The organism is Nocardia otitidiscaviarum, assembly GCF_007362295.1.
GTDB classification, from domain to species: domain Bacteria; phylum Actinomycetota; class Actinomycetes; order Mycobacteriales; family Mycobacteriaceae; genus Nocardia; species Nocardia otitidiscaviarum.
Genome location: NZ_CP041695.1, coordinates 3,497,996 through 3,610,800, shown reverse-complemented (window position 1 = coordinate 3,610,800; position 112,805 = coordinate 3,497,996). Strand labels below are relative to the sequence as shown.

108 protein-coding genes (2 of these 108 running past the window's edge) are annotated in these 112,805 nt (G+C 70.1%); 59 read left to right on the top strand and 49 right to left on the bottom strand.

What is annotated here, in order from left to right; translation table 11 throughout:
- On the top strand, positions 1–805 hold the 3' portion of the coding sequence (locus FOH10_RS15965; protein WP_143981317.1) for an HpcH/HpaI aldolase/citrate lyase family protein. The gene continues 23 nt to the left of window position 1, outside the view; the window shows 805 of its 828 coding nt (coding positions 24–828); its start codon lies off the left edge, out of view; it ends in the stop codon at positions 803–805.
- A 166-nt stretch (positions 806–971) separates the two neighbouring features.
- Here the strand turns inward: FOH10_RS15965 and FOH10_RS15960 are convergent, their stop codons facing one another.
- Positions 972–1,865, bottom strand: a complete 894-nt coding sequence (locus FOH10_RS15960) for a DUF4437 domain-containing protein (protein ID WP_143981316.1) — start codon at positions 1,863–1,865, stop codon at positions 972–974.
- Between the two features lie 81 nt (positions 1,866–1,946).
- On the opposite strand from FOH10_RS15960, the gene FOH10_RS15955 reads away from it, so the two are divergent.
- The 3 genes from FOH10_RS15955 to FOH10_RS15945 all read left to right on the top strand — a co-directional run bounded on the left by FOH10_RS15955 (position 1,947) and on the right by FOH10_RS15945 (position 4,677).
- Positions 1,947–2,507, top strand: a complete 561-nt coding sequence (locus FOH10_RS15955; RefSeq protein ID WP_143981315.1) for a TetR/AcrR family transcriptional regulator C-terminal ligand-binding domain-containing protein — start codon at positions 1,947–1,949, stop codon at positions 2,505–2,507.
- 37 nt (positions 2,508–2,544) lie between these two features.
- Positions 2,545–3,288: a maleate cis-trans isomerase family protein gene (locus tag FOH10_RS15950; RefSeq protein ID WP_143981314.1), complete on the top strand. Its 744-nt coding sequence runs from the start codon at positions 2,545–2,547 to the stop codon at positions 3,286–3,288.
- A gap of 255 nt (positions 3,289–3,543) precedes the next feature.
- Positions 3,544–4,677 (top strand): DUF3558 family protein, encoded by a 1,134-nt coding sequence (locus FOH10_RS15945; protein ID WP_221937982.1) that lies wholly within the window; start codon positions 3,544–3,546, stop codon positions 4,675–4,677.
- Between the two features lie 149 nt (positions 4,678–4,826).
- On the opposite strand, the gene FOH10_RS15940 is transcribed toward FOH10_RS15945, so the two are convergent.
- Genes FOH10_RS15940 through FOH10_RS15905 form a run of 8 tightly spaced genes read right to left on the bottom strand, consistent with a single transcriptional unit; the run spans position 4,827 to position 12,514 of the window.
- Complete coding sequence (locus FOH10_RS15940) at positions 4,827–5,570, bottom strand: maleate cis-trans isomerase family protein (protein ID WP_143981312.1); 744 nt, start codon at positions 5,568–5,570, stop codon at positions 4,827–4,829.
- Positions 5,567–6,349, bottom strand: a complete 783-nt coding sequence (locus FOH10_RS15935) for an SDR family oxidoreductase (protein ID WP_143981311.1) — start codon at positions 6,347–6,349, stop codon at positions 5,567–5,569. The genes FOH10_RS15940 and FOH10_RS15935 overlap by 4 nt, the downstream gene beginning before the upstream one ends.
- On the bottom strand, positions 6,346–7,272 hold the full coding sequence (locus tag FOH10_RS15930; protein WP_221937981.1) for a hypothetical protein: 927 nt from the start codon (positions 7,270–7,272) through the stop codon (positions 6,346–6,348). Before FOH10_RS15930 ends, FOH10_RS15935 begins: the two co-directional genes overlap by 4 nt.
- 13 nt (positions 7,273–7,285) lie before the next feature.
- Entirely contained in the window at positions 7,286–7,981 is a 696-nt protein-coding gene (locus tag FOH10_RS15925) for a hypothetical protein (protein WP_143981310.1), read from the bottom strand.
- On the bottom strand, positions 7,978–9,099 hold the full coding sequence (locus tag FOH10_RS15920; RefSeq protein WP_143981309.1) for an aromatic ring-hydroxylating dioxygenase subunit alpha: 1,122 nt from the start codon (positions 9,097–9,099) through the stop codon (positions 7,978–7,980). The genes FOH10_RS15925 and FOH10_RS15920 overlap by 4 nt, the downstream gene beginning before the upstream one ends.
- Positions 9,100–9,107: 8 nt before the next feature.
- Positions 9,108–10,055, bottom strand: coding sequence for an alpha/beta hydrolase family protein (locus FOH10_RS15915; protein WP_143981308.1), 948 nt, complete (start codon positions 10,053–10,055; stop codon positions 9,108–9,110).
- Positions 10,052–10,861: an oxidoreductase gene (locus tag FOH10_RS15910; protein WP_143981307.1), complete on the bottom strand. Its 810-nt coding sequence runs from the start codon at positions 10,859–10,861 to the stop codon at positions 10,052–10,054. Before FOH10_RS15910 ends, FOH10_RS15915 begins: the two co-directional genes overlap by 4 nt.
- 45 nt (positions 10,862–10,906) lie before the next feature.
- Positions 10,907–12,514 carry a nitrilase-related carbon-nitrogen hydrolase gene (locus FOH10_RS15905; protein ID WP_143981306.1) on the bottom strand — a complete coding sequence of 536 codons (1,608 nt, stop codon included), beginning with the start codon at positions 12,512–12,514 and terminating at the stop codon, positions 10,907–10,909.
- A 339-nt stretch (positions 12,515–12,853) separates the two neighbouring features.
- On the opposite strand from FOH10_RS15905, the gene FOH10_RS15900 reads away from it, so the two are divergent.
- Genes FOH10_RS15900 through FOH10_RS15885 form a run of 4 tightly spaced genes read left to right on the top strand, consistent with a single transcriptional unit; the run spans position 12,854 to position 15,634 of the window.
- Positions 12,854–14,149: a hypothetical protein gene (locus tag FOH10_RS15900; protein ID WP_143981305.1), complete on the top strand. Its 1,296-nt coding sequence runs from the start codon at positions 12,854–12,856 to the stop codon at positions 14,147–14,149.
- On the top strand, positions 14,146–14,721 hold the full coding sequence (locus FOH10_RS15895; RefSeq protein WP_143981304.1) for a neocarzinostatin apoprotein domain-containing protein: 576 nt from the start codon (positions 14,146–14,148) through the stop codon (positions 14,719–14,721). The genes FOH10_RS15900 and FOH10_RS15895 overlap by 4 nt, the downstream gene beginning before the upstream one ends.
- A 20-nt stretch (positions 14,722–14,741) precedes the next feature.
- On the top strand, positions 14,742–15,326 hold the full coding sequence (locus tag FOH10_RS15890; protein ID WP_143981303.1) for a hypothetical protein: 585 nt from the start codon (positions 14,742–14,744) through the stop codon (positions 15,324–15,326).
- Entirely contained in the window at positions 15,323–15,634 is a 312-nt protein-coding gene (locus FOH10_RS15885; RefSeq protein ID WP_051037368.1) for a Dabb family protein, read from the top strand. The genes FOH10_RS15890 and FOH10_RS15885 overlap by 4 nt, the downstream gene beginning before the upstream one ends.
- Here FOH10_RS15885 and FOH10_RS15880 read toward each other — a convergent pair.
- Positions 15,625–16,296: a TetR/AcrR family transcriptional regulator gene (locus tag FOH10_RS15880; RefSeq protein WP_143981302.1), complete on the bottom strand. Its 672-nt coding sequence runs from the start codon at positions 16,294–16,296 to the stop codon at positions 15,625–15,627. The two genes, FOH10_RS15885 and FOH10_RS15880, sit on opposite strands and share 10 nt — an antisense overlap.
- A gap of 292 nt (positions 16,297–16,588) precedes the next feature.
- On the opposite strand from FOH10_RS15880, the gene FOH10_RS15875 reads away from it, so the two are divergent.
- The 3 genes from FOH10_RS15875 to FOH10_RS15865 all read left to right on the top strand — a co-directional run bounded on the left by FOH10_RS15875 (position 16,589) and on the right by FOH10_RS15865 (position 19,050).
- The gene (locus FOH10_RS15875) at positions 16,589–17,191 is read left to right on the top strand and encodes a TetR/AcrR family transcriptional regulator (protein WP_186000859.1); all 603 of its coding nucleotides are present in this window, start codon (positions 16,589–16,591) and stop codon (positions 17,189–17,191) included.
- 263 nt (positions 17,192–17,454) lie between these two features.
- Positions 17,455–18,216 carry an SDR family NAD(P)-dependent oxidoreductase gene (locus FOH10_RS15870; RefSeq protein WP_143981300.1) on the top strand — a complete coding sequence of 254 codons (762 nt, stop codon included), beginning with the start codon at positions 17,455–17,457 and terminating at the stop codon, positions 18,214–18,216.
- Between the two features lie 9 nt (positions 18,217–18,225).
- Positions 18,226–19,050 carry a ThuA domain-containing protein gene (locus FOH10_RS15865; RefSeq protein WP_143981299.1) on the top strand — a complete coding sequence of 275 codons (825 nt, stop codon included), beginning with the start codon at positions 18,226–18,228 and terminating at the stop codon, positions 19,048–19,050.
- Here FOH10_RS15865 and FOH10_RS15860 read toward each other — a convergent pair.
- The 5 genes from FOH10_RS15860 to FOH10_RS15840 all read right to left on the bottom strand — a co-directional run bounded on the left by FOH10_RS15860 (position 19,026) and on the right by FOH10_RS15840 (position 25,089).
- Entirely contained in the window at positions 19,026–20,453 is a 1,428-nt protein-coding gene (locus tag FOH10_RS15860; RefSeq protein WP_143981298.1) for an aldehyde dehydrogenase family protein, read from the bottom strand. The genes FOH10_RS15865 and FOH10_RS15860 overlap by 25 nt on opposite strands.
- A 343-nt stretch (positions 20,454–20,796) precedes the next feature.
- Positions 20,797–21,939, bottom strand: a complete 1,143-nt coding sequence (locus FOH10_RS15855) for an FAD-dependent oxidoreductase (protein ID WP_143981297.1) — start codon at positions 21,937–21,939, stop codon at positions 20,797–20,799.
- Positions 21,936–23,324: an aldehyde dehydrogenase family protein gene (locus FOH10_RS15850; RefSeq protein ID WP_143981296.1), complete on the bottom strand. Its 1,389-nt coding sequence runs from the start codon at positions 23,322–23,324 to the stop codon at positions 21,936–21,938. Before FOH10_RS15850 ends, FOH10_RS15855 begins: the two co-directional genes overlap by 4 nt.
- Complete coding sequence (locus FOH10_RS15845; protein WP_244962013.1) at positions 23,321–24,607, bottom strand: acyl-CoA dehydrogenase family protein; 1,287 nt, start codon at positions 24,605–24,607, stop codon at positions 23,321–23,323. The genes FOH10_RS15850 and FOH10_RS15845 overlap by 4 nt, the downstream gene beginning before the upstream one ends.
- Positions 24,604–25,089, bottom strand: coding sequence for a flavin reductase family protein (locus FOH10_RS15840; protein WP_143981295.1), 486 nt, complete (start codon positions 25,087–25,089; stop codon positions 24,604–24,606). The genes FOH10_RS15845 and FOH10_RS15840 overlap by 4 nt, the downstream gene beginning before the upstream one ends.
- Positions 25,090–25,239: 150 nt before the next feature.
- On the opposite strand from FOH10_RS15840, the gene FOH10_RS15835 reads away from it, so the two are divergent.
- Positions 25,240–26,025, top strand: coding sequence for an IclR family transcriptional regulator (locus tag FOH10_RS15835; protein WP_143981294.1), 786 nt, complete (start codon positions 25,240–25,242; stop codon positions 26,023–26,025).
- Positions 26,026–26,063: 38 nt separating this feature from the next.
- Here FOH10_RS15835 and FOH10_RS15830 read toward each other — a convergent pair whose 3' ends face one another.
- On the bottom strand, positions 26,064–26,771 hold the full coding sequence (locus tag FOH10_RS15830) for a hypothetical protein (RefSeq protein ID WP_143981293.1): 708 nt from the start codon (positions 26,769–26,771) through the stop codon (positions 26,064–26,066).
- Positions 26,772–26,920: 149 nt separating this feature from the next.
- On the opposite strand from FOH10_RS15830, the gene FOH10_RS15825 reads away from it, so the two are divergent.
- A complete protein-coding gene (locus tag FOH10_RS15825) occupies positions 26,921–28,243 on the top strand; it encodes a cryptochrome/photolyase family protein (RefSeq protein ID WP_143981292.1) in 1,323 nt (440 codons plus the stop codon).
- Between the two features lie 72 nt (positions 28,244–28,315).
- Here the strand turns inward: FOH10_RS15825 and FOH10_RS15820 are convergent, their stop codons facing one another.
- The gene (locus tag FOH10_RS15820; RefSeq protein WP_143981291.1) at positions 28,316–29,326 is read right to left on the bottom strand and encodes an SDR family NAD(P)-dependent oxidoreductase; all 1,011 of its coding nucleotides are present in this window, start codon (positions 29,324–29,326) and stop codon (positions 28,316–28,318) included.
- A gap of 128 nt (positions 29,327–29,454) precedes the next feature.
- On the opposite strand from FOH10_RS15820, the gene FOH10_RS15815 reads away from it, so the two are divergent.
- From FOH10_RS15815 to FOH10_RS15790, 6 genes are all read left to right on the top strand, one after another.
- Positions 29,455–30,048, top strand: a complete 594-nt coding sequence (locus tag FOH10_RS15815; RefSeq protein ID WP_244962012.1) for a lipocalin family protein — start codon at positions 29,455–29,457, stop codon at positions 30,046–30,048.
- Positions 30,045–31,376 (top strand): NAD(P)/FAD-dependent oxidoreductase, encoded by a 1,332-nt coding sequence (locus FOH10_RS15810; protein WP_186000908.1) that lies wholly within the window; start codon positions 30,045–30,047, stop codon positions 31,374–31,376. The genes FOH10_RS15815 and FOH10_RS15810 overlap by 4 nt, the downstream gene beginning before the upstream one ends.
- Entirely contained in the window at positions 31,373–32,068 is a 696-nt protein-coding gene (locus FOH10_RS15805; RefSeq protein WP_143981290.1) for a DUF1365 domain-containing protein, read from the top strand. Before FOH10_RS15810 ends, FOH10_RS15805 begins: the two co-directional genes overlap by 4 nt.
- Positions 32,069–32,284: 216 nt before the next feature.
- The gene (locus tag FOH10_RS15800) at positions 32,285–33,577 is read left to right on the top strand and encodes an SAM-dependent methyltransferase (protein WP_143984129.1); all 1,293 of its coding nucleotides are present in this window, start codon (positions 32,285–32,287) and stop codon (positions 33,575–33,577) included.
- On the top strand, positions 33,574–33,978 hold the full coding sequence (locus tag FOH10_RS15795) for a hypothetical protein (protein ID WP_221937980.1): 405 nt from the start codon (positions 33,574–33,576) through the stop codon (positions 33,976–33,978). The genes FOH10_RS15800 and FOH10_RS15795 overlap by 4 nt, the downstream gene beginning before the upstream one ends.
- A gap of 98 nt (positions 33,979–34,076) precedes the next feature.
- Complete coding sequence (locus FOH10_RS15790; RefSeq protein ID WP_244962011.1) at positions 34,077–34,934, top strand: MerR family transcriptional regulator; 858 nt, start codon at positions 34,077–34,079, stop codon at positions 34,932–34,934.
- Here FOH10_RS15790 and FOH10_RS15785 read toward each other — a convergent pair.
- From FOH10_RS15785 to FOH10_RS15775, 3 genes are all read right to left on the bottom strand, one after another.
- Entirely contained in the window at positions 34,906–35,748 is an 843-nt protein-coding gene (locus FOH10_RS15785; protein ID WP_143981288.1) for a MerR family transcriptional regulator, read from the bottom strand. The two genes, FOH10_RS15790 and FOH10_RS15785, sit on opposite strands and share 29 nt — an antisense overlap.
- 103 nt (positions 35,749–35,851) lie before the next feature.
- Positions 35,852–36,469 carry an isochorismatase family protein gene (locus FOH10_RS15780; protein WP_186000858.1) on the bottom strand — a complete coding sequence of 206 codons (618 nt, stop codon included), beginning with the start codon at positions 36,467–36,469 and terminating at the stop codon, positions 35,852–35,854.
- Positions 36,470–36,480: 11 nt separating this feature from the next.
- Positions 36,481–37,695 carry a CaiB/BaiF CoA transferase family protein gene (locus FOH10_RS15775; RefSeq protein WP_143981287.1) on the bottom strand — a complete coding sequence of 405 codons (1,215 nt, stop codon included), beginning with the start codon at positions 37,693–37,695 and terminating at the stop codon, positions 36,481–36,483.
- A 95-nt stretch (positions 37,696–37,790) separates the two neighbouring features.
- Between FOH10_RS15775 and FOH10_RS15770 the strand changes: the two genes are divergently transcribed.
- Positions 37,791–38,699 (top strand): hydroxymethylglutaryl-CoA lyase, encoded by a 909-nt coding sequence (locus FOH10_RS15770; protein WP_143981286.1) that lies wholly within the window; start codon positions 37,791–37,793, stop codon positions 38,697–38,699.
- 7 nt (positions 38,700–38,706) lie between these two features.
- Here FOH10_RS15770 and FOH10_RS34835 read toward each other — a convergent pair whose 3' ends face one another.
- From FOH10_RS34835 to FOH10_RS15750, 4 genes are all read right to left on the bottom strand, one after another.
- On the bottom strand, positions 38,707–39,681 hold the full coding sequence (locus tag FOH10_RS34835) for an alpha/beta hydrolase (protein ID WP_186000857.1): 975 nt from the start codon (positions 39,679–39,681) through the stop codon (positions 38,707–38,709).
- A 205-nt stretch (positions 39,682–39,886) separates the two neighbouring features.
- Positions 39,887–41,425, bottom strand: coding sequence for an MmgE/PrpD family protein (locus FOH10_RS15760; RefSeq protein WP_143981285.1), 1,539 nt, complete (start codon positions 41,423–41,425; stop codon positions 39,887–39,889).
- Positions 41,422–42,282: a cyclase family protein gene (locus FOH10_RS15755; RefSeq protein WP_143981284.1), complete on the bottom strand. Its 861-nt coding sequence runs from the start codon at positions 42,280–42,282 to the stop codon at positions 41,422–41,424. Before FOH10_RS15755 ends, FOH10_RS15760 begins: the two co-directional genes overlap by 4 nt.
- Positions 42,279–43,466: a CaiB/BaiF CoA transferase family protein gene (locus FOH10_RS15750; RefSeq protein WP_143981283.1), complete on the bottom strand. Its 1,188-nt coding sequence runs from the start codon at positions 43,464–43,466 to the stop codon at positions 42,279–42,281. Before FOH10_RS15750 ends, FOH10_RS15755 begins: the two co-directional genes overlap by 4 nt.
- Before the next feature lie 138 nt (positions 43,467–43,604).
- Between FOH10_RS15750 and FOH10_RS15745 the strand changes: the two genes are divergently transcribed.
- Positions 43,605–45,065 carry a dihydroorotase gene (locus tag FOH10_RS15745; RefSeq protein WP_244962010.1) on the top strand — a complete coding sequence of 487 codons (1,461 nt, stop codon included), beginning with the start codon at positions 43,605–43,607 and terminating at the stop codon, positions 45,063–45,065.
- A gap of 82 nt (positions 45,066–45,147) precedes the next feature.
- Positions 45,148–45,807: a hypothetical protein gene (locus FOH10_RS15740; protein ID WP_143981281.1), complete on the top strand. Its 660-nt coding sequence runs from the start codon at positions 45,148–45,150 to the stop codon at positions 45,805–45,807.
- On the opposite strand, the gene FOH10_RS15735 is transcribed toward FOH10_RS15740, so the two are convergent.
- Positions 45,786–47,261, bottom strand: coding sequence for a flavin-containing monooxygenase (locus FOH10_RS15735; protein WP_143981280.1), 1,476 nt, complete (start codon positions 47,259–47,261; stop codon positions 45,786–45,788). The genes FOH10_RS15740 and FOH10_RS15735 overlap by 22 nt on opposite strands.
- Before the next feature lie 71 nt (positions 47,262–47,332).
- Between FOH10_RS15735 and FOH10_RS15730 the strand changes: the two genes are divergently transcribed.
- Entirely contained in the window at positions 47,333–48,391 is a 1,059-nt protein-coding gene (locus FOH10_RS15730; RefSeq protein WP_186000856.1) for an AraC family transcriptional regulator, read from the top strand.
- A 7-nt stretch (positions 48,392–48,398) separates the two neighbouring features.
- Positions 48,399–49,025 (top strand): TetR/AcrR family transcriptional regulator, encoded by a 627-nt coding sequence (locus FOH10_RS15725; protein ID WP_143981278.1) that lies wholly within the window; start codon positions 48,399–48,401, stop codon positions 49,023–49,025.
- A gap of 35 nt (positions 49,026–49,060) precedes the next feature.
- Here the strand turns inward: FOH10_RS15725 and FOH10_RS15720 are convergent, their stop codons facing one another.
- The 12 genes from FOH10_RS15720 to FOH10_RS15665 are packed head-to-tail and all read right to left on the bottom strand — an operon-like array spanning position 49,061 to position 62,054.
- The gene (locus FOH10_RS15720) at positions 49,061–50,512 is read right to left on the bottom strand and encodes a carotenoid oxygenase family protein (protein WP_143981277.1); all 1,452 of its coding nucleotides are present in this window, start codon (positions 50,510–50,512) and stop codon (positions 49,061–49,063) included.
- A gap of 13 nt (positions 50,513–50,525) precedes the next feature.
- Positions 50,526–51,203, bottom strand: a complete 678-nt coding sequence (locus tag FOH10_RS15715) for a hypothetical protein (protein ID WP_143981276.1) — start codon at positions 51,201–51,203, stop codon at positions 50,526–50,528.
- Positions 51,204–51,233: 30 nt separating this feature from the next.
- Positions 51,234–51,977, bottom strand: coding sequence for a DUF3329 domain-containing protein (locus FOH10_RS15710; RefSeq protein WP_143981275.1), 744 nt, complete (start codon positions 51,975–51,977; stop codon positions 51,234–51,236).
- A gap of 20 nt (positions 51,978–51,997) precedes the next feature.
- Positions 51,998–53,266 carry an MlaD family protein gene (locus FOH10_RS15705; RefSeq protein ID WP_143984127.1) on the bottom strand — a complete coding sequence of 423 codons (1,269 nt, stop codon included), beginning with the start codon at positions 53,264–53,266 and terminating at the stop codon, positions 51,998–52,000.
- Between the two features lie 2 nt (positions 53,267–53,268).
- Positions 53,269–54,366 (bottom strand): MlaD family protein, encoded by a 1,098-nt coding sequence (locus FOH10_RS15700; protein ID WP_186000855.1) that lies wholly within the window; start codon positions 54,364–54,366, stop codon positions 53,269–53,271.
- Entirely contained in the window at positions 54,363–55,484 is a 1,122-nt protein-coding gene (locus FOH10_RS15695; protein WP_143981273.1) for an MCE family protein, read from the bottom strand. The genes FOH10_RS15700 and FOH10_RS15695 overlap by 4 nt, the downstream gene beginning before the upstream one ends.
- Positions 55,481–56,578 (bottom strand): MCE family protein, encoded by a 1,098-nt coding sequence (locus tag FOH10_RS15690; protein ID WP_143981272.1) that lies wholly within the window; start codon positions 56,576–56,578, stop codon positions 55,481–55,483. Before FOH10_RS15690 ends, FOH10_RS15695 begins: the two co-directional genes overlap by 4 nt.
- A gap of 6 nt (positions 56,579–56,584) precedes the next feature.
- Entirely contained in the window at positions 56,585–57,625 is a 1,041-nt protein-coding gene (locus FOH10_RS15685; RefSeq protein ID WP_143981271.1) for an MCE family protein, read from the bottom strand.
- Positions 57,622–59,013 (bottom strand): MCE family protein, encoded by a 1,392-nt coding sequence (locus FOH10_RS15680; RefSeq protein WP_143981270.1) that lies wholly within the window; start codon positions 59,011–59,013, stop codon positions 57,622–57,624. Before FOH10_RS15680 ends, FOH10_RS15685 begins: the two co-directional genes overlap by 4 nt.
- Before the next feature lie 7 nt (positions 59,014–59,020).
- Positions 59,021–59,875: an ABC transporter permease gene (locus FOH10_RS15675; RefSeq protein ID WP_143981269.1), complete on the bottom strand. Its 855-nt coding sequence runs from the start codon at positions 59,873–59,875 to the stop codon at positions 59,021–59,023.
- 2 nt (positions 59,876–59,877) lie between these two features.
- A complete protein-coding gene (locus FOH10_RS15670) occupies positions 59,878–60,741 on the bottom strand; it encodes an MlaE family ABC transporter permease (RefSeq protein ID WP_029924886.1) in 864 nt (287 codons plus the stop codon).
- Positions 60,742–60,749: 8 nt separating this feature from the next.
- Positions 60,750–62,054, bottom strand: a complete 1,305-nt coding sequence (locus FOH10_RS15665) for a cytochrome P450 (protein ID WP_143981268.1) — start codon at positions 62,052–62,054, stop codon at positions 60,750–60,752.
- Positions 62,055–62,196: 142 nt separating this feature from the next.
- Between FOH10_RS15665 and FOH10_RS15660 the strand changes: the two genes are divergently transcribed.
- From FOH10_RS15660 to FOH10_RS15590, 15 genes are all read left to right on the top strand, one after another.
- The gene (locus FOH10_RS15660; RefSeq protein ID WP_143981267.1) at positions 62,197–62,964 is read left to right on the top strand and encodes an SDR family NAD(P)-dependent oxidoreductase; all 768 of its coding nucleotides are present in this window, start codon (positions 62,197–62,199) and stop codon (positions 62,962–62,964) included.
- A gap of 55 nt (positions 62,965–63,019) precedes the next feature.
- Entirely contained in the window at positions 63,020–64,414 is a 1,395-nt protein-coding gene (locus FOH10_RS15655) for an aromatic ring-hydroxylating oxygenase subunit alpha (protein WP_143981266.1), read from the top strand.
- Positions 64,415–64,490: 76 nt separating this feature from the next.
- On the top strand, positions 64,491–65,483 hold the full coding sequence (locus FOH10_RS15650) for a thiamine pyrophosphate-dependent dehydrogenase E1 component subunit alpha (protein ID WP_244962008.1): 993 nt from the start codon (positions 64,491–64,493) through the stop codon (positions 65,481–65,483).
- A complete protein-coding gene (locus FOH10_RS15645; protein ID WP_221937979.1) occupies positions 65,480–66,517 on the top strand; it encodes an alpha-ketoacid dehydrogenase subunit beta in 1,038 nt (345 codons plus the stop codon). The genes FOH10_RS15650 and FOH10_RS15645 overlap by 4 nt, the downstream gene beginning before the upstream one ends.
- A gap of 2 nt (positions 66,518–66,519) precedes the next feature.
- Positions 66,520–68,286 carry an AMP-binding protein gene (locus tag FOH10_RS15640; RefSeq protein ID WP_186000854.1) on the top strand — a complete coding sequence of 589 codons (1,767 nt, stop codon included), beginning with the start codon at positions 66,520–66,522 and terminating at the stop codon, positions 68,284–68,286.
- Positions 68,283–69,503 carry an acyl-CoA dehydrogenase family protein gene (locus FOH10_RS35670; RefSeq protein ID WP_244962007.1) on the top strand — a complete coding sequence of 407 codons (1,221 nt, stop codon included), beginning with the start codon at positions 68,283–68,285 and terminating at the stop codon, positions 69,501–69,503. Before FOH10_RS15640 ends, FOH10_RS35670 begins: the two co-directional genes overlap by 4 nt.
- Positions 69,493–70,698, top strand: coding sequence for an acyl-CoA dehydrogenase family protein (locus FOH10_RS15630; protein ID WP_143981264.1), 1,206 nt, complete (start codon positions 69,493–69,495; stop codon positions 70,696–70,698). The genes FOH10_RS35670 and FOH10_RS15630 overlap by 11 nt, the downstream gene beginning before the upstream one ends.
- Positions 70,695–71,060, top strand: coding sequence for a 2Fe-2S iron-sulfur cluster-binding protein (locus FOH10_RS15625; RefSeq protein ID WP_244962006.1), 366 nt, complete (start codon positions 70,695–70,697; stop codon positions 71,058–71,060). Before FOH10_RS15630 ends, FOH10_RS15625 begins: the two co-directional genes overlap by 4 nt.
- Complete coding sequence (locus FOH10_RS15620) at positions 71,050–71,478, top strand: Zn-ribbon domain-containing OB-fold protein (protein ID WP_244962005.1); 429 nt, start codon at positions 71,050–71,052, stop codon at positions 71,476–71,478. The genes FOH10_RS15625 and FOH10_RS15620 overlap by 11 nt, the downstream gene beginning before the upstream one ends.
- Positions 71,478–72,623: a thiolase family protein gene (locus FOH10_RS15615; RefSeq protein ID WP_143981263.1), complete on the top strand. Its 1,146-nt coding sequence runs from the start codon at positions 71,478–71,480 to the stop codon at positions 72,621–72,623. Before FOH10_RS15620 ends, FOH10_RS15615 begins: the two co-directional genes overlap by 1 nt.
- 9 nt (positions 72,624–72,632) lie before the next feature.
- Complete coding sequence (locus FOH10_RS15610; protein ID WP_244962004.1) at positions 72,633–72,824, top strand: ferredoxin; 192 nt, start codon at positions 72,633–72,635, stop codon at positions 72,822–72,824.
- 55 nt (positions 72,825–72,879) lie between these two features.
- Positions 72,880–73,104 carry a biotin/lipoyl-containing protein gene (locus FOH10_RS15605; protein ID WP_228814695.1) on the top strand — a complete coding sequence of 75 codons (225 nt, stop codon included), beginning with the start codon at positions 72,880–72,882 and terminating at the stop codon, positions 73,102–73,104.
- A 5-nt stretch (positions 73,105–73,109) separates the two neighbouring features.
- Positions 73,110–74,564: a carotenoid oxygenase family protein gene (locus FOH10_RS15600; RefSeq protein ID WP_143981261.1), complete on the top strand. Its 1,455-nt coding sequence runs from the start codon at positions 73,110–73,112 to the stop codon at positions 74,562–74,564.
- On the top strand, positions 74,561–75,571 hold the full coding sequence (locus FOH10_RS15595) for an NADP-dependent oxidoreductase (protein ID WP_143981260.1): 1,011 nt from the start codon (positions 74,561–74,563) through the stop codon (positions 75,569–75,571). Before FOH10_RS15600 ends, FOH10_RS15595 begins: the two co-directional genes overlap by 4 nt.
- Positions 75,572–75,615: 44 nt before the next feature.
- Positions 75,616–77,214, top strand: a complete 1,599-nt coding sequence (locus FOH10_RS15590; RefSeq protein WP_244962003.1) for an aldehyde dehydrogenase family protein — start codon at positions 75,616–75,618, stop codon at positions 77,212–77,214.
- Between the two features lie 218 nt (positions 77,215–77,432).
- Here FOH10_RS15590 and FOH10_RS15585 read toward each other — a convergent pair whose 3' ends face one another.
- A complete protein-coding gene (locus FOH10_RS15585) occupies positions 77,433–77,954 on the bottom strand; it encodes a PadR family transcriptional regulator (protein ID WP_143981259.1) in 522 nt (173 codons plus the stop codon).
- 57 nt (positions 77,955–78,011) lie between these two features.
- Between FOH10_RS15585 and FOH10_RS15580 the strand changes: the two genes are divergently transcribed.
- Entirely contained in the window at positions 78,012–78,578 is a 567-nt protein-coding gene (locus FOH10_RS15580) for a hypothetical protein (RefSeq protein ID WP_143981258.1), read from the top strand.
- Positions 78,579–78,619: 41 nt separating this feature from the next.
- Positions 78,620–79,087 carry a GNAT family N-acetyltransferase gene (locus tag FOH10_RS15575; RefSeq protein WP_244962002.1) on the top strand — a complete coding sequence of 156 codons (468 nt, stop codon included), beginning with the start codon at positions 78,620–78,622 and terminating at the stop codon, positions 79,085–79,087.
- A gap of 6 nt (positions 79,088–79,093) precedes the next feature.
- Here FOH10_RS15575 and FOH10_RS15570 read toward each other — a convergent pair whose 3' ends face one another.
- Positions 79,094–79,699 (bottom strand): TetR/AcrR family transcriptional regulator, encoded by a 606-nt coding sequence (locus FOH10_RS15570; RefSeq protein ID WP_143981257.1) that lies wholly within the window; start codon positions 79,697–79,699, stop codon positions 79,094–79,096.
- A gap of 97 nt (positions 79,700–79,796) precedes the next feature.
- Here FOH10_RS15570 and FOH10_RS15565 point away from each other — a divergent pair, with 97 nt between their 5' ends.
- From FOH10_RS15565 to FOH10_RS15540, 6 genes are all read left to right on the top strand, one after another.
- Complete coding sequence (locus FOH10_RS15565) at positions 79,797–80,678, top strand: metal-dependent hydrolase (protein WP_143981256.1); 882 nt, start codon at positions 79,797–79,799, stop codon at positions 80,676–80,678.
- Positions 80,675–81,706 carry a PDR/VanB family oxidoreductase gene (locus FOH10_RS15560; protein ID WP_143981255.1) on the top strand — a complete coding sequence of 344 codons (1,032 nt, stop codon included), beginning with the start codon at positions 80,675–80,677 and terminating at the stop codon, positions 81,704–81,706. The genes FOH10_RS15565 and FOH10_RS15560 overlap by 4 nt, the downstream gene beginning before the upstream one ends.
- A gap of 21 nt (positions 81,707–81,727) precedes the next feature.
- Positions 81,728–83,188: a flavin-containing monooxygenase gene (locus FOH10_RS15555; RefSeq protein WP_143981254.1), complete on the top strand. Its 1,461-nt coding sequence runs from the start codon at positions 81,728–81,730 to the stop codon at positions 83,186–83,188.
- Complete coding sequence (locus tag FOH10_RS15550) at positions 83,188–84,048, top strand: short-chain dehydrogenase/reductase (RefSeq protein WP_143981253.1); 861 nt, start codon at positions 83,188–83,190, stop codon at positions 84,046–84,048. Before FOH10_RS15555 ends, FOH10_RS15550 begins: the two co-directional genes overlap by 1 nt.
- 46 nt (positions 84,049–84,094) lie before the next feature.
- A complete protein-coding gene (gene fadD11, locus FOH10_RS15545; protein WP_244962001.1) occupies positions 84,095–85,897 on the top strand; it encodes a fatty acid--CoA ligase FadD11 in 1,803 nt (600 codons plus the stop codon).
- 70 nt (positions 85,898–85,967) lie between these two features.
- Positions 85,968–86,213 (top strand): hypothetical protein, encoded by a 246-nt coding sequence (locus FOH10_RS15540; RefSeq protein ID WP_029924932.1) that lies wholly within the window; start codon positions 85,968–85,970, stop codon positions 86,211–86,213.
- Between the two features lie 72 nt (positions 86,214–86,285).
- On the opposite strand, the gene FOH10_RS15535 is transcribed toward FOH10_RS15540, so the two are convergent.
- The gene (locus FOH10_RS15535; protein ID WP_143981251.1) at positions 86,286–86,978 is read right to left on the bottom strand and encodes a DUF5753 domain-containing protein; all 693 of its coding nucleotides are present in this window, start codon (positions 86,976–86,978) and stop codon (positions 86,286–86,288) included.
- 164 nt (positions 86,979–87,142) lie between these two features.
- Here FOH10_RS15535 and FOH10_RS35665 point away from each other — a divergent pair, with 164 nt between their 5' ends.
- Both FOH10_RS35665 and FOH10_RS15525 read left to right on the top strand, forming a co-directional pair.
- Entirely contained in the window at positions 87,143–87,955 is an 813-nt protein-coding gene (locus FOH10_RS35665; protein WP_186000853.1) for an AraC family transcriptional regulator, read from the top strand.
- A 105-nt stretch (positions 87,956–88,060) separates the two neighbouring features.
- A complete protein-coding gene (locus tag FOH10_RS15525; protein ID WP_143981249.1) occupies positions 88,061–89,944 on the top strand; it encodes an L-lactate permease in 1,884 nt (627 codons plus the stop codon).
- Between the two features lie 39 nt (positions 89,945–89,983).
- Here FOH10_RS15525 and galK read toward each other — a convergent pair whose 3' ends face one another.
- Complete coding sequence (gene galK, locus FOH10_RS15520; protein ID WP_143981248.1) at positions 89,984–91,081, bottom strand: galactokinase; 1,098 nt, start codon at positions 91,079–91,081, stop codon at positions 89,984–89,986.
- Between the two features lie 240 nt (positions 91,082–91,321).
- Entirely contained in the window at positions 91,322–92,122 is an 801-nt protein-coding gene (locus tag FOH10_RS15515; protein WP_143981247.1) for a carbonic anhydrase, read from the bottom strand.
- A 276-nt stretch (positions 92,123–92,398) separates the two neighbouring features.
- On the opposite strand from FOH10_RS15515, the gene FOH10_RS15510 reads away from it, so the two are divergent.
- Positions 92,399–92,923: an Lrp/AsnC family transcriptional regulator gene (locus FOH10_RS15510; protein ID WP_244962000.1), complete on the top strand. Its 525-nt coding sequence runs from the start codon at positions 92,399–92,401 to the stop codon at positions 92,921–92,923.
- Here the strand turns inward: FOH10_RS15510 and ald are convergent.
- Positions 92,920–94,029 carry an alanine dehydrogenase gene (gene ald / locus FOH10_RS15505; RefSeq protein WP_143981245.1) on the bottom strand — a complete coding sequence of 370 codons (1,110 nt, stop codon included), beginning with the start codon at positions 94,027–94,029 and terminating at the stop codon, positions 92,920–92,922. The two genes, FOH10_RS15510 and ald, sit on opposite strands and share 4 nt — an antisense overlap.
- 132 nt (positions 94,030–94,161) lie before the next feature.
- A complete protein-coding gene (locus FOH10_RS15500) occupies positions 94,162–95,040 on the bottom strand; it encodes an RNA polymerase sigma factor SigF (RefSeq protein ID WP_143981244.1) in 879 nt (292 codons plus the stop codon).
- A gap of 267 nt (positions 95,041–95,307) precedes the next feature.
- Here FOH10_RS15500 and FOH10_RS15495 point away from each other — a divergent pair, with 267 nt between their 5' ends.
- From FOH10_RS15495 to FOH10_RS15485, 3 genes are read left to right on the top strand one after another with little or no spacing between them, the layout of a single operon-like run.
- Positions 95,308–95,985 (top strand): PAS and ANTAR domain-containing protein, encoded by a 678-nt coding sequence (locus tag FOH10_RS15495; protein WP_244962083.1) that lies wholly within the window; start codon positions 95,308–95,310, stop codon positions 95,983–95,985.
- A gap of 40 nt (positions 95,986–96,025) precedes the next feature.
- Positions 96,026–96,376 carry an STAS domain-containing protein gene (locus FOH10_RS15490; RefSeq protein ID WP_143981242.1) on the top strand — a complete coding sequence of 117 codons (351 nt, stop codon included), beginning with the start codon at positions 96,026–96,028 and terminating at the stop codon, positions 96,374–96,376.
- A 19-nt stretch (positions 96,377–96,395) separates the two neighbouring features.
- The gene (locus FOH10_RS15485) at positions 96,396–100,223 is read left to right on the top strand and encodes a SpoIIE family protein phosphatase (protein ID WP_143981241.1); all 3,828 of its coding nucleotides are present in this window, start codon (positions 96,396–96,398) and stop codon (positions 100,221–100,223) included.
- 3 nt (positions 100,224–100,226) lie between these two features.
- Here the strand turns inward: FOH10_RS15485 and FOH10_RS15480 are convergent, their stop codons facing one another.
- Both FOH10_RS15480 and FOH10_RS15475 read right to left on the bottom strand, forming a co-directional pair.
- Positions 100,227–100,949 (bottom strand): S1 family peptidase, encoded by a 723-nt coding sequence (locus FOH10_RS15480; protein WP_244961999.1) that lies wholly within the window; start codon positions 100,947–100,949, stop codon positions 100,227–100,229.
- Positions 100,950–101,149: 200 nt separating this feature from the next.
- Positions 101,150–101,386: a hypothetical protein gene (locus tag FOH10_RS15475; RefSeq protein ID WP_143981240.1), complete on the bottom strand. Its 237-nt coding sequence runs from the start codon at positions 101,384–101,386 to the stop codon at positions 101,150–101,152.
- 446 nt (positions 101,387–101,832) lie between these two features.
- Between FOH10_RS15475 and FOH10_RS15470 the strand changes: the two genes are divergently transcribed.
- From FOH10_RS15470 to FOH10_RS15455, 4 genes are all read left to right on the top strand, one after another.
- Positions 101,833–103,056, top strand: coding sequence for a glycosyltransferase 87 family protein (locus FOH10_RS15470; protein ID WP_244961998.1), 1,224 nt, complete (start codon positions 101,833–101,835; stop codon positions 103,054–103,056).
- A 62-nt stretch (positions 103,057–103,118) separates the two neighbouring features.
- A complete protein-coding gene (locus tag FOH10_RS15465; RefSeq protein WP_244961997.1) occupies positions 103,119–103,583 on the top strand; it encodes an SRPBCC domain-containing protein in 465 nt (154 codons plus the stop codon).
- Between the two features lie 53 nt (positions 103,584–103,636).
- On the top strand, positions 103,637–103,942 hold the full coding sequence (locus tag FOH10_RS15460; protein ID WP_052372517.1) for an ArsR/SmtB family transcription factor: 306 nt from the start codon (positions 103,637–103,639) through the stop codon (positions 103,940–103,942).
- Positions 103,936–104,379 carry an SRPBCC family protein gene (locus FOH10_RS15455; protein WP_143981239.1) on the top strand — a complete coding sequence of 148 codons (444 nt, stop codon included), beginning with the start codon at positions 103,936–103,938 and terminating at the stop codon, positions 104,377–104,379. Before FOH10_RS15460 ends, FOH10_RS15455 begins: the two co-directional genes overlap by 7 nt.
- 10 nt (positions 104,380–104,389) lie before the next feature.
- Here the strand turns inward: FOH10_RS15455 and FOH10_RS15450 are convergent, their stop codons facing one another.
- The 3 genes from FOH10_RS15450 to FOH10_RS15440 form a co-directional block, all read right to left on the bottom strand.
- A complete protein-coding gene (locus FOH10_RS15450; protein ID WP_143984116.1) occupies positions 104,390–105,727 on the bottom strand; it encodes a M1 family metallopeptidase in 1,338 nt (445 codons plus the stop codon).
- Positions 105,724–109,989 (bottom strand): Pls/PosA family non-ribosomal peptide synthetase, encoded by a 4,266-nt coding sequence (locus FOH10_RS15445; protein ID WP_143981238.1) that lies wholly within the window; start codon positions 109,987–109,989, stop codon positions 105,724–105,726. Before FOH10_RS15445 ends, FOH10_RS15450 begins: the two co-directional genes overlap by 4 nt.
- Positions 109,990–110,194: 205 nt before the next feature.
- Positions 110,195–110,872, bottom strand: a complete 678-nt coding sequence (locus tag FOH10_RS15440) for a FadR/GntR family transcriptional regulator (RefSeq protein WP_039813102.1) — start codon at positions 110,870–110,872, stop codon at positions 110,195–110,197.
- Between the two features lie 186 nt (positions 110,873–111,058).
- On the opposite strand from FOH10_RS15440, the gene FOH10_RS15435 reads away from it, so the two are divergent.
- Positions 111,059–112,516 (top strand): amino acid permease, encoded by a 1,458-nt coding sequence (locus FOH10_RS15435; RefSeq protein WP_143981236.1) that lies wholly within the window; start codon positions 111,059–111,061, stop codon positions 112,514–112,516.
- On the top strand, positions 112,513–112,805 hold the beginning of the coding sequence (locus FOH10_RS15430) for an asparaginase domain-containing protein (RefSeq protein WP_143981235.1). 736 nt of this gene lie beyond the right edge of the window; 293 of the gene's 1,029 nt are visible here — the first part of the coding sequence; its start codon is at positions 112,513–112,515; the stop codon falls past the right edge of the window. Before FOH10_RS15435 ends, FOH10_RS15430 begins: the two co-directional genes overlap by 4 nt.

Genomic DNA, 112,805 nt, shown 5'->3' with positions numbered 1-112,805 from the left:
GGGCAATCGACCGGAACTGTTCGACAAGGCGGTGTCCGGTCCCGCCGACGTGGTTCTGCTGGATCTGGAGGACGCGGTGCCGCCGCGGGACAAGGAGGGGGCGCGCGCCGAGGTGGCCGCCTGGTTGCGCGCCGCCACCCCGTCGGCTCGGCGGATATGGGTGCGCGTCAACCCGGGTGAACACGGCATCGAGGACATCCGTGCGGTCGCCCCGGCCGGAGTGGAAGCCGTATGCCTGGCGAAAACGGAGTCAGCGCAACAGATTCGGGAGGTGGGCGAGGTGTTGGCGGCGGTCGAACCGGCGGTGCGGCCCATTCGCCTCTGCCCGCTGCTGGAGAGCGCGGCCGCGATCTACGCGGCGCGCGAGATCGCCGCCGCGCCCCGGGTGTGGCGCCTGATGATCGGAGAGTCGGACCTGTGCGCGGAACTGGGAATCGAACCCGGGCGAGACGGCTACGAAATGCTCGCCCTGCGCACCCGGATCGTGCTGGCCAGTGCGGCCGCGGACATCGCGGCCCCGCTCGCGCCGACCAGCACCGACTTTCGCGACCTCGACGGTCTGCGCACATCGACCGAAGCCCTGCGCCGCTTGGGTTTTCGCGGCCGCACCTGCATCCACCCAGCCCAGGTCCCCGTCGTCAACGAGGTGTTCACCCCCAGCCCCGCCGACCTGGCCGCGGCCCGCGCGCTGGTGCGCCGCTTCGAGGCCGCCGCGGGCGGTGTCGTTCTCGACGACGCGGGCCGCATGGTGGACCGCGCCGTTGTCCGCCGCGCTCGCGCCCTGGTCGACGACGCGTTCGAATAGGCCGGCGTGATCGCGCCCGCTGCTCTCGGTCGATCGCCGGGCCGGGTCTGGCTGGCGGGTACGGGGTGACCCTGTCATGCACCCCGTACCCGGTTACCCGCGCACGCCGTGCCGCGTCGGAAGCCGATGGGGCCGCGGCGAACTCGGGTCGTCCGCGTGGCCGCCGCTATTGGTAGCCGGGATCGGCCCAGGCTCCGATGGAGCGGGAGCGGACCGGTTCGATGTAGCGCGGGGCGAGGCTGTGCGGGTAGTCGTCACCCCAGTTGGTGGCGTCGCCGGACATGGTCACCCGGGCGTTGTCGGTGTACCAGTCCACGAGATCGGCGTCCGAGCGCACGATCCACGTGCAGCCCTGCTGTGCGTCGGCGGTGAAATCGCCGTGTCGGATGAGCGCGGGCCGCCAGAAATAGGTGCCGGGCCACATCGTGCCGAAGTTGTACTCGAAACCGCCGTCGAGGCAGTACGCCTCCTCCGAGCACGGGTGGTGGGCCAGGGGCTCCTCGCGCCAGCCCGGCTTGGCCTTGATGAGGCGGGTGTAGAAGCCCGTCTTCTCGTCCCGGTGCAGCAGTTTGATGTACAGGCCGGGTACCGGTGTGCCGCCCAGATCGAAACGCATCGGACTGCCGTCCTTGACGTCGATCCAGGGCATCTCGGCCGAATTCAGCACCACGAGCTTCTGGTCGGGGCGCACGAAGTCGCGGTCGGCGTCGGCGAGGTCGAAACGCCAGTCGCCCTGTTCGCGGAACAGCAGGATCTCGGTGCCCGCGGTGACGGAGATCGGCGGGGTGCGGACGCCGGTCGGTGCCATCCAATAACCCTCGGGGCCGAGCACGGTATCGCCGATGGTCACCTCGCCCGACAGCACGTACCACTCCGTTTCGGCGTGGTGCACCCCGGCGGGCCGGGACCAGTCGCTGGTGAAAGTGACCTCCAGCGAGGCGGATCCGTCCTCTTCGTCGTAACTGAGATTGCGCTGCACGGCGCTGCCGGTGGCGTGCTCGAACTCGGCGATATGGGTGATCAGGTCGCGTGCGTCGATGAGTTCTACGTGTGGACGCATCGGTCCTCCTCGGGAAGCGGTATTTCCGATACGAAATGTACTGGTTATGAATAACCAAAACAAGGTGTATCGTAAATTCTCGTGACTCGACCCGGACGTCCCGCGGGCCCCGCCGCCGATACCGAAGCCGTCGTGCTGACCGCGGCGCTGGACCTGCTGCTCACCGAGGGGGCCGGGGCGCTCACCCCGCAGCGCCTGCACGCGGTGACCGGCGTCGCCCGCACCACCATCTACCGGCATTGGCCGACACCGCGCGATGTCCTCGCCGCGCTCATCGCCGTCGCCCCGCACGAACCCCTCACGCCCAGCGGTGATCCCGTCGCCGATCTGCACACCGAGGTGGATCTGCTGTGTGATCGTCTGCGCGACAAGCCCGTCGCCGCCTTCCTGCGCGCACTGGTGACCGCCTCGTCGGCCGACCCGTCCTGCACCGAACTGCGCCACCGGTATGTGGCGGACCTGCTCGAGCCGTTCCGGGCGGCGTTGCGCGCACTCGCATTCGGCGACGAGGCCGCCGTCGAGGAGGCGGCGTCGGCGATCGTCGCGCCGCTGCTCGTGGACGCGCTGCTGCTGGACCGCCCGGTGGACCGGGAGCGGGCGCACCGCGCGGCCGCCGACGTGCTAGCCCGCGTCACCACCTGAACCGAAACACCCGAATCCAGCAGTACCAGGGAGCGTCATGACCAATGCCGTCGGCACCCGCGCCGTCTTCGGCGTCGTCGTACCGAGTACGAATACCGTTGTGGAGCACGACTACTGGCGGGCGGGGCTGCCGGGTATCGCATTCCGCGCCGGTTCCATGTACATCCCGAATCCGGTGATGGGCGACGACGCGGACTTCCAGGCGCTGCTGGTGCAGATCCGCGCCTCCATCGACACCGCCGTGCGCGACGTGCTCACCGCCGAACCCGAACGCATGGTCATGGGTATGTCCGCGGAGACGTTCTGGGGCGGTGTGGCCGGGAACGCGGCCTTCGAACAGCGCCTGCGCGACCGCACCGGACTCCCGGTCACCACCGGGGCGAGTTCGTGCCGGGCCGCCCTGCACGAACTGGGCTGCCGCCGCATCGCGGTCTTCTCGCCGTACCAACCCATCGCCGACCGCGAGGTGGGGCGGTTCTTCACCGAGGCGGGGTTCGATGTCGCCGCCATCACCGGGTTGCGCTGCCCGAGCGCCATGGCCATCGCACGCGTCGGCGACGACCGCCTACGCGAGGTCGTCACGGCCCTCGACGGCCCGGATGTCCAGGCGATCGTGCAGGTCGGCACCAACCTGTCCTTCGTCGCACTCGCCGATCGCCTCGAAGCGGAACTGGGCAAACCCGTGATCGCCATCAATGCCGCCACCCTGTGGTACGCCCTGCGCGACCACGGTTTCGACGATCGCATCGAGGGCGCGGGAGCCCTCCTGCGCGAACACTGAATCGCTCCTGCGAGCCCCTCGTTCCGGCCGAGATCGACGCGGTGTCGACCGGTAGCGCGTCGCCGACTCGGTGATCTCGGCCGGTACGCCCTCGGTTGTCTGCGGGTTGCGGTGAACAGCCGACACCGGCACGCCCCCGGGATGGTCGAGTGACCCGGGGCTTTCAAACCTCCAGGTACGGGCCGACTTCGGCGCGGAGCCAAAACTCTGCACGGCGGCACAGGCGGTGTCCGATGCTCGTGATAGATGTGAGAGGTGTTCGGGCGATCATGGTTGGTATTGGCAGTCTTGGTGTTCGCGGCGGGGTGCGCTCAGCCTCAGGAGCTCGGGTACTCGAAACGGTTCGCGTCGCTTCCCTCGTCGTGTGCAGACGTGTCTGCGGCGGTCGAGGATTCGCTGCGCGGGTACGCGGGGGACATCTATGCCCCACGAGACCTGCATACGCTCGACTACTCTGTAGGTGACAGCTGGCAGCGGCTCGCCTGCACCATCACCTACGACGACGACCCGATACCCGACGGCGACGGTATGCCCGCCGCCGGCCCGATGTCGCGCACGGTCACCGTCGATCTGCGCCTTACCGGTTTCGGCAGCCTCCCCGGCAGCACCACGACCGCTCTGGCTACAGAATGGCGCCGGCCCAGCGATGCCGGGCCGCCGACACCGTTGCCCGGTGTCGGCGAGGACGCCATCACCTGGACGTCCGAGCCCGGTGACCGGGTGCGAGCCCATGTCCTTGCGCGGATCGGCAATCTGAGAATCGAGGTCGTCACCGACGGCCGTGACTGGACGGGTGACGAGCGGTTCCCGCTGGCCGACACCCACCGGTTGCGCACTGCTCTGCGTTCCGGGGGCGAGGCGATCACTGCCGCGCTCGCCCACTACCTCCCCGACCAGCTCCCCCAGGTCTCGACCCCGCAGACGCGCCCGAGCCCGACCACCTACAGCAGTCCGCCGCCTCAGCTGACCCACTTCGATCCCTGCGCCATTCCCGACACCGCGCTCGCGCCGGTGGGTTTGACCCCGCACCCGAGCCGAAACTGCGTGTGGAACGGCGGTGCGCGGTACGACGTCGAAGTCGAGTTGTCCGATCAGGCTTTCGCCGACGTCATCTACCGGTCCGAGCGCTACGCCCACCCGGTGCCGGTCACGGTGAACGGACGGCGGGCGCTTCAGGTGTATTGGGCCAGCGACAGTCGGTGGTTCTGTGATCTGGCCTTCGACACGCCCCGTGGAGACGACCAGGGCAGGATTGTCGGCACGACCGTGCTCGAGGCGGTAGCCAACGCCACCCGGAACCCGATCAGCCGCGACACGCTGTGCGACGAATTGATCCGCGTCGCTGCCGCTTTCGAACCGCATCTGCCGCCGGGGCGGTCGATGCGCTGAGATCGCGCTCGGCCGCCTGGACGCGCCCGCGCGTGGAGAACATGCGCCCGTGCGCGGGGGACGCGTCCCGGCCTGTCACACGTGGGCGTGCGGCGGGGCGTGTGGCGTCGGCGGTCCGGACCCGGCGACGGATGCGTCGGGGCCGGCGGTCAGTGGTCGCGCAGCAGCGCCCCGGCTCCCTCCACGCGGTCGGGGATGTCGTTGTCGCGCAGTGCCATCCACCAGGTGGCGGCATTGATGGCGATTACCGGTTTGCCGAGCCAGCATTCCGCCTCGTCGGCCAAACGCACCATGGACAGGTTGGTGCCGCATTGCACCAGTGCGTCCACTCCGGCGTCGTCCACCTCGCGCAGCGCGGTGCGCAGTTCGTCCTCCGTCACGTGGGCGATGGATACGGCGGTCGGGCAGCGCAGTCCGCGAATGGCTTTGACGTCGAAGCCGAGTTCGCCGAAGAAGCGGACGACGTTCTCGTCGCCGACGGGCTGGTAGGGGGTGACCACGCCGATGCGTTCCGCACCGTACAGGTGCAGGGCCCGTCGGCACGCCTCCGCGCCGGTGGCCACCCGCAGGCCGGTGATGTCGTGAATCTGTTGCACGAATTGCCGATTGCCCTCCACCCCGCCCCAGAAGGTCTCCGCGGACATGCCCATGACCATGTAGTCGGGTTCGCAGGTCAGCACGCGTTCGCAGGCGGCCCCGATCTCGGCGCGGATCTGCTCGAGCAGCCGACCCATACCGGCGTCGTCGTTCATGTTCTGGTCGCGAATGTGGATGCGGCTGAAATGGGCGGTGACCCCCGGCACGCCCATGCGGTAGAAGTCGGGTTCCACAATGGTGTTGGTCGACGGCGCGATCACCCCGAATTTGCGCCGCCAGCCCAGTGCGTCGGTCATGGGTTCCTCTCTGTGGTGAACAGGTCGCGGCGACGTACCGGCGCGAGGGCGAACCGCCCGATGATCTTGCGGGTGGTCAGCCAGCGCACGTGCGCGCCGTTGCGCCGCTTGTCGACCGCCCGCGCGGCCAGCCAGGGCGCGACCGTCTCCACCGGATCGGCCAGGATGTTGAAGATGCGGCGCGCCGTGGCCAACTCGGCCGGATCGTCGTAGCCGTGGGTGAGCAGGTCGGTGACGACCATGCCCGGACTGAGCAGCCCGACCGACACCCTCGACGGGACCTCGGCGGCGAGTGCGGTGGTCAGATAGGTGACCGCGCGCTTGCTCGCCCCGTAGACCCCCAGCCCGGCCACTGTGCGTCCGTCACTGCCCAGGCCCTCCATGTTCCAGATGTGGCCGCCGCCGTTCGCGGCCATACCCGCCACGGCCACGGCGCACCCGTTGAGCACGCCCAGCAGATTGGTGTCCAGGACGGTGCGGGCGGCACCGACGGGCAACTCCCACAGCGGTTTCCGGTCGTGCGAGACGCCCGCGTTGTTGATCCAGATGTCCACGCCGCCGCACCGTTCCACCGCGGTGTCCCACAGCCGACGCACCTGCTCCCGGTCGGTGACGTCGGCGGTGACCACCACCGCGTGATCGGGGAGTTCGGCGCTGATCTTCGCCACCCGCTCGGCGTCGCTGCCGCACAGTACGACCCGGTGACCGCGGTCGAGCAGGGCGCGTGCCATACCCAGCCCGATGCCACGGGTGCCGCCGGTGATCACCACGGTGCTCATGTGCGCTCCAGTACGCCGTGCATGACCGCGGCCAGGCTGTTGTGCTCGAACATCTGGTACACGACGGCCATCCGGGTGCCCGCGCCCATACCCGGTTCGGCGTCCATCATGAACTCGCGGCCGATCAGCCGACGGCCGTCGACGGTGTGCAGCCGCACGAAATTCGCTCTGCCGTAGGAGTTTCCGTTGCCCCACACATCCGGGCCCTCGTGGAAGGACCGCACGCCGTCGCGGCGCACCGTGATCCGGGAGTCGGAGGCGACCGGGCCCGACATGACCAGGCGGTGTTCGGCCACCAGCAGGGTCACCGGGTCGATCTCGAGTTCCATCCGCAGCGCGCCCAGCGGCTGCTGGGTGGCCGACCACAGTTCCAGCTCACCGGCGTAGCGGCTCTTCTCCTTGGTCGGCACGGTGAAGACGACCGGCCCACAGCGGGTTTCGGTCTCGACCCGCTGCTCGACCAGCTCCGGATCGCGGGTGTAGAGACCGGTGAACACCCCGACCAGCGCCGGCCCCTGGTACAGCACCGAGGAGTACACCTGGGTGTCGCCGAGGGTCTGGTTCCAGGTGTTCAGTCCGACCTGCCAGCCCGGACCGTAGTAGTTGGCGTCCACGAACCCGCCGTAGGGCTGCCCCGATCCGAAGAAGTCCGGGCCGGTGTAGATCCGGTCGGCGTCGGAGTCGCGGACGCCGAAGGCGAACGGCGCGCCGAGGGCGAAGCGGCCCGCCAGCGTGCCGCCGCCGGTGAGGCCGCCGTCCATGTAGTAGGTGGTGGTGCCGTTCTCGTGCACCGACGCGCGTCGGATGTCCTCGAAACCGCACCAGGTGCCGCCCGCGTCGAACAGGGAGGGGCGGCCCACCCATTCACCCGCGATGCGCTGCTGGAAATTGCTCGGAGCGTCGATGGCGCTACCTTCTCTCACTCGTCACCGTCTCTCACCGGGCGGCGAGCAGTTCGCCGCGCACCCGCTCGGCCTGTTCGGCGCCGAGCAGGTGAGCGACCCGCCCCCACACCGGATCGACCTCGGGGCTGAACAGGTTGGCGCGCTGGCGACGGTCGCGCACCGCCAGCTCGGCGTCCACGGCCGCAACGCCGTTGTCCACCAGCGTCAGCCAATGCTCGAGATACCGGTCCACGGTGGCGTCGAGGGCCTTGAACGCGGCCTCGGTGGCCCGGCACACCACCATCCACGGCGACATCATGGCCCGTTGCCGGGGTCCGATGGCGGCGGCGGAGAGCCCGTCGATGCGCCACGCCTCCGCCAGCGGATCGGTGAGCGGTCCGAAGGCGGCATCGAGATAGTCCAGGTGCACCGCCAGGTCCACACGCGGGATGAGATCCAGGTGCATGGCGTGGTAGTCGCCCGCGTACACCGCGTCCAGGGTGAAATGCGGTATGGCGGAATCGCTTCCGGTGAAGGCGAACACCATGTGGCTGTCGAGTCCGATGGGCGGCACCACCAGATCCACCACCACCGCCTTGTCGATGGGGCCGCCGCGCAGCACCCGCAGTCTGCCCACCGGATCGGGCGACATGGCGCTGGTCAGCGGCAGATCCTCGGCGACGGTGAGACCGAGCGCGGTGCTCAACGCCGACAGGGTGCGCTCGCAGAGCGCGGTGGGCAGGCTCATTCGGGATTACCTCCGGTGCGGGCCTTGTGCACCCAGGCACTGGCCAGTTCGGGATTGTCGCGGCGGGCGGGGGAGGCGATGACGGTCGCCGTCCGGCGCGGCGAGTCGCCGGTGATGATGTCGTCGTCGCCGACCCACCACCCCTGCTTGCGCAGTTCCAACCGTCGCCGCCGGTAGGCCACCTGCAGGCCGTCGCTGCGCACGTGCAGCTCGTCGGACAGGTCGAAGGGCAGCAGTTCGGGCCGCTGCGATTCCACCACCGGCCGGTCCTGCAGCAGGATCTTCTCGATGCGCTTGCGCGCGTTGCCGTCCGCCCACGCCCCGGTGAAGAAATTGCGGTAGCCCAGGATCTTGACCAGTGTGCGTTCCTGGGAGAGCGGAATATTGAAGTCGTAGAGCAGCATGTCGCCGATCGGCAGCCGGATGTGCAGCTTCACGATGTTCGGCAGATACCAGGCGTTGGTCACGGTGACCGATTCCGGGCGGGGTCGCCGCCGGGCCAGCAGTCCCCACAAGCCTTTGGGCAGTGGCGGGCTGAGCTGGATATCGGCCTCGGCGGACCAATCCGTTTGGCGGATGCGAAAATCCGGGATCTCGGGCTTGTCCGGATTGCCGAAGCTGGTGCCGTGCACGAACGGCGTATGCGCGGCGTCGACCACGTTCTCCAGTGCCCGTTCGTAATTGGCGTCGATCTCCATCTCGAACTGCACCACCCGGAACTCCGGGTCGTCGTGTTCGGGAATGACCGGGATGGGCGGGCGTTCCGCCTCCGGGAGATCGCCCAGGAACGCCCAGACCATGCCGTAGCGTTCCACGGTCGGGTAGGCGTCGATCCGCGCCTTGCGGGGGATCTTGCGCTCCTCGGCATTGGCCGGGATCTTCACGCAGACACCCTCGCTGTTGTACTGCCAGCCGTGGTACGGGCAGGCGATGCAGTCGTCGGTGACCGTGCCCATGGACAGTGCCCCGCCTCGATGCACACACAGATCCGACAGGCAGGTGACCGTGCCGGAGCGGGTGCGGAACAGCACGAAATCCTGCCCGAGACAGGTCACCTTCCGGGGGCGCCGCCCGACGCGGTCGGCGAATTCCAGGGCGTACCAGAAGTTCTTCAGCATGGTGGTTCCTATCGCCGGGTCAGACGCAGTGCGGCATCGTCGAATTCGGCCAGTTCGGTCTTGGCCACGGCATCGCCGCGTAGATGCGTCCGCAGGAAGATCGAGACCAGCCGCGCGAACGACGGCAGCGCGTCGGTGTCACCGAGGCCGTCGAGGAAGGCGCGTGCGGCGGTGGGGTCGGCGTCGGCGATCCCGAAGTGATTGGCTCCCGGCACCTCCGCCAGCAGGTGATCGCCGTCGGGCAGCGCCTCGGTGAAGGTGCGCCGCACCGGATCGGGCCGCTCGTCCCCCTCCTCGCCGTAGCGGTCGGCGCTGCCCTGGATCACCCCGTCGCGTGACCCCACACCCAGCAGCACCGGGCAGGCGGTCTGGGCGGGCAGCACGGTGCCCGGCGCCCAGCCCAGCATGGTGGCGACGAGCGTGTGTGCGCCCCAGGCGAATACCGCCGCGATCTCGGGGAAGAAGCGCGCGGACTGGAGGGCCACGGTGCCGCCCGCCGAATGTCCGCCCAGGGCGACTCGTTCCAGATCGAGAGCGCCGCGCAAGGGCGGCTGGTCGTTCAGTTCGGCCAGGGCGGCCAGCACCGCGCCGATGGTCGGGCAGGTCGGCCGGGTGCCGTAGGCGTCCGGGCGGGCAGCGTCCAGATCCACGCCCGGAGTGAGCCCACGCTGCCCGCCGAACAGTTCGGCGACCCGATCCAGGGTGACCACCACGAATCCGCTCGCGGCGACCGCGGTGGCGAAGCGGCGGTAGGACTCCTGCCCGACATTGACCCCGGACAGGAACACCACCACCGGATAGGGCGCGCCCGCCGGATCGGGCGGAAACACGCCGGTGAGCCGTTCGGCGTCGGAACCGGTGGCGACGGCCGGGTAGTAGACCTTCAGGTGGGCGGTGTCGAACGGTGCGGTGCCGTCGGTGCGCGCCGACCACCACAGGGAGCGAATGAGTGTCATGCGGTCGGCCTCGGCAGTTCACGGTCGCCGCCCCAGAGCGCGCGCACCAGCCGCTGGGTGAGTTCGGGCCCGAAGAACCGCTCTCCCATGACATTGGCCGGATCCCGCTCGGCGATATTGCGGCGGATGGCCAGATCTCGCTCGGCCAGTGTGGGGCGTTCCGCGGCGGGCACAGGTTCGGCCGCGTCCACCCAGGTCAGCCACTGCTCCACCCGGGAGGTCAGCACCTGCGCCACGGTGTCGAGATTCGGTCGCGTGGGCGGAAAGGAATAGCAGTACGCGGTGGGGGAGAGGCTGCCGCGAATGAAGCCGGTGCGGCTGGTGAACCAGGTGAAATCCGGGTGGTCGCGCTTGAAGTCCAGCCAGGGTTCGTCATTGGGGGCGTAGAAGTCGTCGAAGTACGCGACGTCGCCGACGAGGTCACCGCGTGGGATGGCGTCCACGTAGAACCAGCCCTCCGGCCACAGCAGCAGCGCCGATCCGAGGTGCGGCACCCGGACGTGCGGGCCCAGCCACGCGGTGAGATGCAGGTTCACGAAACCGGTTCGGGGATCGCCGATCCAGGAGTGCACCAGCCAGTCGATCTCCGGTCCGGAGTAGGCGGCGAGGCTGCCGGAGGGGCCACCGTCCGGGTCGCCGTAGGTCTCCAGATCGGCGGTCGAGGGGTCGCGGGTGAGCGTGAAGCGTTCGGCGATACAGGATTTCAATCCGGTCAGCAGCGCCCGCCACTCCTCGAAGGTCTCGGTCACATCGGCGCGCGGGGTCTGGTCGACCAGCTGCTCGACGTGTTGCAGGGTTTCGCTCATGGCTGCTCCGGAGTCGTCGATACGGTTGTCACACGGCTGCTTTCGTCAGGGCACGGGTAGGGAATCGAAGGGTTGACGCGGGCGATCGGCCACCAGGTCGGTGCCCCGGGATACGAGGCGGTTGGCGGCCTGGGCCGGTCGGATGCGGGCGCGAACGCTGGTGGCCCCGGCCGGAACCGGGGTGATGTCGGGATGGCTGATCACCCCCGCGAACGGGCCCTCCCAGACCGTCCAGAGGGTGAAATCGGGGCTGAGCGCGTAGATCCCGCCGGTGAGCGCACCGCTGTCGTCGAGTCCGGCGGCCACCACATTGAGCCGATTCTCGGCCGCGCGTTCGGGCAGTCCGAGGCGCGCCTCCCACGGTTCGGCGGGGGTGTGGCACACCGCGACCACATCGGCGTCCTGGACGGCCGCCAGCCGGAAGGTCTCGGGAAACAGCGCGTCGTCGCCGACCACCAGAGCCAGTCGGCCCCAGGGCAGTTCGATCACGGTGAGGGCGGAGCCGGGCGCGGTCAGCCAGGGGTGGCGCGCGGTCGCATGCAGCTGCGGCTGGCGCGCCACCACCCCGTCGGCGTTCACCAGCAGACCGTGGTGAGCGACGCCCTCGCGGACGGTGGTGACCGCGTGCGCGGTGGTGTCGCGCAGGGCGTCCACGAGTGCGGGGACCGGCAGGGCGGCCAGTTCCGGCAGCACGATCAGCTGGGCGTCGGCGGTGGCCAGCGCCCGCACGGTGTCGTGATCGGGCCGGGCGACCGCCGCGGTCACCGCCGCCGCGCCGGTCGGGGCCTGTCGGGCGGCGGGTGCGGTGAGCAGCGGCCGGTAGAGGTCGGGCCGCCGGGCGGCGAGCACATCGGTGCCGTCCGGCCGTCGTTTGTCGTCGGCGCGGGCGATCTCGATATCGGCGACGATCACGGCCTCCCCGCGCGGCGGAGCCTTGGCCACGCAGGTGCCGTCGGGGGCCACGATCTGGGACTCCCCGGCCCCGTCGAGTCGATCCGGCGGTACGCCGAGCCGGGCGGCGATCTCGGGCAGCCGGTCCACCGGCAGCAGCGGGCCGACCTTGTTGGCGGCGATCACCCACACCTTGTTCTCGGCGGCGCGCACCGGAATATGCAGTGCCGCCTCGTCGACGGCGAAGGAGTTGAGGCTGTTGAGCAGTACCCGCGCGCCGCGCACCGCCAGCGACCGGGTGACCTCGTTGACGACGCCCTCCATGCAGGCGTACATGCCGAGGCAGCCGAGCGCGGTCTCGATGACCGGCGAATCCTCCCGGCCCACCTCGAGATAGTCGTTCTCGGCACCCATGAGGATCTGCTTGTCGGCGCGGCCGAGCAGCTCGCCCGCGGGGCCGAAGAGCAGCGAGGCTCCGGTGGTCCGGCCGTCGGGGTGCGCCAGCGTGACGCCGATCTTGACGAATATGCCGTGGCGGGCGGCGCGGTCGGCGGTGGTGGTGAGAAAGGAATCTCCGAGCCGGCACGCCATTCGGTACGCATGGGCGCGGTCGTCGTACCAGGATAGGTGGTTACAGAACTCGGGGAGGACCACCAGTTCCGCGCCCGTATCGGCGGCGGCGTCGATCATGCGGACGCAGGTGGCGAGGTTGTCCGCGACATCGGTTCCGACCGCGAACTGCGCGGCCGCGACTCGGGTCATAGGGTGAGGCCCTTCCACTCCGGATCGCGTTTCCTTCATCGAAACGCTGTTTCCATAGGTCTGATTCTGTACCCGGTGTTCGGATCTGTCCAGCCGCGTTCGCGGATTTCATGCCGTGGTAATCGGCGGTGCCGCGATCGGCTGTTTCCCTTGCGGCCGGGTTCGTTTCGCCTTGACACCCGGTGGAGCTGCGGGTTCAATATGGCAATTCCGAAACTGCGTTTCCTTCAGAGAAACGCTCGCAGGAGGTAAGGATGACGACCTGCGAATCGCACCGATCCCCGTTTCCGTCCGCCGCGCCCGGCAGCGCTGGTCCGCGACGCAGGTCGGAGGGGTGATATGCGTTCCGATCGACTCGGGCTCGCCGCCCTGGTGCTCGCCGGTGCCTGGGCGGGTCCGGTGGCGGGCGGGCAGCTGGTGCTGCTGAGCAAACCGTTCGGCGGGGTGGTCGGCGTGCCCGGCGCGGCGGTCGGCTATATCGCGATCACCGCGCTGGTCACCGGTTCGGTGGCGGCGGCGGTGGCGGTGTGGCGGCGGCTGTCGCCGTCCTGGGCGGCGGGGGTGGGGATCGTGGCCGGGCTGGCGTTCATCGTCGCCGGGATGGTCACCGGGCCCGTACCTTTCGTCGCGGCGATGCTGGTCGCGAGCGCGGCCTGCGGCCCGCTCATCGCGATCGGACGCGTCGTGGTCTGGCGACAGCCGCGCGCCCTGGCCGGATGGCAGGTGGCGATGACCGTGGGTGTGGCGGTCGCGGCGGGCACGAGTGCCATCTGGATCGAGACACCCGGCACCGCGCTGATCGTCGCTGGCATCGCCGTCGGACTGCACAGTGTGCTCGCGCTGGGAGTGACACATGCTGCGGAAGAACCGATTCCGATCAGTGCCGATGCCGATGCCGGTGCCGATGCCGGAGCCGGGGCCAGGGCCGGTGCCGATGCCGATGCCGATGCCAGGGCCGATGCCGATGCCGATGCCAGGGCCGATGCCGGTGCCGATGCCAGGGCCGGTGGTGATGGTTCCGACGCCGGAGTCGGTTCCGGTGCGGGTGTCGGAGCGGGCGCGGGGGCGTCCGTCTCGATCCGGTCGCTCCTGTTCGGGTATGCCACTGCGGGATTCGTGCTGGGCGGCACCGTACTGCCCGCACTGCATCTGCTGCTCTTCCGCTGGGAAGCCTTCGGGGCCGACCAGGTGGGGTTGCTGCTGCTGGCCGCGGTGCCCGCGGGTGTCGCGGTGGCACTGCCCGGCCCGCAGGTCGGCGCCGTACCGGTGCTGCTGATCCTCGCCGCGGGCGGTCCGGTCCTGGTGGCCACCGCGCCGGGCACCGCCGGTGCGGCGGTCGGCATCGCGGTCACGCTGGCCGCGGCCACGCGGGCGGCCCGCGGTCTGGACCGCACGGCCGCGACCGTGCCGGGACACCCGTGGCTCCCGATCCTCACCCTGCTCGCCGTCCTGGCGGCCGGGGTGCTGGGGCTGGGTGCGGTGACACTGCTCGACGCGCGCTTCGGCACGGGTACCGCGCTCACCGCGCTCGCCCTGCCCGTCCTGATCGCCGCCGCGCTGTACGCGCGCTCGGCGCGTCCTCGACCGGCGCGAACCAGCGCCGCCCACCCGGTGCTCGAAGGAGGGCTGTCATGATCCGCCCGGCCGCGGTCTGTTCCATCACGCTGGCGGCGCTGGCCGTCACCGCACCCGCGTACGCGGCACCGGAAGACCCGCCCGCGCTGTCGGTGAGCGCGAGTTCGGGTCTCACCGAGGGGCAGCGGATCACGGTGGACGGCAGCGGCTTCCGGCCCGGCCTGGCCGCCGTCGCCGTGGGGCTGTGCACGCAGGGCTTCGCCAACGGGCTGCGGGACTGCGACCTGGAAGGCGGGGCCACCTTCGTCAATATCGCCGCCGACGGCACCATCCCGACCGTAACCCTCACCGCGCGAGCACGTTTCGGCGATATCGACTGCACGCAGCGGCAGTGCGTGATCGCCGCCGCGCCGCTGCCCGGTACCGAACCGCAATCGGTGATCGACGCGAACTCCGCGCAGATTCCGGTCGATTTCGCCGGTTCCCGGCCACCTGTCACCCCCACGACCACCACGTCGGCCACCCGGGTCGACTCCGAGACCGCCGGTCCGTCGATGGCGCTGTGGTCGATCACCGCCGCCCTGTTGTCCGCCGTAGCTCTCGCCGCGCTCGCCGAGCGTCGGCGCTTGTGACCATCCCCCGAGGAGGAAATATGAAGTCCACCGTCCTGCGCACCGCCGTACCGGCGACCGCCGCCACCCTGGCACTGCTCGTCGGCAGTCCGGCCGCATCCGCCGCGCCGACGCTGGAGGTGAGCGAGAGTTCCGGAGTCGCACCCGGACAGATGATCACGGTGAATCTGGCGGGCCTGCCGCCGAATCTGCCCACGGTGGCCGTGGGCCAGTGCAAACCACAGATCACGCTGCCGACCGACTGCCAGCTCAGTGGCTCGCTCATGGGCCGCGCCGACGAACAGGGCGTCTGGCAGCCGACCGGCGGCCGCGAGTTGGCGCTGGTGGAGGCGGTCGGCGGCACCGACTGCACCGCCGCCCCCGGAGCCTGCACCGTCGCGGTCACCAGTCTGACCGACCCGTCCAAGATCCTGGCATCCGTCCCGCTCACCTTCGGCACGCCGGAGACCACACCACCGCCCGCACCGATGGCCGACGCCGACACGACCGAAGCGGCCGAGGAGGACAGCGATACCGGCATGATCGTCGCCATCGTGGCCGGTGGCGTAATACTCGCGGCCTTGGCCGCCGGACTGCTGGTGATGCGTCGCCGCGGCAGCCGATGACCGCCGACGCGATCAGCACCGACGGGGCGCTCACCCACGTGGTGCTCATGAAGTTCGCCGATCGCGCCGACAGCGAGCGCGCGGCGGAGCTGCTACGCGGCCTGGCGGGCGAGGTGCCGCACGTGCGGTCGCTGACGGTCGAGCTGGACGAGCTCGGCACCGACGTCTCCTACGACCTGTGCCTGGTGACCACCCACGACTCCGGCGCGGAACTCTTGGCCTACCAGGGGCATCCGGCGCACCGCGAGGTGGCGGCCTGGCTGGTGCCGCGCCTGGCGGCGCGGGCGGTGGTGGACTATCACTCCTGAGCGGGGGCGGCGGGTCCTGGCTCACGCCCCTTCACCATGCGGTGGCACACCTCGATGAGCGCGGTCCGCAGGTCCTCGTCGGGTATTCCCGCCAGGGGGCCGTCGTCGAGGCGAAGGGGATGCACGGCGATGGTGGTCATGATCATGGTGCGGATGCGCAGCGCCCGCAGCGCGCGGACCGCCGCGGCGGCGCGCGGAGTGGCGGGTACCGGATCGGCCCCGAAGTAGTCGTGGGCGCGCCGTTCGTGGCGGGCCGCGTACTCCGCTGCCAGCGTGCGTGATCCGGGCGTCGCACCGCCGTGCGACTGACCGGAGAGCAGGCGGAAGGCGTCGGGGTCGCGGACAGTCCAGTCCCAGACGGCGGTGACGATCCGGTCCAGGGTGCGCTCGTCGGCCGGTGCGTCCCGCGGCCATGCCGCCTCGGCTGCGGCGGAACTGGCGTCCATGGCCTGGCGGAGGGCGGCGTCGAACAGCTCCTCCTTACCGGAGAAGTGGTAGTAGACCGCCGCCGACCCCATCCCGGCCTCGTCGGCGATGTCCTGAATCGCGGTGTCGGCGAAGCCTTTACGTGCGAATACCCGGACCGCTGCCGCGACGACGAGGTGGCGGCGTGACGGCCGATGCGCGGGCGGGCGGACATCCTCGAGGGGGCGATCGGTCATCCTCGCTGCTCCGGTTCACTGTGCGCCGACGGTGGGTGCGCTCAGGATGGCACAAGCGCCGCTACGGCGAGGCACAGCGTTTCGCGCGACGAGGGCACAGCGTTTCGCGCAGCGACGCCAGACCGTTTGTGTGGTGATGGCCGAGTGCTCGTAGCAATCGCAGAGCACCGGTTCGGCGCGTTCGCCGAGCACTGTTGTGCGATGGCAGAGCCACTGGTTCGGCGCGATGGCACTGTGCTCGTATGGCGATGGCGCGGTGCTCGCATGGTGTCGCGCCTGTCATCATCGTGCGATGGCAGATCGACCCGGCGCGCGTCGCGCCCCCCACCGTCCGTCCCGACAGGACGCGGTTCTGGATGCCGCGGTGGCGCTGTGCGCGGCACGGCCGATCGAGCAGGTGACCGTGGCCGAGATCGCCACCGCGGCGGGTATGACCCCGGCCGCGGTGTACTACCACTATCGGTCCAAGGACGAGGTGCTGTTGGCCGCCGTGCGTCGGTTCGCGCGGGCGCTGACGAGCCGACTGTGCGACGAGTTCGAGCGGAGCCCGGACGTGCCGATCGGCGATGTCCTGGACGCGATGCTGCACTGGTGCTCGCACCGACGCGATGCCGCGCTGGTGTACTTCGTTCGCTCGCCCGGCTGGAATTCGGCCGTCGAAGCGTTGCGCGGCGCGCACCGGGCCGAGGTCGTGGTCGTCCTCGAAGCCGAATTGGCCCGGCGGCACGGGAAGTCGTCACCGGCGCGCTGCGGCGTGGCGGCGACCGCGCTGTCGAGCCTGCTCGAGGTGGCGGCCGTCGCGTGGCTCACCGAGGACGCCGTGCTGGCCAATCTGGGCCGCCGGCGCTTCGGCGCGGAGGTGCGTGCGATCGCGGAGGATATCGGCGCGCTGTGATCCGCGCGGTGCCGCGCCGACTGGTTCGGGCGTGCGCATCGGAAATCCGCTGTGTGGGTGTCGAGTCCTGCTGTGCCCGTCGCGCGGTCAGTGTGCCCCCGGCGACTGTTGCTGTGCCCGGGAGACTTTCGTCCGCGAATTCGGCGAAGTTTCTATAGATGGTCTCTAGTTTGTGTTTCACTGAAATCGGCAGCGTGCCGAGAGCCGCTCCCACACAGCGCATTCCGGCGTGACAGCATCCGCCGACCGGAAGGAACACTCCCATGGACCTGGATCTCAAAGGCAAGCGCGCCCTCATCACGGGCGCGAGCCGCGGCATCGGCCTCACCACCGCACGGTCCCTGCTCGCCGAAGGTGCGGCGGTGGGCGTCTGCGCCCGCGACGCGGACGCGCTCGCCGCCGCGGCGGCGCAACTGGGGGAGCAGGGCACGGTATTCCACCGGGCCGCGGACGTCTCGGACCCGGACGCCATCACCGAGCTGGTCGAGGCCGTCGCGGGCGCGCTGGGCGGTCTGGACATCGTGGTGGTCAATGCCTCCGCCTCGGTGGGAGAGGGACCCGAGGCGTGGGAGAACAACTTCCGCACCGATCTGATGAGCCTGGTGCGCCTGCTGGAGGCGGCCGCACCGCATCTGGAGCGCAGCGACGCGGCGGCCGTGGTCGCCATCGCCAGCACCTCCGCACTGGAGGCCGGGGTGCTGCCGACCGCCAACAGTTTCGGCGCGCTCAAGGCCGCCATGATCCAGCACGTCGGTGCGCAGGCACGGGCGTTGGGGCCCAAGGGCATTCGGGTCAATGCCGTCTCACCCGGGCCGGTGTACTTCGACGGTGGGGCGTGGGATCACATCAAGAATCAGCTGCCCGCGCTCTACGACGGCGCGGTGGCCGCCACCGCCCTGGGGCGGCTGGCCGGCCCCGAGGACGTGGCCCGCACGGTCACCTTCCTCGCCTCCCCGGCGGCACGGCACATCACCGGGGTCAACCTGGTGGTGGATGGCGGCTTCACCAATCGATTCGATTTCTGAGGCGGCGTGATGTCCGGACCCACCGGCTGGATCGAGGCGGTGCTGGTGTGCGGTGGACGCTGGCACGACTTCGACTACGCCCGGCTGCGGTTGCTGCGCGAACTCGGCGTCTACGAACTGGTCCGCACCCGGGTATTCGAGGACTACGACTGCCGCGACGCCCTGGATACCGCCGACCTGCTCGTCACCTACACCTGCGCCACCGTGCCCACCGAGCAGCAGCGGAAACGGTTGGCGGACTTCGTCTCCCGGGGTGGGCGCTGGCTGGCGCTGCACGGCACCAATGCCGCCATCGAACCCCTGGGGCCGGAGGCCGACGCCCTGTTCGCCACGCCCCGCGACTTCGGTGAGCTCGCGGAGGTCCTCGGCAGCCAGTTCCTCGGCCATCCGGATATCGCGCCCTACCGGGTGGTGCCGACCGAACCCGAGCATCCGCTGCTGCGGGGGATCGGGGAGTTCGAGGTGACCGACGAGCTGTACATCAGCGAACTGCATCCGCCGCTGCGCGTGCTCGCCCACACCCGATTCGTCGGCGACTGCCCGGGTTTCGCGGAGGGGCACACCCGCACCGACGAGATCCGCCCGGTGCTGTATTTGAAGGATCACGGGGCCGGTGTGGTCTGCTATCTCACCCTCGGCCACTGCCGTGGCCGCTACGATCTGCGCGACCTCGGCATCGCGGATCTGGGGCGCACCGACCGGGGCAGCTGGGAGTCCGCGGCGTTCCGGACCATTCTGCGCCGCTGCGTGCACTGGGCGGTGACCGGTCGGATGAACGCGGACGTGGACGGCCGCCGCGAGCTGGACGGCTACCGCGACGCCGCGTCCGGATAGGCGCGCGCGGGCATGCCCGCGCCGCCCGGCCGGAACGCGGCCGGGGCGTGGATCACGGTGCTCTGCACGTACTCTCGCAGGCCCTCCTCGGCGTACTCACGACCGAAGCCGCTGCGTTTGACACCGCCGAACGGCGCGCGCAGCGACATGCCGGTGCGGTTGTGGGTGTTGACGAAGGTGAAGCCCGCCTCGAGCCGGGCGGCCACCGCGAGGGCGCGGTCCTCGTCGGCCGACCAGACCGAGGCGGCGAGACCGAAGTCGGAGTCGTTGGCCCGGGCCAGCGCCTCGTCCTCGGTCTCGTAGGTGAGCACGGGAACCAGCGGGCCGAACTGTTCCTCCCGCACCAGGGCGGCGTCGTCGGGGAGGTCGAGGGCCAGCGTGGGTGCGACGTAGTACCCGTCGGCGGTGTCCGTCGGCAGATCCGCGAGCGGGATGAGCCAGCCGCCGCGATTCCAGGCGTCGGCGATGAAGTGGTTCATGCGCTCGACGGCGGCGCGATCGACCACCGGACCCATGGTCACCCGTTCGTCCAGCGGATCACCCACGATCAGGACGCGGCGCGCCGCGGCGAGATAGGACTCGACGAACTCGTCGAGGCGGCGCCGCGGCACATACAGGCGCTTGGCCGCCATGCACACCTGCCCGGAGGTGGCGAAGGAGGCGAGCACCAGACGCTCGTAATCGGCCGGGGTGAGCGCGAAATCGTCGAGCAGCACCGCCGGATCGTTGCCGCCGAGCTCCAACACCACCGGGGTGAGCGCCGTACCGGCCGCCGCGGCGATGTGGCGGCCCGCCTCGGCCCCGCCGGTGAAGGCCACCTTGCCGACACTCGGATGCGCGATGAGCGCGCGCACGGTCTCCGGGCCACCGTGGATCACGTGGGTGGCGGGCAGCAACGCCGCGAGCTTCGTCACCGCGAGAGGTGCGAGCGGAGACGGCTTGAGCACCACCGCGTTTCCGGCGGCGAGCGCGGGACCGAGTTTGAGCGCGGCGAGAATGACGGGTGCGTTCCACGGGGTGATCGCGGCGACCACCCCGAAGGGAGCGGGTGTGCATTCGATTCGGCCGTGCTCGTCGTCGATGACCGAACCGTCGAGCACACGCGGTGCGTTCGCGCATACCCACCGCAGATAGGTTGCCGCGAAACCGATCTCGCCCCGGCAATCGGCCACCGGTTTCCCTGTCTCCCTGGCGAGCAGCACACTCAGCCGCGCGGTCGCGGCCGCGACCGCGTCGGCGGCGGTGCCCAGCACCGTCAGGCGGCGTTCCAACGGCAGCGCCGACCACCCCAGGAAATCCCGATGCGCCTCGCGGACCACCGGATCCACCCCCTCGGCCGGTGTGACCGGTACCGTTCCGACGATCTCGCTCGGCCGGGCCGGATTCTCCCGCGAGATTCTCATCGGTGCGCTCCGTCCGGCTTCGCGCCGCCGCGAGGCGCATACGCGCCCGACACCGCAGCGCCGTGCGCTCGGTCGCCAACGTGACCCATGCGGGCGGCCCCGGTTGTCGCCGTGGTCGCGGGTGGGGGGAACCCGCCGCGAACGCCGACCCGGCGCGAGTGGCCGCGTCGGCGGACGATGCCGCCCTCCGGAGTGGGCAGACCCGTACCCCGCCGCGCGAAACCGTCACGGCCGCAGCGTGTTCGGACCAGACTGCCGGCGGTATGCGGGGATCGAGGAACGACGGCGGTGGTGGGTGCGTGTACCGCGGTATATGCCGCGGTCGGCATGGTCGTGCGGCGAATCACCGTGGTGCCTCCAAGGAGTCGAGCAGGCAGGCGCGGCGCAGGTGGGCGCGGGCGGCGATGGGATCGGCCGCCAGTTCACGCAGGTGCGCGCGGTAGGTCTCGTCCTCGCCGCGCAGTCGCCGCCAGTTGTCGTGGCTGGTGCGCTGTACGTGCTCGACGGCGACCGTGCGCCGCCGGGCGGCCACCGTGTCCAGTTCCGCTTCGGTGCCGCCGTCGAGCACATCGGCGAGTGCGGTGGCGAGTTGGACGGCGTCGTGGATGCCGCTGTTCATACCCATGCCACCGAGCGGATTGTTCACATGCGCCGCGTCGCCCATGAGCAGCACCCGGCCGCTGCGGAACGACGGGGCGACGCGCTGGTGCACCCGGTACAGCGAGGTGTGCCGGATGCGCCACGGGCGGCCCAGATCCGCGACGGCCGCCAAACGCTGTGGCAGTCGGGACCATTCGAGGTCGTCGTCGGTACCGGCGGGGGTGGGCAGCAGCACCCGCCAGTGCTCGGGGGTGCGCAGCAGCACCAGCCATTCGTCCGGGTCGAAGACGTAGTTGATCGGTGCGAGATCGGGCAGCGCCGTCGCGAGATCCTCGTCGACCGACGCGACCAGGAACCGTTCCGGATAGGTGCTGCCGTCGAAACCGGCCCCGATACCGTGGCGGACCGCCGAATGCGCGCCGTCCGCGCCGATCACCCAGTCGGCGCGCACCGGCCCGCGCGAGGTGTGCAGTACGGCCCCGTCGTCGCCGGCGTACAGTCCGCGCACCTCATGGCCGAAGCGCACGTCGGCGTGCGCGGGCAGCGCACCGCGCAGGATGGGCGTGAGTTTGCTCTGCTCGCACTGCACCCGGAACGGGTAGTCGGTGTCGTCGGCGAGCACCCCCAGGTCGAGGGTGGCGATCGGGCCGCCCCCACGCTCCCGATACTGGAAGGTGGCCGCGATGATGCCCTGGGCCAACAGTGGTTTCAGCACCCCCAGATCCGCGAGCATCGCCAGGGTGGGCGGATGGAAGGTAGAGGCACGGGATTCGGCGGCCAGGCCGTCACCCTGTTCGAGCACGGTGACCGCGACGCCACGGCGGGCGAGGGTGAGCGCGGCGGTCAAGCCGACCGGGCCCGCCCCCACCACCACGACGGCGGTCACGACGTGTGGAGGGCGAAGCGGCCCTCGACGCCGACCACCCGGGCTCCGGTGAAGAAGCGCAGGGTTTCGGTGGTGCCCTCCTCGCCCAGCCCGGACAGCCCCCACGCCGGGCGCGGCGTCATGAGGTGCAGGCTCATGATCGACGAGCCGTTGACCTTGACCTCACCGGCGCGTATCCGGTGCGCCACGCTGACGGCCAGATCCTCGTCGCTGCCGCACACATAGCCCTCCAACCCGTAGGGGACGGCATTGGCCAGCCGCACCGCTTCCTCGACGGAGTCGTAGGTGACGGTTCCGGCGACCGGCCCGAACACCTCGTCGGTGAGATCGTCGGCGAGCAGCGTGGGCTCCAGATAGTTGCCGCCGCCGGGCAGCGTGCCGTAGGCGTGGAACCGGCGTCCGGTCAGCGCCGCCCGCACCCGGTGGGCATGGCGGGAGTGGATCAGCGGACCGAATTCCGTCTCCGGATCCAGTGGTGGCCCGATGCGCAAGGCCGCCAAGCGTTTTCCGGTGGCGTCCAGGATCTCGGCGGCGCGGTCGGCAGGCAGGATCAACCGGCCCAGCGCCCGGCACCACTGACCGTTGAGGGTGGTGAGCAGTTCGGCCGCCATGCGGGCGGCGGTGTCGAGATCGGCGTCGGGCAGCACCACGAGGGGATTGTTGCCGCCCAGCTCGAGCTGGCACGGTCGCAGCAGGGGAGCCGACACGGTGGCGATGGAGCGGCCCCCGGGCAGCCCGCCGGTGAAGGAGACGGCCTTGACACGCGGGTCCGCGACCAGCTGCGCACCGGTCGCCGGCCCGCCCTGCACCAGCTGGAACATTCCGGCGGGCACACGGTCGGCGATCACCTCGGCCAGCGAAATCGTGCTGTAGGGCGCGAATTCACTGACCTTCAGAATGACCGGGCACCCCGCCGCCAGGGCGTTGGCCACCTTGTGCGCGGCCATCGGGGCGGGTGCGTTCCACGGCACCAGGCACAGTGCCGGACCCAGCGGCAGCCGCCGCACCCGCACCCCCGCCACGTCGGCTCGGAGTGCGCCCGACCGAAGCTGTTCGGCGGCAAGGCGAAACGCGCCCGATACGATCGCGCCGAGGGGTTCGGTCTGCCGGATCGGCACGCCGGTGGCGCGCGCGTCGAGTTCGGTGATGCGGGGCAGCAGCGGCTCCAGGCCGTCGGCGACGGCGTCGAGCAGGTCCGGGGTGATGGCTCCGGACGCGTTGTCCGCCACCGTGAGTGCGCGATCGACACGCTCGGGGGCGGTGGCGACGGCCCGGGCCACCGGGGCTCCGGTCACCGGATCCTCCAGTGCCAGACCGAGATCCACGCTCGGCGTGCCCCACTCGCCGTCGATCAGATCGAGGATCTCGGGCAGCGCCGCGCTCATCGCGCGGCCTCCGGCGCGGTGGTGAACAGCTCATTGGCCTCGGCGTCGGTGACGATGCGCGCCACCTCGAGCATGCCCCGCTCGGCCGGGAACGTCATGACCAGTCCCATGGCGAGATCGCGCAGCGCGCGCCCGGCCGGACCGCCCATGGACGCCGCCGAGGTGCCGCCCGCCTTGAGTGCGCCGAGGGCCACCTGGAAGCAGGCTTCGGTGACCGCGCCTTTGCCGAGCCGCCACTGGGTGAACACCTCCGACTTCGGTGTGATCGGCGGCTCCGCGGTCTCGATGCTCAGCTGATAGCGCAGCCACAGGTAGGCGGTGCGCAACTGGCGGGTCATCTCGCCGATCAGCACCTGGTGCACGGGTGAGGAGGCGATGGGCTCCCCGGTGTCGGCGAAGGTCTTGCGCGTGGTCGCGGTCAGGGTCTCGTCGTAGGCGCGTTGCGCGCAGCCGGTGTACACCGCCGCGATGGCGAGCTGATTGCCGACGAAACTGCCTCTGCTCATGGTGAGCATCTTGGTGAACGCGCCCGGAACCGCAAGGGCCTCGTCCTCCGGGATGAACACCTCGTCGAGTCGGATGCCGTTGTTGGCGGTGGCCCGCATACCGAGTCCGTCCCAGGGAGCGCGCACGCTCACCCCGGGTGCGTCGCGCGGTACGAAGAAGGTCGCCAACCCCTCGGCGGTCTCGTAGCCCTCCAGCTTGGCCGAGGTCAGGTAGTAGTCGGCCACCCCGGTCGCGCAGCCGAAGGACTTCTCGCCCTGGAGGATCCAACCGCCCTCCACCTTGCGCGCGGTGGTGGCGATGGTGATGTTGGCCTTGGCGGTCTTCACCGACTCGGAGGCGAAGTTGGCCAGCCACACGCCGTCGGCCATGCGGGTCAGCACCTTCTCGGCGAAGGCGCGCACCACCGGGATCTCCTCGGCGGCGAAGAGTCCGGCGTCGATCGCCTCCAGCGGCAGCAGGCCGCGCGAGGCGCTGGTGTTGTGGAAGAAGTACGCCAGCGCCGTGGACGGGCAGGCCGTGCCCATGGCGAAGGTGGCGGCGGCCAGATCGCGCAGGGTGCCGCCGAGGCCGCCGAACTTCTCCGGCACCACCAGGCCGAGCAGTCCGGCATCGCGCAGCAGGCCGATGTGCGAGGCCGGGAAGGTGGCGGTGCGATCGGCCTCCTCGGCGGCGGCCCGCAGGGCGGGCAGCACGGCGTCGACGCGTTCGGCGCGCTGCCGTTCCGCATCGGTCATATTTTCGACGAGCCGTTGGCCGGTCGGTCGTTCGGCGGTCATCGGGCAATCCCCTCGTGGTAGGTGCGGTCGTGGTAGATCAGCGGGGGTGCGGGCCGGGGCCGGGCCGCGTCCTGGACCAGGCCGAGGACGATGGTGTGGTCCCCGGCCGGATGGCAGGCGGCGACCGCGCAGTCGAGCCAGGCCACCGCGTCGGTGAGGATCGCCGCTCCGCTGGGTGCGGTATCCCAGTCGCCGAGTGCGAAGCGGGCGGTGGGATCGCCGCTCGCGGTGGCGAAGCGCCGCCCTATCTCCTCGTGGTCGTGGCCGAGCACATTGATCGCGAACACCCCGCTGCGGCGGATGAGTCGGCAGGTGGTGCTGGCCGTGGTCAGACTGATGGAGACCAGTGGCGGATCCAGGGCCACACTGGTGAAGGAACTGGCCGTCATGCCGTGCCGCCCGCCGTCGTCGCGGATGGTCGTCACCACGACGACGCCGGTGGCCCACTGTGCCAGTACCGCACGGAGATTCGTCGAACTCACAGGGTTTCCGTTTCGATAGTGGAAACGTTGTTACGCACAAGGTAACGCCCTGGATGAGTGGGGTGCAAGCGGTGCGGCGAAAATGGCCAGTACTCGCGGGATTCGGCGGGGCGTTTCCCAATGGGAAATGGTGTGCCCTAGGCTGTAGACGTGTCGGACACCGAGGCCGAGAATCAAAGTCGTTCCATCGCCGCCGTCGAGCGCGCCATGGATGTATTGCTACTGTTCGGCCGGACCGGACGACCCGATCTGGGGGTCACCGAGATCGCCAACGAACTGGGGCTGACCAAGGCGGCGGTGCACCGCATCCTGACGGCGCTGCGCAATCGCGAACTGATCACCCTGGAGCCCACCACCCGCCGCTACGCGCTCGGTCACGCCGCCATCGCGCTGGGGCGTGCCTATCTCGCGCGCACCGACCTGCGGGTCATGGCGGCACCGGAACTGCGCCGGCTGGCCTCGCAGACCGGGGAGACCGCCACCCTGTCCATTCGGCGCGGTGACACCCGCATGTACGTGGATCAGGTGGTGCCGGATCAGGAACTGCGGATGGAGGTCGCCCTCGGCGTGCCGTATCCGCTGCACGCGGGCAGCTCCTCCAAGGCCATCCTGGCCTTCCTGCGCAAGGAGGAGATCGACGAATACCTGGACCGCCACGAATTGACCCCTTTCACCGACGCCACCATCACCACCCCGCGCAAGCTGCGCACCGAATTGGCCGAGGTGCGCAAGCGCGGATACGCGATCTCGTTGGGGGAACGGCAGATCGGCGCGGCCTCGGTCGCGGCCCCGGTGCTCGACCACGACGGCGGTGTGGTGGCCGCGATCAGTGTGTGCGGGCCGCTGTCGCGCTTCGAGCCGCGGCTGAAGGAATACGTGCCGATGTTGCAGAAGGCGGCGGGCGCGGTGTCGGCGCAACTGGGGTACGCGGGCTGACGACGTCGGGGTGGGTTGTTCGGGATGACCGCGCCGCCTCACAGATCCGCGCCGGGCTTGAGCACGCCCAGCGCGGCCGCCGCGAGCACGCTGCCCCAGATCGTCCATACATAGGGCAGGCAGCCGTCCACGCTGCGTCGCAGCGTGCGCTCCACCGGCTCGCTGGAGCCTGAGGACATCAGGGTCGCGAAGGCGGGGCCGAAGGGGCGCAACGTCATTCGGATGCCCAGTCCCGCCGCGATGGCGAGGCCGTAGAGCAGGATCTTGCCGCCCAGCCAGCGCGGATCGGTGGTGACGCCGAACGGCTCGGCGGCCACCAGCGCGTAGCCACCCGACGCCAGCGCCCCTGCGATGACAGCCACCCTGATGGCCAGATCGGCGCGATGGATGCCCGCGATGCGTCCGTGCGTGCGATGCGCGATGACGGCCAGTGCCAACCACACCGCGGCGAACAGCCAGACCGCCACCACGAACCACCAGGGGAAGAAGTCGATTCCGAACAGCGACGCCCCGTGCGGTTCGAGGGCCATCAAGGTGACGCCGCTGGGCAGGAACAGCACCAGGCAGATTTTCGGGCCCAGATCGAGTCCGCTCATGATGGCCAGTGTGGAGGACCGGGCGGCCGGGGTGAGCCGCGGATCGATCACGAATCTGCTGGAGTAGTACACGCCCAGATCGCCGCCCAGCCAGAACACGAACAGCACCAGGTGCAGCAGGATCCACCAGCCGTTCGGATGCGCTCCCATACATTGCCTCTGTTCTCTTGTGCGAAACGCAGTTTCGTACTCGGATACCGCCGATAGTGTCACATCGAAACGGTGTTTCCACAAACAAGGCGTTGTGCTACCGTCCGGTTTGAATCGGTTGTGCATCGATTCAGGCGTATGCTGGTGGTATGGCTGCCTCCATCGCATTGTTCACCCGCGACCTGCGCATGCGTGACAATCCGGCGCTCGCCGCCGCCTGTCGCGAGGGGACGGAGGTGGTGCCCCTCTTCGTCGTCGACGAGGCCATCCTGTCGAGAACGGCCGCGCCCAACCGGTTGCGATTCCTACGGGCCGCACTCACCGAACTGGATACCGAACTGCGGTCCCGGGGCGGTCGGCTGATCGTGCGGCACGGCCGCGTGGTCGACGAGGTCGAACGGGTGGCGGCCGAGGTCGGCGCGCGCACCGTGCATATCGCCGAGGATGTGAGCCGCTACAGCCGCGACCGCGAGAACGCGCTGTGGGAGCGACTCTCGGCCGGTGGCCGCCGGTTGCGCACGCACGCGGCGTCGATCACCGCGGTGGATCCCGCCGAGGTGAAACCCGATACCGGTCGCGGCCACTACGCGGTGTTCACGCCCTACTTCCGCCGCTGGCTGGAAACGCCCATGCGGGCACCGCTGCCCGCCCCCGACACATTGACCGTGCCCGATATCGCCAGCGATCCGATACCCGATCCGGCCGACCTGTGTGAGCAGCCGGGTTCGCCGGAACTGCGGGTGGGCGGTGAGATCACCGGCCGTGAGTTGCTGGCGCACTGGTTGTCCGGACCGGTCGAGCGGTACGCGGACAGCAAGGATCTGCTGGCCGTCGAGGGCACCTCGGGTCTGTCGCCCTATCTGCACTTCGGCTGTCTCTCGGCCGCGGAGGTGGTGTACCGCACCGATGCCTCGACCCCGGGCGGCCACGCCTTCGTGCGACAGGTGGCCTGGCGGGACTTCCATCACCAGGTGCTGGCCGACCGGACCGAGGTCGCGCACGTGGACTACCGGTCCGAGAGCCGGACCTGGGTCGACGACCGCACGGGTCTCGCGGCATGGCGGGCCGGACGCACCGGCTACCCGGTCGTGGACGCGGCCATGCGCCAGTTGCTCGCCCAGGGGTGGATGCCGGGGCGTGCCCGCCTGATCGTGGCCAGTTTCCTGAGCAAGACGCTGCGCGTGGACTGGCGGGCGGGCGCCGCGCACTTCGAGCGCTGGCTGGTCGACGCCGACCTCGCCAACAACCGGCTGAACTGGCAGTGGGCCGCCGGAACCGGTACCGACACCCGGTCCAGCCGGGTGCTCAACCCGCTGTTGCAGTCCGAACGCTACGACCCCGACGGCGACTACGTGCGTCGCTGGCTGCCCGAGCTCGCGGACCTGCCGGGCGGCGAGGTGCACCGGCCGTGGCGCGCCGGTGTGCCCGCATCGGTGTATCCGGCCCCCATCGTCGAATTCCGCGGCATGTGAGCGACTCTCGTCCGCCGACCGCCGACCGCCAACCGACTGCCAACCCACCGGCGTCGGTCGGGCTGGCCGTTCTCAGTCGACAGGTCGGTCTCGGTTGACAGGCTGGTGTCGGTCGGCGGGGCGGCTGTCCGGATCGATCCCGGCCGCCGCCGCGCAGTATCGCCACACGCGTTCCCGGTCGCCCGGTAGTTCCCGGGTGCGGCGCAGGTAGTGCGTGGGCCGGGAGCGCCGGTCGTGCCAGAACAGGCCGGACGGCACATCGGCGGTCGCCAGCCATACGGCGGTGTCGGCACCCTCCGCGGCGGTGCGCAGTAGTGGGCGCAGTGCGCGCCGGAAGCCGGGCAGGGCAGCGGTGATGCCCGGGGTGTCCACCCAGCCCGGATGCATGGCATGCACCGAGATACCCTGCGCGGCATAGCGTTCGGCGAGGATCGGAGTCAGTGCGACCTGTACTCGCTTGCTGCGCGCGTACGCCGCCGCGCCCCGGTAGCGGCCGGTGCGGTACTCGATATCCACCACCGGCAGCGGCTGCGTGTACATCCCGCCCGAGGACATGAGGATCACCTGGGCCGAGTCCGACCGGGCGAGAGCGGGGGCGAGCAGTTCGGTCATCAGCAGCGGGCCGAGCACGTGGGTCGCCAGGGACAGTTCGCGGCCATCGGGGCTCTCGGTCCGGCTCGACGGCAGTACCCCCGCATTGTGCACCACGATATCGAGGGGTTCCGCGGCGGCGGCGCGGGCCTCGGCGTAGGCGCGCACGCGCAGCAGATTCGACACGTCGCACTCGTCGACGCGCGGCGCGCTGCCGGGAACCGTGGCGGCGATCGCGGCGGCCGCCCGGCGGCCGCGCTCGACATCGCGCACCAGCAGCGTCACCCGTGCCCCGAGCCGGGCCAGACCGGTGGCGGTGGCCTGGCCGATTCCGGAGTTCGCACCGGTGACCAGTGCGGTCCTGCCGCGTAACGCGTCCGCCGGGATCGGCTGCCACGACCGGCGTCGCAGCCGCAGCCCGAGGCGGGTGTAGCCGAGTACGACGGTGCGGTCGAGTAGGTCGTCGAGCCGATCGGCGGGCCGTGCGGGCATAGCGGAGGCGCCTTCCTGCTAGCGATGCGATTTCCGATGATGCATCGTTTTTGCATCGTTTCTACGATACGCTGTCGGCACCAGCACGTCGACCGAGTCCAGCGACTCGTGCGGAGGAGTGGAGAACGATGAAGGAACATCGACAGCACCGGAGGATGTCGGCGGTACTCGCCACCGCGGCGGCGGCACTCGCCGCGGGGGCGCTGCTGCCGGCGTCCGCGTCCGCGGCGCCCGTGACCCCGGTGCCCCGGCTCGACGTCGAGCGGTACCTGGGTACGTGGCAGCAGCTGGCCGCCATTCCGCAGCCGTTCAACCTCGCCTGCGCCCGCGACACCCGCGCCGACTACAGCCTGATGCCGGACGGCGACATCACCGTCCGCAACCGCTGCACCACCTGGTTCGGCAACACCGACGAGATCGTCGGCAGGGCTCGGGTGAACGACCCGGTGACCAATGCGCAATTGGGCGTCACCTTCTGGAATCAGCCCGACCCGCCCACCAACTACGTGGTGACGGCGATCGATCCGGACTACTCCTGGGCACTGGTCGTGAATCCGGAGCGCACCTCCGGATTCGTGCTCTCGCGCACCCCGGCGCGCAGCGCGGACGAGTGGGCGGCCATCCGGGCCGCCATCGACGCGGCGGGCCTGAACACCTGCCTGTTCCTGACCTCGCCCACCACCGGTGGCGACGAGCGGATCGTGCCGCTGTGCGAGCGTTGACCGGAGCCAACCGCCGCGTGGCGGTGATCGGCAGCGGCGTCTCGGGCCTGACCGCCGCCTGGGTGCTGGCCCGCGATGCCGATGTGGTGCTGTACGAGGCCGACGGCCGGTTGGGCGGGCACGCCCACACACACCGGGTGGCGGCCCGCCGCGACGGTTCGGGTGACACCCTCGGAGTCGACTCCGGCTTCCTGGTGCACAACGACCGCACCTATCCGACACTGCTGCGGCTGTTCGGCGAATTGGGTGTTCGCACACAGGAATCCGACATGTCGATGTCGGTGCGCTGCGACGGTTGCGGCCTCGAGTACGCGGGCGCGAAGGGACCGCGCGGACTGTTCCCGGAAGCGGGCGCCCTGCGGCGCGGCCGGTATCTGGCCATGCTCGGTGAGATCCTGCGCTTCCACCGGCTCGCCCGCGACGAACTCGCCGCCCACGGTGGCGACGAGGAGCGCACGCTCGGGGAATTCCTCGCGGCGGGCCGGTTCTCGCCGTACTTCACCTCCCATTTCATGGTGCCGCTGGTGGCCGCGGTGTGGTCGTGTCCGCCGCAGCGGGCGCTGGAGTATCCGGCGCGCTATCTGCTGACCTTCCTCGACCACCACGGCATGCTCACCGTGTTCGGGTCGCCGACCTGGCGCACCGTCACCGGCGGGTCGGCCACCTATGTGCGGGCCATCGCAGCGCGGATGCACGCGGTGCGGTCCGGGACGCCGGTGCGCGCCGTGCACCGCGGCGCGCGGACGGTCGCGGTGCGCGACGACGCCGACCGGGTGGACTTCTTCGACGCCGCCGTCATCGCCACCCATCCCGATCAGGCGCTGCGACTGCTGGAATCCCCGACGACGGCCGAGGCCGAAATCCTGGGGGCACTGCCGTATTCGGTGAACCACACCATCCTGCACACCGACGAATCGGTGCTGCCGCGCCGCTCCGGCGCGCGGGCCTCCTGGAACTACCGGCTGCCGGATTGCGCCGCCGCCCCCGACCGCGTGCTGGTCAGCTACGACGTCTCCCGATTGCAGCGGCTGACCGCATCCGCCGACCGGCGCTTCCTGGTCACCCTCGGTGACGGCGATCGGGTCGCACCCGAGACCGTGCTCGCCACCATGACCTACGAACATCCGCAGTACACGCCGAAATCCATGGCGGCGCGCCACCGCCTGCGCGAGATCGGCGATCACACGGTCGCTTTCGCGGGCGCTTACCACGGGTGGGGCTTCCACGAGGACGGCGCGCTGTCGGGACTGCGCGCCGCCGAACGCATCGGCGGCCGGTGGCCGCGGCACCCGTCCGCGGTGGCGGTGGCCGCCGGGGATCCGTCGTGACCGCGCCCCGGCTGGTGCGGACCGTCATCCGGCACACTCGCACCGAGCCGGTCCGGCACCGGTTCACCTATCGCAGCTACAGCTGGCTGGTCGATCTGGACGAACCGCCGCGGCTGCCGTGGTATCTGCGGCCGTTCGCGCGCCTCGACGACGGACGCGACGTGCGGGCCGTGGTGGAACGCTGCCTGGCCGACAACGGGATCGACGCGGGCGGCGGACAGGTCCTCATGCTCACCAACGCCCGCGTGCTCGGCTACGTGTTCAATCCGCTGACCGTCTACTGGTGCCACGACCGCGCCGGAGCGGTGCGCGCGGTGGTCGCCGAGGTACACAACACCTACGGCGGCATGCACCGCTACGTGGTGGAACCCGATGCGCGCGCGGAATCGACCGTGGCCAAACGGTTCCACGTCTCGCCGTTCAATCCGGTGGCCGGGCGCTACCGGCTGCGCGCCCCGGTGCCGACCGACCGGCTGCGCCTGGCGATCGTGCTGGACCGGCCGGACGGACGAACCTTCTTCGCCGCCAGCATGTCCGGGCGCGTGCTGCCCGCGGACCCGCACACCCTGCTGCGGGTACTGCTCACCCACCCGCTGGAGACCTGGCGGGTGACGGCGCGCATCCGCTGGCAGGGGCTGCGGCTGTGGGCGCGCGGCCTGCCGGTACTGCCGCGACCACAACACATCTCGTAGGAGGCTGTCGTGACCACATCCCACTGCCCCCGGGCAAGCGCTCCGATCGAGCCGCACGCCGCGGATGCGCACGCGCCCGACGCGAGCGACATTGATGCGCACGCTCTCGACGTACGCGATGCCGACGCGCACGCTCTCGACGCGAGTGACGCTGACGCGCAGGCGCTCGACGCACACGCCGCCGACACGCACGACGCTGATGCGCACGATGTCGATGTGCGCCACGTCGATGCGCGCGACAGCGCGCCGCGCGACGCCGAATCCCGGGACGACCGCTGGGCCGAACTGCACCGGGCGCCGCGCGGCTGGCGGGCCGCCCTGGGGCGGCCGGTGGCGGCCGCACTGTTCCGCAATGCCGTGCGCGGGCTGCCGCTGCGGGTCGAATTCCCCGACGGCCGTGTCCTGGGCAGCGCCGAGGATCCGACCGCACCCCGCATGCTGATCCACGACCCGGGCGGTTTCGCGGGGCGGATCGCGGACGGTGGACTCATCGGCTTCGGCGAGTCGTACATGGCCGGGGAGTGGTCCGCACCCGATCTGCCCGGCGTGCTCACCGTCCTGGCCGCGCATATCGACCGGCTGATCCCGCAGTCGCTGCAAACCCTGCGGACGCTGTGCCTGCCGCGGCTGCCGCGCGGGATGCGTGCCACCGCATCGGGCGCGGCGCGCAACGCGGCACATCACTACGACCTGTCCAACGACTTCTTCGCGCTGTGGTTGGACGAGACCATGACCTATTCGGCGGCGGACTTCGACCGGCTGGACCCACCACCGGTGTGGGGCGACCTCGCCGCCGCCCAGTGCCGCAAGATCGACCGGCTGCTCGACGCCGCCGGTGTCGGCCCGGGCACCTCGGTACTCGAAATCGGCACCGGCTGGGGTGAATTGGCCATCCGGGCGGCGGCGCGCGGGGCCACGGTGCGTTCCGTCACGCTCTCCCGGGAACAGCGCCGACTGGCCCGGGAACGGGTCGCCGCGGCCGGGCTGGCGGACCGGGTGACCATCGACCTGCTCGACTACCGTGCCGTGGACGGCCGGTACGACGCCGTGGTCTCGGTGGAGATGATCGAGGCGGTCGGCTACGACTACCTGCCCGACTACCTGACCACCCTGGAACGGGTGCTGGCCCCCGGCGGCCGGATCGCCCTCCAGGCCATCACCATGCCGCACGACCGGATGCTGGCCAGCCGACGCACCTACACCTGGGTGCACAAGTACATCTTCCCCGGCGGCTTCTTGCCCTCGGAAAGGCTGCTGTCCCAGCGGCTTTCGGAGCACACCGGACTGCGGGTGGTGCAGCGGCAGGAGATCGGCCCGCACTACGCGCACACCCTGCGGCTGTGGCGGGAGCGCTTCACCGCCGAGACCGAGCGGGTGGCCGCACAGGGTTTCGACCGCATCTTCCGCCGGATGTGGCGGCTCTACCTGGCCTACTCGGAGGCGGGCTTCCGATCCGGCTACCTGAATGTGGTGCAACTCGTCCTCGAACGCCCGGAGGTGACCCGATGAACCCCGCTACCCCGACCCGACTGCTGGGCCTCGCGACGGCGGGCTACGGCCTCGCGGTGGCCGTCCGGCCCGAAATCATGCTGCACCCGGCCGGATTGGGCACCGACGAGGAACCGGAGCTGCGCCCGCTGGCTCGCCTGATCGGGTTGCGAGATCTGGCCTCCGGACTGGTCATGGCGGGTGCGGCCGATCCGCGCGCCCGGCGAGCCGCCACCCTGATCCGGGTGGCGTCCGATACCGCCGACACCGTGGTGCTCGCCCGAGCGCTACGCGGCCGTCCCGAGCGGCCGAAAACCCTGATGGTGACCTCCGGCTGGGGCCTGCTGTGCGCCCTCAGCGCCGGATACGAACGGTGGGGTGCGGGTCGGCGCGCGTCGGTCGGGAACGACGCGGTGCGCTGATGCGCCCCGATCCGGCGCGGACCGAGCCCACCGGGCCAACCGAGCCCAGCGAGGCGACCGAGGTTCCCGTTGCGACCGAGCCGACGGAGGTGCCCGTCGTGACCGAGTACACGGTCGGTTCGGTGGCGAAGCTGCTCGGCCTTCCCGTCGCTACGCTGCGCAGTTGGAATCAGCGCTACGGGCTCGGTCCGCAGCGGCACCGGCCCGGCCGGCACCGCCACTACACCACCGAGGACCTCGCCGTGGTGACCCGCATGGTGGAACTGGTGCGTGCCGGGGCGAGTCCGGTCAGTGCGGCGCGGGCGGCGAAAACCGTGCTGGGACCCGCACCCCCGCTCGGCGACGTCGAACCGGTGGTGGCCGCCGCCGAACGCATGGATGTCTCCGCGCTGCTCTCCCTGGTCACCGCTCATCTGGCGCACCACGGGGTGGTGGAGACGTGGAATCGACTGTGCCGCCCCGCCTTCGGCGCGATCGTGGAGCGGCAGCGCCGCGGCGACGGCTATATCGATGTGGAGCACGTGCTGTCGTGGGCGTTGACCACCGGCCTGCATCGCACCGTGCCCGCCCTGACCGGCACCGCACGGCAACGACCGATCGTACTGGCCTGCGCGGCCGCTGAACAGCACGTGCTGCCGCTCGAGGTGCTGCGCGCCGCCCTGGCCGAACGGGGGCGGGGAACCCTGATGCTCGGGGCGGCCGTCCCCGCCGACGCCCTGCTCGACGCGCTCGCCCGCCGGGCCGGCCCGGCCGTCGTGGTGCTGTGGTCGCAGACCTCGGAGACGGCTCGCCCGGAATCGATGTCGAACGCCGACAACCCGGCGGTCGACCTGGTGCTGGCCGGACCGGGCTGGGCGGGAAAGGAATTCGCGCACGGTGTCCGCCATGTCGACTCGCTCGAGGCGGCCTTGGCCGTGCTGGACGAACTCAGCCCAGCCGATCGACCGCGGCGCTGAGACTGTCCAGCCGGCTGGCGGACTCGGGCAGGATGAGCGTGTCCCATCCGGGGCCGCCGAGGTAGACGGTCGCATCGGCGTCCGCGCATACGCGGATGGCCGAGGTGAGGGCCGTGGACTCCTGCTGTGACCACAGCAGCACGGTGGCCGGGGACGGCAGCCGCGCCAGGGTGTCGGCCAGGGCGGCGGTCGGCACGTCCGGGCCGAGCATATGCGCGCCCGTGCCGCGTTCGGCCAGGGCGGCGCGTAGCACTTCCAGTGGCAGCGAATGGGTTTCGCCGCTGGTGCAGGCCAGCACCACCGGTCCGGGCGGTGTGTCGGGCGGCGGCGCGGCGCGGTGCAGGGTGGCGATGATGCACCAGGACAACAGATGTTCCACGTCGACGCAGCCCTCCCCGTCGAGCTGGCGCGCCACGATATCGGCGAAAGCGGGGCGGCACAGCCGATCCCAGGTGTCGATGACCCCGTAATCGCGCAGGTGGGTGTCCAGCAGCGCGCAGACCGCGCGGCTCTCCAACGCGAACGCGGCGGTGAGCAGCGCGGCCTTGTCGCCGAGCGACAGGGCGGGACCGCGGGCGGTAGCGGCCGCTCCGGCCGGGGTCGCACCGGCCCGGATGAGATCCACCATCCGGGTGAGCACCGCGATATCGGCCTCGGTGTACAGGCGGTGCCGACCCGGCCGGTCCTGCTGCGGTCCGATGCCGTAGCGCCGGTTCCAACTGCGCAGGGTGGCGGTGGGGACCCCGATCCGCTCGGCCACCGTGCGCACGGAGTATCCGGCGTGCTCGGAGGTGGGCTTGGGACCGTCTGGCATGTCCTGATTGTGCCTGCCGCGTCCGACCGATCCGATCACACCCGGCGCGAGTGTCCGCCACGCGTGCCCGGGCCGCGCCCGGAGATCCCGGGTGCGCGCCTGGTCAGGGCAGCAGGCGCAGTGCCGCGTCCAGGCTCACGACATCGGCGTACTTCGCGTCCAGGTCGTAGAGATTGGCATCGTGCAGGCGCGGGTCGCGGTCGCCGCAGGCATCGGCGACGACCATGGGCCGGAAGCCGTGTTGCAGCGCGTCGGTGGCGGTGGCGCGCACACAGCCGCTGGTGGTGAGACCGGTGACGAGCAGGGTGTCGATACCGGCCGCCGTCAGGTTGGCGGCCAGCGCGGTGCCGTGAAATGCGCTGGGATACTGCTTGACCACCACGCATTCCCCGGGTAGCGGGGCCGGGTCGTCGAGGAAGTCGGCGAGCGGGTTGCCCTCCTCGAAGACCGCCAGGGTGGGCACCTTGCGCCGGAACAGTCCGCCCTCCGCGGTGCCGGGCCGATAGCTGACCCGGGTGAACAGCACCGGATGGCCGCCCGCGCGGGCCCGGTGCACCACGGCGGCGGCCGCTGTCACCGCGTCCTCCACCGGCGCCCGCAGCGGCGAACCGTCGGTCAGATAGGCGGCGCAGATATCGACCACCAGCACGGCGGGCCGCCGTCCGGGCCCGAGGCGCTGCCCGTAGCCGGCATTGCGCGCATCCTCGGCGAGATCCTTCACGGGTGTTCCCCTCAGATGACGCCGCTGTCGGCGAGTGCGGCGATGCGGTCGGGGGACAGTTCGAGCACGCCGCCGTACACGTCGGCATTGTGCTCGCCGAGTTCCGGACCGCAGTGCCGGATGGTGCCGGGGGTGGCGCTGAGTTTGGGCACCACATTGTGCATGGGCAGTTCGCCGAACTCCGGATGCGCGATCCGCACGATGGCCTCGCGCGCCGCGAAGTGCGGATCGGCGAACATATCCCGGGCGGTGTAGATCCGGCCCGCCGGAACGCCCGCGCCGTGCAGTCGCTCCAGCAGTTCGTCGGCGCTGGCGGTGACGGTCCACGCGGCGATGACATCGTCGAGTTCGGCCATCCGCGCGCCCCGGCCGGTATGGGTGGAATACCGCTCGTCGGTCGCCAATTCGGGACGGCCCATGAGCTCGGCCAGTCGCGCGAACACCGTGTCCTGGTTGGCCGCGATGAGGATCATCTCGCCCGCCGCGGTCGGATATACGTTGCTGGGCGCGACATTCGGCAGCACCGATCCGGTGCGCTCGCGCTGATAGCCGGTGACCGCGTATTCGGGCAGCAGGGATTCCATCATGGCCAGCACCGCCTCGTAGATGGCGGAGTCCACCAGCTGACCCTGTCCGGTGCGCTCCCGGTGATGCAGCGCGGTCAGGGTGCCGATGGTCGCGAAGACGGCGGCCAGCGAATCGCCGAGGGAGATCCCGGTGCGCGCGGGCGGATGATCGGGATCGCCGGTGGTGTACCGGATTCCGCCCATCGCCTCGCCGATGGAGCCGTATCCGGCGCGCGGCGCGTACGGCCCGGTCTGGCCGTATCCGGTGACCCGCACCATGATCAGGCCGGGATTGTCGGCCCGCAGGCGGTCGTAGTCGAGTCCCCAGCGTTCCATGGTGCCGGGGCGGAAGTTCTCGATGACGATGTCGGCGCGGGCGATGAGTTCGCGTGCCAGCCGCTGGCCCTGCTCCTGGCGCAGATCGCAGGTGACCGACTTCTTGTTGCGCGCCACCACCGGCCACCACAGCGATTTGCCCTGGGACTGTTCCCGGCCCCACTGGCGCATGGGATCGCCACTGCCGGGCGCTTCGAGTTTGATCACCTCCGCTCCGAAGTCGCCGAGCAACTGTCCGCAGAACGGCCCGGCCAACAGCTGGCCCATCTCGATCACGCGCAGATCGGCCAGCGGCCCGGGAGTCGGGTGTGGTGCGGCGGCCATGCGTCGCCTCCCTTTCGGTACAGTGTGGGAAAGTGGTAACACTGTATCCCTGAGAGAAACAGGGCGGCAAGGCGAGTGAATACTGGAGGTTGGGCATGGAAGTCACCGTGCTGGAGGTCGCCCCGCGCGACGGATTGCAGAACGAGCGCGCGATCGTCGCGACCGCCGACAAGATCCGCCTGATCGAACGATCGGTCGAGGCCGGGCTGCGCCGCATCGAAGCCGTGAGTTTCGTGAATCCGCACCGGGTTCCGCAAATGGCGGACGCGGAGGCGGTGATGGCGGGCGTCCCCCGGGTGCCCAGCGTCTCGTACGCGGGTCTGGTGTTCAACGACCGGGGTCTGGACCGCGCCCTGGCGACCGATGTCGACGAGATCAATGTGGTTGTGGTGGCGACGGATGCGTTCAGTCGGCGCAATCAGAACTGCACCACCGCCGAGGGGGTGGGACGCTGGTCGGCGCTGGCCCGGCGCGCCGCGGCACACGGCGTCCGGCGCACCGTCACCATCGCCGCCGCTTTCGGCTGCCCCTTCGAGGGGGAGGTGTCCGCCGCCGCCGTGCTGGATCTGGTGCGCCGGGTCGCCGCCGCCGAACCCGACGAGATCGCCCTGGCCGACACCATCGGCGTCGGCACCCCCGATCGCGTGCGCACACTGGTGGCGGGCACCGCCGCGCTGGCTCCGGGCATTCCCGTCCGCTGCCACTTCCACAACACCCGGAACACCGGCTACGTCAATGCCGTTGCCGCACTGGAGGCGGGTGCGCGCATCCTGGATGCCAGCACCGGCGGGGTCGGCGGCTGCCCGTTCGCACCCGCCGCCACCGGCAATATCGCCACCGAGGATCTGCTGTATCTGCTGCACCGCATGGATATCGGCACCGGGGTGCGCGCGGAGGCGGTGAGCGCGACCGGTACCTGGCTGGGGGAGGTGCTGGGCAGCCCCGTCCCCGCGCTGCTCGGCCGCGCCGGAGGTTTCCCTCCGGCGCGGCGGGGGTCGCAGTGATGCCGATTCAGGACAGGGGCTCGAGGATTCCGGCGCTCACCAGGCTCTGGAAGTACGCGCCGCCGGGGTAGTAGTCGGCCGTGGTCGAGCCGCTCACGAAATCACCGGCCCACGCCACCGAAAGTCGTTGCAGCGCATCCACGTTCTTGCTCTGGGGAGTGCCGCAGGCGAACTTGTCCGGCCCGGATGCACTGGACGCCTCCACGTCGATGTGGGAGGCGGTGGTGACCAGGACGCCCAGGAATGGCCGGGGCAGCTGTTCGAGCACCTCTTCGGTGCCCGAGCCGTTCCGGTTGCAGCTGTACGGTGGCGCGGAGACCGCGACCACGGGCAGGGTGCTGTTGCTCAGATGGTTGAGCGAACTGCTCAGGTTGTTGCCGATGATGCTCTTGACCGGATCGAAGAGAATGACACCGCGCAGCTTGGCGAAGGCGGACGGGTAATCGGCGCGCAGTTCCTGCGCCACGAACGGCACCGCCTCGCCGCCCGCCGAATGCCCGGCGAAGACCCAGGAGGTCGGCAGGGTGAGTTCCGGCCGTCCCGCCTTGGCCTTGGCGTCGGCGAAGCTGCGGCCGAGCTTGTCCGAGGGATCGGCGGCCTTGCCGAACAGGTCGGCCACATTGCGCAGGAAGTCGGTGTTGTTGCCGAGGTTGGCGATGGTGCAGCCGAGCAGGCTGGAGGTCGGCAGGGTGGGCGCGAACACCAGGAAGCCCTGGGCGGCGAACTTGCGGGCGGTGTCGTCCATGGCATCGTTGGCGGCGGAGAAGCCGTGTTGCAGCCACAGCAGACCCTTGGGGTTTCCGGCCGGGAAGTACCAGTCGCTGCTCTGCTTCAGAATGCGGAAAGCGCAACGGATTTCGACCTTGTTCTCGACCTTGGTCACCGTGGTGTCGGCGGTGGCGACGGGGGCGAGGGTGGTGGCGAGCGCGGCCACGGCGATCCAGACGGAGGACAGCGCGGCCGACAGGGTTCTGATTCTCAAGGTGACTCCTTTGTCTCTCAGAGAGAAACAGTGTTTCTTCGAGTAGCGTCAATTAATGGTCTGAAACACTTGTGAGTCAATAGCTCGAGCCGACAATTTCACCGCTGTGACCAGCAGTTTTCCTGAGCGCCCGGCGTGTTGCGGACGTGCGAAAGCAGCCCGGCGGCTGAGGGGGCCGGGCTGCTTTCGTACGCGCAGGTGCGGGCTAGGTGGGGGAGCGCAGCAGGGTTGTCAGCTTTCCTGGATCGTCGAGATCGGCCAGGCCGTAGACGATCTCGGTGATGTCGTCGGCGCGGGCGGGGGACAGCGCCTCGGCGGTGTTGAGATGGAACTTGGCGGCCAGTTCGTCGGGGGACAGCGGGTTGCCCGGGCCGCCGCGGTTGACCGCCACATGTTCGGTGAGGGTGCGGCCGTCGCGGAGTTCGGCGGTCAGGGTGGCCGGGAACTGGTGGGGGAAGATCTCGTCGCAGCGGGGGTCGGGGACGCAGACCACCTTGGCGGCGAGGGCGAGGCGGGCCGGGTCGTGGGCGGCGACGTCGGTGAAGTCCTCGTGGAAGACGCCGAGTCCGCCGCCGCCGAGCAGGGCCGCGGCCACCGTGTAGGGGCCGGAGAAGGCCGCGTGGTAGCCGGATTCGGGTCGCTGTTTGGCGGTGCGGGGTTCGCCGATGGTGCGCAGCACCGGGGTGGGCGCGCCCAGGGTGAGGTGGACGATCTCGGCGGCGGTGACACCGCGATCGCGCAGGCGGCGGGCGGCGTCGATACCGGCGTGGGTGAAGTGATTGCACGGATACGGCTTGAAGAACACCCCGGGCAGTTCCCAGTGCTCGCCGAGCCCGTCCAGCAGCTGGTCCGGATGCGCCCGTTCGCCGCAGAAGGCGTGCAGCAGACCGAATCTACCCTCCAGCACCGTCGGCGGGCCGGTGAGGCCGTGTCGGGCCAGACCGGCGGCGGTGACCGCGGCGTGCGCGGCCCAGCCGCAGTGCACCCGCTTGACGGTGCCGCCGGTGCGATTGGCCTCGAGCAGGCCCGAACCCATACTGGCGGCAATGCCGAGCGCGTGCGCGATTCCGGCGGCGTCCAGCCCGTACAGCATGGCCGCGGCCACCGCGCCGCCGACCGCGCCACAGATGGCGGTGGCATGCAGTCCGCGCTCGAAGAACACCGAATTACCTAGTGCGGCATCATATCCGGCCATCCCTACGCGTACCGTGAGCTCGATGCCGACCGCGATGGCGTCCAGCAGCGCGGCCCCGGTGGCTCCGGTGGCCTCGGCGACGGCCAGCGCGGTGGGCACCACCGTGGCCGACGGATGCAGCACCGACGGGAGGTGGGTGTCGTCGAAGTCCAGGGCGTGTGCCAGGGTGCCGCCGAGCAGAGCCGCCGCGGCTTCCGGATAGCGGCCCGGCAGCCCCAGCGCGGTCGCCCGCGCGGCCCCGCCCCACTCGGCCACCAGGGCGCGCACCGTAGCCGCGGCCGGAACCCGCTGCGCCGCAATGCTGTTGCCGAGCGCATCGAGCACGCGCCGCGTGGCGTCGGCACGCAACTCCGCTCCGACCCCCCTGTCCCGCACCGCCGCGGCGAACTCCGCCAGCTGAGAGGCCACCGGAGGACCGGTCGGCGCGGTCGACTCGGTGGGGGCGGTCGATTCGGCGGGTGCCGTCGGCCCGGTCGTCCCCGTCGGCCCGGTGGGTCCCGTCGATTCGCGGGGCTCGGTCGCTTCGGTCGTGCCGGGTGTCTCGGTCATCGGCTCACCGCCGCGAGTGGGCGTACCGGGGAGCCGGTGCCGCCGACGATGCGCAGGGGAGCGAGCATGAAGACGAATTCGGTCAGTTCGGCTGCCGCGAGTTCCTCGAGTGCGAGGTGTTCGAGGATGTAGATTCCGGAGTCGACCAGCAGCCCCCGGTGTACGGGCAGCACGCTGTGTCCCGCGCCGGGGGCGATGCACTCGTAGGCGGTGGTGTCGGCGCCGGTGGCGGCCACGCCGTGCGCGGCGAGCCAGCGTGCGGCGGGCACGCCCACGCCCGGAACCCCGGTCGTGCCACCGAGATACGTGGGCGGGTCGTCGAAGTGCCGCGCCCAGCCGGTGCGGATGAGCGCCACGTCACCGGGTTCCGGCGCGAACCCGGCGTCGTGCGCCGCGCCCTCGAGGTCGGCCACGGTCACCTCGTATCCGCCCGGCAGGGTGTCGGTATCGTGCCGGCGCGCGATGTCGAACAGCAGGCCGCGCCGCAGGAACCCGGGCAACAGTTCCGCGCCGTGGGCGCTGAACGCGCCGCCCCGCTGAGCGGCCGCGGCGTCGACGCCACCGTGCAGCAGTCCGTCGTGGCTGACGTGACTGAGCGCGTCGATGTGGGTGCCGACGTGCCCGCCGGTCACGATGACCTCATTGGCGGCGGACCCGCCGTCGGGCCGCACCATATCGCCGTGGCGTCGGGCCAGGGTCATGCGGAAGCCGGGATGGTTGGGGGAGCACGGCATACCGGTGAAGAAGGGCTGGCCGAGTTCGAGCAGCCGGACGCCGCCGCGCACCGCCTCCAGCAGGGGATCGCGCGTGATGACGGGTCGGGCCGGGCGGTCCGGGGAATGCGCCGGATACGTCATGCGACCACCCCCGCGTCCCGCAGCGCCGTCAGTCCCGCGGCGTCGACGCCGTACTCGCCCAGCACCTCCGCGGTGTGCGCGCCCAGCGGTGGTCCCGCCCAGCGGATTCGGCCGGGTGTCTCGGAGAGTCGGAACAGCACGTTCTGCATGCGCAGTGTCCCCAGTTCGGTGTCGGGCACCTCGGCGATGGTGCCCAGTGCCCGATACTGCGGATCGGTGAGCACGTCGGCGGCGGTGTAGACCGGCGCGATGGCGGCCTCGGCCTTCTCGAAGGCGCGTACCACCTCGTCGGTGGGGCGGTCGGCGATCCAAGCCCCGACCGCGGCGTCCAGCTCGTCGGCGTGCCGGGCGCGTTCGGCACCGGAGGCGAACCAGGGTTCGTCGATGAACTCCGGCCGCCCGACCAGTCGCATCACCCGCTCGGCCACCGATTGCGCGCTGGTGGACACCGCCACCCATCCGCCGTCGGCGGTCCGGTACACATTGCGCGGCGCGTTGTTCGACGACCGATTGCCCATGCGCGGCTGGAGTTCGCCCAGTTGGTCGTAGGCGATGAGCTGCGGACCGAGCAGGGTGAGAATCGGTTCGATGATGGCGAGGTCGATCTGCTGGCCGTGTCCGTCGCGATCGCGGGCGCGCAGCGCGGTCATGACGGCGAAAGCGGTCGCCTGCGCCGCGATCCCGTCGGCCAGGCCGAAGGGCGGCAGCGTGGGCGGGCCGTCCGGTTCTCCGGTGACGGCGGCGAATCCGCTCATCGCCTCGGCCAGCGTGCCGAAACCGGGACGACGGGCATAGGGCCCCACCTGCCCGAATCCGGTCACCCGGGCCAGCACCAGTCCCGGATTGATCTCGCGCAGTTCGGGATAGCCCAATCCCCAGCGCTCCAGGGTTCCGGGGCGGAAGTTCTCGATCACCACGTCGGCGTCGGCCACCATCCGGCGGAAGATCTCCTGCCCTTGCGGGGCGCCGAGATACAGCGTCACCGATTTCTTGTTGCGGCCCAGCATCTTCCACCAGAGGCCGACCCCGTCGCGCTGTGCCCCGTGTCCGCGCACGGGGTCGCCGCCGGGATGCTCGAGCTTCACCACCTCGGCCCCGAAATCCGCCAGCAGCGTCGCCGCCAGCGGTCCGGCGAACAGTGTCGCCACCTCCAGTACCCGAATTCCCGACAGCGGTCCATCCATCACTCGACTCCTCACCCGCCACCATGTGTTTCCCAGTACGAAACAGTTCCGGACGTTGTGGCGTTGACTGTCAGCGCATCCTACTGCGATGATCGCCGGGTTGGAAAAGATGTTTCGCACAGAGAAACTGGAGCAGTCGTGGCGACCGACCTGTTGATCCGGAACGCCCGCGTGGTGCGACCGGGTGATCCGACCACCGACCATCCCGAACCGGTCGATATCGCCGTGCACGACGGCGTCGTCACCGCCGTGGGACCGAATCAGACGGTCACCGACGCGAATCGGGTGGTCGACGCGCAGGGCCTGCTGGCCTTTCCGGGCGTGGTGGACGCCCACCAGCACTGGGGTATCTACCGCGAGCTGTCGCAGGACACCGAGACCGAGAGCCGCGCCTGCGCCCAGGGTGGCGTCACCACCTCGCTCACCTATATGCGCACCGGCCGCTACTACCTGAACCGGGGCGGTGCGTACCGCGATTTCGTCCCCGAGGTGCTGGAACGGATGGCGGGGCGCTCGTTCGTGGACCACGCCCTGCACCTGGCCCCCATGAGCGCCGAGCACATCGCCGAGATCCCGTCGCTGGTCACCGATTTCGGCATCACCGCGTTCAAGATCTTCATGTTCTACGGCGGCCACGGACTGCACGGCCGTTCGTCCGATCAGGCCGACTTCCTCATGCTGGGGCCGCACGAGCGTTACGACCTGGCCCATTTCGAATTCGTCATGCGCGCCGTCCAGCGGGCGCGCGCCGAGTTGGGTCCGCACATCTCGCTGTCGCTGCACTGCGAGACCGCCGAGATCATGGCCGCCTACACCGCACTGGTGGAGCGCGAGGGCGCCCTCACCGGGCTGCGCGCCTACAGCGCGTCGCGCCCGCCGCACTCCGAGGGCCTGGCCATCACCATGGCCTCCTATCTCGCCCACGAGACCGGACTGGCGAATATCAATCTGCTGCACCTGTCCTCGGCCAAGGCGGTCGCGGCGGCGCTCACCATGGCCGCGGCCTTCCCGCACGTGGACTTCCGCCGCGAGGTCACGATCGGCCACCTGCTGGCCGATGTCGACACCGCGCACGGTATCGGCGGCAAGGTGAATCCACCGCTGCGCGAGCGCGCCGATGTCGAGGCGCTGTGGCGGCATCTGCTGGCCGGTGAGATCGACTGGGTGGTCAGCGATCACGCCTGCTGTCGCGACGAGCAGAAGTTCGGCGACGACCGCGACGACGTCTTCACCGCCAAATCCGGATTCGGCGGTGCGGAGTACCTGCTGCCGGGTCTGGTGGGGGAGGGCGTGAAGCGGGGGCTGCCGCTGTCCCGTATCGCCGAACTGACCTCCGGCAATCCCGCGCGCCGGTACGGGCTGTCCGGTAAGGGCGATATCGCGGCGGGCCATGACGCCGATATCGTGCTGATCGATCCGGACGCCCGCTGGACGGTGCGCGCCGCCGACTCCGAATCCGCCCAGGAGTACACGCCTTTCGAGGGCTTCGAGATGAACGCACGCGTCACCGATGTCTTTCTGCGCGGTCGGCGGATCTTCGGCGACGGCCGGGTACAGGGCGATCCGTACGGGACCTATCTGCGCCGGAACCCGGCCTGAGCGCGGCCCGAGCCGGGCGGCGGTCACCGACCCGGCGGAGCCGCCGATATCGTGGCCGTTCGAGGGAAGCGGGTGGTAGCGGATGGTTTCGGTGGTACTGGTGCTGCTGGCGGTGGCACAGCTGGGATGCGTCGCGGCGCTGTGGGCCGGTTCGGGAGCGCCGTCCGCGCCCCGCTGGCCCCTGACCCTGCTGGGTCTCGGACTCGCCTACGACGCGGCGATCTTCGGTCTCGGCTCCACTCTCGGTGCGGGCGCGACGCTGCACGCACTGAGCGTCGGCAGGTTCGTCGGGCACGCGGTGCTGACCCCGCTGCTGCTGGTGTGGGCGGCCGAACGCGTGCTCGGCCTGCGTCACCGCTGGGCCTGGATGCTCGCCGTACTGCTGATGGCCTGGGGCGCGCTGCGCGATCTGGTGGCGTTGCGGCTGGTTCCCCGCGAGTTCGCCGACACCCTTCGCTATACCCCGGCGGAACCGCACGGGCCGCCCTGGCCCGTGCTGGTCGTGATCGCCGTGGTGCTGGCCGCCGGAATCGTCCTGTGGCGCAGGGAGAAACGGCCCGCGCTGGTGGTCGCGGCGGTGGTCCTGGTGGCGGCGTCCGCGGCGGCCTTCGACCTGCCGCCGCTCGGCAATGCCGGTGAGGCCGTCCTGTTCGCGGCCGTCGTGGCCGTCGAGCGGGCCGGAACAGGGCGGGGCCACCGCGCGGGCCCGGATCGGGAACGTCAGACGGCCGCGGGTGCGTGACCGAACTCGTACTCGGTGAAATCCACCGTGCGGGTGGCCCGCGCGTACCCGATATGCGATCCGGGCCAGACGGCGATGACCTTGCCCTCCTCGGTGTGGTACCAGCCCGGACAGCCGGTGGTGAACACGGTGTGGCGCAACCGTTTCAGGAGCCGCTCGTTGTAGGCGTCCTGGACCTCGCGGCGCACGTCGAGCCAGCCGCCGCGCGCGGCGATCCGCTCGATGGCGATGCGCGCGTAGCGGGCCTGCTTCTCGAGCATGAACGTGATGGTGTTGGTGATCGAGCCGGTGTTCGGCCCGAACATGAGAAACAGATTCGGGTAGCCGGATACGGTGATCCCCAGATGCGCGTACGGCCCGGACTTCCACTCCGCGTGCAGTTTTCGGCCGTCGCGGCCGGTGATGTCGACGGGGGCGAGGTACTCGCTCGCCGTGAATCCGGTGCACCAGACGATCACATCCGCCGCGACCTCGCTGCCGTCGGACAGCCGCAGTCCCCGTTCGGTGACCTCCTCCACCCCGTGCGGGTGCAGGGTGGCATGCTCGCGGTCCAGCGCCGGATACCAGTCGTTGGACAGCAGTACGCGGTTGCAGCCGAAGCGGTAGGTCGGCAGGACGGCGGCCCGCAGTTCCGGATCGCGGATCTCGCGGCGCATCTTGACCTTCAGCCACAGTTCGAACAGCCGCTGCACCGGTGCGGCCCAGCGGGCGATGAACGGCGCTCGCGACTCGTACCACAGCCATTCGATATTGTGCTGGAGCCGAGCCAGTCCCGGCACCGAACCGAGGACCGCGCGCATCGCGCGGGTGGTGCGATGGTCCCACTTGTTGCCCACCCAGTACGCGGACCGCTGGACGACGTGCAACTCCCCGACCCGGTCCACGATGGCGGGCACCACCTGCACCGCGCTCGCGCCGCTGCCCACCACCGCGACCCGCTGACCGGTGAGATCGACGTCGTGATCCCACTGCGCGGAATGGAACTGGGCACCGCCGAAGCTCGCCATGCCCGGCAGCTCTGGCAGTCGGGGGCGGGAGAGTTGGCCGGTGGCGCAGATGAGCGCGTCGAATCGCAGCACCTCGCCGGCCGCGGTCTCCACCCGCCAGCGGCCGCTGTCCTCCTCGAAGGCGGCGGCGGTGACCTCGGTACCGAATCGAATGCGCGGGGTGACACCGAATCTGTCGGCGGTGCGCCGCAGGTAGTCGTGGATCTCCGGCTGCGTGCCGAACCGGCGCGACCAGTTCGTCTCCAGGGCGTAGGAGAGCGAGTAGATGGGGGAGGGCACATCGCACGCCGCACCGGGATAGGAGTTGGCCCGCCACACCCCGCCCACCGAATCGCCCCGCTCGAAGATCGTGTAATCGCCGATACCGTGGCGGTCCAATTCGATGGCCGCCGCCACACCGCCGAAACCCGCGCCGATGATCCCGACCGACACCGTCCTGCTCGTCATGGTTCGACGCTAGGAGCCGACCCCGAATCGCCGCGATGTCCGCTCCGGGTGTCCTATTGTCATTTACGGACATGAGCGTTTCGATCACACCACCGCCGCGCGCCTGGGACCATCCGCGCGGACCGGCCGCCGCCCGCATCCTCGTCGAGCTGGGTGGCGAGTACGGGATGAGCGCGGGCGAATGCCTGTCCGGCACCGGGCTGTGCCCCGCGGACCTGACCCGGCCCGATACCGTGGTCGAGGCCGGACAGGAACTCGCCATCGCCCGCGCCCTGCTGGACCGGATCGGTGACCGGCCCGGTCTCGGAATCGCGGCCGGGCTGCGCTACACCGTCGGCACCCTCGGCGTCTGGGGTTACGCCATGCTGTCCGCCGCGACCGTGCGCGAGGCGATCCGGCTCGGGGTGCGGTACGCCGAATTGTCCTTCGCCTTCATCGAACCGGTGCTCGCCGCCGACGGGCCGGATCTGACCGTCACCTTCGGCGACAGTGCCATTCCGGCCGATGTGCGCGCCTTCTTCGTGGAGCGGGAGCTCACCAAGATCGCCGTCCTGGCTCCGGCCGCCATCGGCGCGGGGAGCGGGATGCGCATCGAGACCGCTTTCACCGGAACCCGCGCGGCCCGGCTGCGGGAGCGGCTGCCCGGCGTCGACCTGCGCACCGATGCCGCCCGGCATCGCCTGGTGTTCAGCGCCCGACTACTGGATCATCCGCTCACCCAATCCGATTCGACCACCGCGCTGCTGCTGGAACAGCAGTGCCGACGGCTGCTCGAAATCCGGCGGGCACGGCGCGGCACGGCGGGCCGCGTCCGGTCGCTGATCCTGACCGAACTCGCCGACGGGCCGACCGCCGCCACCGTCGCGGCCCGGCTGCACCTGGACGAACGCACGCTGCGCCGCCGCCTGCACGCCGAAGGCACCACATTCCGCGAACTGCTCGACGAGGTGCGCCACACCCTCGCCACCGAACTGCTGGCCCTGGATCGCCTCACCCTGGCCGATATCGCGCGACGGCTCGGCTACCACGACGCCGCCAATTTCAGCCGCGCCCACCGCCGATGGACCGGCCGGGCGCCACGCACCGCCACCACCCCTTCGCGCCGGTACGACGCCGCCGATACGCGATAATGGGCAGGTGACTCAGAGCAAGCGGGGTAAACCGGGTCCGGGCCGTCCGGCCGGGATCGACAGCGTCGACACGCGACAGCGGGTTGTCGACGCCGCCATTCGCTGCTTCGCTCAGCACGGCTACGGACCGGCGACCAACAGCGTCATCGCCGGTATCGCGGGGGTCACCGCCGGGGCGGTCTACTACCACTTCGGCACCAAGAGCCAGTTGTTCGAAACCGTCTGCGCCGAGGTGTACGGCCGCATCCAGGACCGCGCGGCGGCCGCCATCGACGGTGCGCTCTCGGTGCGCGAACTGCTGCAAGCCCTGCTGGCGGTCTCCATGCGGATCAACCACGAGCACCCGGAACTGGCCGGGTTCGTCGCGACCGCACCGATCGACGCCCGACGGCACACCGAACTCTCGGAAGCCTTCGCCGCCGTGAGCAAGGGCATGGTCGAAGGCGTGGCCGAGGCGGTGACCCGGGGGCAGGCGGCCGGACGAATCCCGGCCGACCTCGACCCGGTGCAGATCGCCCGGCTCATCCTCGCCGTCGTGGACGGTTTCGCGCACGCCGCCGCGGCCTCCGACCCCATCGAAATGGATATCCTGGACAACCTGTTCGAGCGCCTGCTGCTCGACGCCACCACCTAGGCGGGCGATGCGGGCGCGCACCGCCCGCCGGGTGTTCAGGCGGGCCGGGCGACCCGGTCGGTGAAGGTGCCGTGGAAGGTGAGCGGCATATGGTGGCGCAGGGTGCCGCGGTAGAGCGGGTCCGCCAGGAGGTCGCGGGCGTCCAGTACGAGCACGCTGGCCAGTTCGGTGGTGCGGTCCTGGGTCAGGGCCACCAGCCAGCCGTCGTCCTCGGCGCTCGCGCCGGGGCGGGGGACGAACAGGGCCTCGTGGGCCAGGGTGTCGTCCGGCAGCCGGTGCACCGACTCCTTGCCGGTGTCGGTGTCCAGCTTGGCGATCGAACTCGGATAGGGGGTGCCGTCGGCGCTGGCGGCCAGGTACACGTAGCGGTTGCGGCGGCTGGTGCGGCCCAGGTTGTAGGTGGGGAAGTCGCCTTGCAGGTCGGAGAGGATCTCGTGGATCACCCGGCCGGTGGGGGTGACGCGCAGCCGGGTGAGCCTGCCGCCGTAGGGTTTTCCGGCACCGACCATGCCGTCGCGCACAGTGCTGAGCTGGCCGTTGAGTTCCGCCCAGGAGGCGTCGTAGTCCACCAGCTCCACCACGGTGTCCGAGCCGTCCTCGTAGGTGTTGGCCAGATGCAGGTGCATGAGCGGATCGGTGTGCAGCACCCGGGGTTTGCCGCCGTCGCGGGGCACCAGGCCGATCATGGTGCCGCGCCGGGCGTCGTAGTCGATGGCCTCGATGAAATTGCGCATGCCCAGGCCCGCACCGAGGAATTTGCCGATCGGGAACACCAGGGGCGGGATGGCGAACACCAGGTGGCGTTCGGTCAGGCCCATATCGTGATTGAACATCGGGGTGGGCAGCCCGAGCGAACCCAGCGCGTGCAGCGTGCCGCCGCGATCGACCCGGTAGCAGGCGAGTTGGGGGCGCGGGAACATGGACAGGCCGAAATTGAACATCTCGCCGGTGCGGGGATCCCAGCGCGGATGCGCGGAGAACGCGCCGATCCAGGTGAGCCCGCCGTCGAAATCGTGTACGCCCACGGTGGCGAGGGTGTCGGGGTCGATCTCGGTGGGGCGCCCGCCCTCCCACAGCGCCAGCAGCTTCCCGGCGTGCACGGCCACACTGGTATTGGCCACATTGGCCGGGAATCGCAGTGCGTTGGTGAGGATTCCGCCGGAGCGCAGGGTACCCAGCGCGCGATACGGCGCGCCGTGCGCGGTGAGCGACCGCCGATAGTGCTTGGTGCGGACGAACCGGTTGCGGAAGTGCAGCCGCCCGTCGTCGAAGGCGTACAAGGACAGCATGCCGTCACCGTCGAACAGATGGCCCAGCGGTTGACCCCCGGCGTCCATCTTCCCCGGTCCGTTGCGATACATGGTGCCGCGCAGGCCCTCCGGGACGGCTCCGGTGAACTCGTCCACGGTGTAGTCGAATTCGTCGTGCAGCGGCAGATAGTCGCGACTGGTCGCGGTCTGGTCGGATGTCGTGGTCGGGCTGGACATGGCCCCTCCTGGATCATGAGAGCGCGGGACGCACGCGCAGCGTGCAGGACAATTCGGGCAGATGGGGTTCGAATTCCAGCGGCATCGCCGAGGTGGCGTCGAAGACGCGCTCACAGGCCGCCTTGCAGCCCATGAGACAGGAATTCGTCTGTGCGGCGGGCGCGGACACCGAGGCGTGCATGGCGCATTCGGGGATCTCGTACACCAGGGTGCCGTCGGCCTCGACCGCCGTGCGGTGGATGGGTCCGACCAGGAAGGTCGCGAAGCCGACCCCCGCGTCCATGACCGACGGGTACATGCCCCGGGGAATGAGCCGCACCGAGGCGAAGGCCGGGAGCAGGTAGCGCAGCCAGCGGCGCAGCCGGATCGACACCGCCGTGGCGACCAGGTCGGTGACGTCCTCGACCGGCATGACCTTCGTCAATTCGGTGGTGGCCCATTCGAGTTCGGTGACGAACTGGCCGTAGCGGCGCTTCCAGGACCAGCGCGGTCCTTCCAGGAACCGGTTGCCGGTGCGCTTGGCGGTGACGGCTGCCCAGCCCGCGTCCACCGCGGCGCGGTCGTCGGCGACCACCCGCAGCACGGGCAGCAGGACGGCTTCGGGCACGTCACCGACGCGGGCCAGCATGGACCGCATGATCAGGTCGTCGCGCAGCGCGGTGAGCGTGCCGGTGGGTTGGGGACTGTTCATATTTCCACCTCTCGTCGACGGCGAGCGCCGTCAGGGAATGTCGACCCGCGCGGCCTTCCACTGCCCGTCGACCAGCCGCATGGTCATGACGATGCGGCTGCGGTCCACCCGCGGGTCCGGCATCTCGGTATTGGTCACCGTCTGGTCGACGAACAGCAGCACCACCACCTCGTCCCGGGTGGCGGATTGGACGGCCGACTGCAGCACCACGCCCTTGCCCGCCGCCCGATGGTCGATCAGCAGCTGCCGCAGCTGACTGCTGGACTGGGTGTAGGCGTCGCGGAACTCGCCGGTGGAGCCGTCCAGGACGGCCTGGAAATTGGCGTCCAGATCGGCGCTGTCCACCGAGGTCAGGGTGACGGCGTAGGTCTCGGCGGCGCGCAGCGCGGCGGCACTCGCCTGCTCGGTGGCCCGCAGCTCGCGGTACTGCCAGCCGAAGTACACGGCGGCGGCGCCCAGGCCGATGATGAGCAGCAGCGCGATCGCCGGGGCGAGGCGGCGCGCACCGGCCGTGGGGCGCCACCGGATACGGATGGACTTGGCCACGCGGGAATGTGCCGGAGTCGTAGGATCTGTCGCGTCCGGCGATTCCGCCGTGTCGGCGCTGCCTGCTGATGCCGCCGACGCCACCGGTGCCGCTTTGTCCGAGAGGGCTCCGTCGTCCGCTGGTGTCGCTTCGCCTGCCGCGGTGGCGGTGAAAGTCGCGGTCTCGGGCGGTGTCGAGGTGGGGGCGTCGGCGTCCTGATCGAGGACGTCGATGGTGTTGTCGGGCATGGCGTTTCCTAGGGGTCGAGCTACTTGCCCTGCCGGTGGGGCTCGGATTCGGGCGGCATGACGGGGCCGCCGTAGGGCAGCGGGATGGTGTGCGGTCCGATCGGTGTCGGGTCGGTGCGGCGCATGGGGTCGTATCCGGGCGGCGGACCGGCGGTGTCGTCACCGGGGGGCACCGGTGCGTTGCGGGCTCCCCGGACCAGCAGCGCCGGATCGGGATTGGCGCAGTAGGTGTACATGTAGGGCTCCGGATAGCTGGGGTCGAACGGCACGTCGCGCGGATGCGGGTAGTCGCAGTAGTGGCGGAAGTACAGGTTGGCCACCGCCCACACCCCGCCGTCGTGCATTGTGGAGGCGACCGCGTCGAGGACCGAGCCGCGGTCGTCGCGCAGCAGGTGGGTCAACGCGGGCACCCGGATATAGGACAGCTGGGCGACGGTGGCGAGATTGCCGAGCAGCTGCACCATGGTGGGTGAGTTGTCGGCGATCAGGGTGTCGAGTGCCGCCAGGGTGCGCGGGCTGTGCTCGATGAGCTGCCGCAGCCCGGCGTCCTTGGCCCCGGCGGCGGTCAGCGTGGCGGTGAGATTCGCGGTGGCCGTGCGCATTCCGTCGCCCTTGTCGATCATGAGCTGGAAGACCGGTCGACTGTCGCGCAGCAGCGCCGTGGTCTGCGGCAGCACGCCGTCCAGGCTGGAGACCAGAAGTTCCATGCCGCCCAGCAGGTTCCGCAGTTTGTGCGGTCCCTCCGGTCCGACGCCGAGCTCGTCCACGATGGCCCGCAGCCGCTCCGGATCGGTCTGCGCCAGCAGGCCGTCGATATTGCCGAGCACCCGCCACAGCGGCACCGGAACGACGGTGCGGTCCTGGGTGATCAGGCTGCCGTCGGCCAGCAGCGGCCCGCCCTGCGAGCTGGGCTCGAAGTTCAGGTACTGCTCACCGGCGGGGGAGAGCCCCGACACCCGCACCGCCGTGCCGTCGCGCGGAATGCGCGCGGTCGCATCGACCCGGGCCACCGCCCGCACACCGTCGGCGGTCAGCTCCACCGACTCCACCCGCCCGATGGGCACGCCGCGCAGGGTGACGTCCTGTCCGGTCAGCAGCCCGCCGGATTCGCTGAGCTGCACCCGAATTCGCATCTGAGTGGCGAACGGATCGGTGCGCAGCGCGCCGAACATGATGTAGGCCCCGGCCAGGGCCAGCAGCGCCACCTGCGCGACCGCCGACAGTGCGAGCCGGTGCGCCGCCGCGGCGCGGGCGGCGCGCACCAGCAGGCGCGCCGGTGGTTCCAGCATGCTCATCGCCACGCCCCCGTCACGCGATTGCCCAGCTGGGTGAGCACGAAGGCCAGCGATCCGACGAAGTTCGCCAGATCGGCCTGCTCCGGGAACCGGAACGCCGAATCGGCCAGGTGGCCGGGATCGTCCACCGGACCGATCACCACCTGTCGCAGTTCCACATCGGCGTGGGCGGCGTTGGAGCTGAAGAACTTCAGTGTCGGCGGCAGGATGCGCAGCAGGTTGGCCATGGTGACGCGCGGATCCACGGCGGATTCGTTGAAGGCCGCCGACAGCATGTTCAGGTCGTGCACGATGCTGCGGGTATCGGTGCCCTGAATCGCCGGGAACTTCTCCAGATGCCGGGTCAGCGCGGCGATCTGGTCGGCGAGGGTGACCATGCGCGCGGTGTTGTCGGCGATCACGGCGAGGGCGGGTCCGGCCGCGCCGAGAATCTCGTCGATGGCGGTGCGCCGCGCGTCCAGGGCGTCGGCCAGTGCCGCGGTGCGGGCCAGCACACCGCGCAGTTCCTCGGAGCGGGCCGCCATGGTGGCCAGCAGATCCCGCGACTGCGCGATGACGGCGGTCAGGCGCGCACCCCCGTCGTTCATGGCGTCACCCATACCGTTGAGCACCCGGGTGAGATTGCGGATCACGCCGCCGTTCACCAGGAGGGTGGTGGAGGCGAGGACATCCTCGACGGTGGCGGCGGCCGCGGTGGACGGCAGCGGGATGGTGTCACCGTCGCGCAGCACGGTGTCGCCGCCACCTCCGGCGGGCGGCACCAGGGAGACGAAGATATCGCCCAGCGGTGTGGCCGAACGCAATTCGGCCCGGGTGCCGGTGGGCAGTGCCACGGTGTCGAGAATGCGCATCGACACCACCGCCGTGTAGTCGCGTGCGGTCATGGACACCACCTCGCCGACATCCGCGCCGCCGACCCGGACCTTGGCGCGATCGGGCAGGTTGAGAGCATTGGAGAACACCGCGTTGAGGTGATAGCTGGGGCCGTTCACCCCGGGCGCGGGCAGCGGCAGTTCCTCCACACTGACCGAGCAGCCCGCGAGCAGGGCCGCGGTGGCGCAGACGGTGACCGGCAGCGGTCGACGGCGGCTCACGGGTGCATCCTCGTCATCGCCTCGAGTACCGACGTGACGCCGAAATCCGGCCCCATATCGCTGAAATTGCCGGTGCTGCACCCCAGTTGGCGTAGTCCGAGAATATTGCACACCTCCTTGGTCATGGAGCTGTCGAAGAACACCGAATCGAAGTGCGCGCCGACCCGCAGATAGCCGTTGCGCTGGTCGATGGCGTTCACCACGTTGTCCACCGCCAGCGGGGCGAGATTGAAGACCTCGGCGAGTTCGCGCCGGTAGTCCACCAGCGCGCGGGCGAAGGAATCGCTGCTGGCCACGGTGGCGCGCAGATCGTCGCGATGCTCGGTGAGCAGGGCGGTGATCCGGTCGAGCACCTCGTTGAGCAGTCGCCCCGTCTCACCCTGCCCCAGCTGTTCCCGCACCAGCAGATCGCTGAGTTGCCCGACGCCGGAACCGAACTGGTCGAGCAGCTGCTGATTGCGGGCGGCGGCGTCGGTGAGCGCGGCGAGTTCGGTGACGATGGTGGTGATGGCCTGGCGGGTGCCCTCGCCGTCGTCGGCCCCGGTGCGCAGCGCCTCCGACAGTGTGCCGAGCGCCGAGCGCAGTTGCTCACCACTACCCGCCGCCATGGCCGCGGTGCTGTCGAGGATCTCGGCGACGGGGCCGCCGCCGCGACCGTCGCCGCCCAGCGCGGTGCCCAGCTTGTCCACCATGTTCAGGATGCGGTCGAACTCGATGGGCGTTCTGGTGCGGGTCAGGCCGAGCACCGCGCCGTCGGGCAGGGTCGGGCCGTCGGTGTAGGGCGGGGTGAGTTCGATATGTCGTTCGGTGAGAATCGAGGTGCCGACGGTGACGGCTTGCACGGTGTCGGGCAGGCGCACGCCGCTGTCGATGCGCAGTTCGATCTCGACGTATTCGCCCTTGGCGGTGATGTTCTCGACCGTGCCGACCGGCATGCCGAGCACCGCCACGGCATTGCCCCGGTAGAGGCCGATGGCATTGTCGAACTGGGCGATGATGGTGCGGGGCGCGGCCCCGGTGCCGGGCAGTACCGCGAATCCGGCGGCGACCAGGGCCGCGACCAGGGCCGGAAGCACGCCGATACGGAGGGCGCGGTGGCGGAGGACTGGGTATCTCATCGGCAGTCCTCGAAGTACCGGAAGTGTTCGGGCCACTGGTGCTGCTCGGCATTGGCGCTGATCGCGCACATCCAGGAATCCACCATGAGCCCGCCGGGCAGCAGGAAGTCCAGGAACGGGCCGGTGCCGGTGGCATTGGTGATATTGCGGACGGCGATCGGCATGGCCTGGAACATATTGCGCAGCAACTCGTCGTGGTCGCCGATCATGCCGGTGAGGGTGCGGATGTCGACCAGCAGCGAGTCGATGTGCTCCCGATTGCCGACCGCCACCGTATGCGCGGTGGTGACCAGTTGGGTCGCGGCATCCAGCAGGCGCACCACACCGGCCCGGCGGGCGAGGATTTCCCGCACCATGACGTCGCCCTGTCCGATGAGGGCGGCCATATCGCCGCGCTGGTCGCCGAGGATGGTGGCCAGTCGGGCGGTATTGCGCAGCAGTGCGCCGATCTGATCGCGGCGTTCGGCGATCATCCGCGACAGGTTCTCCACATTGGCCAGTGCCTCGGGCAGGATCGCGGGCGTATCGCGCAGCTGTGCCGCCAGCAGGCCCATGGATCGCGCGAAACGATCGGCGTCGACCTGTTCGAAGGTGGCGGTCGAATCCTGAAGCAGCTTCTGCAGATCGTAGGGAACCGTGGTGTGCGTCAGGGGAATTCGTCCGTCCGGCAGTGATCCGTCACCGGCGGGCATGAGTGCGATCGAGCGAGCGCCGAGCACGGTGGTGAGGACGATCTCGGCGCGGGTCTGCGCGCCGAGGGTGACGTCGCCGTCGATCTTCATGCGGACGAGCACCCGGTCACCGGCGAGTTCGGTGCCGTCCACGGTTCCCACCGGCACCCCCGCGACCGTCACCTGATCGCCCGGCCGGATGCCCGCCGCCTGTCCGAACTCGGCGGTGTAGGTGGCCTGGCCGATGTGCAGCGTGGTCACCAGGGTGGTGGCGGCGACCGCCAAGACGAGCGCGGCCAGCGACAGCGCGCCGAGCCAGGTCCGGCCGAGCGATTCCAGGGGTTGGTCGCGCAGTCGCCGTCCGCTACCGGCGGAGCGTGGAATGAGGCTGCGTGGCTTGCTGTTTCGCGCTGTCGCTGTCATGGCATATCACCTGCACTGTGCCGAGTACCTGCGCTGCCCACCGGGGGTCGCGCTGTCGACGATCGCGGGAACGACCGGGGCGATCAGGTCGAGAATCGTGAAGTTGAAGTCGCACGCCTGCGCGCTCATGGCGGTGCTGTCCCCGGTCACCCGGGCCAGCCCCTTGAACACCGCGGGCAGGTTCGCCCCCAGGGTGGCGACGCCGTCCGGATTGCCGACGATGGTCGCCAGCCACCCCGGCTCCCGGGCCAGCAACTGCTCCAGATCCGGTGCCACGCCGGCGATCACCGCCGCGAGCCTGCCTACCGTTCCGGAGATCGCGCCGAGCGAGGAGACCAGCTCACCGCGCTGCTCGGCGAGCCCGTCCACCACCGTGCGCACCTGGGTGAGGGTGGTCTGCAACCGGGTGCCCTGCGCGGCGAGGGTGGCCACCACCCCGTTCAGGCTGGTGATCACCTTGCCGAGCAGCTCGTCGGGTCCGGCCACCACCTGCGCCAGTCGGGATGTCTCGGTGATGAGCGTGGTGAGTGCGTGCACATCGCCCTGGAGCGCCTCGATGAGGGCGGTGGACAGGTTGCCGCGGTCGGCCGGGTCGAGCAGCGTGAACAGCGGTTCGAAACCATTGAGCAGACCGGTGAGGTCGAAGGAGGGCTCGGTGTGCTCGACCGGGATGGTGGCGCCGTCGGGCAGCCGTGCGGGTTGGCCGAAGTCGGCCAGGGTGAGGCCGAGATAGCGCTGCCCGGCGATATTCTGGTAGACGATCGAGGCGCGGGTATCGCCGTAGACCGGCTGGTCGCGCTGCACCCGGAACCGCACCCGGGCGCGGGTGCCGTCGAGTTCCACGGCGTCGACCCTGCCCACCCGCACCCCGGCGATCCGCACGTCCGAGCCCTTGCGCAGGCCCGAGGCATCGGTGAACATCGCGGTGTAGGAATGCGTGGGACCCTGCACATCCCGCCGTAACGTGACGAGTATCGTCCAGGTCAGCGACAGGCTCACCACGAGAAAAGCGGCCAGCCACAGCAGGTTTCGTCGGTGCGCTGTCATCGTTGGCCCTCCGTCGACCGCCCGGTCTGCGGAACCGGGGTGAATACCGCCGGTGCGGGCGGAGTTCCGAGCGGGGCGAGCAGAATGCGGGCCGCCGCGGAATCCGCGTCCGGCAGCGTCACCCCGGGCGGCGGGGTGTAAGCGCGCGCGTCGGGCAGACCCATGGTGTCGATGATCGGTGTGGTCTCGGGAGCGGTATCGCAACTGGGACCACGCAATGCGCCGTACACCGGGCAGTCGGCCCGCACATAGAGCCGCAGCGGGGTCAGCGACACCACCAGTTTGAAGGTGAAGGTCAGCTTTTCGCCGGTGCGCGTCCACAGTTCCCGGAAGAAGGTGTCGACCACATTGTTCAACCGCAGCATGATCGCCGGGAACTCTCCGGCGTCGTCGGCCAGCACCCCCACCACCGGGGTGAGCTGGGTGGTGATGTTCACCAGCTGGTCGGCGTGATTGTCCATGGCGGTGCCGACGGTGCCGAGGGTGTCGCCGGTGCCCAGCAGCAGCGTTGCCAGTTCCTCCTGCTTCTCGGCGACGGTCCGCAGCGGGGCGACCGTGCTGTGCAGCGCGTCCACCAGATCCGGTGCGGTCTCCGCCAAGGTCGCGATGGCCCGCTCCCAGGTGCGCAGGGTGCTCGGGCCGGTGTCGGCGGTGCTGAGCCGGTTCATCTCGTCGACCACCCGATTGAGCCCGTCCACGGTGGCGGTCAATGTCGCGCCCTTGCCGGCCGTGGCATCGGCGAGGGTGCGGATGAGGCCGAGAGTCCGGTCGCTGTCGTCGCGGCCGACGGCGCGCAGCAGTTCCCGCACCTTGACCAGGGTGGTCTGGAACAGTTGCGTCGGCAGCGTGCGGTCCTCGGGGATGGTCGCCCCCGCGGCGAGCGGCCGCACACCACCGTTTCCAACCGACAGCCCGCCGCCGGTGTCCTGAGGCGGCCCGCCGCTGTTCTGCTGTGGTGGCCCGCCGCCGCCGTCGTCCGGTGGTGGCCCGCCGTCGTTGTCGACCAGTTGCACCGAGGAGACGGCGAAGGCGTTGCTGGGCACGATGCGCGCCGAGACGGTGCTCGGAATCCGCTGCGCGTGTTCGGGTTTCAGGTCGATTGTCACGATATTGGGCGAATCGCCGCGTGCCGGGGTGACGCCTCGGACCATGCCGACCAGCACCCCTCGGAACTTCACATCGGATTTCTCCGGCAGACCGTCGCCGACACTCCCGAGCAGTGCGGTCACCGTGACCCTGCGATCCAGATCGCCCCGGGATTTCGCCAGCAGCAGCTGGGTCGCGACCATGCAGATCACCAGGAAGACCACCCCGGTCACCAGCAGCAGCCGGGTGGACGGCCCCCGGCCGTCCAGTTCGAACGCATTGCCCCGTGCCCTGTTTCCCATGTCGTACCTAACCCCCGAGTCGTCCGCCCGCGTCGATGCCCCAGAACGCCATGGTCAGCAGCATGTTCAGCACGGCCATGATGGTGATGCTGGCGCGCATGGCCCGCCCCGCCGCGATGCCGACCCCGCGCGGGCCACCGGTGGCGTAGAAGCCGTAGTAGCACTGGATGGTGGACATGGCCGCCACGAAGACGCACACCTTGATCACCGCGAAGACGATGTCGCGCCCGCTGAGCATGAGCGAGAAGTAGTGCAGGTAGGTGCCGGTGCCCTGCCCGCTGGCGAGGAAGACGACGAGTTGGCAGGCCAGGAAGTTCAGCGCCAGGCAGGCGACGAACAGCGGCAGGATGGCCAGCGCCGAGGCCAGTACGCGCGTGGTCACCAGATACGGAATCGGGCGAATGGCCACCGATTCCAGGGCGTCGATCTCCTCGGCGATCCGCATGGCCCCCAACTGCGCGGTGAAGCGGCAGCCCGCCTGGATGCCGAAGGCCAGCGCCGCCATGAGCGGGGCCAGTTCCCGCACCGCGGCGAGGGAGGTGATGAGCCCGGTGGCCGGACCCAGGCCGAGCAGTTGCAGCGCGTTGTAGCCCTCGATGCCCACGATCGCGCCCGCCGCGCCACCCACCACCAGCACCACGCCCGCGGTGCCGCCGCCCACCACGATGGAACCGTTGCCCCAGGTCACATCGGAGAGCAGTCGCAGGAACTCACGCGAATACCGTTGCAACACAATCGGTATGCCCGCGATAGCGCGGAAGAAGAAGGCCACCATGTGGCCGACGCGCGCCAGGTGGTGACGGCCGAGATCGGCCCCCGCCACCAGCGGGCGCGTTCCGGCGATGGTGTAGCCGGTCGCCATGATCAGAATCCCGCCCGCGGGAACAGGATCAGATACATCTGGCTCATCAGCACGTTGACCAGCATGAGCAGCAGAATCGACTGCACCACGGCGGCATTGACCGAGTTCGCCACCCCCGATGCGCCGTGCCGGGCGTCGAGCCCCTTGTAGCACGACACCACCGCCACGATCACTCCGAACACCATCGCCTTGAGCAGGGTCAGCACCAGATCGTCGACCGTGGCGAAGGAGGCGAATGTCGCGGTGTAGCTGCCCGGGGTGCCGCCCTGGAGGGTGACCGTGAAGGCGTATCCGGCCAGAAAGCCGATGAAACAGGTGAATCCGGTCAGTGCGATGGCCACCACCACCGCGGCGGCCAGGCGCGGCACCACCAGCCGCCGGATCACCGACACCCCCATGACCTCCATGGCCGCGGTCTCCTCGCGAATGGTCCGCGACCCCAGATCGGCGCTGATGGCCGACCCCACGGCCGCCGCCATCAGAATGGCGGCGACCATCGGCGCGCCCTGTCGGATGACCGCCAGCCCATTGGCGGCCCCGGCCAGCGAGGTCGCCCCGAGCTGCCCGGCCAGCAAACCGAATTGGATGGACAGCGTCACCGCGATGGGCACCGTGACGAACAGGGTCGGCACCACCGCCGTGCGTGCCATGAAGGTCGCCTGCTCGACGAACTCGCCGAATGGGAACCGGCGACGCGCGATATCGGACATCAGATATTGGCAGGCGCGCACCCCGAGCACGAACTGCCCGCCGACCGTGCGCAGCGCGGCGAGGGGATGGCGGTTCGCATAACCCCGGGACCACCGCACCACCTCGGCACGCGCCGAGGCCGCATCGGGTGGGGGTGGGGGAGCGGTGGTGGTCATCGCCGGGCCTACCGTTCGGCCGTGGCGGACACCGGGCGGTCGGCGGCGGCTGTGCCCTGCGCCCGGAAGATCAGCGAGAGGCGCTTCAGGCCGCGCAGCATGAAGCTGGGCTCGTACTCGAAATCGTTGTCCGGGCCGAAGTCCACCGCGCCGAAGCGCGCCGCCAGCTCCTCGACCATGATCCGGGATTCCAGCCGGGCCAGCGGCGCGCCCAGACAGGCGTGGATACCGGCGCCGAAGGCCAGGTGCGACCTGACATCCGGCCGTTCGGGATCGAACTCTTCGGGCCGCTCGAACGCGGCCTCGTCCCGACTGGCCGAGCCGAAACCGAGCACCACCAGCTGCCCGGCCGGGATGGTGTAGCCGCCCAGCGTGGCCTCGGTCGTGGTGATGCGGAACATGCTCTGCACGGGGGCGAGGAAGCGCAGCCCCTCCTCGATGAGGGGTGCGGCGTGCGCGGTGGTGTCCGCGCGCAGCCACTCCCACCACCGGGGCGCGTGCGCGATCTGTTCGAACACTCCGGTCAGCAGTTTGGTCGAGGTCTCGTTCCCGGCGATGAGCAGCTGCTGGATGATGCTCAGGCAGGCGGCCGTGCTCAGCGGTTCGTCGCCGTCGGCGGCGCTGGGCGCGTGGACCAGTCCGCTCAGCAGGTCGTCGCGCGGATGTGCGCGCCGGTCGTCGAGTTCGGCGGCGAAGAAGCGCTGATACTCCAGCAGTCCACGAGCCTGCTCCAGACGTCCGCTGTCGTCGAGTTCCGCGCCCACCGTCGCGGTGAACTGATCCGACCAGCGTTTGAAATCGTCGATCCGGTCGTCGGGCACATTCAGCACATGGGCGATGACCCGCAGGGGCAGTGGTGCCGCAACGGCTTTCACGAACTCCACCGGCGCGCCGTCCGGTATGCCCTCGGTCAGCTCGCGGGCGATCTCGCGGATGCGCGGCTCCAGGCGTGCGATGAAACGGGGCGTGAACGCCTTGGCCAGCATGCGTCGGTAGTAGTGATGCTCCGGCGGATCGGCGGTGAGCAGCGTCGGCACCGCTGGCCACCCCTGCGCCTGGATCCGCTCGAGTTCCTCCTTGATGGACTCGGGCGGGGGCAGCTGCGGCAGACCGAAATTCGACGAGAACACCTCGTGATCGGCCAGCGCCGTGGCGACCAGCTCGCGCGAGGTCACGAACCACATGCCCCGGCTCGCCACGAAGTGCACGGGCGCCTCTCGGCGCAGGGCGCGGTGCCAGGGATACGGGCATTGCAGTGTCCGCGGATCCAGGGGATCGAACGCGGGAGCGGAGCAGGGCGAGGTATCGGTCAAAGCCGCCTCCAAAGATGTTGCCCCCCACAGAAAACAGGCGGGTGGGCCGGGTCTTGACTAATTAATTGGCCAATATAATAGTGATCCGTGTCATAGACAAGCGGGGGTCGCGCAGCGCGGTCACCGAGAACGGAGGTGGGGCATGTCGAAGGCCCTGGTGACGGGTGCGGGCAACGGAATCGGTCGCGCCATTGCGAAACAGCTGGCGGACAATGGATTCCAGGTTGTCGCCGTCGACCTCGACAAGGCCGCGGCGGCGGCCACCGCCGCCGAGATCGGCGGGACGGCGCTCGACTGCGATATCTCCGACGAGCAGGCGGTGGGGGAGCTGGCCGCCACCGTCGGTCCGCTGGACGTGCTGGTCAACAATGCCGGCATCTGGCGCTCGCACACCCTCGACGACTCCACCCTGACCGATGTCGACGCGGTGCTGCGCACCAATGTGATCGGTAGCTGGTTGGTGGCCCGAGCCTGCGTGACGAACTTCCCGGAGCACGGCGGGGCGATCGTGAACCTCACCTCCGTACTGGCCGAGATGTCGGGACCGGGCCGGGGCATGTACCCCGCGTCCAAGGCCGCCATCGTCGCCCTCACCAAGCAGATGGCCACCGAGTACGCACCGCGCGGGATCCGGGTGAACGCGGTGGGGCCGGGACTGGTTCTCACCGAGGGCACCCGGGCGGAATTCGGCGATCCCGGTCTGCAACGGGCCATCGGTGCGGCCATGCCGCTGGGTCGGCTCGGCACGCCGGAGGACATCGCCGCCGCGGTCGGCTTCCTGGTCTCCCCGGCCGCGAGCTACATCACCGGGCAGGTGCTCTACGTCGACGGCGGCTGGACCAGCAATGGGTCGGCCTTCATCGGCATGGCCGCGCAGCGCTATGTCGAACAGCTGACGGCGGCACCATGAGCGCCACCCGTCACCTTCTCTCCCGCAACGCAATTCACTCTGGTTGGAGGATGTCATGACCGACCTTCGCGACGGCCGCGAGCTCGCACCGGGCGAGGCCCGCTCACCCGGGCCCAGCGTGCAGAGCCTGTTGTCCGGTGACACCCGGGAGGTGCCGCCCCCGCTGCTCGAGGAGTCCTACGAGTATCTGGGGTCGGCGGACATCGACAAGGAGCGCTACCTCTCCGCGGACTTCCACCGGCTCGAGGTGGAGAAGATGTGGAAGAAGGTCTGGCAGCTGGCCTGCCGGGAGGAGGACATTCCCGCGCCCGGCGACTACATCGTCTACGACATCGCCGATATCTCCCTCATCGTGGTGCGCACCCGGGACGGCGAGATCCGGGCGTATCACAACGCGTGCCTGCACCGGGGCACCCGGCTGTGCGACGACAACGGTCACGCGGAACAGCTGCGCTGTCCGTTCCACGGTTTCACCTGGGGGCTGGACGGGGCGCTCGCCGAGGTGCCGAGCCGCTGGGACTTCCCCCACGTGGAGGATGCGAAATTCGCACTGCCGCAGGCGAAGACCGGAGTGTGGGCGGGATACGTCTTCGTCAATCCGGACCCCGACGCCGTCTCGCTGCACACCTATCTGGGCGAGGTCGAGAAACACTTCGCGTATTTCAAGCTGGAGGAGCGGTTCAAGGCGGTGCACGTCGCCAAGGTGATCGACTGCAACTGGAAGGTCGCCCTGGAAGCGTTCATCGAGTCCTACCACGTCATCTCGACCCATCCGCAGCTGCTGGAATACCTGGGCGACAGCAATACCCAGTACGACGTCTATCGTGGATCCGACGGGCAGCCCGGCTTCAATCGGATGATCACCCCGCAGGCCACCACCAGTCCGCATCTGGAACCGCTGGAGCCCCAGGACGTGCTGGAGGCCATGTTCCGTGACTTCTACCCCGAGGGCATCGGGGCCATTCACGTCCCCGAAGGCCAGTCGGCGCGGCCGATCGTGGCCGAGGCGCTGCGGCAACGCCTGGTGGAGCGCTCCGGGGCGGATCTGTCCGGCGTCAGCGACAGCGAGATCGTGGACGCCATCCAGTATTTCGTCTTCCCGAACATGTGCCCCTGGGCGGGCCTCGGCGCACCGCTGACCTACCGCTTCCGGCCCTACGGCAATGATCCGGATCGCTGCGTGTTCGAGATCATGCTGCTCGCACCACTGCCGGCGGGTGTGCCCAAACCCAAGGCCGGACCGATCCACTGGCTGGGCCCGGACGAGGACTTCAGTGCCGCACCGGAACTGGGCGGCCTGGCCCCGGTGCTCAATCAGGACCTGTCGAATCTGCCGCTGGTGCAACGCGGTCTGAAGGCCATGACCAAACCCGGTGTGACCCTGGCGGATTACCAGGAGGTCCGGATTCGGCAGTTCCACCAGGATCTGGACGCGTACCTGGCGAAATGACCCGGATCGGCACTGGACGGGCGATCGTGCCCCGTGCTACCAATTAATTATCGGACCAACTAATAGATAGGTCGATGTGTTGGACACCGACATTCCCGCCGAGATCGGTCGAGACGAACTGATCCGGATCTTCCGCAAGGCCACCCGTATCAAACTGTGCGACGAGAAGTTCCGGTCGCTGGTGCTGGCCGGACAGGTCAGCGCGCAGTACTACTCGCCGCGCGGCCAGGAGATCGTCTCCGCGTCCGTGGGCACACTGCTGCGGCCGGACGACTATGTCGTCACCACCTACCGGGGGCTGCACGATCAGCTCGCCAAAGGTGTTCCGCTGCGCGAACTCTGGGCCGAGTTCATGGGCAAGGCCACCGGGACGTGCAAGGGCAAGGGCGGGCCGATGCACATCACGCACCCGGAGTCCGGGCTCATGGTCACCACCGGCATCGTGGGCGGCGGACTGCCCATCGGCGCGGGGCTGGCCCTGGCGGCGCAGCTGCGCGGCACCGACCAGGTGACCGTGGTGAACTTCGGCGACGGGGCCAGCAATATCGGCGCGTTCCACGAAGCCTGCAATCTCGCCGGGATCTGGAAGCTGCCGGTGGTCTTCTGCTGCCACAACAATCTCTACGCCGAACACACCGCCTACGAGGACGGCACCAGCGTGGCGCGCATCGCCGACCGCGCCGCCTCCTACTCCTTCCCCGGCGTGCGGGTGGACGGCAACGACCCCGTCGCCATGTACTCCGCCGCGCGCGAGGCCATCGCCCGCGCGCGGGCCGGGGAGGGGCCGACCCTGCTCGAGGCCATGACCTTCCGCTTCCACGGGCATCAGATGTCGGATCGCAACCAGTACATGAAACCCGGTGAGCTGGACGCGGCGCGCGCCGCCGATCCCGTGCCGCGTTTCCGCGCGTGGCTGCTCGACCGCGGTATCGCCGACGAGGCGGTGCTGTCGGGCATCGAGAACGAGGAGAAGGCGGCGGTCGAGGACGCCGTGGTTTTCGCCGAGCAGAGTCCGCCGCCGGATCTCGCGGAGGCGGTCACCGACGTGTACGAGGAGGCGCTGGTATGAGCGAGGCACAGCCGCGAGAGGCGGCCGACACCCAGCCGATGACCGGATTCCAGGCGCTGGGCAGCGCCTTGGACGATGCCCTCGCCCGCGACCCCTCGGTCTTCCTGCTGGGTGAGGATATCGCCGACCCGGGCGGCGGCGTGTTCATGGTGACGCGCGGGCTGTCCACCAAGTATGGCGACCACCGGGTGCGCGCCACCCCGATCAGCGAGCAGGCCATCATGGGCGCGGCGATCGGCGCGGCCGTGGCGGGAATGCGGCCGGTCGCGGAGATCATGCTCATGGACTTCCTGGCCGTGTGCATGGACCAGCTGTCGAATCACGCCGCCAAACTGCGCTACATGTCCGGTGGGCAGACCACCGTCCCGCTCACCGTGCGGTGTGCCGCCGGAGCCGGAATGCAGTTCGGCGCACAGCATTCGGAGATGCTGGAGGCCTGGTTGACCCATATCCCCGGACTCAAGGTGGTGGTGCCGAGCACCCCGGCCGACGCCAAGGGACTGCTCACCGCCTGTATCGAGGATCCCGATCCGTGCGTGGTGGTGGAGCAGAGCCTGCTGTACTTCACCCCGCCGCAACCGGTTCCGGTGGGACGACACTATGTGCCGCTCGGGGTGGCGGCCACACGGCGCCCAGGACGCGACATCACGCTCATCTCCTACGGCCGCCAGGTCTACGACGCCCTGGCCGCGGCGCAACAGCTCGCCGCCGACGGCATCGAGGCCGAGGTGATCGACCTGCGATCGCTGGTGCCGCTCGACGAGGAGACGGTGCTGGAGTCGGTGGCCCGCACCCGGCATGCCGTCATCGTGCACGAGGCGGTGCGGCGCAACGGCTTCGGCGCGGAGCTGGCCGCCATGATCTCCGAACGGCTCTTCGACGAACTGGCCGCGCCGGTGGCCCGGGTCGCGGGGGCCGACACGCCCATCCCGTACGCCAAACCGCTCGAGGACGCGTTCGTGCCCAACGCGGAATCCGTGCTCGCGGCGGTGCGCACCACCCTGGCGCGCTCGCGCCCCCGGGTCGGGAGCTGATCGTGGCGTACGGAGTGGCGGCGGTCGCGCGTCGTGATCCGGACGGGGTCGCCGTCACCGACGGCGACCTCGAATGGTCGTGGTCGCAGTTGAATTCGATGATCAACCGCACGGTCGGCTGGCTGCTGTCCCTCGAGGTGGGGAAAGGACAGCGCGTGGCGATCATGGCGGAGAACGGGCTGTACACGGCGCTGGCCCATCTGGCCACCACCTACGCGGGGCTGTCGGTGGTGCCGGTGAACTTCCAGCTCACCGCGGCCGAGGTGCGGCACATCCTCGACGACGCGGGGGTGCATGCGGTGCTGTGCTCGGCGCGCTGCGCGGCGACGGTACGGGCGGCGAGCGAGACGGTGCGCGTCATCGCCTGGGAGACGGCGGAAGTCGCCGGACTCGAGGCAGGGGAGGCGCCGGAGGGTGCCACCTCCCCGGGTCGGATGACACGTGGGGCTTCCGACGCCCCGGCGCGGGTAACACGTAGGGGTTCCGGTGACGTGGGGTGGGTAACACGCGCGGGTTCCGGCGACGCGCGGCGGGCAATGCGCGGGGGTTCCGTGGAGGTGGGCGAGACGGTCGATGCGGGGCGTGCCGCTGGGGGCGGGGGGAGCGCCGCCGTGGAGTGCTTCGAGCGGCTCGTCGCGGGATTCCCCGATGACGAACCGTCGGAGCTGATCGTCCCGGCCGCACCGCTGTACTACACCTCCGGCACCACCGGACTGCCCAAGGGGGTGCGGCTGCCGGAGCAGATGTATCCCACCGGCGCGAATATGGTCGAGCACGTCCGCCGCATCGACCAATCGCCGGTGCGGCCCAGGGGCCGCCACCTCATCGTCGGACCCATGCACCACACCGGCCCCATCGGCGGCGTGCGCGGGCTGGCGGTCGGCAACCCGCTGGTCATCCTGCGGCGCTTCGACGCCGAACGGGTGCTGCGGTTCATCGACCGCTACCGCATCGAATCCTCGATGATGGTGCCCACGCACTTCTCCCGGCTGCTCGCGCTGCCCGCCGCGATCCGCCAGCGCTACGACGTGGGCAGCGTGCGCTCGATCGTGCACACCGGCGCGAGCTGTCCGGTGCACGTCAAGCGCGCCATGATCGACTGGTTCGGTCCGGTCCTGTTCGAGGCCTACGGGTCCACCGAGGTGGGGACGGTGACCTTCATCGACTCCGCGGAATGGCTGGCACACCCCGGCTCGGTCGGGCGCGCGATGCCCGGATACGAGTTGAGCATCCGCGCCGAGGACGGCAGCGAACTGGGCCCGGGCACACCGGGACTGGTGTGTGCGCGCTCCACCCACGGGGTGCGCCCGGAATACCACAACGACCCGGAGAAGACCGCCCGCAGCTATCTCGACGGGGACGTGTTCGTCATCGGCGAGATCGGCTACCTCGACGCCGACGGCTACCTGTATCTCACCGACCGCGCCTCCGACATGGTGGTCAGCGGCGGCGTGAACGTGTACCCGGCCGAGTCCGAGGCGGTACTGCGCACCCATCCCGGCGTATTCGACGTCGCCGTCATCGGCATCCCGCATCCGGATATGGGCGAGCAACTGTGCGCCCTGGTGGTACCGACCGAGCAACCCCCGACCGCCGCCGAACTCGTCACCTGGTGCCGAGAACGCCTGGCGCACTACAAATGTCCCGCCCTGGTCGAATTCGTCGACACCGAACTGCGCACCGTCATGGGCAAGATCGACAAGCGAACCCTGCGCGACCGCTACCTGACCGGACGCGTGGCCGCCGCCGTCCCCGGGAGCGCGTCATGAGCGCGCCCGAGGCCGAGACGGCCCCGGCGACGCTCCCACCCCTGTTCGCGTTCACGGCCGAGCATGCGGCGTTGCGTGAGGTGCTGCGGCAGTTCTTCGTCAGCCGGGAGGGCACCGACGACGTCGTCACCTGGCGAGCGCTGCTCGGCGATATCGGCGTGGACGACATGCTGTTCGACCACGACGGTGCGGCATCGGGGAGTACGCCGGTCGATCTCGCCATTCTCGCCGAGGAAGCCGGTGCCGCACTGTACGGCGGCCCGCTGCTCCCGGCCGCACTGTTGGGCGGGCTGCTCGGCCATCTCCGGGACGAGCAGCCCGCCTTGGCCGCCCGTCTGCTGCGGCACCCGAGGGCGGCCCTGGATCCGGCGGTGCTCGACTCGCTGGTGCTGGACGCGGCGACGCTCGGCTCTGCGGCGCTTGATCCGGCGGCGCTCGACCCCGCCGTTCTCGACCCAGCGGCGCTGGACCTCGAGGGGCCGGGGGATCGCCCGAACCAGCTCACGGTTCGTCGCGGCGCGTCGGGGCCGCTGGTCGACGGCACGGTGGCACCGGTGTGGGATCTCGCGGGTGCGGAGGCGATCATGTGCGCGGCGTCGGTCGATGGCGTGCCGGGCGTGGTCGTCCTGACGGGCGGCACCGGCGGTGTCGGCGTCGGTGCGCTCACGGCGTTCGACCCGTCCCGGCCGCTGGGGCGACTCGAATGTCAGGGGGCCGCAGTGGAACTCGTGGTCACCGAGCAGGCGGTGGTCACTGCGCTGCGGCGGCGGGGCAGGCTGCTGGTGGCCGCCGAACTCCTCGGCGTCGCGCAGCGGGCCTTCGACCGGACCGTGGAGCACGTCGCGCGGCGCGTTCAGTTCGGGCGGACCATCGGGTCGTTCCAAGCGGTGAAACACCGGCTCGCCGATCTGCTCACCCAGGTCGAACTCACCCGGTCGGCGGTGTACGGGGCGGCTTGGCGGCTCGGGGCGGCACGCGAGGACCCGCACGTCGACGGCGATCTCGCGGTGGCAGCCGCCCTGGCCGCCGATACGGCCACCACCGTCACCAAGGCGGCGGTGCAGCTGCACGGCGGTATCGCCATCACGTGGGAGCACTGGGCGCACCGGTATCTGCGGCGGGCACACGCCATGGTCGCGCTCACCGGCAGCGCGAGCGACCATCGGCGGCGGCTCGCCGAACTCGTGGATCTCGAGGACGGTGCGTATGACCACTGAGACAACCGATCTCGACACCCTGCGGCAGGAGACGGAAGCCTGGGTCCGCGCCCGGCTGCCCGAACCCTGGGTGCGCACCATCGATTCCGGCGCGACCGGAACCGATCCGGCGCTCGCCGATCCGACGGCCGCCCGGGAGTGGTACACCGCCCTGTGCGAGCGCGGCTGGGCGGTGCCGCACTGGCCGGTCGAATACGGTGGCGCGGGACTGTCTGACGCCGAGGCCGCCGTGGTGGCCGCGGTGATCGCCCGCTACCGGGCCGATCTGCCCGGCCCGTACTTCGTGTCCCGCACCCTGATCGGACCCACCGTCATGGCCTGGAGCAGCCCGGAACAGCGGCGGCACTACCTGCCCGGCATCGCCGCCGGCACCGACGTGTGGTGCCAGCTGTTCAGCGAACCCGGCGCGGGCTCGGATCTGGCCGGACTGGCCACCCGCGCCACCCCCGACGGCGACCGCTGGATCGTGCGCGGGCAGAAGGTGTGGAGTTCCTTCGCCGACCAGGCCCGCTACGGCATGCTGCTCGCGCGCACCCATCCCGAACGGCCCAAACACGCCGGTATCAGCTGCTTTCTGCTCGATATGCACACACCCGGCGTCACTGTGCGCCCGCTGCGCCAGCTCACCGGGGAACAGCACTTCTGCGAGGTGTTCCTCGACGAGGTGGTGGTGCCCGATACGGCCCGGCTCGGCGGTGTGGGGGAGGGCTGGCGGGTCGCGCGGTCCACCCTGAGCGCCGAAAGATCCGGCCTCTCCGACAGTTCCGAGGCGAGCGGGGTGCCCCTGGCTCCGGTGCTGGCGCTGGCCCGCGCCGCGGGCGGTTGGCGCGATCCGGTGCTGCGCGATCGGCTCACCGCCCTGCTGGTCGCCGAACGCGGACTGCACCTGACCAATCTGCGGAATCGGGCGAGTGCGGCCGACGGGGCGCGTGGCTCCATCACCAAACTCGCGCAATCGGAGCTCTCCCAACGCATTTCCGAGATCGGTTACGAGATCGCGGGCGCGCGGGCCGCCTACTCCGACGACGCGGCCCTCACCCCCGAGGCGTACGCACTGCTGGACAGCCGACGGCTCACCATCGCGGGCGGCACCTCGGAGATCCAGCGCACCATCATCGCCGAACGCGTGCTCGGCCTGGACCGGGAACCCGACCCCGATCGAGGCAGGCCCTGGAACGAAACGCGGCACGGATGAGCGGGACCGACACCGACCGCGGCCCGACGGTGACGGTGCGCCCGTCCGGCCTGCGATTCACCGCCGCGACCGGACAATCCGTGATGGCCGCCGCCCAGGCGGCCGGATACCGCTGGCCCACCATCTGCGGCGGCCTCGGCGACTGCCTGGTCTGCCATATCGAGGTGCTCGACCAGCCCGAGCATCTGTCCGAACCGGCCGACACCGAAACCCAGGCGGTGCGCCAGCTGCGGGCGCGCGGCGGCGGGCCGGTGCGCCTGGCCTGTCAGGCGCGCGTGCACGGCGATGTGGTGGTGCTCAAACGCGGGGTGCGTGGCCGTCCCCGGGCAACGGATCAGGAGATGAGCGATCGTGACCGATGAACTGATCGACCCCCAGCTGATGGTGTCGGCCGGGGGCCGCTATCGCCTGCGGGGCGGGCGCTGCGCGGGCTGCGGCGACCACCACTTCCCGCTGGGCGCCACCTGCCCGCGCTGCGGCGGCGCGGAGATCGCGGAGACCGTACTCGCCGACGAGGGCGTGCTGTGGAGCTGGACGGTGCAACGCTTCCCGCCGCCGAGCCCGCCCTATGCGCGTCGGCCCGACGACTTCGTGCCCTTCGGACTCGGCTATGTGGAACTGCCCGGCCAGTTGATCGTGGAGACATTGCTCACCGACAGCGATCCGGCACGCCTGCGCATTGGTATGCCGATGCGGCTGACCACCCTGCCGGTGCTCGTCGAATCCGGGCGAACGGCAACTACTTTCGCGTTCGCGCCCATCGAGGAAGGGCAACGGTGATGTCCGCGACCGCCGTCATCGGTGTCGGCTGCCGACCCTTCGGCCGCTTCCGCGACACCACCGCCCGGGAGCAGGCCGTGCTCGCGGCACGGCAGGCACTCGACGACGCGGGGGTGGACTGGTCGGATATCGACTACGCGGTGGGCGGCAGCCTGTCCGGTGGATCGGCCGACAGCCTGGTCACCGAACTCGGACTCACCGGGGTGCCGTTCGTCAATGTCCTCAACGGGTGCGCCACCGGCAGCAGTGCGCTGCTGGCCGCCGTGCACGCCATCGACTCCGGGGCGGCCGAACTCGCGCTGGTGGTCGGCTTCGACGCCCACCCGCGCGGCGCGTTCACCATCTCCACAGCGCACCTGGGACTCGGAATCTGGTACGGCAGTACCGGAATGGCGGTCACCGCGCAGTTCTTCGCCCTGAAGATTCAGCGTTACCTGTACGAGCACCGGCTGCCGCCGCGACTGCTCGGCCGGGTGGCGGCCAAGGCGTTCCACAACGGATCGCTGAATCCGAATGCCTGGCGGCGCAAGGCGCTGTCGGTGGACGACATCGAGGGCTCACCCATGCTGGTGGACCCGCTGCGGCAGTACATGCTGTGCTCACCCGGCGACGGCGCGACCGCACTCGTACTGTCGAGTGCCAAGGCGGCCAAGAGCTTTCGCGCCGATCCGGTGTACGTGGCGGGGGTCGCGGTGCGCACCCGCACGCCGGGCTCGTTCGAGGTGCTCAGCCCGTCGCTGTCCATCCGGCGCGGGGACAGCCCGACCGTGGACGCCGCCCGGGCGGTCTACGAACAGGCCGCAATCGGGCCCGCGGACATCGACATCGCCCAGGTGCAGGACACCGACGCGGGCGCGGAGATCATCCATCTGGCCGAGACCGGCCTGTGCGAGCACGGCGAGCAGACCGCGCTGATCGAGGGCGGGGCCACCGGCCTGGGCGGTCGCCTGCCCGTCAACACCGACGGCGGCTGCCTGGCCAATGGGGAACCGATCGGGGCGTCCGGCCTGCGGCAGTTGCACGAGAACGTCCTGCAATTGCGCGGCGCGGCCGGTGCGCGACAGGTGGCCCGGCCGGTGCGCACCGCGCTGTCCCATGTCTACGGTGCGCCCGGATTGAGCGGCTGCACCGTGCTGACCCGGTGAGGGGGAGTCGTGAAGGTAGTGGTGAGCCGGGACCTGTGTGTCGGGCACGGACTGTGCGAGGCGGTCTCGGACGAACTGTTCGCCGTCGGCGACGACGGCGTGACGCGGGTGCTGCTCGCCGAATTATCCGATGCGCAAGGCGAACTCGCGGCGCAGGCGGTGGCCGCCTGTCCCAGCCGCGCCCTGCGCCTGGAGCAGTAGAACGGTGCGGACCTCGGGTCCGGTGAATGAAAGCGGAAGTCGTATGGAGATCAGGATGCCCAAACTCGACGTGTCGATGACTGACGGCACCTTTCTCGGCTGGCTGGTGCCCGACGGCACCGCCGTGACCGAGGGGGAGCCGCTGTACACGGTGGGCACCGACAAGGTGGAGACCGAGATCCCCGCCCCCGTCGGCGGCGTACTGCGCTACGGCGCGGTCGAGGTGGACGCCGACTATCCGGTGGGCACCCCGCTGGGCGTGCTGGAACGGGAGAGCTGAACACCATGGTGGGCACCGGATATCGCGAAAGCCCCTTCCTCACCGGCCATCACCGGCCCACCCGGATGGAGGTGGACGCCCCCGACCTGTTCGTCGAGGGCGAGCTGCCCGACGATCTGGCCGGGGTCTTCTACCGCAACGGCGCGGAGCCGCTGTATCCGCCCACCGACGAGGACTACCACTGGTTCGACGGCGACGGCATGGTGTACGCCTTCTTCTTCGACGGCCGCCGGGTCTCGATGCGCAACCGCTGGGTGCGCACCGACAAGCTGCTGCTGGAAATGAAGGAGGGCAGAAGGCTTTTCGGCGTGCACGGCAACCCGGCCAGCACCGACCCGCTGGCCGTCGGCACCCGGTACAGCACCGCCAACACCAATGTCGTCCTGCACGGCGGCAAGCTGCTCGCGCTCATGGAGGGCGCGCCGCCGGTCGAACTCGACCCGCGCAGCCTCGACACCATCGGCGAGGAACACTACGGCGGCGTGGTCACCACGACCTTCGGCGCGCACCCGACCGTGGACCATGCCACCGGCGAGCTGATCAATATCGGCTCCATCGCGCGCCGCGGCGGCACCGCCCCCGAATTGCGCTACGACATCATCGATTCCGGCGGCACCCCGATCGTCACCGAAACCGTGCCGCTGCCGCATCAGAGCATGCTGCACACCTTCTTCGTCACCGCGAACCACGTGGTGTTCCCGGTGACGCCGCTGGACGTCAGCCTGCCACGGGCCATGGCGGGCGGGCCGATGGTGGCGTGGGATCCCGACCGCCCCACCAAACTCGGGGTCATGCCCCGGCGCGGCGGGGCGGACGACGTGCGCTGGTTCGAGGCCGCGCCCCGGCACATGATGCACCAGGCCAATGTGTGGGAGGAGGACGGCCGCATCGTCGCCGATGTGGCGGCCGCCGAGGGCACCGCGCTGTTCCCGGACGTCGACGGCCGCCGCCGCACCCACCGGGAGACGCGACAGAGCCTGCGGCGCTGGGTGATCGACCCGGCCGCACACACCGACGTGGTGCGCGAGGAGATCCTCAACGACCGCGACATCCAGTTCCCCCGGCCCGACGACCGCCTCATGACGCGACCCAGCCGCTACGCCTTCGCCAACAGCAACCTGCACTCGGTGGACGGCCGCGCCGACGGCATGGACTCGGCGGTGCGGGTGGACACCCGCACCGGGGCCGAGGACATCTACCACTTCGGGGACGGGGCCGCCGCCGGTGAACTCATCTTCGCCCCCCGCGTCGGAGCCACCGACGAAGTGGACGGATACGCACTGACTCTCGTCCACGCGGCCGGTGCCGCCGACACCGAGCTGGCGGTGTTCGCGGCCGGTGATCTGGCATCCGGACCGTTGGCCCGGGTGCGGATACCGTTCGCGATTCCGAGCGGGTTCCACTGCAACTACTACAGCGTCGACAGTCCGCTGTATCGGCAGGCGCTGGGGGCACGATGACACGGTCACGGGAATGGCGGCTGATCGCCCGCCCGCAGGGCGAGCCGACACCGCGCGACTTCGAACTCGCCGACGTCACGCTGGACGAACCGGGGCCGGGGCAGATACTCGTGGCCAACGAGTGGCTGTCGGTGGACCCGTACATGCGCGGTCGCATGAACGCGGGCCGATCGTATATGCCGCCCTTCGAACTGGGCCGGGCCATGTCGGGCGGGGCCGTCGGCACCGTCACCGCCTCGCGCGCGGCGTCGATTCCGGTGGGGGCGAGCGTGATCCACTTCGCGGGCTGGCGGGAATACGCCGTCCTCGACGCGGGCGACGCGCAGCCGGTGGATGTGCGGCGCTCCCCGGCACAGGCGTATCTGGGCGTACTGGGCGCGACCGGGCTGACCGCGTATGTGGGGCTGACCGATATCGCGGGGGTGCGGACGGGCGATACCGTCTTCGTCTCCGGAGCGGCGGGCGCGGTCGGCTCGGTGGCCGGACAGATCGCCCGCAATCTGGGGGCCGCCCGGGTGATCGGCTCGGCGGGCGGGCCGGACAAGTGCGCGCGCCTGCTCGACGACTTCGGCTTCGACGCCGCCATCGACTACCGCCGCGGCGATCTCGCGGCCCAGTTGGCCGCCGCCGCACCCGACGGCATCGACGTCTACTTCGACAATGTCGGCGGCGAACACCTCCAGGCGGCGCTGACCGTCCTGAACGACTTCGGGCGGGTGGCGCTGTGCGGTGCGGTCTCGGTGTACAACGACACCGACCCGGCTCCGGGGCCGAGCAATCTGCATTTGGCCACCCGCAAGCGAATCACCTTGCGCGGCTTCCTGGTCGGCGACCACACCGCACGAGCGGGGGAGTGGGTGCGCACCGCCGCGGGCTGGCTGGCCGACGGCACCCTCCGCGCGGAGGAGACCGTCGTCGAGGGCATCGACCACGCCGTGGACGCCTTCCTGGCCATGATGCGCGGGGCCAATACCGGCAAGATGCTGGTGCGGCTGCCCCGCGCGTGACGAACCGGCAGATCCTGCCGGACGAACCGATCGAGGGGATTCCCGTGTCTGATACCGCCACACCCGACACCACCGGCCGCGCGCCCGGCACCACCGCTATCGACGTGCGCGATCCGGCGACCGGCCGCGTCGTCGGACGGGTCACCGACCACTCGGCGGCCGCGGTCGCCGAGGCCGTGCGGCGGCTGCGCGCGCGGCAGCCGGAATGGGAGGCCATCGGGGTGCGCGAGCGTGCGAAATGGCTGCGCGCATTCCAGGACTGGTTGCTGGACAACGGTTCCCGGCTCACCGAGGTGGTGCGGTCGGAGACCGGTAAGACCCGGTTCGACGCGGAGATCGAGGTGCCCGCCGCCGTCGATCTCGCGAAGTACTGGGCCGACCGCGCCGAGGGCTTCCTCGCCGACGAGCGGCCCCGGCCGCACAGTCCGATCGGCCTCACCAAACGACTGGTCTCGACCGTGCGGCCGTATCCGGTGGTCGGCATCGTCACGCCGTGGAATCTGCCGCTGCTCAACCCCTGCTTCGACGCCTTCGCCGCACTGCTGGCCGGTGCCGCCGTGCTCGTGAAGCCATCCGAGGTGACACCGCTGAGCGCGGTGGAGCTGGCGCGCGGCTGGGCCGAGATCGGGGCGCCGCCGGTGTTCACCGTGCTGACCGGTGGTGGCGACACCGGCCGCGCGGTGGTGGACACCGTGGATTTCGTGCAGTTCACCGGGTCCACCCGCACCGGCCGCGCCATCGCGGCCGCCTGCGCGCAGCGGCTCATCCCCTACAGCCTGGAGCTGGGAGGGAAGGATCCGGCCATCGTGCTGGCCGACGCCGATATCGACCGTGCCGCCGCCGGAATCGCCTACGGGGCGCTGTTCAACGCGGGACAGGTGTGCATTTCGGTGGAGCGGGTGTACGTCGAGGCCGCCGTCTACGACCGCTTCGTGGAGCGGCTGGTCGGCGAGGTGCGGGCGCTGCGGCAGGGCCGCGACGGCCGGTCGTTCACCCACGATATCGGTGCGATGGCGACCGCCGCGCAATGCGAAATCGTCACCCGGCACGTCGCCGACGCCGTCGCCAAGGGCGCGCGAATCCTATGCGGCGGCAACGCGTTCGGCGGCGGGCGCTATTTCGAGCCGACCGTACTGGCCGATGTCGACCACACCATGCTCTGCCTCACCGAGGAGACCTTCGGACCGCTGATTCCGGTCGTCGCGGTGGCCGACGAGGACGAGGCGGTGCGGCTGGCCAACGATTCGGTATACGGCCTGTCCGCCACGGTGTGGACCGGTGACCGCCGCCGCGGCGAACGCGTCGCCCGCCGCCTCGAGGTGGGGGCGGTGAATGTCGACGACGCCTTCGCCAATCTCATGAGCTTCGCCCTACCCATGGGCGGCTGGAAGGATTCGGGTATCGGCGCGCGCTGGGGCGGCGCGGCGGGAATCCGCAAATACTGCCGCCAACAGGCCATCACCGTCCCGCGCGGCCCCGCCCTACCCCGCGAGCCACTGTGGTACCCGGCCTCCCGGCTACGCTCCCGCCTGGTCACCACGCTGATGCGCGCCGTGGACGCCCGCGGTCGGCGCAGATTACCGATCCCCGCACGCCGAACCCGTCAGACCCTGACCGACGACATCGCGCGGTCGCAGCCATGACATCGCACTCATGGGTGGTTATCGCTGATATCGTGCGCCCTTGCGCATGGCCGCCGCCACCGCGTGCCCGAGTGTGCGGTGTGCCGACCGATCCGCGTGGTGCCGGGATGGTCAGCGGCCCCCTGGAACCGCATGGACGGTGATACCTGGTCTGCCGCGACTTCGGGTGGGCTGGAAGGACTTCGCCGCGCTCGCGCCCTGCGCGGTGCCGGGGTTGGCTACCGGTCCGGGTCGGGGAGTTGGGTGAGCGCCCACTGTGCCCACTCCCGGTTCATGGCGTGGAAGCGCTCGCCCCACTCCATGGCGATGCGGCCGTAGCGGGACAGGTCGCTGTCACTCCATGCGGTGGTCTCCCGCAGCGCGGACAGGTCGGCCTGCGCCGCGGCGGCGGTGGTCGCGATCTCGGTCAGATAGTCCCGGGCATGCTCGGGCACGATGCCGAGAAAGAAGACGCGCAGCAGCATGTCGTTGCGGTTGCGGCGCTTGGGTTCGGTGGTGGTGAGCCAGGTGCGCAGCTCGTCGCGTCCGGTCTCGGTGAGCGTGTACTCCTTGCGCCCGCGCGGTCCCTCGTCCGAGACGGCGATCAGGCCCGCCTCGGCCAGGTTGGCGAGTTCGGTGTAGATCTGGCTCTGCGTCGCGGGCCAGACATTGGCCAGGGATTCCCGGAAGCTGCCCAGCAGGTCGTAGCCGCTGGCCGGGCGTTCGGCCAATAGTCCGAGCAAAGCGTGGCGGAGGCTCATACCCCCACCTTACATTCCAGAGTTGACATGTCGAATCTGGAATATCATGCTGACCGGGTGGCCTACCTACGCACCTTCGCGCCCTGGATCGTCTACGCCGCCGTCCCGACGCAGTATTGGCGGTGGTCCGCACTGCTCGCCACGGGGATCGCGCTCGCGGGTATCGCCCACCAGCGCCGGGCCGGGCGCGGCTGGGACGCGCTGGTGCTCGAGCTGGGCTCGGCGGCGTTCTTCGCCGTGATCACCGTCGTCGCCTTCGCCGGCCCGGGCGCGGGCCTGCACGACTACACGCCGGCCCTCGCCAATGCGGTCTTGGCGGCCATCGCGGGCGTTTCGCTCGCGCTGCGCGCGCCGTTCACCCTGTCGATCGCCAAACAGTCGACGCCACGCGAATTCTGGGAGCAGGCGCTGTTCGTTCGCACCGGATACGTGCTCACCTCGGTGTGGACGGCGAGTTTCGCCCTCGGCGCGATCGCACTCGCGGCGCTCGCCCACGCGCCGGCGCCGCGCATCGTCGTGCAGGTGCTCAGCTTCGCCATCCCGATGGTGTTCACCGTGCGCTACGTCGCGCGCGTCCGGAATCGTGCGCGAACGCTCGCCGCCGGACCCGGCCCCCGCGCGTAAATCCGTTGAACCGGACCGCCGCCGTCGGATACGAAGAGCGCGTGACGGAATCAGACGCCGGGTCGGCGGTCGAACTGCGGAAACTCTGTGCGGACACGGTGTACGAGGTCTGCAAGCTCAGTACGACGCTGTCGGCGGAGCAGCGGAAGATGGTCGCGGACAACGGGATATCCATCGCGGAGGCGCACTTCTCGGAGACGGCGTGGTTTCGCGGCATCTACGTCGGCGACGAGCCGGTCGGCTTCCTCATGCTGGATCTCGGCATGGATAGCGAGGAGCCGGGAGTGTCGCTGTGGCGGTTCATGATCGCTGGGCCGCATCAAGGCAAGGGTTACGGCCGCCGTGCGCTCGAGATCGTCTTCGAGCAGTTGCGGGCGCGCGGGACCACGCGGTTCTTCACCAGCTACCGGGTCGGTCCGGGCAGTCCGGAGGGGTTCTACCGGGCGCTCGGCTTCGAGCCCACCGGCGAACTGGTCGATGACGAGATCGAGGCCGTGCTGCGCTGGTGAACGGCGTCAGCTCGGCAGGATCAGGGTGAGATAGGTACGGGCGAAGGCGGCCAGTTCCGCTTCGGAGCCGAGGTCGGTGGGTCCCACCGGTTGCAGGATGAGCGAGTGCACCACGCGGCACCCGACCTCCACCCGGGTGGTGAGGTCGGGTGGTTCGGGTAGCTCCCTGTCCCGCAACGCGTTGCGGAGTATCTCGGTGGTGGCGGCCACCGAGATGGTGAAGAAGGCGCCGCCCTCGGTGGTGAGTTGCGGCAGCAGTCGATCCGGTTCGACGGTGAGCAGCCGCTCCACCAGCGGGTGGGCGCGCCAGCGCGTGACCACCGTGACGAAGAGGTCGACGATGATATCGGCCATCTCCCGGTGCCGCGCCGGGATCTCGTGCAGTTCGGTGAGCAGCCGCTGGATCTCCCGGCCCGTCACCGCGCGGACCACATCGTCGCGGGAGCCCACGCGGCGGTACACCGTGACCCGGTCCACCTCGGCCTGCCGGGCGATGTCCTCGATCGTGGTCTTCTTGACCCCGACCCGGCCGAACTGCACGAGAGCGGCGTCGAGAATGCGCTCTTCGATGGAATCGGCCTTGTTTCCCGAGGTGGCGGCGGTGGAGGACATGGTACGACGCTAGCAGCGATCGACCCGTTTGCAACAATCGCGACCAATTTGTGGCTGCAACATTGCCATGAAGAATGTTGCACTGTACGGTCGGCTCATGGCTGATGACAGTGCAACGAGGCGCTCCTATCAGGAAGAAGCCCACGCCATCCACGCGCGTGACGTCCACTTCGATTTCTCGTCGGTGCCCATGCACTACATCCCGGGCGAGGTGCTGGCCACCCACGTCACCAATGTCATGCATCTGGTGCTGCCCGAGGGGGAGCGGGCCATGGCCGCCTGCCTCGCCGAGGCGCTACCCCATATCGACGACGAGCGGTTGCGCGAGGAGGTGGCCGGCTTCATCGGCCAGGAATCCATGCACGCCAGCAGTCACGAGGGCGCGCGCACCCACCTCCAGTCCATCGGCCTCGACGTGGAGTCCTTCGTGGCGAAGGTGGCGTGGCTGGTCGATCGCGTCCTGGGCGATCAGGGGCTCAGCGGCAGGGCCAAGGAGGAATGGCTCAAGGAACGGCTCGGAATCTTCGCCGGGATGGAGCATTTCACCGCCGTGATCGGCGAATGGCTGCTCGAGTCGACAGCCCTGGAGGCCGCGGGCATGCATCCGACCATGCTGGATCTGGTGCGCTGGCACGGCGCGGAGGAGGTCGAGCACCGCAGCGTGGTGTTCGACGCCTACATGCACGTCGACGGCGGTTACGGGCGACGGGCGCGCACCGGGCTGCTGGCGACCGGAATGCTGTTGCCGCTGTTCGTGATCTCGACCGCCTACCTGTACGGCAAGGATCCCAGCCCGGACAAGGGCGGCTTCTGGGGACGGCAGTTCGTGAGCGCGACCGTGCGGGGGGTGATCCCCAGCTTCACCACCTTCTTCACCGAGCTGCCGCGCTACCTGCGGCCGGGATTCCATCCCTCGCAGCTGGGGTCGATGGACAATGCCCTGCGCTACCTGGCGCATTCCCCGGCGGCCCGGACATGACCCGGGGCGATGTCGTCGCCACGCCGAGCCTGCGCCTGCTCGGCGTGGCCGTGGACGTCTACAAGCGGATCTTCACCACCCCCGCCATCTCACCGCCGAACCCGGTGCGGCACAGCGGGTTCGACCTCGATGTCGTGGTCGAGTCGGTGTGCATCGAGGCGGTGGACGTGGAGAGCTTCACCCTGGTGGCCGCCACGGGCGATCCGCTGCCCGCCTGGCGACCCGGATCGCATCTGGACGTCTTCCTCCCCTCGGGGCGACAGCGACAGTACTCGCTGTGCGGCGATCCGAGCGATCGCGACCGCTACCGCATCGCCGTGCGCCGCATCGCGGACGGCGACGGTGGGTCGCGGGAGATGCACACCCTGCGGCCGGGTGACGCCCTGCGCATCAGGGGCCCGCGCAACGCGTTCACCTTCGTCGAGACCGCGCCGTCGTATCTGTTCCTCGCCGCCGGAATCGGGATCACGCCGATCCTGCCCATGGTGCGGGCGGCCGGTCGGCGCGGACATCTGGTGTACACCGGGCGCTCGCGTGCCACCATGCCGTTTCTGGACGAACTGCCGCTCCACGCCGATATCCGGCCCGACGACGAATACGGGCCGCCCGATGTGCCCGCCGTCCTCGCCACCGCCGCACCCGGCGCGGCCGTATACGTCTGCGGCCCGCCGCCCGTGCTCGCCGCCGCGCAGCGCAGCTTCTTCTCGCTCGACCCGACGGGATCGCTGCACACCGAACGTTTCTCGGCGCTGCCGGTCACCGACGGCCGCGCCTTCCCGCTGCGCCTGGCGCGCACCGGAACCCAGGTCACGGTCGGCAGCCGAGAGACCGTGCTGGACGCCGTCCGGCGGGTCAAACCCGATGCCGTCTACTCGTGCCGCCAGGGTTTCTGCGGTACCTGCCGCACCCGGGTGCTGGCCGGGGAGATCGAGCACCGGGATCGGCTGCTGACTCCGGGCGAGCGCGCCGATCACATGCTGACCTGCGTCTCCCGGTCCACCGGCGGGCCGCTCGTTCTCGACCTCTGACCGCGAAAGGCATACGGTCTCATGACCACACACACCGAACACCGGCAGATCGCCGTGCTGGGGGCGGGTTTCGGCGGTATCGGACTCGCGATCAAGCTGCGCGAAGCCGGTTTCGACGACCTCGTACTGCTCGAGCGCGCCGATGAGCTGGGCGGGACCTGGCAGGCGAACACCTATCCCGGTTGCGCCTGCGATGTGCCGTCCCAGCTGTACAGCTACTCGTTCGCGCCCAATCCGAACTGGTCGCGCACCTACGGGCGACAGCGCGAGATCCTGGACTATCTGCGCTCGGTCGCCGAGCGACACGATGTGGTACGCCATCTCCGGCTGAACACCGAACTGCTCGACGCCCGCTGGGACGACACGGCATCGCGCTGGCGCATCGAGACCTCGCGGGGGCCGCTGACGGCCGACTACTTCATCTCGGCGGCGGGCATTTTCGCCGAGGCCAAATATCCCGCGATTCCCGGGCTGGAGAGTTTCGAGGGCACCACCTTCCATTCGCTGCACTGGAGGCACGACCACGATCTGACCGGGGAACGGGTCGCGGTGATCGGCACCGGTGCGTCGGCGGTGCAGTTCATCCCCGAGATCCAGCCGAAGGTGCGGTCGCTGACCGTATTCCAGCGCTCCGCGCCGTGGATCGTGCCCCGCCTGGATCGACCCACCCTCGGCCTGGAACGGCTGCTGCTGCGGCAGTTCCCGCTGGCACGCAGGGCTGTCCGCGGCACCTGGTACACGCTGATCGAAAGCTTCGGTCTGGTCGGCTTCGTGGACAATCGCTTCCGACATCCGTACGAACTGCTGGGGCGATGGCAGCTGCGCCGCCAGATCAGCGATCCCGAGCTGCGCGAGCGAGTGACACCCGACTATGTGATCGGGTGCAAGCGGGCCATCTTCTCCGACGCCTACCTCCCCGCGCTCGATCGGGACAATGTGGAGGTGGTGACCGACGGGATCGCCGAGATCCGGCCGCGATCGATCCTGACCCGGGCGGGGGCGGAGATCGAGGTGGACACCATCATCCACGGCACCGGATTCGAACCCATCCCGACCGCGTTCGACCGCATCACCGGGCGCGACGGCATCTCCATCGCGCAGCTGTACCACCAGCAGCCGCGCACCTATCTCGGCACGGCCGTGGCGGGATTCCCGAACTTCTTCTGCACCCTGGGGCCGTTCGGGGCCGCGGGCAATCAATCCGCCATCTACATGATCGAATCGCAGCTCGCCTACATCGTCGACGCGCTGGTCACCCTGCGCGCGCGGGGCGCGCGGCGGGTGGAGGTGCGGGCCGCCGCGCAGGACGCCTTCGTCGACGAAATGCGCAGGCGCAGCGACGATACCGTCTGGTTGACCGGAGGATGCCAGAGCTACTACACCACCCCCGAGGGCGGCAACGCGGGGCTGTACCCCAGTTGGAGTTTCGAATACCGCAGGCGCACGCGGCGATTCGACGTCGACGCCTACGAGGTGGCGTGATGCTCGAGCTGTTCGGACGAGTCGGCGCACCGCGGTTCGACGTGGCGGGCAAGGTCGTGCTCATCACCGGTGCGGGGCAGGGCATCGGGCGGGAACTGGCCGACATCCTGCATGCCCGGGGCGCGATCGTGGTCCTGGTGGACATCGACGAGGCCGCCGCCCACGAGGCGGCCTGCGCGCTGTCCGCGCGCGCCCTCGCGATCGGGGCCGACGTCGCCGACCGCGCGCGGATGAACCAGGTGGTGGCCACGGTGGTCGAGCGGCTGGGCCGCCTCGATGTGGTCGTCGCCAACGCGGGCGTCACCCCGGTGCCCGCCACCGTCCGCACCATGGACCCGGCCGATTTCGACCGGGTGCTGAGCATCAATCTCACCGGGGTCTTCAATACCGTGCACCCCGCGCTGGACCACATCGTGCGGGCGAAAGGCCATGTCGTGGTGGTGTCCTCGTGTGCCGCCTTCGCACCCGGCATGGGCGGATCGCCGTACATGGTGAGCAAGGCCGGAGTCGAACAGTTCGGTCGGGCGCTGCGGGTCGAACTCGCGGCATCCGGTGCCAGCGCCGGAGTCGCCTACTTCGGAATCGTGGAAACCGCCATGACCCACGACATGCTCGACGCCGACGACCTCGGCCGTGAACTCGACGAACTGCTGCCGTGGCCGCTCGGCGTACGGATCACCGCGGCGCGGGCCGCACGCGCCATCGCCGACGCCATCGCCCGCCGCGCCGCCCGCACCATCGCACCCGCCGGGTGGGAGCCGTACGCGCTGCTGCGCGGTGCGGTCAATGTCGTACTCGACAGCAGGCTCGCCGCGAGTTCGGCCGTGCACGAACTCGTTCGCGCCATCGAGCGCCGCTGACACCCTCGCGCGCACCGCCGTCGCGTACCTCTCCGAAAGGCCCCCAGTGAGCATCCCCCGTTTCGACACGCTGCCCGCGGCGTTCCAGCACACCGCCTCGATCGACCCGGACGCGGTCGCACTCCGCACCCCCGGCGACACCCGCACCATGACCTGGGGCGAGTACGCGCGCCGGGTGCGTGCGGTGGCCGCGGGACTGGCGGGTCTCGGCATCGGCCGCGGCGACACCGTCGCCCTGATGCTGACCAACCGCATCGAGTTCTATCCGCTCGAAGTCGGCGCACAGCATCTCGGCGCGACCTCGTTCTCGGTCTACAACACCCTGGCCCCCGAACAACTCGCCTACGTGCTCGGCAATGCCGGAGCGCGCGTGGTGATCTGCGAACCGCAATTCCTGCCGCGCCTGTGGGACAGCGGCATCGAACTCGACCATGTGATCTGCGTCGACGACGCACCGGTGGGCACCCTGTCGGTGGAACAGCTGATCGCCTACGGCACACCGGAATTCGACTTCGAGGCGGCCTGGCGGGCGGTCCGGCCGGAGGATGTCGCCACGCTCATCTACACCTCGGGGACCACCGGCAACCCGAAGGGGGTGGAGACGACCCACGCCAACCTCCTCTTCCAGGTCTACGGCATCGACGATGTGCTGGGCTTCCGTTTCGGCGACACCATCACCTCCTTCCTGCCCACCGCTCATATCGCCGATCGGCTCACCGCCCTCTACGTGCAGGAGGTGCTCGGCACCCAGGTGACCTGTGTCGCGGACCCCGCACGGATCGCGCCCGCGCTGGCCGAGCTGCGCCCCACGGTATGGGGTGCCGTCCCGCGTGTCTGGGAGAAACTGAAGGCGGCCATCGAATCGAAGGTCGCCAACGAGCCGGACGACCGCCGCCGCGGCGCCATGGAGTGGGCGCTGGGTGTGGCCGCCGCGCGCAGCGCCCACCAGCTGGCCGGAACGCCGATCCCCGCCGAACTCGCGGCCGAATGGGAGCGCGCCGACGAGCTGGTGCTGGGCGGCCTGCGGACCGCACTCGGCTTCGACCGGCTGCGCTGGGCGCTCTCGGGCGCCGCCCCCATCCCGCCCCAGACCCTCGGCTTCTTCGCCGGACTCGGCATTCCCATCGCCGAGATCTGGGGCATGTCCGAGCTGTCCTGCATCTGCAGCGTCAGCCACCCGCGTGACGCCAGGCTCGGCACGGTCGGAAAACTGCTGTCGGGCATGGAATCTCGCCACGCACCGGACGGTGAGCTACTCGTCCGCGGACCGCTGGTCATGCGCGGTTACCGCGGCCTGCCGGAGGAGACCCGGGCGGCCGTGGACGCCGACGGCTGGCTGCATACCGGCGATATCGTGACCGTGGACGCCGACGGCTACCTCACGGTGGTGGACCGCAAGAAGGAGTTGATCATCAACGCCGCCGGGAAGAACATGTCGCCCGCCACCATCGAGAACGCCGTGAAGGCCGCCACCCCGCTCATCGGCGCCATGGCCGTCATCGGCGACGCCCGCCCCTACAACACCGCACTGATCGTGCTCGACGCCGAATCGGCCGAACCGTACGCCCGCCGCCACGGCCTGCCCGACGCGTCGGCGGCCACCCTGGCCGCGGATCCCGGTGTGGTACAGGCGATCACGACCGGTATCGCGGCCGGGAACCAGCGGTTGTCGCGGGTGGAACAGATCAAGCGCTTCCGCATCCTCCCGCTGTTCTGGGAAGCGGACGGCGACGAGATCACCCTCACCCTCAAACTCCGGCGGCGGGCAGTCACCGCCAAGTACGCGACGGAGATCGACGAACTGTACGCACCCGAGCTCGCTCCGCATGTGCACGAACCGACCCGCTGATCCCCGTTTCCCGCCGCATGCCGTGGGTAGGACGACCGTAGGACGTGTCAGCGACAGAGGAGTATCGGATATGAGCAAGACCGAAGAGACGGGCACCATCACCGGCACCAAGGACAAGGACTACAACCTGATCTGGTTCGTGGAGGCGTCCCTGGACAATGCGCTGCGGTTGGAGACCTACATCAGCGATGCCGAACGCGACGGTGACACCGAGCTCGTCGAGTTCTTCCGCAAGGCGCAGAACGAGAGCCGCAAGGGCGCGCGGATGGGCAAGGAACTGCTCGCCTCGCGACTGTCGGACTCTTCCATCGGGTAGTTCGCCGGGTCGCGCCGCGGGGTCACGCACCAACGCACCGCCCCACGGGGTGGGGCGGTGCGTCGACGCCGGTCACACGCGTTGGATGGTGGCGGACGGCAGTGCGGTGGCCGGTCGTTGCGCGGTGAGGGCGGTGAGGAGTTCGCCGGTGTACTCCGGCGGCATGGCGTGCACGCTCAGGCGGTCCCAGATCACGTGGTAGGCGTCCAGATCGGCGCGGTCGTCGAGGCACTGGGTGCCGGTCGCATGGTGCAGGTGTACGACATCGCCCACATCCGGGCGCTCGAACCGGAAGATGGTGAACGGGACCGTGCTGATGGCCGGGCCGCCCACGTGATCCGGGACGATCTGCACGGTCACGTTGTCGCGGCGCGCCATGCGGGTCAGATGGCCCAGCTGGTCGCGCCACACCTCCGTGCCGCCGAATGGGCGTCGCAGCACCGCCTCCTCGATCGCCACCCACAATTTGAGGGGGGCGGGCCGATCGAGCAGATGCTGACGCCGCATGAGCAGTTCCACCTGCTGCTGGATCTGCGCCGTCGACGCGGGGCGGGCGATGGCGGCGACGGCATGGGCGTAACCGGCGGTCTGCAACAGCTCCGGCACCACCCCCGGCGCGTAGGAGCGCACCACCGATGCCGCCTGCTCGAGGGCGAGGTGGGAATCCGTGCGTGCGAGCCCGGGACGGCCGACCTTCACCCCCAATCGGTGCACCGGTGCGGGCTTCTCCTGCGGCCCGTTCCCCCCGACGGTGTGACCCCCCACGGCCTCGGCTTTGATGACGACTCCCTCCTGACATTTGGTGGATCGCGTAGGCGATTGTGCCACAAGGACTTTCAAGATTGCTGAGTCGAAGAATTCTGCAATTGCACGTGCAAGCCCGGGGGTAAGCACATTCCCGCCCGAGCTGACGGCGATAGGCTGTGCGGGTGAAAAAGGCAGGTGAGCACGCTCGACTGTGGACCGCCGCGGCCAGCCCCCGGGTGGAATTGCTCGCCGCGCGATTCGAGACCTTCGCCTTCGATCGGCACAGTCACGAACAGCTTTCCGTCGGCGTCATCGAACAGGGCGCGGAAGGGCTGCACATGGCGGGCGGGAAAGTGGTGATACCCGCCGGACAATTGGTGATCATCAATCCCGGACAGGTGCATACCGGATTCGCCGCCGCGGAATCCGGCTGGCGTTACCGGATGTTCTATTTCGACACCGAGTTGGTCGAGGAGTTGGCCGGTGAACTGCTCGGCCGGTCCGACGTCTGGTTTCCCGAGACGGCCGTGCGCGATGACGAGTTGTTCGCCCGGCTGCGCGGCGTCCACCGCGAACAGGAGCTGACCGGTGATCCGCTGACCGCCGAATCCCTGCTGCTGGCGGGATTGGGCGCGGTGCTGCGTCGGCACGCCCGCCCCGGTCGGGCGGGTGCGGCCGGGACACCGCCGCGCCGGGGTCTGGACGTGGCCAGGCAGGTCCTGCACGACCGGTGGGCCGAGTCGGTCACCATCGCCGAACTCGGTGCCGCCGCGGGGATTCCGCGAGCGACCCTCATCACCGCCTTCCGGGAGGCGTACGGGCTGCCGCCGCACGCCTACCTGCTGCGATTGCGCGCCAATCGTGCGCGTCGACTGCTGCTGGCCGGGCGGCCACCGGCCGAGGTGGCGGCGGCGACCGGATTCGCCGACCAAGCGCATCTGACCCGGATCTGCAAGCGCTACTTCGGGGTGACACCGGGCGCGATCCGGCCCTGATGCCCTGCGGCCCTCGCGGGCCGAGATTTTCGTTCAAGACCGCCGACCGTCGCCGCCGTCAGGCTGGGTGCGCATTCGGTACGCGAGGAGAGAGCGGAGGCGGCAATGGTGTTGGTTGCGGCGGTGATCCCGCTGGTGGTGGTGTTGGGAATGATCACCGGGCTGCGCCGTCCGGCGCACTGGGCCGCGGTCGCGGGGGTGGGGGCGGCGGTGCTGCTCATCGGATGGCGGCCGGAGTTCGCGCTGCCTCGGGCCGCGCTCGGCACCGGGGCGGCGGGCGCGGGCCTGCTGGTCCTGAACGCGGCGGCGGTCATGCTGCCCGGCGTCTACCTCAGCCAGGTGCTTACCCGCCGGGGTGTGCACGAGTCGCTTCAGGAATGGGTGCGCGGGCTGCCGCTGTCGGGGCCCGCCAAGGTCGCGCTGGTGGTCGCGGGCATCGCGCCCATGGTGGAGGCGCTCACCGGCTTCGGGGTGTCGCTGCTGGTCACCGTGCCCGTCCTGCTGGCGCTGGCCCCGCCCGCCACGGCACTGCGCCAGGCCATGCTGGGCATGAACATCATGCCGTGGGGCACGCTCGGCCTGGCCACCGTGATCGGCGCGGCGCTCACCGACCTGCCGCTGCCGACCCTGGGCACCGCCACGGCGGTCACCAGCGCCCTGGTCTTTCCCCTGGTGACGGTCTGGGCGGCGCTGCTGGCCCGACCGGAGCACCGGCTGCGCACCACGGTGCAGGCGGCGGGGGCGGGCGGACTGCTCGCACTCACTCTGCTGATCTGCAACCACCTGGGCGTGGTGTCGCCCGCGGGTGTGCTGGCCGGGTTGTTCACCACGGCCGTCGGCCTGCTGCTGTGCGCCGCCCGGCGGCCGTCGGAAGCCGCGCCGACGGCCGAAGCGACCGGCGAGGCCACCGCGGCGGGAACTGCGGGCCGGAATCGGGCCCACCCGCGGCAGAAGACGGGTTCGCGAGATATGAAGGCCCGCCGGACATTACCCGCCGCGCACCCCACCGCCCGAGATGGAGTGTGGAATGCGGGTGTGTCGCGGTTCGCGCGGGGCGGGACCGGACGTGGTGCGCCGAATCGGAGTGCCTCGAGCTTCTCGGGTGGTGCGACCGGGGGCGGCGGCGAGGGTGGGTGCGCGTCGCGCAGCTCGCGTGCCGTGGCGGTGGGCGATGCGGATCGGGGATGGCTGCGACGATTGTCGCGAGGCGCGGGCACGGGTGGCGGGGTGATACCTCGGCGGGGTGGAATGGCTCGGGGTGGGGGCGTGGGCGCTGGTGAACGCCGACCCGCGTTCGGGCTCGGCGACGGGTCCGTGCGTCCCGGGCGGTTGGCTCCGCCGGGGACGGTGCTGTACGCCTACGGGCTGGTGCTGGGTGGTATCGCGACGTTGCGCGCGGCCACCGCGGTGGGTGTGCCGTCCGTGGCGCTGCACGCGGGCGGTGCGAGTTTCGCGCTGCTGGCGTCGCCGGGTCTGCCGCTGCTGGTGGCGGCGCTGGTGTTGGACCGGGGGCGGGTGCGGTGGGCGGAAGTGCGGGCCGCGCTGGTGCGCGTGGGGCGGCCGCTGCTGGCGCTCACCGGATTCGTCGTGCTCGGGCGGCTCATGGTCGACAGCGGCATGATCGAACGGGTGGGCGGGGCGGTGGCGGCGGCCCCGCCGCTGGTGATCGCGCTGGCGGCACCGGCGCTCGGCATGCTCGGCGGTTTCGTCACCGGATCGAATGTGGGCGGCAACGTGTTGACGATGCCGTTGCAGCAGCAGCTCGCGCCGTCCGGGCTGGACGTCTGGTTCGCGGCCGTGCAGAACAGCGGTGCGGGCCACGCCGTCTTCACCTCGCTGCCGATGATCATGCTGATCCTGACGGTCGCGGGTGACCGAGCCAGCGGTGCCGGGGTCTCGGAGAATACGCTGCTGCGCTTCGGGTTACGGGTGGCGTTGGCGATCTACGCGGCGCTGGCGGCGATGATCGTGGCTCTATCGCTGGTGTGACAGCGGCCTTCGTACCGACGATCACCTTCGTACCGACGATCAGGAGATGCGCCGCGCGCCGGGGGAGGGGAGCGCCACGAACCACTTCGGTGCGGCGAAACCGCAAGCGCGGAAACGCTTCTCGACCTCCTCGGCGATCGGCTCGGCGGCGCCGCGTTCGGTGAGCGCCACCATGCTGCCGCCGAATCCGCCGCCGACCATGCGCGCGCCGAGCGCGCCCGCCGCCAGCGCGGTGGTGACGGCGGTGTCGAGCTGCGGCGTGGACACCTCGAAGTCGTCGCGCAGGGAGGCGTGCGCCACCGTGAGAACCGGTCCTATGGTGCGCGGATCCGCCCCGGTGTGCAGCGCGTCGGCCACCGCCAGCACCCGGGCGTTCTCGGTGACCACGTGGCGGGCCCGACGGCGCAGCAGGGGATCGACGAGGGTGTCGACCGCGCGCGGGTCGGCGACCTCGCGCAGGGTGGTGACCCCGAGCGCGGTGGCCGCGGCCTCGCACTGCTGGCGGCGGCGCGCGTATTCGCCGTCCACCAGCCGGTGCGGGGTATCGGTGTCGACGACCAGCAGCTCCAGTCCCGCCCCGGCCAGATCGAAGGCGACCTGCTCGTGGTCGCCCTTGCCGAAGTCCAGGAAGAGGGCGTGCCCGGCGGTGCAGAGCATGGCGGCGGATTGGTCGAGAGTGCCGGTGGGCGCACCCACGTAATCGTTCTCGGCGGTGCGGGCGATATCGATCAGCTCGGGCACCCGCACCGGAAGGTCGAACAGATCCCGCAGCGCGAGCGCCACCGCACACTCGACGGCGGCCGACGACGACAGGCCGGCGCCGATCGGCACGGCACCGTCGAGCTCGAGGGTGACACCGGGGATGCCGTGCCCGCGGCGCTGGAACTCGTACACCACGCCGAGCGGGTAGCGCGCCCACCCGGCGACCGATGCCCGCCCGAGCTCCGCGACCGCGACGTCGATCCGCTCACCCGGGTGCTGCCGGGAGGTAACCCGCACGCGCCCATCGGTTTCCGTCGCCGCCGCGCACCGCACCACCTGCGGTAGCGCGATCGGCAGGGCGTAGCCGCCGTTGTAGTCGGTGTGCTCACCGATGATGTTCACCCGACCCGGCGCGGCCCACACACCCCGCGTCATCGCACCTCCCACTGATCGCGCCACCGCTGGCGGTTCCCGGTCCCGGTTCCTTGTCCGTCCGATGCAGCGATAGCCGCTGCGTTCTTTCCTACACCCCGGCACCGTCGATCGTGGCGATCTCGGATCGACGCCCGCCGTGGCGGTCGGATTCCAACGTGGAAACTGACTGGTCGGCCACCTGCGATGGGTCGCGGCACACCGGTCGCTCGAGGCTCGCGTCGTGGCCGGTTCGGGCGTGCGTCAGCCGCCCGCCAGCAGGACCGGGCGGCCGTTGCGGGGCTGGGTGGGGCGGTTGCTGTGCGGGAACAGGGCACGGTAGCGGTCGGCCTCCCGGGCCGTCACCCGGACGGGTTCGCGCAGCACCGTCCATGCCACGCCCTCGGTACAGGGCGGGGTGGTGAGCGATCCGCCGTAGCGGAACTGGGCGTGATCGGTGGGGAGCAGGGTACGCAGGTCGAATGGGCCGGTGGTGTGGGAGCCGCCCGGGGGCGGCAACTCGGCGAACAGGGGTGTGAACGCCGAGGGTGCTGGTCCGGTCTCCATGAGCACCGCGACCACCGCCAGGTTGCCCCGGGCATCGGTGTGTACGAGGTGCAGCTCCATGACGGTGCCCACGCCGTCGACGGTGTGCTCGCTCGGCGTGTGGAAGTGGAACTGGGTCAGCGTGTACCGGCGGCCGTCCAGAACGATGTGGTGGCCGCCGGCGGCGGGCACGGCCGCCTGCAGGGTGTGCCCGTTGTCGGTCAGGGCGACCGCGGGCAGCGGGCCGTAGGCGAAGGTCAGATGGTCGGCGGGATCGAGCGGGGTGTGGCGGGGCAGATCGATGGGGGACTGCTGGTGGCCCACCCGGCAGGCCAGGAAGCGGTGGTCCAGATCGGCCCAGTGCTCGGGACCGTCGGCCGCGTAATCCCAATGCGGGCGGGCGGGCTCGCCCTCGGCGGCCGAGCGCGCCCCGAGGGCGGCGGGCAGTGCGAAGAGGGTCAGCGCGGCGAGGGCGCGACGGCGGGTGAGCGGAACGTGCGGACGGGAAGCAACCGGCACCGGCACAACTCCTTGCGACAATGCGCCTGACGGCGTGGTCGGGAACCGGCACGAGGTGCGACGGAATACGGCAATCCTGTGGTCGATTGTCCTATTTGCTACGAATGTTCTTTTGGAACAAGGGATTTCGCGTTCGTGCCGTCGTGAGCGTATGCCTCGGCGGCCCGGTAGCGCCAGCCCCGCGAGCGGCGACCTGCGTCACAGCGGATCCGCCGCGCCCGCGCGGCGTGGTGCGGACCGGCCGATGCGATCCCGAACATTCGGTACGGTAGGCCGGTGAGCAGGAAGGATTCGCCCGCGCGTCCACCCGTACCGCCGACCTCCGGGCGTGGCCCGGTCGCGATCGACGCCATCGATCGAGTCCTACTGGATCACCTGGCACGCGACGGGCGAATGACCAACAACGCCCTGGCCGAGGCGGCCGGTATCGCGCCGTCGACCTGCCTGGGCCGGGTGCGTTCGCTGGTGGAGCGGGGCGTCATTCGCGGCTTCCATGCCGATATCGACCCCGCCGCGCTCGGGCGCGGCCTGCAGGCGATGATCGCGGTTCGGCTGCACGGCAATTCGCGCAAATACCTCGCCGAATTCGGGCGGCAGCTGGCGGCGCTCCCGGAGGTCCTCAACGTCTACTTCATCGCGGGGGCGGACGACTACCTTATCCATGTCGCCACCGCCGACACCGACGGGCTGCGCGGTTTCGTCGTCGAACATCTGAGCGCGCACCCCGCGGTATCCGCGACCGAGACCATCCTCATCTTCGAACATCTGCGCCCGGCGGGTACCGAGCGCGACCGAACCTAGACGCCGACCAGTTCGTGCGCGGCGTAGCCGTGCGCCGCCGCCACGGACTCCGACAGCAGTCGGCCGCGGTCGGTGCTGAGCCCGGCGGCCAGGCCCGGATCGGCCGCCACCGCATCCCGCCAGCCGCGGTCGGCCAGCGCCGTGACGTAGGGCAGGGTGGCGTTGGTGAGCGCGATGGTGGACGTATTCGGCACCGCCCCGGGCATATTGGCCACGCAGTAGAAGATGGAGTCGTGCACCCGGTAGGTGGGTTCGGCGTGGGTGGTCGGCCGCGAATCGGCGAAGCAGCCGCCCTGGTCGATGGCGATGTCGACCAGCACCGAGCCCGGCTTCATCTGGGCGACAAGGTCATTGGAGACCAGGGTGGGCGCCTTGGCCCCGGGCACCAGCACCGCGCCGATCACCAGATCGGCCTCGCGCACGGCATCGGCGACCTCGTAGGCGTTGGAGGCGACGGTCCGCACCCGGCCGTCGTACTGCTCGTCGACGGCGCGCAGGCGCGCGATGTTCAGGTCCAGCACGGTGACCTCGGCGTGCAGGCCGACCGCCATGGCGATGGCATTGCCGCCCGCCACGCCCGCGCCGATCACGGTCACCTTGGCCGGGCGCACCCCCGGCACCCCGCCCAGCAGCGCACCGCGCCCGCCCTGACTGCGCATGAGGTGGTACGCGCCCGCCTGCGGGGCCAGCCGCCCGGCGACCTCGCTCATCGGGGCCAGCAGGGGCAGTGAGCCCTCCGGACCGGTGACCGTCTCGTAAGCGATGGCGGTGATGCCGGAGTCCAGCAGTGCGTCCGTGCACTCCTGCGACGCCGCCAGGTGCAGGTAGGTGAACAGCACCTGATCGGCGCGCATCCGGGAGAACTCCTCGGCCACCGGCTCTTTCACCTTGAGCACCAGGTCGGCCCGGTCCCAGACCTCGTCGGCGGTGTCGAGGACGCGCGCGCCCACCGCCGCGTAGGCGTCGTCGGCGAAGGCCGAGCCCACCCCGGCTCCGGCCTCGATGAACACCTCGTGCCCGCGCGTGACGAGTTCGTGCACACCGGCGGGTGTGCAGGCCACGCGGTATTCGTGGTTCTTGACCTCGCGGGGGATTCCGATCTGCACCGGCACTCCTGACTGTCGTATTGGTCTCGGTGAGCAGCTTCGGAGTGAAAGTATGAAAATAATGCGAGATCAGGTCCAGTGAACTGAAGATGATTCGTGAATCCAGGGGACTCACGATGAAGTGTGCGAAATCTAGCGCACGCTGAGCGCCGATCTCGAATCATCTTCGGCGGGTTCCGGGTCCGCCAGCGCCTCATCCCGCAGCCGGGTCAGCGTGCGCGACAGAATGCGGGACACCTGCATCTGGGAGATGCCGAGTCGATCGGCGATCTGGCTCTGGGTCATGGCGCCGAAATAGCGCCAGATCAGGATCTGCCGCTCCCGCTGCGGCAGCCGCGCGATGAGCGGCCGCACCGCCATGGCGTCCTCCAGCAGCCGGTAGCAGGGCTCCTCGGTGCTCAGGCGCTCCACGGCCGGAGTCGAGCTGTCGCCGTCCTGGTCTCGAACGGTCATGTCCAGCGAATCGGTGGTGTAGCAGTTGGCCGCGATCATGGCCCGGCTGATCTCGGTCACCTCCACCTCGAGTTCCACGGCGAGTTCGCGCGCGGTGGGTATCCGCCCCAGCCGGTGGGCCAGGACCTCGGTGGCCGATCCGATCCGGCCGTGGATCTCCTTGGTGTGCCGGGACACCCGCACCGACCAGGTGTGGTCGCGGAAATGGCGGCGCACCTCGCCCATGATGGTCGGCACCGCGAAGGACAGGAAGGCCGCGCCGCGCGTGTGGTCGAAGCGATCGACCGCCTGCACCAAGCCCACCCGGGCGGTCTGCAACAGATCGTCGAACGGTTCGCCGCGGTTCGCGAAGCGGCGGGCGATGTGCTCGGCCAGGGGCAGGCCGAGGCGCACGATCTCCGAACGCACCCGCTCGCGGCGCGGGTCGTCCGATTCGAAGGCGGCGAGCCGGGCGAACAACGGCTCGAGGTGTTCATAGCTGTCACCGCGGCTGCCACGTCGCCGGGCCGACGCGGAAGCGTCGGCGGCGGTGGTGCGCGCAGGGGTCGACTCAGCCATCGGGTTCTCCTCGTTCCCTCCGACTTCGTCGAACCGGCGGCTTTCTTCACCGAGTCGACGTACTTTCCGGGGGTGCCCACTTCCGGCATCCGTCAAACCTCCCCGCCCCGCGCGCGGAGAGCGATCCGGACCCCTGTCAGAGCATATGCCGCACAGCACTTTTGAGCGGATCCGGCGAGCCGCTCGTACGGGAGTTCGAGGGGTGGGATACTCCGTGGAGTGAAGGGGCCAGTGCAGATTCCGGAGAGCGGTCCGGACGCGTACGAGATCACCGCGACCGGGCAGCAGCGGCAGGTCGTGGGCACATTCCGCTTCTGGTTCGTCGGGCAGCGCTGGGAATGGTCCGACGAGGTGGCGCGGATGCACGGATACGCACCCGGCACCGTCGAACCGACGACGGAGCTGCTGCTGTCGCACAAGCACCCCGACGACCGGGCGCACGTCCAGGACATCCTGGACTACGCCCTGCACTCCGGGGAGTCGTTCTCGAGCCGACACCGCTTCGTCGACACCGCCGGGCGCATCCACAATGTGATCGTGGTGGCCGACCGCATGTTCGACGACGCGGGCGCGGTGGTCGGCACCTCGGGGTATTACATCGACCTCACCGACACCATCGCCGAGACGGCGCAGACCATGCTCGACGAGACGCTGCCCGGCCTCTTCGAGAATCGCGCCGTCATCGAGCAGGCCAAGGGTGTGCTCATGCGCATCTACCGGATCACCGCCGAGCAGGCGTTCCAGGTGCTGCGGTGGCGGTCCCAGGAGACGAATACGAAGCTGCGCGATCTGGCCGCGCAACTGATCGCGGAACTGGATTCCGTACCGCCTGCCCCGCCGAATGTGCAGAGCCGCTTCGATCATCTGCTGCTCACGGTGCACGAACGCATCCCGCCGCACTCCGGTCCACACGGTAGCGCCGCGCCGGAGGACCGACGCCCGTAATCTCGACGGCGGTATACGACGGTTGGAACTGGGACGGCGGATGAATCGGTTGCGGGTCGACCACGAGGTGGACCACGATGCGGTGACGGTGCGAGCCGAGGGCGATGTGGACATCAGCAGCGTCCACACCCTCACCGAGGGGCTGCGAGCCGCCCTGGAGTCGGCCCTGGAACATCCGGCCCGGCTGCTCGTCGTCGACCTCGACGGTGTGACGTACTTCGGCAGCGCCGGACTGAACGCCCTGCTCGACTGCCACGAACACGGAATCGACGCCGGGATATCCGTGCGGCTGGTGGCCTCCGACCTGCGGGTGGTCCGGCCGCTACAGGTGACGAACCTCGACAGCGTGCTGGCCGTCTATCCGACATCGGCGCAGGCCAGGAAGCACTGAGGATCGTCAGGAGGCACCCATGACCGCACCCCCGCCGTCCGGCCCCGCGATCCCGCCCGACCTGCGCGCCGCGATCGCGCTGGGTGGTGAGATGGGGCGGCGGTTCGCCGAATTCGATTGGGCCGCACACCCGCTCGGTGTGCCGGCGGACTGGCCCGCGGAGCTGCGCACCAGTGTGGCCGTGGCGCTGACGTCGCGGTTCCCCATTCTGCTGTGGCTGGACGCGCGGGAGCTGTTCCTGGTCTACAACGACGCCTACCTGCCGATCCTGGGCGATCGGCACCCGGCCGCCCTGGGGCGAGCCGGACGCGAGGTGTGGTGGGATATCTGGGAGTCGATCGGCCCCATGCTGACCAGCGTGGTCGACACCGGGGCCGCCACCTGGTCGGACGATCTGATGCTGCCGCTGCTGACCGAGGGGCGTCCGCAGGAACGGTATTTCACCTTCAGCTACAGCCCGCTCGTCGCCGCCACGGGCACGGTGTGCGGGGTGTTCTGCGCCGTCACCGAGACGACCGAGCGGGTGCTCGGCGAACGACGACTGCACGCCCTCAATGCCGTCAGCGCGGCGGTCATGGAATCGCGCACCGTGCACGACGCGGTGCGTGCGGCGGTGACGGTGTGCACTCAGCAGGCCGCCGATCTGCCCTTCATCGCGGTGTACGCGGAAGACGCCGACGGTCGCGATCTCACACTGCACGGGGCGAGTGCGGCGGTGGCACCGCTGCTGCCGCCGTCGCTGTCGGACCTGGCTCCCGGGTCGCCCGCGCGGCCCACCCGGGCCGACAGCCGGGAGATCGCCGATCTGCCCGCGGTCGTTCCCGGCCTGGCGGAGGCTTTTCCGGACGGTGCTCCGGAACGGGCCCTGGTGCTGCCGCTGGGGGAGGGCACGATCATCGGGGCGCTGGTCGTCGGCATCAGTCCGCGTCGGCCGCTCGACGAGCAGTATCGCGGGTTCTGCCGCCTGCTCGCCGACCAGCTGGCCTCCGCGCTGGCCGCGGCGGTGTCCTATGAGCAGCAGTGCCGCCGCGCCGACGCGCTCGCCGAGATCGACCGGGCCAAAACGGCTTTCCTCACCAATGTCAGCCACGAGTTCCGCACTCCACTGACCCTGCTGCTCGGCCCGCTCGACGATGCGCTGGCGGAGGCCGACGCCGCGGACGCGGTCCTGGGCGACCGGCTGCACACCGCCCGCCGCAATGCGGGACGGCTCCTGCGACTGGTGGATTCGCTGCTCGACTTCTCCCGCGTCGAGGCCGGGCGAGCCACCGCCCGGCCGCGCTGCCTGGACGTGGGCGTGCTGACCGCCCATATCGCCGCCTCCTTCGCGGAGCTGTGCCAGCGCGCCGGGCTGACTCTCGAGCTGGACTGCGACACCGTGGCGGCCGATATCGACCCCGATATGTGGGAGACCGTCGTCCTGAACCTGCTGTCGAACGCGGTGAAGTTCACCTTCGACGGCTCGATCCGGGTCGAGGTGCGCGCCGAGGAACCGGACCTGTGTCGAATCACGGTGCGCGACACCGGTATCGGCATCGACCCGAACGACCTGGACCGGCTCTTCGATCGGTTCTATCGGGCCGACAACGCACGTGGGCGCAGCGTCGAGGGCAGTGGGATCGGGTTGTCGCTGGTGCGCGGCCTGGTGGAATTGCAGCACGGCACGGTGGCGGTGGAGAGCACACCGGGTCGCGGTACCGCGGTGATCATCCGGCTGCCGCGCTCGGACGCGACGCGGACCGTCGAATCCGGCATGCTGCCCAGCCTGGCGAACAATCCCTATGTCACCGAGGCCGGGCAGTGGCTCAGTCTCCCGGCCGAGCGGCGACCGCGTGGCGGCCGCCGGGAACTGGTGCTCATCGCCGACGACAACGCCGATATGCGAAACCACCTGGATCGCGTGCTGTCGGTCCGATGGGACACCATGGTCGTGGGCGACGGTGAGTCGGCCCTGCGCGCGGTCCGCGAGCATCGCCCGGACGCGGTCGTCGCCGATGTGATGATGCCGGGGCTGGACGGCTTCGAACTGTTGGCCGCGGTTCGCGCCGAACCGGAGTTGGCGTCGACGCCGGTGTTGCTGCTCTCCGCCCGCGCGGGCCGGGAGGCCGCGCGCGAGGGTTTCGCCGGTGGCGCGGACGACTACGTGGCGAAACCTTTCACCTCGCAGGAGCTGGTCGACCGGGTCGCGGCGCGGCTGGCCGCCGCGGCGCGGGAGCGGGCCGGACGGCTGCGCGGCGACGCGCTGGCGGTCGCCCTGGCGGCGGTGACCGGACTCGATACCGTGCTGCGCACGGCCGACACCGTCACGGCCGTCCTGGCCGCGCTGCTGGAATCATTGTCCGGTGCGGGCGTGCGGGGTGCGGCCATCGCCCTGCTGGACGCCGAAACAGATTGTGTGCGAACCGAATACATCAACACCGCGGATACTCCGGTGCGGGCGAGGCAGCAGGTGCTGGCACTGGACTCGCCGCTGCCCATCGTCGAGGTCATCCGCACCGGGCGGCTCGTCGTGGTCGGCGATGCCCACTCCGGCCACGGCACCGACGTGATCGGGGGTGTGGCCGACCACCGGTCCAGTGTCGCCTACCCGCTGCGCGATGGCGCTGATCGCGTGGTCGGCGCGGTCGCGCTGCTGTGGGCCGAATCGCGCACCTTCGCCGCCGAGGACCTGGATGTGCTGGCCCGCACCGCCACCGTCACCCAGACCGCGTTGAGCCGGGTGCGGACCATGCAGCGCGAGCATCGGATAGCCGTCGAATTCCAGGATCAGCTGTTGGATCTGGATCGGCGTTCGACCGCGGCGGCGGTGGCGGCGGTGTACCAGCCGGCGGGTGAGGCCATGCGCGTCGGCGGGGACTGGTACCTGGTGGTGCCGTTCCACGGCTCCGATCGGCTCGGCATCTCGGTGGGCGATGTGGTCGGGCACGGTCTGCCCGCCGCGGTGGTCATGAGCAAACTGCGTGCCGGGGTGGCGGCGGGCGCGATCACGGCGGCCGATCCGACCACGGTGCTGGAGTTGATGGATCGGTACGCGGCCGTGGTGCCCGGCAGCCGTTGCGCGACCGTCACCTACGCGGTGGTCGACAGCCGCGCGCGGACACTGGAGTACACCTGCGCCGGACATCCCTATCCACTGGTACTCGGCCCGGACGGTGCGGCGGGATTCCTGACCGGTGGCCGCCGGACGCCGGTCGCGGTGCCGCCGCCGGAGCGCGGCGGCACCGGTCGCGCGGATATCGCACCCGGCAGTGTCATCCTGCTGTACACCGACGGTGTGATCGAGCGGCCCGGGGAGAACCTCGACCAGGGTTTCGCGCGTTTGCGCGCGGCCCTCGCCGAATGCGCCGACCTGCCGGTCGCCGAGATCTGCTCGGAACTGCTGCGGCGCCTGGCGCCACCGCACGGATACACCGACGACGTGGTGCTGCTGGCGGTGCGTCCGGTGCACGCCACGGCGCGCAGCTTCGCCGCCGTGCTGCCCGCCGCGCCGGCGCAGGTGCCCGGTATTCGAGATCGGTTGCGGCGCTGGCTGACCGCGCACGACGTGGCCCCGGATCGCGAGTACGACATCCTGCTGGCGGTCGGCGAGGCGCTGGCCAATGCCATCGAGCACGGCGGCGGGTTCGATCCCCGTGCCACCGTGACACTCGAGGCATTCCGGCACGGGAAGTCGTTGGTCGCCACGATCAGCGATGCGGGCCTGTGGATTCCGGCCCCCACCACGCAGATCGACAGTGAGCGCGGCCGCGGGTTCACCCTCATGAACGGGTTGGCCGATGAGATCGACACCGTGCGCACCCCGAACGGGACCCGGGTGACCCTGCGGTTCGAGAACTGCGGGGCGTGATCGCTACAGCGGGCGGAATCCGGCGCCCACCACCCCGAGTCGGTCGATCTCGGCCAGTACCGCGGTGATCTGGTTGGAGACGTCCGGATCGTGGAACGGGTTTCCGGGCCCGGTGCAGGGCAGTTCGGAGGAGCCCGGCAGGCCGACGCCGGCGTTGATCATGCCCACCAGCTGGTCGCCGCGTAGCACCGGTCCGCCCGAGTCGCCGTGGTTCGCGCAGACCTGGCTGAGGAATTCGTCGGGGTAGGCATCCCACACCACCCCGCAGGTGAACCCGGTGGTGCGGCCGTTCTTGCACACCGTCTCCATCGCCTGGGCGGGAGCGCCGACCGCCGCGACCACGGAGGGGCCGACCTGGCGGACCGGGGTGACGCGGGCGGGGTCGAGTTCGATGACCGCCCAGTCGTGGTCGACGTCCTTGACCGCGGCGAAGCCGATCGGCCCGGCATGCGGATCGGCCTCCGCCCAGACCGCCACCCCCGCGTCCTCGGCGCAATGTCCGGCGGTGATGCCGACGAGACGGTTCTCGCGGTCGTAGCCCACCGCCGTCATGGTGCACAGCGCGACCATGCGCGGATTGCTGGTCTGCAGGGCGATACCCGAGCCGCCGCCGACCACCGGCCCGCCGTCGGCGTGTGCCGCCCCGGCACCCGGCCCGGCCAGCGCCAGCATGGTCATGACCGTTCCGGTCGCGACTTTGACGGTTGTACCCACTGTGTGAACCACGCCCACTCCCTTCCGATCCGACGACTGCGAGGTAATCCGTGCGAGCCTATGCCCGGGCGCGCAGATCAAGATCGAAAACCTGTCGTCGTTACGCGGTCTTGACCGCAGGTCGACCCGAAGTGAGATATTCCGGTTCGGCATACAGCACGGACAGGGGAGTGCGTCCTGGCGGACGCGGCGGTGCCGGGATCGGTGGGTGCTCAGCCGTCCTTGCGGGCGTGTCGGCCACCGCCGCCGGTGGGGACGGGGCGGATGGGCCATTCGGATGGGTCGGCCCACGGGGAGGTGACGGGCTCCGTCACGCGGGGGAGTTCCTCGGTGGGCCCGTCGAGTTCGCGTTGCAGTTGGTCGAAGAAGGCTTGCATGCTGCCGTAGCGGGTCAGGATTTCCGCCAGCAGCCGTTGTGCGTCGGTGTTCGCCGTGATCACCTCCGTCATCGTCCTCCACGCTTGCGGGGGAGTCCCGGTGCCCGGCCTCGGCCGTACACGCGACCGCACCGGCGGGGGCAGGGAGTCACGGGAGCACTGCCGCCCGCCGGTGTCGGCGTATTCGTGTACCGCGTCGGCCCCACAACGGGACGGGGCCGGGGGCCGCTTTGGGCGAGCAACCCCCAAACACTCCGAGCACGAGGCTGCTGGAAGGTAGCGGCAGATCGGCCGGGAGTCCGCCTGCCGCGCCTCGTGATCGGAATGCCCGTCGATACGGTAATGGGGCCGCCGCCCCGGGCACGGCATTGCACGCCCGATGGCACGGAATGTCAGAGGTTTCCGGCACGCACGGTCATAGGTTTCCGAGAATTCGCTCATCCGGCACGCGACCGGTCGGATGCCCCGCGGTTTTCGGGGCATGTCCGAGATCATCTGCTTAGGTAACCTAATCATCCGTGGACAAAGTGCGATCGCCGGAGGTGCCGCACTCCGCCCGAACGCTTCTCCTGCTCTCGGTGAGCGCGGTGGTCGCGGTATCGCTGCTGTTCACCACCGTCGACCCCTGGTTGGACAGGGTCGGGATCCTGGTCGGCGGTCTGGACGCGCACATCTATCGCGATGGCGCGCTGCGCATCCTGCGGGGGCAGCCGCTCTACACCGAGACCACGCTGTACGGGTTGCTGTACACCTACACGCCGTTCTCGACCCTGGTGTTCCTGCCGGTCGTGGCGGTGCCGTGGGCCTATGTGACCGATACCTGGCTGGCGCTCAATCTGATCACACTCCTCGGCTGTGTCGTGATGTGCTGGCGCATTCTCGGCTACCGGATCGGTCGCCGTCTGGTCGGCCTCAGCGCACTGCTGGCGACCATCTGCGTCTTCCTCGAGCCCGTCCGCACCACGCTGTACTACGGGCAGATCAATCTGATTCTCATGCTGCTCGTGCTGTGGGGTGTGTCGCGGCCGGAGCACGCCCGACTCCGCGGCCTCGGTGTCGGGCTGGCCGCCGGTATCAAACTCGTACCCGGCTTCTTCATTCTCTACTTTCTCGCGCTGCGCCAATGGCGTTCGGCCATGACCGCCGCGGCGGCCTTCGCCGCCACCGTCGTGCTGGCCTGGATCGTGCTGCCCGACGACTCCCGGCAGTACTGGGGCTCGACCTTCCTGCGCTCGGATCGCATCGCGCCCGACGGACATCCGGCCAATCAGTCGATTCGGGGCACACTCGCCCATCTGGCCGACGGTGCCGTGCCCACGTGGCTGTGGTTGCTGCTCGCGACGGGCGTTGTCGCCGTGGCCCTCACCGTCGTGGCGGCGCTGGACCGCGGCGGTGAACGCCTGCTCGCGGTCACTCTCGCGGGAGCGACCGCGAGTGCGGTCTCGCCGTTCTCGTGGAGTCACCACTGGGTCTGGTTCGTTCCGTTGTTCGTCTACTGTGTCCACCGCGCCCAGCGGGACGCTCGCTGGTGGGTCGCGGCGGGGGCACTGTGGCTGTGGACCGCGGCCTGGGCGTACCACTGGAACGACACCTGGGTAACGGTGGGGCTGTTCCTGTTTCCGCCGTCGTGGCCGGTCGCCCCGCTGCTCATGAACGGGTACGTGATCGCCTACGTCGTCCTGCTGATCGCGGCCGCGACGACGGTGTGGCGGGTTCGCTCGGTGCCGGGCGCGACCCAATAGGCAACCAACGGTTGCGCAATTCGCCGTCCGCCTCTAGGGTGATGTGCAACTAATGGTTGCGTATGGAGGTGGTCGTGGAATACGGCAGCATCGAACGTGAGATACATGTCGACGCCACACTCGAGGTGGTGTACGAGGTGGTGAGCGCCCCGCGGCACATGGCCCAGTGGTGGAGCGACGAGGCGGAATTCGAGGCGACCCCGGGCGCGGTCGGCGAACTCGCCTGGGGGAATCGGGAGCATGTGGAGGCCATGACGGTCGTTCGCGCCGACCCGCCGCGCCTGTTCGCCTTCCGCTGGTCCTATCCGGACGGCACCGCCGACGAGATCGCGGATTCGCTGCTGGTCACCTTCGAACTCGTGCCGTCCGGCTCCGGCACCCTGATCCGGCTCACCGAGACCGGATTCCGGGAGATGGGCTGGGCGGAAGCGAAATTGGCGCAGGAGTACGGCGAACACGTCACCGGCTGGGACTTCTACCTCCCCCGGCTCGGGGAGTACGTCACCCGCTTGGTGTCCGCGCCGTGACCGTCATCGACGACGAACTGTGGTCGGCCATCGGCGATCCCACCCGGCGGCGCATGCTCGATCTGCTGCTGGCCGCGGGCGAAGGCACGGCCACCGGACTCAGCGAGGAACTGCCCGTGACCCGGCAGGCCGTCGCCAAACATCTCGGCGTTCTCGACCGCGTCGGCCTGGTGCACGCCAGCGCTGCCGGACGGGAGCGTCGATACCGGGTGGACGAGGAACGGCTGGCCCGCGCGGTGGCACAGCTGTCCTCGGTCGGAGCGGCCTGGGACGCCCGGCTCCGGCGCATCAAACGTATCGCCGAAACAATCCAGCACGCCGAAACAATCCAGCAGACGAAGGACGCGAAGAAATGGTAGACATCCTGCATCGGGTCGGCATCCGCGCGCCGGAGGCCGAGGTGTACACCGCCCTCACCACCACCGAGGGCTTGGCCGGATGGTGGACGACCGACACCACCGGAGACGGTGACGAGATCGGCGGCCTGCTCCAATTCCGGTTCGGGGCCGGCGGTTTCGATATGCGGGTGCGCGATCTGGACCCGGACCGCCACGTGCTGTGGGAGGTCGTCGAGGGGCCGGAGGAATGGGTCGGCACCCATGTGCGCTGGAATCTGAAACCGGCCGGGGACTACACCATCGTGCTGTTCGCCCACGAGGGCTGGCAGGAGCCGGTGGAGTTCATGCACCACTGCAGCACCAAGTGGGCGGTCTTCCTGCTCAGTCTGAAGTCGCTGGTCGAAACCGGCAAGGGCGCACCGGATCCGCACGACGTCAAGATCGACGACTGGAACTGAGCGGTACCGTTCAACCTCCGTGCGGCGGCAGTTGGGGGAGCGGCTCGTCGTGGAGCCAGCTCTCCCAGAGCGGACGCAGCGGCACCGTGCTGTAATGCCCGGCCAGATCGGTGAATTCGTCGGTGGTGACCGAGGCGTGCCGGTAGCGGGCGGTCCACTCGCGCAACAGGTCGAAGAAGGCTCGCTCACCCAGCTCGAGGCGCAGGGCGTGCAGGGTGAGCGCGCCGCGCTTGTAGACGCGATCGTCGAACATGCGGGTGGGGCCGGGATCGCCGACGCGAATGTCCTGCGGTTCGCGGGCCAGATTGTGGCGGGCGGCGCGGGCGAGCTGATCGGCCGTGGGTCCGTCGGCGGCCTCGGACCAGATCCATTCGGCGTAACAGGCGAAGCCCTCGTGCAGCCAGATGTCGCGCCATCGGCGAATGGTGAGGCTGTTGCCGAACCACTGGTGGGCCAGTTCGTGCGCGACGAGGCGCTCGGAGCCACGCCGCCCGTCGCAGTGGTTGGCCCCGAATACCGAGATGCCCTGGGCCTCGATGGGAATCTCCAGTTCGTCATCGGTGACGACGACGGTGTAGCCCTCGAACGGGTACGGCCCGAACTTCTCGGTGAACACTTCCATCATGCGGGGCTGGCGCGCGAAATCGTGGTCGAAATCCACCCGCAGGCGCGGTGGCAGCACCGCCTGCATGGGCACGGACCCGTGCGGGGCGTCGATGCGCTGTTTGCGGTAGTGCCCGATCTGAATGGTGGCCAGATAGCTGGACATGGGCTCGGGCTGTTCGTACACCCAGGTGGTCTGGCTGGCCTTGGTCAGCTTGCGCACCAGGGTGCCGTTGGCCAGGGCGTAGTACGGCGAATCCGTGGTGATCGAAATCCGGTAGCTGGCTTTGGAACTCGGATGATCGTCACACGGAAACCAGGACGCCGCGCCATTGGGTTGGCTGGCGACCAGTGAACCCTCCGACAGTTCCTCCCAGCCGACCTCACCCCACGGACCGCGCACCGGTTTCGGTACCCCCGCGTACTGGACCACCAGGTGCAGCGCCCCGCCCGAGGGGATCTTCTGCTGCGGCGTGATCACCAGCTTGCCGCGCTGGTGGCTGTACTTCGCCGCCTTCGAGCCGTTGACGAACACCTTGGACACATTCAGCGCCTGGGACAGGTCCAGCGCGAACCGGTCCCGCACCCCGGTGGTGACGGCGGTGATGGCCGCGCGCCCCGCCAGCCGGTTGCTGGCGACCTTGTACACCAGTTCCAGTTCGTAGCGCGACACCCGGTAACCGCGATTGCCGTTCTGCGGCAGGTAGTCGTCGATCGGATCCTCGTAGAACTTGTCGCGGATCATCGCGCCGCTTCCGCGCCCGGCCACGGCGCGATCGGATTGCCCCACCACCGGGTGGACGGCGGCACGCTGTCGCCGCGCATGACCAGCGAGGCCGGGCCGATGGTCGCGCCCGCGCCGATGACGGCGGCGGGCAGGGCGACGCAGTGCGGGCCGAGAGTCGCGCCGGCGTGCAGGGTCACGGTGTCCATGGCCATGATGCGGTCGTGGAACAGGTGGGTCTGCACCACGCAGCCCCGTTCCACCGTCGCGCCGTCACCGAGTGTCACCAGATCCGCCTCCGGGAGCCAATAGGACTCGCACCATACCCCGCGCCCGATGGTCGCGCCGAGTCCGCGCAACCAGAGATTGAGTACGGGCGTACCGGTCGCCGCGCGGGCGAACCAGGGCGCGGCGACATGTTCGACGAAGGTGTCGGCGACCTCGTTGCGCCACACGAACGAACTCCACAGCGGATGCTCCTCGGCCCGAATCCGTCCCACCAGCAGCCATTTCGCCACCACGGAGGCGACTCCGGCGACCGCGCCCGCCGCCATCAGCACCAGTCCGCTCAGCAGCGCGGCGGGCAGATGGCCCAGGGTGCGGGCCAGCCACGCCAGGGTGAACAACACGCCGAGACCGATGGCGAAGGTCACCAGCACCGGGATCAGGCGGCAGGACTCCACCACCGCGCGGGCCAGGCGCAGGCGCGGCGGGGGATCGAAAGTGCGTGCGGTATCGGCGTTCTCGGCGGCCCGGCGCAACCGCACCGGCGGACTGCCCAGCCACGACGATCCCGCCTTGGCCTTGGAGGGTGCGGCCGAGAGCACCGCGACCAGGCCGTTCTTGGGCACCCGCCGGCCGGGCGCGGTCATCCCGGAGTTGCCGAGGAAGGCGCGCTTGCCGACCTTGGCCTCGCCGATGCGCAGCCAGCCGCCGCCGAGTTCGTAACTGGCGATCATGGTGTCGTCGGCCAGGAACGCGCCGTCGGCGACGGTGGTGAACTTGGGCAGCAGCAGCACCGTGGACGCCTCCACCCGTTTGCCGACCTTGGCGCCGAGCAGGCGCAGCCAGATCGGGGTCAGCAGGCTGGCATAGAGCGGGAACAGGAAGGTGCGGGCGGAGTCCAGCAGGCGTTCGGTGGCCCACGCCTGCCAGCCGATCCGGCTGCGCACCGGGTGGTAGCCCTCCCGCAGCCCGATGCCGAACAGGCGGACCGCGAGGATGGTCACCGCCGCGTACACGCCCAGACTCAGCAGGGTGGCGACCGGAAGCACGGCGACAGCGCGGCCGAGCCCGGCGGTCAGGGTGGCGGTGTCGCGAATGCACCAGGCGATGAACGCGCCGCCCGTGGCCAGCCCGAGGATCGGCACCGCCGCCAGCACCATGGAGGTGATGCCGAAGATCGCCACCCAGTGCGCGGCACGGGCGGGGGCGTGGTCGGGCCAGCGGTGTCGCGCCTTGCCGACCTTCACCGCGGGGGAGCCCGCCCACTCCTGTTCGGCCTTCACCTTGCCCGACACCGCCGAACCCGGCGCGATCTCGGCCCGCTTGCCGATCCTGCTTCCCGGCAACAGGATCGAGCGCGCGCCCACCACCGCACCCGGCCCGATGACGATCGGGCCGATATGCACCACATCGCCGTCGATCCAGTAGCCGGACAGATCCACCTCGGGTTCGACGCTGCATCCGTCGCCGAGTTCCAGCATGCCGGTCACCGGCGGCAGGGTGTGCAGGTCGACGCCCGTGCCGATCTTCGCGCCCAGGGCGCGCGCGAACGGCACCATCCACGGTGCGCCGGACAGGTTCTCCGCACCGCTGGCCTCGGACAGCCGCACCGCGGTCCACAGCCGCAGATGGACGCCGCCACCGCGCGGATAGCTGCCCGGCGCGACGCCGCGCAGCAGCAGCCGGGAACCGGCCACGCACAGCAGCATGCGGCCGGGCGGGGAGATGAACAGGAGGAAGGCGACCAGGGCCCACCACCACGACAGGTGCGGCAGCCACGGCAGTGAGCCGGACCAGGCGGCGATATTGCCGACGATGCCCAGCCAGGTGAGCCACTGCAGGCCGGTGAGCGTGGTGAGCGGAACGGTGGCCAGCACCTGGAACAGCTGGGCGGGCAGCGGCACCGGGCGCACGACTCGCTCCCGCACCGCGTCGGCGGGGGCGCTGTCGTCGAGGAAGGCGGCCAGCGCGCCCAGGCGGGGATGGTCGTAGAGGTCGGCGACGGTGACGCGCGGGTGGCGTTCGCGCAGGGCGGCCACCAGTTGTGCGGCGGCCAGTGAGCCGCCGCCCAGGTCGAAGAAGTCGGAGGTGTGGTCGCTGACCTCGGCTCCGAGGATGGAGTCCCAGAGACCGGCCACCCATCGCTCGGTCGCGGACAGCCCCGAATCGGCCGGATCGGCGGCGGCCTTGGGCAGCGGCCAGGGCAGTGCGTCGCGGTCCACCTTGCCGGAGGTACGGGTGGGCATATCGGCGACCACGGCCAGGCGGGGGACCAGCGGGGCCGGAAGTCGCTCGGCCAGTTGGGCTCTGGCGGCGGCCATATCGTAGTCGGCGGTCGGTCCGGTCAGATAGCCGACGAGGATCTTGTTGCCCGCCTTGGTGGTACGGATGGCGGCGGCCGCGCCCGTCACCCCGGGCAGATGCTGTAGGGCATTGTCGATCTCGCCCAGTTCGATCCGGCGGCCGCCGAGTTTGATCTGATCGTCCGCGCGCCCCAGGAAGACCAGGCCCGCGCGGTCGTTGCGCACCAGATCGCCGCTGCGGTAGGCGCGTTCCCAACCGAGCGAGGGGAGCGGCGCGTACTTCTCCGCGTCCTTGGCCGGATCCAGATAGCGCGCCAGCCCGACACCGCCGATGACGAGCTCCCCGGATTCGCCCTCGCCCACCGGATTTCCGTCCCCGTCCACGACGGTCAGATCCCAGCCGTCCAGCGGCAGGCCGATGCGCACCGGGAAGGAACCGTCGAGCAGGGCGCCGCAGGCCACCACGGTGGCCTCGGTGGGGCCGTAGGTGTTCCACACCTCGCGGGTCGTATCGCGCTCCCCGGACCCGTTCCCGGCCAGCCGTTCCGCCAGCTCCGGCGGCACCGCCTCGCCGCCGAAGATGAGCAGCCGCACCGAATCCAGCGCCTCCGCGGGCCAGGTGGCCGCCAGCGTCGGGACGGTGGACACGATGCTGATCTCGCGGCGCACCAGCCACGGCCCCAGATCCGCGCCGGTGCGCACCAGCGCGCGCGGTGCGGGCACCAGGCACGCGCCGTGCCGCCACGCCAGCCACATCTCCTCGCACGAGGCATCGAAGGCGACCGACAGTCCGGCCAGCACCCGATCACCCGGCCCGATCGGCGCGTCCCGCAGGAACATCCGCGCCTCGGCGTCCACGAACGCGGCCGCGTTGCGATGCGTCACCGCGACCCCCTTCGGCGTTCCCGTGGACCCCGAGGTGAAGATGATCCAGGCGTCGTCCTCGGGTTGGGGCGCCGCGACCGAGCGGCCCGAACGGGCGTCGCCAACGGCGGTTGTGCCCGCCGCTCGAGCCGGGATGCTGCCGACCCCGGCCGGAACGGTCGCTGCGTCGGTAGCCACCGGCTGCTTCCACGTCGAGTGTGTGGATGTGGATGTGGTGCTCGTGGCGCCCGTGCCGGGCGACGCAGTGGGTACCGTTCCGGCGGTGGTCCGTGCTGTGCCCGCCGAACCTGTGCCCGGTGTCCCAGTGCTGGGCGAGACCGCGGTCGCCGACTCGGCAGCCCCCGACTTCTCGCCCGCGGAGTCCGCTGCCACCGCGGCCACGGCCGGACTCACGGTGGCCGACCGTTCTCGCCGTGTCGAGGCAGTGAGCGGTGCGGCCGCAGGCGAATCCGCTGCCGTGCCGGTGCTTTCGATTCCGGCGGCGGTGACGATCGCGCTGACCCGGGCCTCGCCGAAGACCAGGCGGGCTCGCTCGTCCGGATCGTCGGCGTCGACCGGGACGTAGGCGGCGCCGGCGTGCAGGACGGCCAGGATGGTGATGTAGAGGTCGCGGGTGCCCGAGGGCATGCGCACGCCGACGCGATCACCGGCGCACACGCCCGCCGCCGCCAGCCGCGCCACGGTGGCGTCGACCTCGGCCAGCAGTTCGGCGTAGCTGAGCACCGCCTCGCCGTCGTCGACGGCGGGGGCGTCGGGGTGGGCCAGGGCGGTGGCGGCCAGGATGTCGACCAGGGTGCGAGCCGGCGGTGCGAGCGTGGCCCGCAGCATCGGGTTCACACCCGCCGCGGTATCCGTATCCGGCTGCGGCATCACGCCCTGACCACCTCTCACAGCACTCCCCAACGTTTCGGCATTCGTTGTTTCACACTTGGGTTACCAATGAGCGAACTCTGCGGTGACCAAATGTCCAGACTACCCGGCATGCCGGTCGCCGGGCGTTCACCGAAACCGGGGGCGGGTGTGTGCCGCGGCACGATGCGCGCGGGCAATCGGGCGGAAGACCGCCGGTTATCGATCAGTCGCCGATGCGGGCGATGGTGTCGGCCACCCGTTCCAGGTGCTCGGTCATGGCGGCGCGGGCGGCGTCGGCGGAGCGGGCCTCGATGGCGCGGACGATGGCCTCGTGTTCGCGATCGGAGTCGGTGCGCCGGTCCTGGGTGAGGTTGAGGAATTCCGATTGCAGGTCCAGGGCGCTGCGGGTGTCGGCCACGAAGGTGGTGAGCATGGTGTTCCCGCTGGCGGCGGCGATGGCGGTGTGCAGTTCGCCGTCGTAGCGCACCCATTCGCGGTCGTCGGTGGCGTTCGCCAGGTGGTCGAGGATGTCGAACAGGTGGCGCAGCTGTTCCTCGGTGCGGCGCTGCGCGGCGTACCCGGCGGTGGGGATCTCCACCAGCCGTCGCGCCTCGATCAGGTCCTCGGCGTCGACGCCCGCGAAGGTCAGGCGCGGATTCTCCTTCTTGGAGATGACGAATGTGCCGCGCCCCGTATGGGTTTCGGTCAGGCCCAGGGTCGCGCACGCGTGCAGTGCCTCGCGCACCACCGGGCGGCTCACCCCGAACTCCTTGGCGAGGGCGAGTTCTCCGGGCAGCCGGTCGCCGACGGCGTACTCGTCACCCTGGATGAGGCTCTTGAGTCGTCGAAAGACCGCTTCGGTAGCGCCGATGCGCTGCACCTGTCCTTCTTCGACCGTCACGCGATCAGTATGGGTACCGGGCCGGGGAGGGTCAAAACGTGAACGGCGAGTGTCGCCGACATGGACAGCCGACATTGACAGCGCGATGTGACCGCCATTACTGTCAGCCTGTCTTACAGCCTGACAGCTTGGCATGTTCCGCTCGCCGGTCGCCGCACAGGCTGGGTCCGCCCGAGGAAGGTTTCCATGCACGACGAACCGTCGGCACGCACGGCCACCGCGCCCGCGCCCACGACCGCGCCCACGCTCGATATCGGCGATGTCGGCTATCAGAAACAGCTGCGCAAGCGGCATATGCAGATGATCGCCATCGGCGGCTCCATCGGCACCGGCCTGTTCCTCGGCGCCAGCGGCCGGATGGCCCTGGCCGGACCGTCGCTGGCCATCGTCTACATCGTGTGCGGCCTGTTCACCTTCATGGTGGTGCGCGCACTCGGCGAACTGGTCATGTACCGGCCCTCCTCCGGAGCCTTCGTCTCCTACGCTCGCGAGTTCATGGGCGAACGCGGGGCCTACACCGTGGGCTGGCTGTACTTCCTGAACTGGTCGACCACGCTGGTCGCCGATATCACCGCCGTGGCGCTCTACGCCCACTTCTGGTCCATGTTCACCTCGATTCCGCAGTGGGTGCTGGCACTCATCGCCCTGGCCGTGGTGGTCGCGCTGAATGTCGTGTCGGTGCGCCTGTTCGGCGAGATGGAATTCTGGTTCGCGCTGATCAAGGTCGGCACCATCGTCATCTTCATGCTGGTGTCGGTCGGGCTCATCGTCACCGGCACCCCGATCGACGGCAACGTGCCGGGCATCGCCACCATCACCGACAACGGCGGACTCTTCCCACAGGGGCTGGCCCCCATGCTCACCATCGCCCTGGGCGTGGTGTTCGCCTTCGGCGGTACCGAGATGATCGGCGTGGCGGCGGGCGAATCCGATGATCCGCGGGGCGTGGTGCCGCGCGCGGTGAACTCCATCATGTGGCGGATCATCCTGTTCTACGCCGGATCGGTCATCCTGTTCACGCTGCTGCTGCCGTGGACGGCCTACTCGGCCAGCGAGAGCCCGTTCGTCACGGTCATGAGCAAGGTCGGCATCCCGCACGCCGGGGACGTCATGAACCTGGTGGTGCTCACCGCCGCCATGTCCAGCCTGAACGCGGGCCTCTACGCGACCGGACGCACCCTGCGATCCATGGCCGTGGCCGGTACCGCACCGAGGTTCGCCGCGCGCATGAACCGGCAGGGGGTGCCCTACGGCGGCATCCTCATCACCAGCGCGGTGGGGATCGCCGGGGTGGTGCTCAACCTCGTGATGCCGCACAAGGCGTTCGAGATCGTGCTGAACCTGGCCGGGCTCGGCATCGTCGGCACCTGGGCGTCGATCATGATCTGTCACTGGATCTTCGTGCGCCGCGCCGAACGCGGCGACTACACCCGGCCCGACTTCCGCCTGCCGCTGGCCCCCGTCCTCAATATCGCGACACTGGCCTTCCTGGTGGGAGTGGTGGTGCTCATGATCTTCGACGAAGAGATCGGGCGCATCACCGTGGTCGCCTTCCTGGCCGTGGCCGTCGCCATGGTGGTGGGCTGGTACCGCGTGCGCGATCGGCTCGACCACGACGTGCTGGCACCGGTGGAGCGGCCGTGATCGACATCCTCTACACCGGCGGCACCTTCGGCATGGTCGACCAGGGGGCGGGTATGCGCCCCCGGGCGGGCATCGGGGCCGACATCGCCGAGATCGTCGCCGAATTCGAAGCCGCGGCGGGGCTGTCGGTGGGCTACCGGTACAGCGAACTCGACCCGGTCATCGACAGCGCGCAGGCCGACGCGGGCACCGGCCGCCGCATCGCCGAACGCGTGCGCGCCGGGATCGCCTCGGGACGGCCCAAGGGCGTCATCGTCATCCACGGCACCGACACCATGGCCTACGTCGG

Excerpts from the sequence above, each read along its gene's own strand:
- FOH10_RS15730 (WP_186000856.1), top strand. The coding sequence starts at position 47,333 with ATGAGCGTTTCGATCACACCACCGCCGCGCGCCTGGGACCATCCGCGC.
- FOH10_RS15605 (WP_228814695.1), top strand. The coding sequence starts at position 72,880 with ATGCCCAAACTCGACGTGTCGATGACTGACGGCACCTTTCTCGGCTGG.
- FOH10_RS15950 (WP_143981314.1), top strand. The coding sequence starts at position 2,545 with ATGACCAATGCCGTCGGCACCCGCGCCGTCTTCGGCGTCGTCGTACCG.
- FOH10_RS15660 (WP_143981267.1), top strand. The coding sequence starts at position 62,197 with ATGTCGAAGGCCCTGGTGACGGGTGCGGGCAACGGAATCGGTCGCGCC.
- FOH10_RS15710 (WP_143981275.1), bottom strand. The coding sequence starts at position 51,977 with ATGCCCGACAACACCATCGACGTCCTCGATCAGGACGCCGACGCCCCC.
- FOH10_RS15895 (WP_143981304.1), top strand. The coding sequence starts at position 14,146 with ATGATCCGCCCGGCCGCGGTCTGTTCCATCACGCTGGCGGCGCTGGCC.
- FOH10_RS15910 (WP_143981307.1), bottom strand. The coding sequence starts at position 10,861 with ATGAGCGAAACCCTGCAACACGTCGAGCAGCTGGTCGACCAGACCCCG.
- FOH10_RS15905 (WP_143981306.1), bottom strand. The coding sequence starts at position 12,514 with ATGACCCGAGTCGCGGCCGCGCAGTTCGCGGTCGGAACCGATGTCGCG.
- FOH10_RS15460 (WP_052372517.1), top strand. The coding sequence starts at position 103,637 with ATGCTCGATCTGCTGCTGGCCGCGGGCGAAGGCACGGCCACCGGACTC.
- FOH10_RS15555 (WP_143981254.1), top strand. The coding sequence starts at position 81,728 with ATGACCACACACACCGAACACCGGCAGATCGCCGTGCTGGGGGCGGGT.
- FOH10_RS15935 (WP_143981311.1), bottom strand. The coding sequence starts at position 6,349 with ATGAGCACCGTGGTGATCACCGGCGGCACCCGTGGCATCGGGCTGGGT.
- FOH10_RS15740 (WP_143981281.1), top strand. The coding sequence starts at position 45,148 with ATGGTTTCGGTGGTACTGGTGCTGCTGGCGGTGGCACAGCTGGGATGC.
- galK (WP_143981248.1), bottom strand. The coding sequence starts at position 91,081 with ATGACGCGGGGTGTGTGGGCCGCGCCGGGTCGGGTGAACATCATCGGT.
- FOH10_RS15795 (WP_221937980.1), top strand. The coding sequence starts at position 33,574 with ATGAACCCCGCTACCCCGACCCGACTGCTGGGCCTCGCGACGGCGGGC.
- FOH10_RS15550 (WP_143981253.1), top strand. The coding sequence starts at position 83,188 with ATGCTCGAGCTGTTCGGACGAGTCGGCGCACCGCGGTTCGACGTGGCG.
- FOH10_RS15820 (WP_143981291.1), bottom strand. The coding sequence starts at position 29,326 with ATGCCCGCACGGCCCGCCGATCGGCTCGACGACCTACTCGACCGCACC.
- FOH10_RS15925 (WP_143981310.1), bottom strand. The coding sequence starts at position 7,981 with ATGAGCCTGCCCACCGCGCTCTGCGAGCGCACCCTGTCGGCGTTGAGC.
- FOH10_RS15920 (WP_143981309.1), bottom strand. The coding sequence starts at position 9,099 with ATGCTGAAGAACTTCTGGTACGCCCTGGAATTCGCCGACCGCGTCGGG.
- FOH10_RS15450 (WP_143984116.1), bottom strand. The coding sequence starts at position 105,727 with ATGATCCGCGACAAGTTCTACGAGGATCCGATCGACGACTACCTGCCG.
- FOH10_RS15655 (WP_143981266.1), top strand. The coding sequence starts at position 63,020 with ATGACCGACCTTCGCGACGGCCGCGAGCTCGCACCGGGCGAGGCCCGC.
- FOH10_RS15860 (WP_143981298.1), bottom strand. The coding sequence starts at position 20,453 with ATGAGAATCTCGCGGGAGAATCCGGCCCGGCCGAGCGAGATCGTCGGA.
- FOH10_RS15960 (WP_143981316.1), bottom strand. The coding sequence starts at position 1,865 with ATGCGTCCACACGTAGAACTCATCGACGCACGCGACCTGATCACCCAT.
- FOH10_RS15785 (WP_143981288.1), bottom strand. The coding sequence starts at position 35,748 with ATGCCAGACGGTCCCAAGCCCACCTCCGAGCACGCCGGATACTCCGTG.
- FOH10_RS15670 (WP_029924886.1), bottom strand. The coding sequence starts at position 60,741 with ATGACCACCACCGCTCCCCCACCCCCACCCGATGCGGCCTCGGCGCGT.
- FOH10_RS15880 (WP_143981302.1), bottom strand. The coding sequence starts at position 16,296 with ATGACCGATCGCCCCCTCGAGGATGTCCGCCCGCCCGCGCATCGGCCG.
- FOH10_RS15600 (WP_143981261.1), top strand. The coding sequence starts at position 73,110 with ATGGTGGGCACCGGATATCGCGAAAGCCCCTTCCTCACCGGCCATCAC.
- FOH10_RS15865 (WP_143981299.1), top strand. The coding sequence starts at position 18,226 with ATGTCCGGACCCACCGGCTGGATCGAGGCGGTGCTGGTGTGCGGTGGA.
- FOH10_RS15645 (WP_221937979.1), top strand. The coding sequence starts at position 65,480 with ATGAGCGAGGCACAGCCGCGAGAGGCGGCCGACACCCAGCCGATGACC.
- FOH10_RS15475 (WP_143981240.1), bottom strand. The coding sequence starts at position 101,386 with ATGACGGAGGTGATCACGGCGAACACCGACGCACAACGGCTGCTGGCG.
- FOH10_RS15490 (WP_143981242.1), top strand. The coding sequence starts at position 96,026 with ATGAATCGGTTGCGGGTCGACCACGAGGTGGACCACGATGCGGTGACG.
- FOH10_RS15630 (WP_143981264.1), top strand. The coding sequence starts at position 69,493 with ATGACCACTGAGACAACCGATCTCGACACCCTGCGGCAGGAGACGGAA.
- FOH10_RS15685 (WP_143981271.1), bottom strand. The coding sequence starts at position 57,625 with ATGACAGCGCACCGACGAAACCTGCTGTGGCTGGCCGCTTTTCTCGTG.
- FOH10_RS15845 (WP_244962013.1), bottom strand. The coding sequence starts at position 24,607 with ATGACCGCCGAACGACCGACCGGCCAACGGCTCGTCGAAAATATGACC.
- FOH10_RS15435 (WP_143981236.1), top strand. The coding sequence starts at position 111,059 with ATGCACGACGAACCGTCGGCACGCACGGCCACCGCGCCCGCGCCCACG.
- FOH10_RS15595 (WP_143981260.1), top strand. The coding sequence starts at position 74,561 with ATGACACGGTCACGGGAATGGCGGCTGATCGCCCGCCCGCAGGGCGAG.
- FOH10_RS15760 (WP_143981285.1), bottom strand. The coding sequence starts at position 41,425 with ATGACCGAGACACCCGGCACGACCGAAGCGACCGAGCCCCGCGAATCG.
- FOH10_RS15465 (WP_244961997.1), top strand. The coding sequence starts at position 103,119 with ATGGAGGTGGTCGTGGAATACGGCAGCATCGAACGTGAGATACATGTC.
- FOH10_RS15680 (WP_143981270.1), bottom strand. The coding sequence starts at position 59,013 with ATGGGAAACAGGGCACGGGGCAATGCGTTCGAACTGGACGGCCGGGGG.
- FOH10_RS15695 (WP_143981273.1), bottom strand. The coding sequence starts at position 55,484 with ATGAGATACCCAGTCCTCCGCCACCGCGCCCTCCGTATCGGCGTGCTT.
- FOH10_RS15825 (WP_143981292.1), top strand. The coding sequence starts at position 26,921 with ATGGCTGCCTCCATCGCATTGTTCACCCGCGACCTGCGCATGCGTGAC.
- FOH10_RS15770 (WP_143981286.1), top strand. The coding sequence starts at position 37,791 with ATGGAAGTCACCGTGCTGGAGGTCGCCCCGCGCGACGGATTGCAGAAC.
- FOH10_RS15940 (WP_143981312.1), bottom strand. The coding sequence starts at position 5,570 with ATGACCGACGCACTGGGCTGGCGGCGCAAATTCGGGGTGATCGCGCCG.
- FOH10_RS15560 (WP_143981255.1), top strand. The coding sequence starts at position 80,675 with ATGACCCGGGGCGATGTCGTCGCCACGCCGAGCCTGCGCCTGCTCGGC.
- FOH10_RS15850 (WP_143981296.1), bottom strand. The coding sequence starts at position 23,324 with ATGAGCGCGGCGCTGCCCGAGATCCTCGATCTGATCGACGGCGAGTGG.
- FOH10_RS15735 (WP_143981280.1), bottom strand. The coding sequence starts at position 47,261 with ATGACGAGCAGGACGGTGTCGGTCGGGATCATCGGCGCGGGTTTCGGC.
- FOH10_RS15705 (WP_143984127.1), bottom strand. The coding sequence starts at position 53,266 with ATGCTGGAACCACCGGCGCGCCTGCTGGTGCGCGCCGCCCGCGCCGCG.
- FOH10_RS15625 (WP_244962006.1), top strand. The coding sequence starts at position 70,695 with ATGAGCGGGACCGACACCGACCGCGGCCCGACGGTGACGGTGCGCCCG.
- FOH10_RS15900 (WP_143981305.1), top strand. The coding sequence starts at position 12,854 with ATGCGTTCCGATCGACTCGGGCTCGCCGCCCTGGTGCTCGCCGGTGCC.
- FOH10_RS15775 (WP_143981287.1), bottom strand. The coding sequence starts at position 37,695 with ATGGCCGCCGCACCACACCCGACTCCCGGGCCGCTGGCCGATCTGCGC.
- FOH10_RS15750 (WP_143981283.1), bottom strand. The coding sequence starts at position 43,466 with ATGGATGGACCGCTGTCGGGAATTCGGGTACTGGAGGTGGCGACACTG.
- FOH10_RS15585 (WP_143981259.1), bottom strand. The coding sequence starts at position 77,954 with ATGAGCCTCCGCCACGCTTTGCTCGGACTATTGGCCGAACGCCCGGCC.
- FOH10_RS15445 (WP_143981238.1), bottom strand. The coding sequence starts at position 109,989 with ATGCCGCAGCCGGATACGGATACCGCGGCGGGTGTGAACCCGATGCTG.
- FOH10_RS15885 (WP_051037368.1), top strand. The coding sequence starts at position 15,323 with ATGACCGCCGACGCGATCAGCACCGACGGGGCGCTCACCCACGTGGTG.
- FOH10_RS15875 (WP_186000859.1), top strand. The coding sequence starts at position 16,589 with ATGGCAGATCGACCCGGCGCGCGTCGCGCCCCCCACCGTCCGTCCCGA.
- FOH10_RS15830 (WP_143981293.1), bottom strand. The coding sequence starts at position 26,771 with ATGGGAGCGCATCCGAACGGCTGGTGGATCCTGCTGCACCTGGTGCTG.
- FOH10_RS15615 (WP_143981263.1), top strand. The coding sequence starts at position 71,478 with ATGTCCGCGACCGCCGTCATCGGTGTCGGCTGCCGACCCTTCGGCCGC.
- FOH10_RS15485 (WP_143981241.1), top strand. The coding sequence starts at position 96,396 with ATGACCGCACCCCCGCCGTCCGGCCCCGCGATCCCGCCCGACCTGCGC.
- FOH10_RS15525 (WP_143981249.1), top strand. The coding sequence starts at position 88,061 with ATGGTGTTGGTTGCGGCGGTGATCCCGCTGGTGGTGGTGTTGGGAATG.
- FOH10_RS15870 (WP_143981300.1), top strand. The coding sequence starts at position 17,455 with ATGGACCTGGATCTCAAAGGCAAGCGCGCCCTCATCACGGGCGCGAGC.
- FOH10_RS15565 (WP_143981256.1), top strand. The coding sequence starts at position 79,797 with ATGGCTGATGACAGTGCAACGAGGCGCTCCTATCAGGAAGAAGCCCAC.
- FOH10_RS15540 (WP_029924932.1), top strand. The coding sequence starts at position 85,968 with ATGAGCAAGACCGAAGAGACGGGCACCATCACCGGCACCAAGGACAAG.
- FOH10_RS15890 (WP_143981303.1), top strand. The coding sequence starts at position 14,742 with ATGAAGTCCACCGTCCTGCGCACCGCCGTACCGGCGACCGCCGCCACC.
- FOH10_RS15815 (WP_244962012.1), top strand. The coding sequence starts at position 29,455 with ATGAAGGAACATCGACAGCACCGGAGGATGTCGGCGGTACTCGCCACC.
- FOH10_RS15715 (WP_143981276.1), bottom strand. The coding sequence starts at position 51,203 with ATGAACAGTCCCCAACCCACCGGCACGCTCACCGCGCTGCGCGACGAC.
- FOH10_RS15915 (WP_143981308.1), bottom strand. The coding sequence starts at position 10,055 with ATGACACTCATTCGCTCCCTGTGGTGGTCGGCGCGCACCGACGGCACC.
- FOH10_RS15500 (WP_143981244.1), bottom strand. The coding sequence starts at position 95,040 with ATGGCTGAGTCGACCCCTGCGCGCACCACCGCCGCCGACGCTTCCGCG.
- FOH10_RS35670 (WP_244962007.1), top strand. The coding sequence starts at position 68,283 with ATGAGCGCGCCCGAGGCCGAGACGGCCCCGGCGACGCTCCCACCCCTG.
- FOH10_RS15690 (WP_143981272.1), bottom strand. The coding sequence starts at position 56,578 with ATGACAGCGACAGCGCGAAACAGCAAGCCACGCAGCCTCATTCCACGC.
- FOH10_RS15720 (WP_143981277.1), bottom strand. The coding sequence starts at position 50,512 with ATGTCCAGCCCGACCACGACATCCGACCAGACCGCGACCAGTCGCGAC.
- FOH10_RS15570 (WP_143981257.1), bottom strand. The coding sequence starts at position 79,699 with ATGTCCTCCACCGCCGCCACCTCGGGAAACAAGGCCGATTCCATCGAA.
- FOH10_RS15455 (WP_143981239.1), top strand. The coding sequence starts at position 103,936 with ATGGTAGACATCCTGCATCGGGTCGGCATCCGCGCGCCGGAGGCCGAG.
- FOH10_RS15675 (WP_143981269.1), bottom strand. The coding sequence starts at position 59,875 with ATGGCGACCGGCTACACCATCGCCGGAACGCGCCCGCTGGTGGCGGGG.
- FOH10_RS15755 (WP_143981284.1), bottom strand. The coding sequence starts at position 42,282 with ATGACGTATCCGGCGCATTCCCCGGACCGCCCGGCCCGACCCGTCATC.